General features: G+C 32.5%; 75 protein-coding genes and 20 pseudogenes. 72 read left to right on the forward strand and 23 right to left on the reverse strand.

The window, feature by feature from the left end:
* The first annotated feature begins 941 nt into the window (after nucleotides 1-941).
* From ACXKY9_RS29290 to ACXKY9_RS29370, 17 genes and pseudogenes are all read left to right on the forward strand, one after another.
* Complete coding sequence (locus ACXKY9_RS29290) at nucleotides 942-3311, forward strand: CRISPR-associated helicase/endonuclease Cas3 (RefSeq protein ID WP_014481878.1); 2370 nt, start codon at nucleotides 942-944, stop codon at nucleotides 3309-3311.
* A gap of 205 nt (nucleotides 3312-3516) precedes the next feature.
* The gene (cas5c, locus tag ACXKY9_RS29295; RefSeq protein ID WP_003319726.1) at nucleotides 3517-4236 is read left to right on the forward strand and encodes a type I-C CRISPR-associated protein Cas5c; all 720 of its coding nucleotides are present in this window, start codon (nucleotides 3517-3519) and stop codon (nucleotides 4234-4236) included.
* Entirely contained in the window at nucleotides 4237-6156 is a 1920-nt protein-coding gene (gene cas8c, locus ACXKY9_RS29300; protein WP_000118651.1) for a type I-C CRISPR-associated protein Cas8c/Csd1, read from the forward strand. It abuts the gene before it with no gap.
* 2 nt (nucleotides 6157-6158) lie between these two features.
* Entirely contained in the window at nucleotides 6159-7019 is an 861-nt protein-coding gene (gene cas7c, locus ACXKY9_RS29305; protein WP_000853368.1) for a type I-C CRISPR-associated protein Cas7/Csd2, read from the forward strand.
* A gap of 260 nt (nucleotides 7020-7279) precedes the next feature.
* A pseudogene (locus ACXKY9_RS29310) lies at nucleotides 7280-7759 on the forward strand (type I CRISPR-associated protein Cas7); the annotation flags it as partial.
* 526 nt (nucleotides 7760-8285) lie between these two features.
* Nucleotides 8286-8765 (forward strand): annotated as a pseudogene (cas7c, locus tag ACXKY9_RS29315) (type I-C CRISPR-associated protein Cas7/Csd2); the annotation flags it as partial.
* Nucleotides 8766-9093: 328 nt separating this feature from the next.
* A pseudogene (locus tag ACXKY9_RS29320) lies at nucleotides 9094-9576 on the forward strand (type I CRISPR-associated protein Cas7); the annotation flags it as partial.
* 642 nt (nucleotides 9577-10218) lie between these two features.
* Entirely contained in the window at nucleotides 10219-10644 is a 426-nt protein-coding gene (locus ACXKY9_RS29325) for a DUF6018 family natural product bioysynthesis protein (RefSeq protein WP_000710696.1), read from the forward strand.
* A 21-nt stretch (nucleotides 10645-10665) separates the two neighbouring features.
* Nucleotides 10666-10803, forward strand: a complete 138-nt coding sequence (locus tag ACXKY9_RS29330) for a hypothetical protein (protein WP_000710813.1) — start codon at nucleotides 10666-10668, stop codon at nucleotides 10801-10803.
* Nucleotides 10804-10907: 104 nt separating this feature from the next.
* Nucleotides 10908-11999, forward strand: a complete 1092-nt coding sequence (locus tag ACXKY9_RS29335) for a DUF6094 domain-containing protein (RefSeq protein WP_001219637.1) — start codon at nucleotides 10908-10910, stop codon at nucleotides 11997-11999.
* Nucleotides 12000-12014: 15 nt separating this feature from the next.
* Nucleotides 12015-12242, forward strand: coding sequence for a hypothetical protein (locus ACXKY9_RS29340; RefSeq protein WP_000114815.1), 228 nt, complete (start codon nucleotides 12015-12017; stop codon nucleotides 12240-12242).
* Nucleotides 12243-12313: 71 nt separating this feature from the next.
* Nucleotides 12314-13198: pseudogene (locus ACXKY9_RS29345) on the forward strand (hypothetical protein); the annotation flags it as partial.
* Between the two features lie 770 nt (nucleotides 13199-13968).
* Nucleotides 13969-15834 carry a group II intron reverse transcriptase/maturase gene (gene ltrA / locus ACXKY9_RS29350; RefSeq protein ID WP_000654328.1) on the forward strand — a complete coding sequence of 622 codons (1866 nt, stop codon included), beginning with the start codon at nucleotides 13969-13971 and terminating at the stop codon, nucleotides 15832-15834.
* A 268-nt stretch (nucleotides 15835-16102) separates the two neighbouring features.
* Nucleotides 16103-18514: pseudogene (locus tag ACXKY9_RS29355) on the forward strand (DEAD/DEAH box helicase); the annotation flags it as partial.
* A gap of 16 nt (nucleotides 18515-18530) precedes the next feature.
* Entirely contained in the window at nucleotides 18531-19244 is a 714-nt protein-coding gene (locus ACXKY9_RS29360; RefSeq protein ID WP_000494364.1) for a hypothetical protein, read from the forward strand.
* 336 nt (nucleotides 19245-19580) lie between these two features.
* Entirely contained in the window at nucleotides 19581-20210 is a 630-nt protein-coding gene (locus ACXKY9_RS29365) for a hypothetical protein (protein ID WP_001024816.1), read from the forward strand.
* The gene (locus tag ACXKY9_RS29370) at nucleotides 20210-20845 is read left to right on the forward strand and encodes a hypothetical protein (RefSeq protein ID WP_000817905.1); all 636 of its coding nucleotides are present in this window, start codon (nucleotides 20210-20212) and stop codon (nucleotides 20843-20845) included. The genes ACXKY9_RS29365 and ACXKY9_RS29370 overlap by 1 nt, the downstream gene beginning before the upstream one ends.
* A 50-nt stretch (nucleotides 20846-20895) precedes the next feature.
* Here the strand turns inward: ACXKY9_RS29370 and ACXKY9_RS29375 are convergent, their stop codons facing one another.
* Entirely contained in the window at nucleotides 20896-21474 is a 579-nt protein-coding gene (locus ACXKY9_RS29375; RefSeq protein WP_078405438.1) for a hypothetical protein, read from the reverse strand.
* A 19-nt stretch (nucleotides 21475-21493) separates the two neighbouring features.
* Nucleotides 21494-22078, reverse strand: a complete 585-nt coding sequence (locus ACXKY9_RS29380; RefSeq protein ID WP_000916413.1) for a hypothetical protein — start codon at nucleotides 22076-22078, stop codon at nucleotides 21494-21496.
* Nucleotides 22079-22203: 125 nt separating this feature from the next.
* Here ACXKY9_RS29380 and ACXKY9_RS29385 point away from each other — a divergent pair, with 125 nt between their 5' ends.
* Both ACXKY9_RS29385 and ACXKY9_RS29390 read left to right on the forward strand, forming a co-directional pair.
* Nucleotides 22204-22587 carry a hypothetical protein gene (locus tag ACXKY9_RS29385; RefSeq protein WP_015406623.1) on the forward strand — a complete coding sequence of 128 codons (384 nt, stop codon included), beginning with the start codon at nucleotides 22204-22206 and terminating at the stop codon, nucleotides 22585-22587.
* A 16-nt stretch (nucleotides 22588-22603) separates the two neighbouring features.
* Nucleotides 22604-23242 carry a nuclease-related domain-containing protein gene (locus tag ACXKY9_RS29390; protein WP_000866011.1) on the forward strand — a complete coding sequence of 213 codons (639 nt, stop codon included), beginning with the start codon at nucleotides 22604-22606 and terminating at the stop codon, nucleotides 23240-23242.
* A gap of 585 nt (nucleotides 23243-23827) precedes the next feature.
* Here ACXKY9_RS29390 and ACXKY9_RS29395 read toward each other — a convergent pair.
* Complete coding sequence (locus tag ACXKY9_RS29395; protein ID WP_000312314.1) at nucleotides 23828-24028, reverse strand: hypothetical protein; 201 nt, start codon at nucleotides 24026-24028, stop codon at nucleotides 23828-23830.
* A gap of 345 nt (nucleotides 24029-24373) precedes the next feature.
* The gene (locus ACXKY9_RS29400) at nucleotides 24374-24547 is read right to left on the reverse strand and encodes a hypothetical protein (RefSeq protein ID WP_003319769.1); all 174 of its coding nucleotides are present in this window, start codon (nucleotides 24545-24547) and stop codon (nucleotides 24374-24376) included.
* Between the two features lie 452 nt (nucleotides 24548-24999).
* On the opposite strand from ACXKY9_RS29400, the gene ACXKY9_RS29405 reads away from it, so the two are divergent.
* The 12 genes from ACXKY9_RS29405 (at nucleotide 25000) to ACXKY9_RS29460 (ending at nucleotide 33488) form a co-directional block, all read left to right on the forward strand.
* A complete protein-coding gene (locus ACXKY9_RS29405) occupies nucleotides 25000-27663 on the forward strand; it encodes a type IA DNA topoisomerase (RefSeq protein WP_000520732.1) in 2664 nt (887 codons plus the stop codon).
* A gap of 428 nt (nucleotides 27664-28091) precedes the next feature.
* Complete coding sequence (locus tag ACXKY9_RS29410; protein ID WP_000708139.1) at nucleotides 28092-28736, forward strand: thermonuclease family protein; 645 nt, start codon at nucleotides 28092-28094, stop codon at nucleotides 28734-28736.
* Between the two features lie 32 nt (nucleotides 28737-28768).
* Nucleotides 28769-28969 carry a hypothetical protein gene (locus tag ACXKY9_RS29415; RefSeq protein ID WP_001014119.1) on the forward strand — a complete coding sequence of 67 codons (201 nt, stop codon included), beginning with the start codon at nucleotides 28769-28771 and terminating at the stop codon, nucleotides 28967-28969.
* A 75-nt stretch (nucleotides 28970-29044) separates the two neighbouring features.
* On the forward strand, nucleotides 29045-29332 hold the full coding sequence (locus ACXKY9_RS29420; RefSeq protein ID WP_000081052.1) for a hypothetical protein: 288 nt from the start codon (nucleotides 29045-29047) through the stop codon (nucleotides 29330-29332).
* Nucleotides 29333-29355: 23 nt separating this feature from the next.
* On the forward strand, nucleotides 29356-29814 hold the full coding sequence (locus ACXKY9_RS29425) for a hypothetical protein (RefSeq protein WP_000887510.1): 459 nt from the start codon (nucleotides 29356-29358) through the stop codon (nucleotides 29812-29814).
* Nucleotides 29805-30242: a disulfide oxidoreductase gene (locus tag ACXKY9_RS29430; protein WP_000420420.1), complete on the forward strand. Its 438-nt coding sequence runs from the start codon at nucleotides 29805-29807 to the stop codon at nucleotides 30240-30242. Before ACXKY9_RS29425 ends, ACXKY9_RS29430 begins: the two co-directional genes overlap by 10 nt.
* 73 nt (nucleotides 30243-30315) lie before the next feature.
* On the forward strand, nucleotides 30316-30609 hold the full coding sequence (locus ACXKY9_RS29435) for an ArsR/SmtB family transcription factor (protein ID WP_000207869.1): 294 nt from the start codon (nucleotides 30316-30318) through the stop codon (nucleotides 30607-30609).
* Nucleotides 30610-30798: 189 nt separating this feature from the next.
* Nucleotides 30799-31890 (forward strand): Rap family tetratricopeptide repeat protein, encoded by a 1092-nt coding sequence (locus ACXKY9_RS29440; RefSeq protein WP_001017354.1) that lies wholly within the window; start codon nucleotides 30799-30801, stop codon nucleotides 31888-31890.
* Complete coding sequence (locus ACXKY9_RS29445) at nucleotides 31887-32021, forward strand: hypothetical protein (RefSeq protein ID WP_000724740.1); 135 nt, start codon at nucleotides 31887-31889, stop codon at nucleotides 32019-32021. The genes ACXKY9_RS29440 and ACXKY9_RS29445 overlap by 4 nt, the downstream gene beginning before the upstream one ends.
* Nucleotides 32022-32197: 176 nt before the next feature.
* A complete protein-coding gene (locus ACXKY9_RS29450; RefSeq protein WP_024927926.1) occupies nucleotides 32198-32515 on the forward strand; it encodes a hypothetical protein in 318 nt (105 codons plus the stop codon).
* Nucleotides 32512-32889, forward strand: a complete 378-nt coding sequence (locus ACXKY9_RS29455; protein ID WP_000682816.1) for a hypothetical protein — start codon at nucleotides 32512-32514, stop codon at nucleotides 32887-32889. Before ACXKY9_RS29450 ends, ACXKY9_RS29455 begins: the two co-directional genes overlap by 4 nt.
* An 83-nt stretch (nucleotides 32890-32972) precedes the next feature.
* Nucleotides 32973-33488 carry a hypothetical protein gene (locus ACXKY9_RS29460; protein WP_000763085.1) on the forward strand — a complete coding sequence of 172 codons (516 nt, stop codon included), beginning with the start codon at nucleotides 32973-32975 and terminating at the stop codon, nucleotides 33486-33488.
* Between the two features lie 104 nt (nucleotides 33489-33592).
* On the opposite strand, the pseudogene xerS (ACXKY9_RS29465) reads toward ACXKY9_RS29460, so the two are convergent.
* Nucleotides 33593-34678 (reverse strand): annotated as a pseudogene (xerS, locus tag ACXKY9_RS29465) (tyrosine recombinase XerS).
* A 327-nt stretch (nucleotides 34679-35005) separates the two neighbouring features.
* Nucleotides 35006-35335, reverse strand: a complete 330-nt coding sequence (locus tag ACXKY9_RS29470) for a hypothetical protein (protein ID WP_000778656.1) — start codon at nucleotides 35333-35335, stop codon at nucleotides 35006-35008.
* Between the two features lie 690 nt (nucleotides 35336-36025).
* On the opposite strand from ACXKY9_RS29470, the gene ACXKY9_RS29475 reads away from it, so the two are divergent.
* From ACXKY9_RS29475 to ACXKY9_RS29485, 3 genes and pseudogenes are all read left to right on the forward strand, one after another.
* Nucleotides 36026-36439: a hypothetical protein gene (locus ACXKY9_RS29475; RefSeq protein WP_001206763.1), complete on the forward strand. Its 414-nt coding sequence runs from the start codon at nucleotides 36026-36028 to the stop codon at nucleotides 36437-36439.
* 396 nt (nucleotides 36440-36835) lie between these two features.
* Nucleotides 36836-37651 carry an arylamine N-acetyltransferase family protein gene (locus ACXKY9_RS29480; RefSeq protein ID WP_000954720.1) on the forward strand — a complete coding sequence of 272 codons (816 nt, stop codon included), beginning with the start codon at nucleotides 36836-36838 and terminating at the stop codon, nucleotides 37649-37651.
* Between the two features lie 162 nt (nucleotides 37652-37813).
* Nucleotides 37814-37960: pseudogene (locus ACXKY9_RS29485) on the forward strand (RNA chaperone Hfq); the annotation flags it as partial.
* Nucleotides 37961-38243: 283 nt separating this feature from the next.
* Here the strand turns inward: ACXKY9_RS29485 and ACXKY9_RS29490 are convergent.
* Nucleotides 38244-39805 (reverse strand): IS3 family transposase gene (locus ACXKY9_RS29490; RefSeq protein WP_087942375.1). Its coding sequence is split into 2 segments (ribosomal slippage): nucleotides 38244-39172 and nucleotides 39172-39805, totalling 1563 coding nucleotides; the frame shifts between segments, so codons are not numbered across the junction.
* 412 nt (nucleotides 39806-40217) lie between these two features.
* Between ACXKY9_RS29490 and tnpA the strand changes: the two genes are divergently transcribed.
* The 3 genes and pseudogenes from tnpA (at nucleotide 40218) to ACXKY9_RS29505 (ending at nucleotide 42167) form a co-directional block, all read left to right on the forward strand.
* The gene (gene tnpA / locus ACXKY9_RS29495; RefSeq protein WP_000762722.1) at nucleotides 40218-40622 is read left to right on the forward strand and encodes an IS200/IS605 family transposase; all 405 of its coding nucleotides are present in this window, start codon (nucleotides 40218-40220) and stop codon (nucleotides 40620-40622) included.
* An 11-nt stretch (nucleotides 40623-40633) separates the two neighbouring features.
* Nucleotides 40634-41746, forward strand: a pseudogene (locus ACXKY9_RS29500) (RNA-guided endonuclease TnpB family protein).
* Nucleotides 41747-41870: 124 nt separating this feature from the next.
* Complete coding sequence (locus ACXKY9_RS29505; RefSeq protein ID WP_000929144.1) at nucleotides 41871-42167, forward strand: hypothetical protein; 297 nt, start codon at nucleotides 41871-41873, stop codon at nucleotides 42165-42167.
* 1116 nt (nucleotides 42168-43283) lie between these two features.
* On the opposite strand, the gene tnpB (ACXKY9_RS29510) is transcribed toward ACXKY9_RS29505, so the two are convergent.
* Nucleotides 43284-44402 (reverse strand): IS200/IS605 family element RNA-guided endonuclease TnpB, encoded by a 1119-nt coding sequence (gene tnpB, locus ACXKY9_RS29510; protein WP_015406625.1) that lies wholly within the window; start codon nucleotides 44400-44402, stop codon nucleotides 43284-43286.
* 1356 nt (nucleotides 44403-45758) lie between these two features.
* Between tnpB (ACXKY9_RS29510) and ACXKY9_RS29515 the strand changes: the two genes are divergently transcribed.
* The 7 genes and pseudogenes from ACXKY9_RS29515 to hblA all read left to right on the forward strand — a co-directional run bounded on the left by ACXKY9_RS29515 (nucleotide 45759) and on the right by hblA (nucleotide 54188).
* Nucleotides 45759-46832 carry a PrpF domain-containing protein gene (locus ACXKY9_RS29515; protein WP_000701098.1) on the forward strand — a complete coding sequence of 358 codons (1074 nt, stop codon included), beginning with the start codon at nucleotides 45759-45761 and terminating at the stop codon, nucleotides 46830-46832.
* A gap of 111 nt (nucleotides 46833-46943) precedes the next feature.
* Nucleotides 46944-47855 (forward strand): DMT family transporter, encoded by a 912-nt coding sequence (locus ACXKY9_RS29520; RefSeq protein ID WP_000369347.1) that lies wholly within the window; start codon nucleotides 46944-46946, stop codon nucleotides 47853-47855.
* Between the two features lie 5 nt (nucleotides 47856-47860).
* Nucleotides 47861-48017, forward strand: a pseudogene (locus tag ACXKY9_RS29525) (zinc ribbon domain-containing protein); the annotation flags it as partial.
* A gap of 518 nt (nucleotides 48018-48535) precedes the next feature.
* Nucleotides 48536-49654 (forward strand): IS200/IS605 family element RNA-guided endonuclease TnpB, encoded by a 1119-nt coding sequence (gene tnpB, locus ACXKY9_RS29530; RefSeq protein WP_000981146.1) that lies wholly within the window; start codon nucleotides 48536-48538, stop codon nucleotides 49652-49654.
* Between the two features lie 757 nt (nucleotides 49655-50411).
* Nucleotides 50412-51731 (forward strand): hemolysin BL lytic component L2, encoded by a 1320-nt coding sequence (gene hblC, locus ACXKY9_RS29535; protein ID WP_000790998.1) that lies wholly within the window; start codon nucleotides 50412-50414, stop codon nucleotides 51729-51731.
* Between the two features lie 62 nt (nucleotides 51732-51793).
* Complete coding sequence (gene hblD / locus ACXKY9_RS29540; protein ID WP_000975321.1) at nucleotides 51794-53023, forward strand: hemolysin BL lytic component L1; 1230 nt, start codon at nucleotides 51794-51796, stop codon at nucleotides 53021-53023.
* Nucleotides 53024-53054: 31 nt separating this feature from the next.
* The gene (gene hblA, locus ACXKY9_RS29545) at nucleotides 53055-54188 is read left to right on the forward strand and encodes a hemolysin BL binding component B (RefSeq protein ID WP_001063469.1); all 1134 of its coding nucleotides are present in this window, start codon (nucleotides 53055-53057) and stop codon (nucleotides 54186-54188) included.
* Between the two features lie 1001 nt (nucleotides 54189-55189).
* Here hblA and ACXKY9_RS29550 read toward each other — a convergent pair.
* Nucleotides 55190-55490, reverse strand: a pseudogene (locus tag ACXKY9_RS29550) (ATP-binding protein); the annotation flags it as partial.
* 113 nt (nucleotides 55491-55603) lie between these two features.
* Here ACXKY9_RS29550 and ACXKY9_RS29555 point away from each other — a divergent pair.
* The 9 genes and pseudogenes from ACXKY9_RS29555 to ACXKY9_RS29595 all read left to right on the forward strand — a co-directional run.
* Nucleotides 55604-56273 (forward strand): annotated as a pseudogene (locus ACXKY9_RS29555) (ISNCY family transposase); the annotation flags it as partial.
* A pseudogene (locus tag ACXKY9_RS29560) lies at nucleotides 56253-56800 on the forward strand (IS6 family transposase); the annotation flags it as partial. The pseudogenes ACXKY9_RS29555 and ACXKY9_RS29560, both read left to right, overlap by 21 nt.
* 922 nt (nucleotides 56801-57722) lie before the next feature.
* Nucleotides 57723-58718, forward strand: coding sequence for a DUF4046 domain-containing protein (locus ACXKY9_RS29565; protein WP_015406629.1), 996 nt, complete (start codon nucleotides 57723-57725; stop codon nucleotides 58716-58718).
* Between the two features lie 882 nt (nucleotides 58719-59600).
* Nucleotides 59601-59870: an autorepressor SdpR family transcription factor gene (locus ACXKY9_RS29570; protein WP_000998670.1), complete on the forward strand. Its 270-nt coding sequence runs from the start codon at nucleotides 59601-59603 to the stop codon at nucleotides 59868-59870.
* Between the two features lie 104 nt (nucleotides 59871-59974).
* Nucleotides 59975-60472 (forward strand): SdpI family protein, encoded by a 498-nt coding sequence (locus ACXKY9_RS29575; RefSeq protein ID WP_228220165.1) that lies wholly within the window; start codon nucleotides 59975-59977, stop codon nucleotides 60470-60472.
* A gap of 444 nt (nucleotides 60473-60916) precedes the next feature.
* Nucleotides 60917-61447 carry an SdpA family antimicrobial peptide system protein gene (locus ACXKY9_RS29580; protein ID WP_000827070.1) on the forward strand — a complete coding sequence of 177 codons (531 nt, stop codon included), beginning with the start codon at nucleotides 60917-60919 and terminating at the stop codon, nucleotides 61445-61447.
* Nucleotides 61432-62382: a sporulation-delaying protein SdpB family protein gene (locus ACXKY9_RS29585; RefSeq protein ID WP_000473523.1), complete on the forward strand. Its 951-nt coding sequence runs from the start codon at nucleotides 61432-61434 to the stop codon at nucleotides 62380-62382. The genes ACXKY9_RS29580 and ACXKY9_RS29585 overlap by 16 nt, the downstream gene beginning before the upstream one ends.
* Nucleotides 62383-62425: 43 nt before the next feature.
* Complete coding sequence (locus tag ACXKY9_RS29590) at nucleotides 62426-63046, forward strand: sporulation delaying protein family toxin (protein ID WP_000724589.1); 621 nt, start codon at nucleotides 62426-62428, stop codon at nucleotides 63044-63046.
* Nucleotides 63047-63235: 189 nt separating this feature from the next.
* Nucleotides 63236-63628: a thiol-disulfide oxidoreductase DCC family protein gene (locus ACXKY9_RS29595; protein ID WP_000526840.1), complete on the forward strand. Its 393-nt coding sequence runs from the start codon at nucleotides 63236-63238 to the stop codon at nucleotides 63626-63628.
* 319 nt (nucleotides 63629-63947) lie between these two features.
* Here the strand turns inward: ACXKY9_RS29595 and ACXKY9_RS29600 are convergent, their stop codons facing one another.
* Complete coding sequence (locus ACXKY9_RS29600) at nucleotides 63948-65264, reverse strand: metal-dependent hydrolase family protein (RefSeq protein WP_000730548.1); 1317 nt, start codon at nucleotides 65262-65264, stop codon at nucleotides 63948-63950.
* A gap of 635 nt (nucleotides 65265-65899) precedes the next feature.
* A pseudogene (locus tag ACXKY9_RS29605) lies at nucleotides 65900-66696 on the reverse strand (YitT family protein).
* A gap of 221 nt (nucleotides 66697-66917) precedes the next feature.
* Here ACXKY9_RS29605 and ACXKY9_RS29610 point away from each other — a divergent pair.
* The 17 genes and pseudogenes from ACXKY9_RS29610 to cry1Ia all read left to right on the forward strand — a co-directional run bounded on the left by ACXKY9_RS29610 (nucleotide 66918) and on the right by cry1Ia (nucleotide 100128).
* Nucleotides 66918-67808, forward strand: coding sequence for a LysR substrate-binding domain-containing protein (locus ACXKY9_RS29610; RefSeq protein ID WP_000423181.1), 891 nt, complete (start codon nucleotides 66918-66920; stop codon nucleotides 67806-67808).
* Nucleotides 67809-68053: 245 nt separating this feature from the next.
* Nucleotides 68054-69174 (forward strand): annotated as a pseudogene (gene tnpB, locus ACXKY9_RS29615) (IS200/IS605 family element RNA-guided endonuclease TnpB).
* A 648-nt stretch (nucleotides 69175-69822) separates the two neighbouring features.
* A complete protein-coding gene (locus ACXKY9_RS29620; protein WP_000864460.1) occupies nucleotides 69823-70275 on the forward strand; it encodes a hypothetical protein in 453 nt (150 codons plus the stop codon).
* A gap of 105 nt (nucleotides 70276-70380) precedes the next feature.
* A pseudogene (locus ACXKY9_RS29625) lies at nucleotides 70381-71838 on the forward strand (IS1182 family transposase).
* A 96-nt stretch (nucleotides 71839-71934) separates the two neighbouring features.
* Complete coding sequence (istA, locus tag ACXKY9_RS29630; RefSeq protein ID WP_000275580.1) at nucleotides 71935-73230, forward strand: IS21-like element IS232 family transposase; 1296 nt, start codon at nucleotides 71935-71937, stop codon at nucleotides 73228-73230.
* Nucleotides 73220-73972, forward strand: a complete 753-nt coding sequence (gene istB / locus ACXKY9_RS29635; protein ID WP_000798699.1) for an IS21-like element IS232 family helper ATPase IstB — start codon at nucleotides 73220-73222, stop codon at nucleotides 73970-73972. Before istA ends, istB begins: the two co-directional genes overlap by 11 nt.
* Before the next feature lie 1226 nt (nucleotides 73973-75198).
* On the forward strand, nucleotides 75199-76614 hold the full coding sequence (locus ACXKY9_RS29640) for an AcpB/EbpR/MafR family transcriptional regulator (RefSeq protein ID WP_000357137.1): 1416 nt from the start codon (nucleotides 75199-75201) through the stop codon (nucleotides 76612-76614).
* A 1059-nt stretch (nucleotides 76615-77673) separates the two neighbouring features.
* Nucleotides 77674-78358: pseudogene (locus ACXKY9_RS29645) on the forward strand (zinc ribbon domain-containing protein); the annotation flags it as partial.
* Nucleotides 78359-79078: 720 nt separating this feature from the next.
* Complete coding sequence (locus tag ACXKY9_RS29650) at nucleotides 79079-81448, forward strand: vegetative insecticidal protein Vip3A family protein (protein ID WP_001039073.1); 2370 nt, start codon at nucleotides 79079-79081, stop codon at nucleotides 81446-81448.
* 750 nt (nucleotides 81449-82198) lie between these two features.
* Nucleotides 82199-83262 (forward strand): annotated as a pseudogene (gene tnpB / locus ACXKY9_RS29655) (IS200/IS605 family element RNA-guided endonuclease TnpB).
* A 923-nt stretch (nucleotides 83263-84185) separates the two neighbouring features.
* Entirely contained in the window at nucleotides 84186-86087 is a 1902-nt protein-coding gene (gene cry2Ab, locus ACXKY9_RS29660; protein WP_001089638.1) for a pesticidal protein Cry2Ab, read from the forward strand.
* Between the two features lie 1922 nt (nucleotides 86088-88009).
* The gene (locus ACXKY9_RS29665) at nucleotides 88010-89740 is read left to right on the forward strand and encodes a methyl-accepting chemotaxis protein (RefSeq protein WP_016090221.1); all 1731 of its coding nucleotides are present in this window, start codon (nucleotides 88010-88012) and stop codon (nucleotides 89738-89740) included.
* 836 nt (nucleotides 89741-90576) lie between these two features.
* Nucleotides 90577-91071, forward strand: coding sequence for a cation:proton antiporter regulatory subunit (locus ACXKY9_RS29670; protein WP_001026061.1), 495 nt, complete (start codon nucleotides 90577-90579; stop codon nucleotides 91069-91071).
* Nucleotides 91072-91075: 4 nt separating this feature from the next.
* Nucleotides 91076-92275, forward strand: a complete 1200-nt coding sequence (locus tag ACXKY9_RS29675; protein WP_000380161.1) for a cation:proton antiporter — start codon at nucleotides 91076-91078, stop codon at nucleotides 92273-92275.
* 410 nt (nucleotides 92276-92685) lie between these two features.
* The gene (locus ACXKY9_RS29680) at nucleotides 92686-93642 is read left to right on the forward strand and encodes an N-acetylmuramoyl-L-alanine amidase (RefSeq protein ID WP_000215668.1); all 957 of its coding nucleotides are present in this window, start codon (nucleotides 92686-92688) and stop codon (nucleotides 93640-93642) included.
* Nucleotides 93643-93931: 289 nt separating this feature from the next.
* Complete coding sequence (locus ACXKY9_RS29685) at nucleotides 93932-97462, forward strand: insecticidal delta-endotoxin Cry8Ea1 family protein (RefSeq protein WP_000369823.1); 3531 nt, start codon at nucleotides 93932-93934, stop codon at nucleotides 97460-97462.
* A 506-nt stretch (nucleotides 97463-97968) separates the two neighbouring features.
* The gene (cry1Ia, locus tag ACXKY9_RS29690; protein ID WP_000769223.1) at nucleotides 97969-100128 is read left to right on the forward strand and encodes a pesticidal crystal protein Cry1Ia; all 2160 of its coding nucleotides are present in this window, start codon (nucleotides 97969-97971) and stop codon (nucleotides 100126-100128) included.
* A gap of 214 nt (nucleotides 100129-100342) precedes the next feature.
* Here the strand turns inward: cry1Ia and xerS (ACXKY9_RS29695) are convergent, their stop codons facing one another.
* The 4 genes and pseudogenes from xerS (ACXKY9_RS29695) to ACXKY9_RS29710 all read right to left on the reverse strand — a co-directional run.
* Entirely contained in the window at nucleotides 100343-101449 is a 1107-nt protein-coding gene (xerS, locus tag ACXKY9_RS29695) for a tyrosine recombinase XerS (RefSeq protein ID WP_014481901.1), read from the reverse strand.
* A gap of 165 nt (nucleotides 101450-101614) precedes the next feature.
* Nucleotides 101615-102640: a type II toxin-antitoxin system antitoxin DNA ADP-ribosyl glycohydrolase DarG gene (gene darG / locus ACXKY9_RS29700; protein ID WP_000591046.1), complete on the reverse strand. Its 1026-nt coding sequence runs from the start codon at nucleotides 102638-102640 to the stop codon at nucleotides 101615-101617.
* A gap of 14 nt (nucleotides 102641-102654) precedes the next feature.
* Entirely contained in the window at nucleotides 102655-103287 is a 633-nt protein-coding gene (gene darT / locus ACXKY9_RS29705; RefSeq protein ID WP_000555978.1) for a type II toxin-antitoxin system toxin DNA ADP-ribosyl transferase DarT, read from the reverse strand.
* Between the two features lie 286 nt (nucleotides 103288-103573).
* Nucleotides 103574-104473: pseudogene (locus ACXKY9_RS29710) on the reverse strand (IS3 family transposase); the annotation flags it as partial.
* A 101-nt stretch (nucleotides 104474-104574) separates the two neighbouring features.
* Between ACXKY9_RS29710 and ACXKY9_RS29715 the strand changes: the two are divergent.
* Nucleotides 104575-104703, forward strand: a complete 129-nt coding sequence (locus ACXKY9_RS29715; protein ID WP_004425465.1) for a hypothetical protein — start codon at nucleotides 104575-104577, stop codon at nucleotides 104701-104703.
* Between the two features lie 644 nt (nucleotides 104704-105347).
* Here the strand turns inward: ACXKY9_RS29715 and cry2Ab (ACXKY9_RS29720) are convergent.
* The 5 genes from cry2Ab (ACXKY9_RS29720) to ACXKY9_RS29740 form a co-directional block, all read right to left on the reverse strand.
* Nucleotides 105348-107249, reverse strand: coding sequence for a pesticidal protein Cry2Ab (gene cry2Ab, locus ACXKY9_RS29720; protein WP_001067062.1), 1902 nt, complete (start codon nucleotides 107247-107249; stop codon nucleotides 105348-105350).
* A gap of 89 nt (nucleotides 107250-107338) precedes the next feature.
* A complete protein-coding gene (locus tag ACXKY9_RS29725; RefSeq protein WP_000922362.1) occupies nucleotides 107339-108097 on the reverse strand; it encodes a hypothetical protein in 759 nt (252 codons plus the stop codon).
* Between the two features lie 166 nt (nucleotides 108098-108263).
* Nucleotides 108264-108767, reverse strand: coding sequence for a hypothetical protein (locus tag ACXKY9_RS29730; protein ID WP_000545193.1), 504 nt, complete (start codon nucleotides 108765-108767; stop codon nucleotides 108264-108266).
* A 2120-nt stretch (nucleotides 108768-110887) separates the two neighbouring features.
* Nucleotides 110888-111139 carry a hypothetical protein gene (locus ACXKY9_RS29735; RefSeq protein ID WP_033679389.1) on the reverse strand — a complete coding sequence of 84 codons (252 nt, stop codon included), beginning with the start codon at nucleotides 111137-111139 and terminating at the stop codon, nucleotides 110888-110890.
* Between the two features lie 360 nt (nucleotides 111140-111499).
* Complete coding sequence (locus ACXKY9_RS29740; RefSeq protein ID WP_000892197.1) at nucleotides 111500-111922, reverse strand: phage holin family protein; 423 nt, start codon at nucleotides 111920-111922, stop codon at nucleotides 111500-111502.
* 810 nt (nucleotides 111923-112732) lie between these two features.
* On the opposite strand from ACXKY9_RS29740, the pseudogene ACXKY9_RS29745 reads away from it, so the two are divergent.
* Nucleotides 112733-112979, forward strand: a pseudogene (locus tag ACXKY9_RS29745) (hypothetical protein).
* 275 nt (nucleotides 112980-113254) lie between these two features.
* On the opposite strand, the pseudogene ACXKY9_RS29750 reads toward ACXKY9_RS29745, so the two are convergent.
* The 3 genes and pseudogenes from ACXKY9_RS29750 to ACXKY9_RS29760 all read right to left on the reverse strand — a co-directional run bounded on the left by ACXKY9_RS29750 (nucleotide 113255) and on the right by ACXKY9_RS29760 (nucleotide 115283).
* Nucleotides 113255-114069 (reverse strand): annotated as a pseudogene (locus tag ACXKY9_RS29750) (arylamine N-acetyltransferase family protein).
* A 346-nt stretch (nucleotides 114070-114415) separates the two neighbouring features.
* Complete coding sequence (locus tag ACXKY9_RS29755; RefSeq protein ID WP_000495521.1) at nucleotides 114416-114820, reverse strand: DUF3221 domain-containing protein; 405 nt, start codon at nucleotides 114818-114820, stop codon at nucleotides 114416-114418.
* Nucleotides 114821-115157: 337 nt separating this feature from the next.
* Nucleotides 115158-115283 (reverse strand): hypothetical protein, encoded by a 126-nt coding sequence (locus ACXKY9_RS29760; protein WP_015406600.1) that lies wholly within the window; start codon nucleotides 115281-115283, stop codon nucleotides 115158-115160.
* Nucleotides 115284-115343 lie beyond the last annotated feature (60 nt).

The raw sequence follows: 115343 nt of genomic DNA on the forward strand, positions 1-115343 counted from the left end.
AGGTGCGAATGTATAGCAAACATGAAATTCCTAGTACATTCGCACCTAGAATTCTCATAATGTATGATGGGGATTTATGATTTTTATACAAAATACTTTAATAAATAAAAATATTTTTATATTTTTGAATAGAATTAACGTATTTGTGATTGATTTTGAGCACAAATCGGTGTCGCACCTCATATAGGTGCGTGGATTGAAATACAAGATACGAGAATTTAATGACGTCACCCACATGTCGCACCTCATATAGGTGCGTGGATTGAAATTATTGTTACACCTTTAGAGTATCCGAGTAAAAAAGTCGCACCTCATATAGGTGCGTGGATTGAAATACAATGGGAAAGTGTTAGGTTATGCACGTTTTAAAGTCGCACCTCATATAGGTGCGTGAATTGAAATGAAGATAGTAGAAGAAATCAAAAAAAGTGTATGTCGCACCTTAAATAGGTGTGTGAATTGAAATTTTGTTGCTCCAGTCGTTATGATCGTCTTTGCAGTCGCACTTTATATAGGTGCGTGGATTGAAATTAGGAGTTATTAATGGCTTTAGATGTTAGACCAGTCGCACCTTATATAGGTGTGAGGATTGAAATTACCTCGGGTTTATATTTATCTGGAATGCCCATAGTCGCACCCTATATAGGTGCGTGGATTGAAATTTTGCAACTAGCTCAATTGTTTTTCCGTTTTCAGTCGCACCTCATATAGGTGCATGGATTGAAATTACCTCGGGTTTATATTTATCTGGAACGCTCATAGTCGCACCTTAAATAGGTGTGTGGATTGAAATATAATATCACAATTTTGACAAAATTCAGTCATGATTGCACCTCATATAGGTGCTTGGATTGAAATAGTTTAGTAGATACTCAACTAGAAGTATCTATATCTGCAGTATCTAATACAAAAGTAAACAGTATAAAATGGAGGGAGATTGAATGACCTACATTGCTCATATACGCGAGAGTGACAGTCAAGTACAAACAGTCGAAGAGCATTTATTAAGAGTAAAAGAACTAGCTGAAACCTATGGAGAAAAAATTGGTATAAAACATTTAGCTGGTTTAGCCGGTATGCTCCATGATATGGGGAAATACACCAATGAGTTTAAAGAATATATATTGGAAGCAGTAAATAATCCTAATTCTCCACCTAAAAAGGGGAGTGTTGACCATTCAACTGCAGGGGGGAAATTGTTATATCAATTATTCCATACAGAAAATATGATTCCTTACAAAGGGATAATATCTGAGATAGTGGGAAATGCTATTATTTCTCACCACGGATACCTTCAAGATTTTTTAAATCCAGATTTAGAATCGCCCTATTTAAATAGAGTGCGAGATAAGCAATTAAGAGGATTTGATGTTACACAACAATTCTTTTTTAAACATGTCATGAAAGAGAAAGATTTTCATGAGTATGTGGACAAAGCTACTGTAGAACTAGAAAGTTTCCTACTTAAAGAATCCCCAGAAAATGCTGAAAAACAATTAATGTTTTTAACTAAATTCATCTTTAGTACATTAATTGATGCCGATAGAACAAACACCCGATTATTTGAAGAAGAAAAAAGTGTAGAATCCGTAATAAATGTTGATGAGTTATTTGAGAAATACTACGAGAGACTCATGACAAAAATCAATTCTTTCAAAAAACAGCAGAATGCAAATACCCCTATTAACATGTTGAGAGCAGACATGTCAGATCAGTGTGATCAGTTCGCTGAGAGGCCATCAGGAATATATACGTTATCTATTCCAACTGGTGGTGGTAAAACATTAGCAAGCTTAAGGTATGCACTAAAACATGCAAACACCCATAATAAAAAACGAATTATTTATGTTGTACCTTTTACAACAATTATCGAGCAAAATGCGGAAGAGGTTCGAAGAATATTAGAGGATGAAGAAAATATTTTAGAACATCATTCAAATATAGTTGAAGAAGTGAATGAGCATGATGAAAATGAAGACGGTGTGGTTAGCATACAACAAAAATTAAAATTAGCTAAAGATAATTGGGATTCTCCTATTATTTTTACAACCATGGTTCAGTTTCTAAATGTGTTTTACGCAAAGGGAAATAGAAATACTAGAAGACTCCATAATTTAAGTGAGGCAATTATTATTTTTGATGAAGTGCAAAAAGTTCCTGTTTCATGTGTTTCATTATTTAATCAAGCATTGAATTTTTTAAAAATATATACTCGTTCCAGTATAGTCCTCTGCACTGCTACTCAACCTGCTTTGGACTTTGTAGAACAAAAATTAGACATAAATACGGATGCTGAAATGATTAATAACCTTGATCATGTAATTGAAGCATTTAAAAGGGTGAAAATCATTGATCAAGCAACTAATGAAATCTTTAATAAAGATAAACTCAAAACATTTATACATACAAAAATAGAGGAAGTACAAAGTATCCTCATTGTTCTAAATACAAAATCAGTTGTGAGAGATTTATATACACAATTACAGAGTCAAGGATTAAATATCCCTATTTATCATTTAAGCACAACAATGTGTGCAGCACATCGACATAAAATTTTAGAAGAAGTTAGAGAATGTCTCAAAGAAGGAAGAAAAATCATTTGCATCAGCACACAGTTAATCGAAGCAGGTGTAGATGTGAGTTTTGAGTGTGTTGTTCGTTCTTTATCAGGGTTAGATTATATAGCACAAGCTGCAGGAAGATGTAATCGCCACGGGGAAAAGGGCATACAGAATGTCTATGTGATTGATTATGAAGAGGAAAACTTAAGTCATTTAAAGGAAATTAAAATTGGAAAGAAAATTACGAAGAAAATCCTTATGGATTTAAAACATAACGATAAAATACATGGAGGACATATTTTATCAAGAGAGGCAATGAAGAGGTATTTTAAAGAATATTATAGAGAATTTGAATCAGATTTAGATTACTTTATTCCAAAACTAAAAAAGAACATGACTGAGTTATTATCCGTACCAAGAATAGAAAATAGCTATCGTCGAGCATATATTCATAAACATGATAAAAAAGATATTCCATTATTTATTATAAATAGCTACCAGACAGCGGCCAAACATTTTAACGTCATTGATGATATAACCACTTCAGTTATTGTCCCATATGAAGAAGGAAAGGATATTATCGCAGAATTAAATAGCAATAATTCCATTGAGGATCTGACTCGATTATTACGAAAGGCACAGCAGTATACAGTTAACGTATTCAACTATGAAAAAGAAAAATTGATAATAAATGATGGACTCGTATACTATCTTGATGGGAAAATTCTAGCCTTGAAGGAAAGTGCTTAATGAGAGCGATTTTAAGACAGCTATATTTTAAACTCTATCTTTGTTTGAGATAGGGTTTTTAATCGATGTTTTTATACCACATCAAAAGAATTCTTAAATTTCATATAATATATAATCGCCAAATATTGATATAGTTACATAGGAGGAGTATCATTAATTTACTAGAAAAATATAGAAAATGAAAATGAAAAAGGAGGAAGAATCTTTGCGGAATTCTATTGAATTTGAGGTTTTTGGTGATTACGCACTTTTCACAGATCCTTTGATGAAAATGGGAGGAGAAAAGTTAACTTACCAAGTACCAACTTATCAAGCTATCAAAGGGATTGTTGAATCAATCTACTGGAAGCCAACTCTTCTTATGATTGTAGATAAAATAAGAATTATGAATGCAATCAAAATGGAATCAAAAGGTATTCGTCCAATTGAATATGGTGGTGGAAATACACTCGCAAATTACACATATTTAAAGAATGTAAGATACCAAGTTCAGGCTCATTTTATCTTTAATCATCATCGACCTGATTTAGCTTTTGATCGTAATGAATATAAGCATCATAACATCCTAAAACGTTCACTTAAAGTTGGAGGACGGCGAGACATTTTTTTAGGAACGAGAGAATGCCAAGGATATGTGGAGCCTTGTGTTTTTGGCGAAGGAGAAGGCTTTTACGATAATTATGGTGGAGATATTCATTTAGGCACAATGGTTCATGGGCTTAATTATCCTGATGAAACAGGTAGGAATGAATTAGAAGTTCGATTATGGAATCCGGTAATGAGAGATGGAATTATTCAATTCATCCGACCAGAAGAATGTACAAAAATCCGTAAAATATCCAAGATGGATCCAAAGATTTTTGACAGTTCAAACGTTGAATCAGTTGATGAGCTTATAAAACAATTAGAAGAAGGAGGTGAATAAATGAGTTGGCTATTGAATTTGTATGAGACCTATCAATCAAATTTAGATCGAGTCGGTAAAATTGAAAAAAAATATAATGGCCAAGAATATACATTGCTACCTATTTCCCACACTACTCAGTCAGCAAATATTGAAGTTTTAATTACAGAAGAAGGGGAGTTCCATTCAGCAACAGTCATAGATAAGAGCGACGCCAATACATTGATCCCTTGTACAGAAGACTCTGCAAGTAGGTCTGGTACCGGAGCGTATAAAGTTCCTCATCCATTACATGATAAATTAACTTACGTTGCAGGTGATTTTGGTGAATACGGCGGCAGTAAAAAAGAAGAGGAGTCATTTGGCTATTATATCGAACACCTAAGGAATTGGGTAGAATCCCCATATTCTACAGATAAATTAAAAAGCATTTACAAATACTTAAGAAAAAAACAATTAGTGAAAGACTTGGTAGAAACCAAAATATTATGGCTTGATGAAAACCAAAAGCTGATTGGAAAATGGGATAAAAAAGTTGAAGTTTTTCTGGGGAACAAGCCCGAAATCTTTACAGTGCTTCCAGCTGGCCAAGAAGCCGCGTTTGTTAGATTTACCGTGTATTCTCCAAATAAGATGCTATCAAAGGTATGGCAAGACAAAGAAATACATAACTCCTTTATTAATTTCTATGATGGCCTCCTAGATAATGAAGATTACTGCTATGTTACAGGGGAAATAAAACCGAGTACTGATAAACATGCGAAAAAGATTAGAAATGCCAGTGATCAAGCAAAGTTAATCTCTTCAAATGATTTAAGAGGTTTCACATTTAGAGGAAGATTTACTACGTCAAATGAAGTAGCGAATATTAGCTATGATGTGTCCCAAAAAGCACATAATGCATTGAAATGGCTTATTAACAAGCAAGGAAAAATTATCGATCAACGTGTATTTCTTGTATGGGGCAATGATGCAGAAGATGTTCCAGATATTGTAGAGGATAGTTACAGTATATTTTCTATGGATATAAGAGGAACTAAAAAGCGAGAAATAAAATCCTATACACATGAACAATTTGCCAATGAAGTTGCTAAGGCAATTGATGGTTATAAAAATAATTTATCTTCCAGTGAAAATGTAAATATTCTCTTGCTTGATTCAGCGACAACAGGTAGATTAGCGGTTCTTTACTATCGTAATATGGATAAAAACCTTTATTTAAATAGGTTGAAGAACTGGCATTCTACATGTGTCTGGGAGCATGGTTACCGTAAAAATGCAGATAATGAATTTGTTAAATTTTATGGGACACCGTCAACCAGAGATATTGCATTTGCTGCTTATGGGCCAAAAGCAAACGAAAAAGTAGTCAAGAGTTTGATGGAGCGTATGCTTCCTTGCATCATAGATGAGAGAAAAATCCCTTTCGACATTGTTAGAAGTGCCTTTCAGCGTGCATCAAACCCTCTATCAATGGAAAAATGGGAATGGGAAAAAACATTAAGTATTACATGTGCATTAATTAATAAAATGGAGGGATATCAATTGGTATTAGATAAGGAAAATAATAATAGAGATTATCTCTTCGGACGCCTTCTAGCGGTTGCGGATGTTTTGGAAAGAAAGGCATTAAATAATGGTGACCAACGTGCTACAAATGCTAGGAGATATATGAATTCCTTTTCACAACATCCGGAAAGAACATGGAGGACCATTCAAGGGGCCCTACAACCGTATCAAGCACGTTTAGGGGAGAAAGTTTGGTATTATAACAAATTAATTGATGAGATTGGCTCAATGATAAAAATTGAAGATTTTAATAATAAACCACTGTCTGGAAAATACTTGTTAGGCTTTTATAGTCAACGGCATGAATTGTATCAAAAAAAAGAAAAAAATGTTTCACTAAATGATGTAGTAAATATTGGAGAGGAGAATTAAAAATGAAAACTTTAGATCACAAAATCGATTTTGCAGTTGTTCTATCAGTTACAAAAGCTAATCCAAATGGAGATCCTTTGAATGGAAATCGCCCAAGACAAAATTATGATGGACATGGTGAAATCTCTGATGTAGCCATTAAACGAAAGATTAGAAATCGTCTGCAAGACATGGAAGAATCTATTTTTGTTCAATCAAATGACAGGAAGGTAGACCAATTTAATAGTTTAAGGGAACGAGCAGAAACCAATGTAGATTTAGTCAAAGCGTTAAAATCGAAGGATAATCCACATGAACAATTTGCTGCAATTGCATGTAAAGAGTGGATTGATGTAAGAAGCTTTGGACAAGTTTTTGCCTTTAAAGGGGGAGCTGGAAAAGGTGTCTCTGTTGGAGTAAGAGGACCTGTTTCAATTCATACGGCAACGAGTGTTGATCCGATTGATATTACTAGTATGCAGATTACGAAAAGTGTAAATTCTGAGCCCGGGAAAGATAAAGGTTCAGATACGATGGGGATGAAGCATCGTGTTGATTTTGGAGTCTATGTTTTTTATGGAAGTATTAATACGCAATTAGCAGAAAAGACAGGTTTTACTAACGAAGATGCGGAGAAGATTAAAAATGCACTGGTTACATTGTTTGAAAATGATGCATCAGCAGCACGCCCTGAAGGAAGTATAGAAGTACATAAAGTTTGTTGGTGGGATCATAATTCAAAACTTGGTCAATACTCATCTGCAAAAGTACATCGTTTATTAGAGGTTAAACGGAATATTGACGAGCCAAAAACAATCGATGATTATACTGTATTGGTACATGAATTAGATGATTTAAAAGTTGAGATTATTAATGGAATGTAATAAAAAGCGTCAGAATAGTTGAAAGAAAGTATTCTTATAAAGATATACTCTATCAATTTATTAAATGAAAGTCGCATCTCTTGCAGGTGCGTGGATTGAAATGACACTATGAGAAACATCGATTCAAACGGTATCGTCGCACCTCATGTAGGTGCGTGGATTGAAATAGGATATGGAAGAATCAATTTTTGTTCAATCGAAGTCGCACCTTATATAGGTGCGTAGATTAAGACTGGTAAGATAATTGATAGTAATTTAGTGTCTCTGTTGGAGTAAGAGGATCTACTTCAATTCATACGACAACTAGTGTTAATCCGATTGACATTACTAGTATGCAGATTACGAAAAGTGTAATGTCTGAGCCTGGGAAAGATAAAGGTTCAGATACGATGGGGATGAAGCATGGTGTTGATCTTGGAGCTTATATATTTTATGGAAGTATTCATATGCAATGAGCAAGGAAGACAGATTTTACCAAAGGTGATGCGGAAAAGATTAAAAATGAACTGGTTACATTGTTTGGAAATGATGGGTCAGCAGCACGCCCTGAAGGAAGTATAGAAGTACATAAAGTTTGTTGGTGGAAACATAATTCAAAACTTGGCCAGTACTCTTCCGCAAAAGTACACCGTTTACTGGATATTAAGCGGAACATTGACGAACCAAAAATAATTGATGACTATAACATTTTGGTAAAAGAATTAGATATTTTAAAAGTGGCTATTATTGATGGACTGTAATGAAGAAAACGTTAGAATAATTGAAGGAAAGCGTATTTATTAAAAAGTTAATCAACCATTTATTAAAGAAAAGTCGTACCTCTTGTAGGTACGTGGATTGAAATCATTGGCGGTAGTTCATAAGTAACAACAAATGGATGTCGCACCTCTAGTAGGTGCGTGGATTGAAATATGATATTCAAAGAGCCTGAACAAGTGGAATCGAGTCGCACCTTATATAGGTGCGTGGATTGAAATATAATTGAATATGAGCTGCCGCCGATGGAAGGGACGTCGCACCTTATATAGGTGTGTAGATTGAAATATGGAAATGGAACGTTCTTACGGATCAAAAGAAGTCGCACCTTATATGGGTGCGTGGATTGAAATATGTAGCTGGTATTAATGCTTTGTGAAAAACAAGTCGCACCTTATATAGGTGCATGGATTGAAATTAAATTACTTGCTGCCTTATCTAGATTACTTTCGTCGCATCTCTTGTAGGTGTATGGAGTAAGACTGATAAGATAATTGATAGTAATTTAGTGTTTTTGTTGGAGTAAGGGGACCTACTTCAATTCATACGGCAACTAGTGTTGATCCGATTGATATTACTAGTATGCAGATTACGAAAAGTGTAAATTCTGATCTTGGTAAGGATAAAGGTGCTGATACGATGAGTATGAAGTATCGTGCTGATTTTGGAGTATATGTCTTTTATGGAAGTATTAATACATAGTTAGCAAAAAAGACAGGTTTTACTAACGAAGATGCGGAGAAGATTAAAAATGCACTGGTTACATTGTTTGAAAATGATGCATCAGCAGCACGCCCTGAAGGAAGTATAGAAGTGCATAAAGTTTGTTGGTGGGATCATAATTCAAAACTTGGTCAATACTCCTCTGCAAAAGTACACCGTTTATTAGAGGTTAAACGGAATATTGACGAACCAAAAACAATTGATGATTATACTGTATTGGTACATGAATTAGATGGTTTAAAAGTTGAGATTATTGATGGAATGTAATAAAAAGCGTCAGAATAGTTGAACGAAAGTATCCTTATAAAGATATACTCTATCAATTTATTAAAGGAAAGTCGCATCTCTTGCAGGTGCGTGGATTGAAATAAAGACCATTTGACCGAGAATGATAGAAGCAGGGATGTCGCACCTTAAATAGGTGCGTGGATTGAAATTGGTTATTTTCCATTCGTGTTTTATGCTCCTCTGTCGCACCTTATATAGGTGCATGGATTGAAATTTTAAGTCGTATACAACAGTAACACACAAAGAATATCGCACCTCTTGTAGGTGTGTGGAGTAAGGCTGATAAGATAATTGATAGTAATTTAGTGTCTCTGTTGGAGTAAGAGAACCTGTTTCAATTCATACAGCAACAAGTGTTGATCCGATTGATATTACTTGTATGCAGATTAAGAAAAGTGTAAATTCTGAGCTTGGGAAGGATAAAGGTTCAGATACAACGGGGATAAAGCATCGTGTTGATTTTGGAGTCTATGTTTTTTTATGGAAGTATTAATACACAGTTAGCAGAAAAGACAGGTTTTACTAACGAAGATGCGGAGATGATGAAAAATGCACTGGTTCCATTGATTGAAAATGATGCATCAGCAGCACGCCCTGAAGGAATTATAGAAGTACATAGAGTTTGTTGGTGGGATCATATAGTTCAAAACTTGGTCAATACTCCTCTGCAAAAATACATCGTTTATTAGAGGTTAAACGGAATATTGACGAGCCAAAAACAATCGATGATTATACTGTACTGGTACATGAATTAGATGATTTAATAGTTGAGATTATTAATGGGATGTAATAAAAAGCGTCAGAATAGTTGATAGAGTATCTTCTTATAAGGAGATACTCTATCAATTTATTAAAGGAAAGTCACATCTCTTGCAGGTGCGCGGATTGAAATTTTTAAAGCCAGCCTTCCAACCCAAAAAGTTAGTGTCGCACCTCTTATAGTTACGTGAATTGAAATTGCTAGTGCTAAACGTCTAAAGGAATTGTATGGGCCGTCACACCTCTAGTAGGTGTTTGGATTGAAAGTGGTAAGACACTTGATAGTATTTTATTAAGTCTAACGCATTAAATACCTTTTGATTAACGTTCTTCACAATCTTGAGAAAGAAGGAGTCTTTTGGTAATGCGTTAACTTTAATTAAAATTTCTTGAAATATATAACGATATTATATAATATATAGGTATATTGTTAGTTTAATTGATTCCGTTTATTCCCACACCTTATTGTGTTGTGGTTGAGTTGTAGAAGCAAGTTGCGTCTTGTTTCAATTTTGAAAGGGCTTCTTTGAGCCGATTAGTGTATATATAGCTTATTTTGCTATACACATTATTAATCGACTTGAAGAAGCTCTTTTTGTGTTGTTTTCAAGTTCGCAGGCGGGGCCATGTATCAAAATATAGCAAATTAAACAGTTAGGGGAGATAAAACAAAATGAAAAAAGATTGTAGACACTTACGACTAGTACCAACAGTAGAGGAGCATAAAACACGAATAGAGGCAAATGAGACATATCAACAGAAGTCATATGCTACATCTACAATGTCATCTGAAACAAGAGGAAGATTAAATCAAATGCGAGGTTGTTTCGAGGCTGAAATTATATTACCAGTTGGTAAATTTCAATACTTTAAACCACATGCTATGAATGAAAAAGAAGCCATTCAAGAAATCGCATTATTTATTGAAGGGATACAGGAAATGAACATAGGCTATGTTATCTTATGGCGCTTTGTTGGGCAACAAAGTTTTTATAGTGGTACTAAGATCGTAGCCGAACCAAAGTTTCGTAAAATCATGCGTAAGTTGAAAGATTATCTTTTTGACTACGAAGAACTTATTTATGAAACAGAAAAGTAAGAAGGATAGAGGGATATAGATATGAAAAAAGATAAGATTTGGACAGTATTAGATGATCCAAAAGAGCAGGAAACAAAAGAGCAATCCCAAGAGCCGGATGATATTTTTGCTGGTATGGAAGAGCTATCGGAGATTACAGATGATGAACTACCATTTTAAGCAAGTCGAGGTAGTTTATAGAGGGTAAAAGGAAGAACTAAGTGATGTATATACTTGGATCTTCCTTTTTTTATTGCAAAAAGAACTTTGGAGGGAAATATATAATGCGCATAGGTAACGATTTAGCGGCGGGATATTATCCAACACCACTATTAGAAGGGAAACACTTAATACAGTTATTACAAATGGAACCAGAGCGAGTTTATGCTTGCTTTGATCCATGTTGTGGAGAAGGTACAATTTTACGAAGTTTTGCAGATGAGGTGAGACAGGTTAGCATACAAATTGATACATATGGTGTGGAAGTAGATGCAAATCGATATGGAAAAGCAAAAGAGCAATTAGATGAAGTGGTATGTTCGGACTTTGAAAGTATGATGATTAGTCATGACTACTTTCCGCTTATTTTTTTAAATCCTCCTTATAATACGGAGCTTCGTACAGAAAATACAAAATCAGAGAAAATGGAGTTCAACTTCCTAAAGCGTGCTCACCTTTATTTACAAGATGGTGGGATTATGGTGTATGTCATTCCATACGACAAATTTGCTAGGGACGATATTAGCTATTTTATAGCAAAACATTATGAGGAAATAGGATTAATGCGTTTTGGCGATGAAAATGAAGAATTTGAGCAATTTAAGCAATGTGTTTTTATTGGCCGTAAGCGTGCAGCTACGAAGAATGATACATATTTCAATGATCGATTTGCTAATTTTTGCGAAAATATGTCTGACCTTTCTTTCGTCAAAAAACATGTAAATACATTAGCAGAAATGGTAAATCGTAAGGACTGGGCTATACCAGAATTGCGTCATCAAAACAAACTTATTTTTACATCACGAGTGGATTATAAAAGTGCTTATGAAGGAGTTGGGAAATCGGAAGGTATCTCGTCGTTCAAAAAGCGTTTAAATAGAGGGAATGGTTACTCACTTCAAGGTGAGAAAACAGCTGCTGAAAGAGCGAAAATGCCGATTGCTTCCGGACAATTAGGACTATTGCTGATAACAGGTGTGGCAGACGGCTTACTGGGTGAAGGAGATACACTCCATGCGGTCCGTGGATCTGAGAATGTGTATTATGAAACTTCATTTGAGCCACTTCAAAAAACAACGAAAGAAGTTGTTTTACAAAAACGCCGCGCGAAATTTATCATCGCAACACCGACCGGTGAAGTCAAAGAACTTGTCTAGGAAAGGAAGAAGGCTATGTCTGTACTATTAGGAATAGGAGCATTATTTATCGTATGGGAATTTAGTAATCGTATGTTTCGTATTGCTATTGTACTTACAGTCATTTGTTTATGTGCTTCTCAATTAGGTGCAGGTACATATTTGGAAGTATTAGAGCAATTCTCAGCGTTCCAAGGTGCAGGTAATATGCTACATGCGGCTGAACAATCATTACCAGAGTGGAAACAGTTTATAGATTTTTAGCCAATAAATTGAATGAGTAGGACATGAGACGTATCGAATAAGATGCGTTTTTTATTTTAGGAGGGAAACTTATGATACAAGAAATAATTCAACAAGATACATTTGACCAGGAACAAACACCAGCAATGTTGCAATTGGAGACAGCCGTTGCCTCACATACAGCTTTTTGTTTTGCAATGGCAGTAAATCGTCATCAACAAATCCAATTTGCAGTACTAGGTGCGAATGACAGTACATTAAAGTCATTCCGTGCTGCCATATCAATGGGAACTAATCGTTTGTATTTTGGAGAGGGAAAAAAAGAAGAATTACATTACATTTTAGATAAAAAAGTGAATGTAAACTCAAAAGGTCAGTTTGAATTTATTAACACACAAACAGCAAATAAGAAGAAGGCAATTATTGCATTTTCTAGAGAATTAGAAGAAAAGTATATTGTTGCAATTGACGAAGCGCCAGAGAAACAAGTAAGGGATTTCCTAATGGCTCCTCCGTATGGTTTACCGATCTTAGAAGAATGGGCGAGGCCAATTTATGAGGAGATGCTAACAAGAGATCTATTACAACCGTTAGAGGTGTATTTTGATAAGAATGAGTTTTCTTCTCTAACGATTGCGCAAGTCTTACTAAAAGAAACGGATTGTAAAGAGTTTTTATCAGAAATGATACGCTCTGGGAAATGTCAATTTCCGCAAGAAGGTACAGGTGAAAAAATCAATGAAATTAATGATTTAAATGAATACCTATTGGAATATTCACCTGACATGCTTGATAAGGTTACAAAATTGGATGAGCCCTTACATCAACCGATGAAAGATCAGGCATTATCTCATTTTGATACATATCAAAGACCATTATTCCCTGTACAAGCACATGTAGCAACAGGTGTAGCAAAAGCTTTACAAGTACAAAAGGGAATCATCTTGCAGGGGGAAATGAGCACGGGCAGTGCGGCACGTTCCGCTATAAGTGTAGCTTAAACACGAAAAGCGGGGGCCAAATCTTATTAAGATTGGTTACAACTCTTTAAACGATTTACAGGGTGAAAATTCCCTGTCATGACTAATATTCCAATTCAAGTCATGTCTATGAGACTCCTACATGCGCCTATCATTCCAATGTGATAGGGGTCTGAAGCTAGGTGAAGCCGTCCTTGAAGCGAACTCGTTAAACGTGGATTTAGGGCGGTAGGCTTTAAAAACATTCTATGATGAGCGAAATCGAACCCTCGTATGTACGCTCCGTTACTCATTCCCCAATCTAATAACGAGATATATGATTGGGTCTTGCGTGAAGATATTTCTCTCTTGCCTGAGGAGAAATTGCTTATATAGGTCTTTCCAGAGTTTATATAAGATTCATGAGAGTTAGGAATAGTCTACTCATGAACAAGTAGCGTCGGAGTATAGAGGGCATCTAAGGAATGTAAAAGAAGGGCTGGTTTAAAGGGAACGTGCGAGAGCCAATAAGCGGAGGTATTGGAGCCTATGAAACTTATTGGAAGTCAGCGACACCATAGTACCTATGATGAATAGCCGTTTGTATCTTGCTATAAGTTGCTTCTGCAACGAAGTGTAGGAGAGGAGAGAAACTATTCTAGGGAAGGGTGTTAGTCGAGAAGTATTGCACTAATTGAGGAAATGTTCAAACGAACCATGTGAGAGTAAAAGAGTTAATTCATTTCGGATAGTCCATTTCTCTAATCAAGGGGGCGATCCATATAAAAATGAAGGATAATAAACAATTTCCACAAAACGAAAAAGAGCTAAAACTAGCACTCGATAGCATGTACCGAATAGCCAAAGAAAGTAGTAAACCTTTCTATAACCTAATTGAACTTATGAAGAACGAGCAGACTATACTGACCGCCATTCATAATATCAAGGGTAATAAAGGAAGCAAAACTGCTGGCACTGATGGTAAGACTATGGACTACTATCTTCAAATGGGCAGAGATAAGTTGATGTCTCTAATTCGTAGGAACATTAATAACTATCAACCTAGTCCAGTAAGAAGAAAGTACATTCCAAAATCAAATGGTAAGCAACGTCCTTTGGGTATTCCTAACATGATAGACCGCATCATACAAGAAATAGCCAAAATTGTCATTGAACCCATAGCCGAAGCTAAATTTTATCATTATAGCTTTGGTTTCAGACCAATGCGTTCAGCTGAGCAAGCTATTGCTGAAACACTTGAACGTATCAGGAGAAGCAAAACCTATTGGGTAATTGAAGGCGATATTAAAGGGTATTTCGATAACATCAATCACAATAAGTTGATTGAAATAATGTGGAAAATAGGAATCCGAGACAAAAGAGTGCTTATGATGATTAAGAAAATGCTAAAAGCAGGAATTATGGAAGAAGGAAAGGTCAGAGATAACGTTAGTGGTTCACCACAAGGCGGTATCATCTCACCTCTTTTGGCTAACATTTATCTTAATTATTTTGATTGGGAGATTGCTAGAATGTTCCAAGAGCATCCAGCTAGATACAAGGTCAAAGACGTTTCTAGAAATGGACTACAACGTGTCCGACAAAGACATGAAGATACATTTCTAATTCGATACGCAGATGACTGGGTTATCCTTTGTAAAAGCGAGGGAAATGCCAAGCGGATTCTCAAAAAAGTGGAGAAATATTTTAACCACCAATTGAAACTGGAGCTGTCCAAAGAGAAGACCTTAATCACTGATGTGAGAACGAATAGAGTCAATTTCTTAGGATTCTGGATTTTTGCAGAAGAACATCGGCTTAGAAAAGGCAACATACAAGGAAAAGCTATCCCTAACATGGATAAAGCCAAGTTGAAAATAAAGGAGATTAATAAAAATATTAAAACCCTTTATGACCATCGTGGTAATAAATCCAAACAGGTTGCCATAATCGAGAGTATCAACTCAAAGATTGTTGGCATAGCAAATTATTATAAAATCGCCAATGTATCTACTATATTTCAAGGGTTTGACAAACGTATTCATTACGCCCAATGGAGAACATGGTTGTTTATGAACAATCGACGTGGACGATATTATCAACTAACCACTCCAGCGGATACTCTCTTAAATAGAAGAGATAGACACAAAGAGCAAAAAAGTAAAGTATTCTTCATTGAAGAACATGGAGCTAAAGTAGGAATCACCAAATTTGCATTTACGCCAAAACGTAATGCGATGAAAGTGAATCTCTTAATGTCGCCCTATACAGATAATGGCCGAAGTATTTATAAACGGACAACCGGCAAACGTGAGGCACTAGAAAGACCGAATTTCTTCCAAGAAGAGATTCCTTTCTACCAACTCAACAACCGTTATCCGATATATAACTTTGAATTCTATCTGAATAGAGAATACGCATTTAACAGAGATAGGGGAAAATGTAACTGTTGTAAGGTTCAGCTAAATGAATGGAATCTTAACACACATCATAAAAACCCTAAACTACCGCTTAATAAAGTCAATAAGGTGATAAATCTGGTTTCCTTGTGCAAAACATGCCACAAGCTGGTTCACAACGAAAATCCCGTTACCAATACAAAAGGTGGAAAGAAAATAGAGCAACTTAGAAAGTTGCTTAAAGAGGTTAAGTAAGTACGGCTTTCGAGGATAAATTAACTCTTATTCGTATTTGAACAAATTAGTGTAATGGCGGTTATAGTCGTAATGCTATAACAGTCTTTATGGAGAACTGAGACAACAGTTTGAAATATGGTTTCCCGATGGAACGCCGTATGCGGTGAAAATCGCACGTACGGTGTGGGGCGGGGGAAAAGGTGGAGATTACTTCAAAGTCTTACCTATCGCACCCGAAATGGGTAGTGGCTACCTCAATCCTTACGGATTGAGATGCCACACATAAAGCGCAATGATGACAGCTGCAGTAGATGGCTATTTTCATTTAAAAGGGAAAAAAGGATATCGTACATGCGTATTTGTTCCACCAACTCTTACTGAGAAGTGGGCAAAAGAAGAAATACGACACTTATTACCAGACGCAGAGATACACCTTATTAAACGAACTGAGGATCTTATTCGTATTCATCAAGCTTGGATTCAGGCCGGGAGACCAAAACCACAAAAACCAACCTTCTTTGTTATTAGTTTTACAACAATGCGAGGAGATTCTATCAAAATGATGCCATTATCTTATAAGCAGACTCCTCTTTCTAAAAAATCTGAGGAAGAGGTGCAAAGATATTATAAGAATGGCTACTACTGTTCGGATTGTGGTGCTAAGTTACGTAAAAAAACATCTTCTATCATGGTTCAACAGGCCAATGGTGAACAAAAAGAAGTATGTCAATATAAAGATTTTACAGCTAGTGACTTAGATACTAAAACGAATAAAAATAGTGTATGTGCTGATTGTAATTCAAATATTTGGAGCCCAAAAGTAAAAACAAAATATGCAAGTTTTAAAGAGTGGACAAAATATGAGGAACAATTAGTGCAGGCAATTAAAGAGGGAAATAAACCTTTACAAAAACAACTAGAGTTAGAGAATCGTGTAAAACCATATGACGCAAAACATTCAGGAAGAGCGTATAGAAAAGTAGCTGCTGTTGAGTATATTCGTAGAAAAATGAAGCATTTCTTTGACGTTCTTATTGCTGATGAGATACATGAGCTGAAAAGTGAATCTGCACAAGGAACTGCTTTAGGAAGTTTAGCAAAGGTTTGTAAGAAAGTTGTAGCTGGAACAGGTACATTATTTGGTGGCCGCGCAAGCGATGTATTCTATACGTTATGGCGTTTATTCCCTCAAAAAATGGTTAAAAGTGGTTTTGAATACAGTTCTTTCATGGAATGGAATGAAACCTACGGAAACATCGAGAGAACATATTACCATGATGGTGAGGTCACATCTAATATAGCTTCACGCGGAGCACAAGGTACATTAGATAAAACTAAGGTTGTACCTGGTATTTCACCTTATGTGTTTACTCAATTCTTAATGGATACAACCATTAATGTACGTCTTAAAGATGTATGGCCAAATCCTGTGGAACTAGTCAACGTCCCTACAATTCTTGTTGATATGTCTGAAGAGCAGAAGCAAGCCTATGAGCATATGAAAGAGTCGTTTGAAAAAGCAATTGAAGCAGCGAAAGGTACACCAGACGCTGGGAAACTGTGGCTTTCTTATATTCGTACAGGTAATGCATATCCAGACAATATGATCCATTATCCGAACTATTACTTAGATGATGCAGGAAAAGAACTGGTTTGGTCTAATGATAAATTCAAATTTGATGAGGATTGTATACAGCCTAAAGAGAGAGAGTTGCAAAGTATATTGCGTACAGAAATTTCTGAGGGCCGTCCAACCATCGTATACGTATGTGATACAGGATCTACAGTAAAAGAACGAGACGTTCAACCACGTTTACAGAAGGTTGTAGAGCAAATATCTGGTGCGAAAGTAGCTATTCTCCGTACCAATACAGTTACTCCGCCAAAACGTAGTGAATGGCTAAAAGATCAAGTGAATAGCGGTGTGAATGTAATTATTTGCTCGCTAGAATTAGTGAAGGTGGGTCTTGATTTACTTGCAACACCTACATTGATATTTTATCAATTACCATTTAGCTTATTCGCGTTGAATCAGGCAGCAAGAAGACACTGTCGTATTGGCCAAACTAAGCAATGTAGGACCTTCTATCTTGGATACCGAGAAACGTTCCAACAGCAGATGGCGCAATTAATTGCTCAAAAGAATAAAGCTGCTGAAGCAATGAACGGTGAGGTTACAAGTGATGGTCTGAATGCAATGCTTGGTGATACTGGAGATCTACAGACTCTATTAATTCAAAACATAAAGAGTGGAAATCAATTAAAGGGTTCAACAGAGGAATGGACAAAAGCAGCATCTGATGAATCGAAGCGGGTTCTTGCAAATATCGGTAATGTGATTACACCTGTGTTTGAATCAATTGAAATTCAATTTACGAACTGGGTGGGAAAATTACCAGGAACTATGGATGTTGCATTTATGAAAGAAGTTCAATTTGTACAAAGGGCTGTTGAATGTATTAAAAAAGAACAAGTACCTGGAGTTCGAGTGAAGAAGAATGTACTTGAAATAGCTGGAGAAATAGAAGATGTCATTCGAGCTTTAACAACACTGAATACTGATAAGCGTATGCTTGTACAAAAACAAGATATCACATTCTGGGATTCAGTTATTGTTGAAGTGGATTCTTCTAAAAAGAAAGGAAAACGAAAAAACAAAGTAATTGATGGACAGTTTGAGTTCGATTTATTTGGATAATCGAGAGGGGAATATTATGTTTACAAAAATATTTATTGGTCTATTTTGTTATGTGTTTTTGGTAGTTCGTAATTCAAAGAAAAAATTTCTAATGGAAGAAGCCAAGAAAAAAGAAATGGAAAATAAACCGGTGGAACGCCCCGTTTATTGGTGCCCAAGAGAAAATAAACCTATTGGAAGGGAACAAGAGCGTGTTACTGTTCCAACAAAAGAGATCACCTTAGAAAAAGATGTAGCAAGTATATATGATTTAGTTGCTACATCTGTTCATAAGAATCTGGGTGAGGAAGAGAGTGATAGATTAAAACATGAGGATATAGAAGAAGTGGAGTATGCTGAAGATTTTCATCATACTCCCACTCCTGAGGCTGTATATGATATTCCTTTTCCAAGTGATGAGGATATACCAGTGGAATTATTAGAATATGAGGACATGTATCCACAACAAGAATATGTTTCAATTCCACCGGAAACAGAACACGTTTTTTCTGTTCAACAAGGAGTAGCTGATGTTGAAGATATGGATTTTGTGAGGTGGACTGCAAAAGTAATAGAACAAGAACAAGGACTGACACGTGTCATAAATATGTCTAATAAGAAGCGTTATTGGATTCATACAGAGGGAGAAATATTACCGAAAAATCAATTACTGTATATGAAATTAGAGGTCAATTCACCTTATTCTTATACACTAGTTGAATGGAGTAATAGACAACTAGGGAATATATAAATCTATTTCCTAGTTGTATTTTCTTAGTTAAATAGCATCAAATACAGCATTTTCTCACTCATTTGTACAAGAATAAAACATTTTTTTATTTTTGTACAAATGAGTGGGACAGAATGATTCACCATATAAGGATATTCGACTATAATGATACATTGTACGTCATTGTAATATTGAAATGTTTTGAGATTCAAGTGATTAACAGTCTTAAAACAGGAGAATTGAGAACTCTTCGTAATATTACAATGCTTAAAATAGATTAAATCCAAACATGAGGATTATATGAAGTAAAAAATATTTTTGAGTTAAAAAAATAACAATTTTGAAAGGTGAATGTAAATGAATATTAATTCCATAAGTAACAATGTAGTAGAAAAATTAGAACAAACGGTGCGCTATGAAAAGAAACAAGTCCAGGTATTACGTGTAAGTAAAAGTAGTTCTAATATACACGCTTACATGATTTTTCCGGAATTCTCAGAGGTTAAAATTTCAAATACCGAACTGGATGAATATATAGAAAATCTGTCAACAAGCGTGAAGTATGTCATTGATCGCAAGTTGAGTCAACAAGAAATTGAAAAACAAAATCATTCTTTCATTATGACGTGTGAAGTCGAGGAAGATGGTGTGATAGATGATGAAACGATTCATTTTAATACGACGTATGTAAAACCACCAACAATTGCAAATAAAGTATTTAAGTTGGTATGTGGATTAGGGAATCGCTTAGATAGCTTAAAAGAACTACATATTACAGTGTTAAATAATAATATTAACCGAATTGAAATTGAGTTTTACAATGAAAATGAAACATATGTGGCAGTAGAAAAAGAAGAAATTGCAAATGCAATTATGGGGGCATATACAAAAGCAAATATCTATTATGCAGCAGATCTTTATTATGCTGCAGAAGGAAATGAAATTAAATTAAAGAGCATCAAACCAAAATTAGCGGGTGATGTGTGATGAAACGAGAAAAAGGAATGATAGGAGTCTTATGCACGCTTGTTTTGATGATTTTATTACTTGTACCCTTAGAAGCAGCTCAAGCTTCTGTAAAAGTAGATTTTAATGAGTTAAAAGGAAATGATGTTTCGTCATCATTTAAAGATGGACTAAACAATCGAATGAAAACAACAGAGAAAGAAGATTCATTTGGATCATCAATCATTCAAAAGATTGAAGGATTGTATGCGCCGGCTTTTAAAGTAGGAGTCAATATCTTTTCTATTTCATTCGTATTAGGAGTTATTGTCATGGTTATGGCATTAATTACAAAGAATGGTCAATGGATGAAGTGGGCAACCGGAAGTATGATTTTCTCATTTATCAGCATGATGTCGATGAGACTAAGTGTATACTTCTTATTTAGTTCCGATGTATTTTCGTTTATGAACATCTTTACGGATTTTTTAGACCTGTTTAAAGCAACAGCACTTATTTTCACACCATTTATGTTAATCGCAGGTATTCGTTTAAGAAGAATTCATGAGAGTACAAAACAGCCGGAATATTACCGTTGGGCCAACCGTGTCATAACGGGATCTTGTTTGCTGTGTATGTTAGCCGTACTCGCTCCATGGCTATTTGCTAATATGTAAAGAACTATATATAAAAATAGAAAAGGTACTGAATCTACATTCAGTACCTTTTATCTACCCATTAGGTTCTTTCTTTCATATTCTTCAAATACTTCTTCTGATATTGGCGATAGTATGCCACTTAAATACACAGCGGTATATAAAAAGTATTGGCCATCATTTGTTTTTATTGTATGAGTACCGTGTTCCTCATTGTTTGGAATAATTCGTTCAATTTTGAGTTGCTTTTTATCACAAATGATCTCTTTTACTCTATATAAATTATGTGTTGGTAAACGATTAATATACAAACAAAGGTATTCTAGTAGAAATAGAATAACAGTCATTTGTAGAATGAAAGCAATCTTTAATAGAGTTGGTATGGATGCAAATAATACTAGAAATATAGAGATCAAGAAAATATTTAACTTTGAAAACCATTTTTCATGTTGATTTAAAGAAATAATACTTTTCTTATTCTGAAACACCTGGAACCTCGTTATAAGAAAAATAATTACAAAGATTCCTTCATAACTAAACCAGGTTTTCCACTCCGTATCAGTAAGTTCTAGCAATATATATATGATACCGGTAGATACGATCAGTGGTACCAGCTGTACCAAACTAAATAGTATGGTATGTTCTAACATTCTTTTCTTGTAGATACGATTAGTAATTGAATCCAAGTTTCTTAACTCCTTCTGCAATTTTCATGATGACACCACCAATAAGAAGATGGTATTCGCCAATCCCTTTTTCATTTACGTACCAACACATATAGTGTCGGATACCTTCTTTTGCACTATGGTCATGTAAAGGAAAAGGAGATGCGTATTTTTTAGATGACATATTATTATCACCGAAAGGTACCTGTTCTGCAAGTGCAAAACGTTTCTTCGAATCATTTATAATCCAACAACCATAGTTTACTGATCCATACCATATTGCGTCTTTGTGAATTGGATCAATAGAAGGTTGTGCTGGATAACTTTCAGCTAGTATTTGCGCTTTTTCTTCACGAAGTTGCTGATGTATGTGTGAATTTAATGGATCTTCCGTTCCGATTTCATAGGTTTCCTCAAAATTCCCACACTCATAAGGGATAAGGGGATTATTTGAATCAGCTGCTAATTGTAGACTGCAAGAATCTGATTTTGAAAGATAGTATACACAGTCTTTGCAAGTGAAAAAGTTTGAAAAAGCTGAATCTGTTTCTTGTTCTGTTACGGTATTATCTACTACAAGTTTTAACATGTCTATCACAATCCTTTTTAGGCTAGTTCGTAAATTAATATAGACGTATCATATCATGCTTATAAACAAATGTAAATATTTTCCAAATAAAAATAACCTTATTAATTTTGAAAGGACTGTTTGTATTGAATAGAAATCGAGAATATATTGCTTTGCGAAATTCTATATTAATAGGCTGGTTACTGACAGGCATCGTAATAGGCCTATCTATCCATTTTTCTTCTGTTGTTTATTTATTAATTGGATGTTTCATTCTATCGTTAAAATACGGATTAATGGGTACCGTGAAAAATGTGGAAAAACGTTTGCCTACCTGGGCCAACTTTGGCGTCATTGAAAAACCAGTTAATAGAAGAGTAACCAGACCTTTTCAGTTTCGAGGTGGGCTCCTTGTTTCATTAGCATTAGGATTCGTAGAGATGGTGATAAAAGGCTTATGTATCTCATATTTTATTTTAGGATTAGAAACGCATGTATATCGTTTAATGCGCAGAAACGCAAGGGTGTAAAAAGGAGGACTCTATTATGAAAGTATTGATATTTGAATTGATTCTTATTGCGGTTCTAATACCGTTGAATAGTGTTGTGAAAAAACATGTACCAAAATGGAAAGGAAAAGCTGGAGAGAAACTGGTAAAACGTATACTAAGTAAATTAGATCCAAAAAGTTACTTTGTGTTACATAATGTGACGGTTTATACGGAGTATGGTGATACAACGCAAATTGATCATATTGTTATCGCGGAAACCGGTGTATTTGTTGTAGAGACAAAGAACTATGAAGGATGGATCTATGGAAATGAGAAATCTGCAAGGTGGACACAAGGTATTTTTAGAAAGAAAGCCTCTTTTCAAAATCCATTTCGCCAAAACTATAAACATATAAAAGCCATTGAATGGGTGATGGAACAACAGCTGCCATGTATCTCTATTGCAGCGTTCCATCCAAAATGCAGTCTAAAAAGAGTACATGTTCATTCTAAAGATAAACATGTACTATATTATAACGATCTACAAAAATGTATTGAATCATATACTGAGGTGCAACTAACAAATGATGAGGTCCAACATATTTATCAAACTATGTTGCGAGCAAACATAACGGATAAGGGTATTGAAAAGAAACATGTGAAGTATTTAAAAAATAAATTTGCTAAACAATAAGAAATGGAGATAGAGACATGTTATATGTAGTAGGGTTTATCGTAATCTCTATAGTAGCTATTCGGCTTAACATGAAGTATTACAAGCTTAGGGGGAATTTTAAAGATTTTGTAATGAAGAAAAAAGAGTAGAAGATTTCTAATAAAAGGTTTTAAAGTCCATTTCAATTGAAATGGACTTTAGTATTCGCATAAGGTTAAAATAAATCTTTTTTATTATGAAAATCCCCAAGAATGTTGCCTTTACATTTGAGGGAAACAAGAAAGAACCCTATTTAGATAAAAAAGGGTTCTTTCTTGTTTTATGTAGCACTTATTAAAAAGAAAAGCCATGTTATAAAAAATGCTACAACTAAGGGAATTATTTTTAAAAAGATTAATAGGTTTTTATTTAAGTAGGTGTATTTTTCTTTGTTGAAAATATATTCTAGACTAACTGCTATACAAATCAGGATCAGTATAATTAAAATTGATTTCTTGATCAGTAAATTAGGTACCAAATTATATAAACTAAGACCTAAGAGTACGATTATAGATGCAAATAATCGAATGTTTTTTTTCATAAATCGTTCTCCTTTTCAATTTATTAGTTACGGTGTATGTGTGGGTGTCCTGTCCACGTAATTCCAACTGTAACGCCTTTTCCTTTGTTAACAACAGCTAATGTAGCAGCTCCAAGTCCAACTATAGCCGCAATTAATCCTAATGGGACTGAAGCTGGTATTGTTACATATCCAGCTGCTGCTAATTCGGCTGCAACCCAAATTGCTGCACTACCCCATGCCATTGCTTCAGCTAGTGATTGAGTTTCAGAATTACTTAGTTTTAATCCGAATCCCCATCCATAAAAACCAGCTGAAGAAGATTGTAATTCTTTGAATTGGCTTAGGTCATTATTAACATATGAATTTAGTGTTTGTGTTGTGGAAAGTTTTCCAGGGTTTCCTTGTTCATCTTTTTCTAGAGTGAAATATCCTTTTTTAATGTATTCATTTTCTAAGTTTAATCCATTTAAGAAGTTTTGATATTCCTCATTTGTTATACCAATTTCATCTGCTGTTGCATTAATATATAAAAGTCCTTCTGCATTTACTTTTACATATGGAGTAAATGTTTTTGTTGTGTTAAGTGTTTAATTAAATTGTTCGTTTGTTTGAATGGGAATAAATTTATTACTTTGATTTTCTTGTACTTGCTCTGTTTTTACTGCTGTTTGTTTTTCTGTTGCGGCTTGAGAAATGCTAGGCGATAGGCTACCAAGTAATAATGCACCACTTAAAACTGCTGAAATCTGTTTAACTTTCATTATAAAACCACCTTTTTATTGTAATTTGGAATATTTTAGATTCCTATTACATTGTAGTTTATATTTGAAAATATTGTAATATTTTGCTATCAATTGGAATGTTATGTTCGATTACCAAACCCTTACATATAAACCTAATTATACAAAAAATGACAGAAAGATTTTTTGTATTCCTAGAATCTCCCACTTTTTGAAATTATATATATATTCATATTATCATGTTATTACACTAGGTTAAATTTTGGGTAAGTTGATATATTAAATTCTGAATATTTTATTTGTATTATTGTGTATTATATACGGAGGTGCAACTAACAAATGATGAATTGCATAAAGGAAGTATTATGCTATAATTGAATTAATCCAATACTAAAAAATCATATTGCAAAAGGACACACCTACGCATAACCATAGCGTAGGTGTGTCCTTTTTTGTTTGAGGAGGAAAAATGTATGGGAAAAACGTTATTTATTGCGGAAAAGCCGAAAGTGGCCAATGAAATTATGAAATCGCCACGTTTCCGACACTCACAAAAGTACATTGGAAGCAAACCTTATTACGGTTATTACGAAAATGATCATTATATTGTCAGTTGGTGCCGTGGACATTTACTGGAACTGAAAAATCCGGAAGAGATGGATCCAAAGTATAAAGTGTTTCAGTTAGAACATTTACCCTTAATTTTTCAACCATCGTATAAGGTGATACAAGAAAATGCAGAGCAACTACAAATCCTTGTTAAACTGTTACAGCGACCTGATGTTGACCATGCCGTGAACATATGTGACGCGGACCGCGAGGGAGAGTTAATCTATAGGGAAGTGTACGAATACGCAGGTGTGAATAAAAAGCAATCTCGCGTATATAAATCCTCTTTTGAAGCTGTAGAACTCGAAGCAGCTCTCAATCGATTAGAAAGCGCGTCTAAGTATGATGGACTAGCTTATTCTGCTAAAGCAAGGCAGTATTTAGATTATCTATTAGGGATGAATATAACCAGGGGATGCACCACAAAATTAGCGCAAAATAAATTCCTATTGGCATCTGGCCGTGTACAAATGTGTTTGCTACATGAGATCCGTCAACGTGAGTTAGCAATTGAAAACTATAAGGAACAGTCTTATTATCATCTGCAGCTAGTAACAAATTTAGGACTCACTCCAGTTATGAAAACAGAAGATCAGGTGTTAAACCCATCGCCATTAAGGAGTTTAGGGGAGAAGCTAAAAGGTCAATATCTCACGGTTGAGGAATTTAAAGAGGGCACTAGGAAGCAAAATCCTAAATTGCTATACAACTTAACAGACTTGTACAAAGATGCCCATGCACAATTACAAATTAATGCTGAAACTGCAAAAAAATACATTCAGAACTTGTATGAAGAAGGTTTTATAACCTATCCACGCTCTTCGTCTAGGCATTTACCTACAGAACAAGTGGAACGAGTAAAAGGTGTTATGCAGGCGCTAGCTAAGAGTCGTTATTCTTTACTGGTACAATCCGTCGATATTGACGCCATTGATATAAAACACAAAACATTTGATGATGATCTTGTATCAAGCCATTTTGCCATTATACCGACGACTAAACAATATCAAGAGGAAGGTCGTCCAGAGATTGAACAACAACTATACAGTCTCGTGGTAAAACGTTTTGTGGGCAATTTCATGCGTCCTGCAGTGTACCTGGTAAGAGATGTATCCCTTATTGATGCAATGGGAAATACCTATCAAATAAAAGAAAGTGTGCTTCGAGAAAAAGGTTTCCTAGAAGTGTTCCAAGAGGAAGTAGAGGAAGAAAGTGTGGAAACATTTAAAGTTCCTATCCTGCAGAAAGGACAAGAACTTCAAATCTATGATTTTGAGTTGCTGGAATCCAAAACAAAGAAACCTGCTCTACACACAGAAAGCTCAATTCTTGCTTTTATGGAAACGGCTGGTCGTAAAATTGATGATGAACATTTAAAAGAGCTGATGAAAGGAAAACGAATTGGAACCGTAGCAACAGAAGCGGCTTTTATTCCGGCTTTACACGAGAAGAATTTTATAGACATTGAAAAGGGAAAAATTATTACAACTCCAATTGGCCGTGCCTTTATTGAACAATTTCCTGTTCAGCAAATTAAAGATCCACTGTACACAGCAGAAATGGAAGGAATGATACACCGTATTGAAAAGAATGAAATGAGTTATAAAGACTTCATTGTACAAACAAATGCGTTTGTACAAAAAATAACACAAGAGATTATAAGAATTCCTGATACAGTTTCGTATAATCTAATAGAAACCTGGAAGCAACAAATAGAAGTATGCCAATGCCCTTGTGGAAATGGAATAATTTTAGATAGAGGAAAGTTTTTCGGGTGCAGCAATCATCCGAACTGTAACATTGGCTTGCCTAAGAAAATTAAAGACAAAACAATTCCTACAGTGCAAGTAAAAAAACTGTTTGAAGAGAACAAAACGGACGTTATAAAAGGATTTAAATCTAATGGCAAAGAGTTTTCTGCTTATCTAGCATTTATAAATGGTGAAGTAAGCTTTAATTTGCCTACAGTTGAAGAATTATCGCTAGGTCAGTGTCCAAAGTGTCAAAAGGGACACATTTTAAACCGTGATAAGTTTTTTGGGTGTTCAGAATATCAAAACGGATGTAATTTTGCGATATCAGCTAAAATTAAAGAAAAGAAATTATCTGATAGCCAGATTAAGAAATTATTGAAGAATCGCGTTACTGACTTCATTCATGGTTTTAAAGGAGAGTACGGAGAATTCACTGCAGCTATCCGATTAAAAGAAGATCTTAGCATTTGTTTTGAACGTCCAACAACGGATGATCGTACTATAGGGAAATGTCCTTTGTGCCAAGGAAGGGTAATTGTAGGAAAAACTACTTATTTATGTGAACATTACAAAAATCCTTGCGAATTCATTGTGTCTGGAAGCATTTTGAAAAAGAAAATAACTAGCGCACAAGTAAAAAAGTTATTAGAGAAGAATATGACCGATACAATCTCAGGATTTGAAAGTAAGAAAACCGGAGAAAAATTCGATGCAAAATTAACCTATGATGTACAAAAACAACGTATTACATTTATAATGAATAAAAAGAAATAATATCATAAAATCTTAAATTTCATATATAAAATTAATAGGAACTATGATATGATGAAAGTAACAAAATACTTCTAAAACTATCTTGCAAAAGGACACACCTACGCATACATATGCCATAGGTGTGTCCTTTTTTATGTATTTTTAGAATTTCAAGACTCAAAAGGGGGATATATATTGTGTACCAGTAATATAGCATCTGCTAATGTATCTTTTGAAAAATTGAAAAGTCAGGAAGAGAATGAAGAAAGTATGGTGTCAATATGCCCGCAGTGTAAGGAACGGTCATATACAGCACTTTATAATGATCATCCAAAATGGATACAGTTTTGCCTATGTTGTAATTATCGAGAAGTAAATACTATGAATAGTCCGTTTGTTTATTAGATGCAGCTATTTACGTATTTTAAGTAGGAGGAAGAAATTTCGATATGAAAATATGGATTAAAGCTATTTGTATAACATCATTCGTAATTCAAATGTCAGCATGTAGCAGTTCCGTGCAAACAAAAAATGATTCGAGACCTGCCCAAGCAGTACAAAACGGAATACAACAGAACGTAGAAGGGAAAGGTATTGTTGATATTCCAGAAGCTTATAAAGGGAAATTAAAAGGCTTAGAGACCGTTAAAGGGAAGGTATTACATATTAAAGACGGAGATACGATAGACGTAAACGTAAAGGGGCAGAAACAGACGGTAAGGTTACTTTTATTAGATACCCCTGAGTCTGTATCTAATAAAATCCCACCACAAAAGATGGGAAAAGAAGCCTCTTCCTTTTTAAGGAAACAGCTAGAAGGGAAAAGTGTAACTTTGGTTTATGATCGAGGGCAAAAAGAAGACAAATACGGTAGGAAATTAGCTTATGTCTTTTGTGATGGAATACACATCAACGAAATAATGATCAAATCGGGTTATGGGATTATAGCCTATATTTCTAGACCTAATACTACATTGCTACCAGAAATGCTAGAAGCAGAAAAAGAAGCAAAAGAAACAAGGGCTGGTGTGTGGAACATTAAAGGATTTGTAGATGAAAAGAACCGCCACTATAACCGCAATGATGCAGCTTAATATCGATACTTATTCAAAAAGGAGGTCCATAAATGAATGGAAACAAAAGAAACATGTTCTTATCTTTTTTTATTTCAACTTTCTTTATTTTTTTGAGTCTCTTGCCGTTTAGTAGTAATGAATATGTATATGTTATTTCAAAAATCGGGGCTGCAGCTGGTGTAATAAATATTGTGATGATGAGCGTATTCTTATATTTTCAGAGCAAAAAAACGAGACATCTCTTGAGTTAATATGATACAAATACCAGTTTTCCTTACTCATACGTAAAAGATAAGAGTAAGGAAAACTGAAAGGGGAAGTTGAAGATGAGTCAAATGCCGGGGGTCTTGAAGTTTGTTTTAGCAAAGGAAAAACGATATGTATATTTGGTTGTAGCAGAAAAGAAAAACAAACGAGTGAAAACACATGTTGTATATGGATTCGGTCCACTAGAGAAAGCATTAGAAACTATGTATGGAATGCGTGATAATTTTGAGAATCGCTTTCCACCAGATTTAAAAGATAAGGGATATGACTGGGAAGATTTAAATGATTGGATACTATCCATAGAAACAGGCTATTCCAAATACGGAAATAAGTTAGTGACATTCTAAATAGAAAAGTGAGGTAGTATCACATGCTTGATACGAAATCTTTAGAACCGTATTTTTGTTTTTCTAATTCACCAGGTATTCAGTATATCGGAACGTATTGTCCAGATTATTCTAAAGATGAAAATAAACATGTAAAAGATTTTTTGCGAAAACTCATAGATTGCCTTTCGCATGTTGAACCGGCATACAGCCATGAAATTATATTAAGATTTTTACAGGATGAAACATATCAACAAGAGATACTATCACATGCGAATTTTCAGTCCGCATTCGATGAACAAGCAAAAGATTCTATTATTCATATGCTAGTAAATGAGTCTGAAATAATAGAAACAGTAAGTACTAGAATGAAGCAGTTAATAAACGGAGTAAGAAAGCCGATGGATCCTGATAAGTATGTTTTACTAGATTTTATTCAAAAGGCAAATACATATTTTGTACCGATAGACGATGGACGTAAGGAGTATACAAAATGGAACTGATCCGTAAGTATCATATTTTCTGCGCTTGGACAATCGCTATAAGTGCAATGTTGATTAGTTTGTTTTTTAGTGAATGGATGAAGTTACCTCCATGTGATTTGTGCTGGTATCAAAGGATGGCCATGTATCCATTAGTATTAATATTGGGGATAGGAATGTACAGAAAAGATCCGAACGTCAGCACGTATGCATTCCCATTTGCGTGTATCGGCTTAATGTTATCTGTATATCAAATTACAATTCAAACGTTTCCAGCTAGTGAGATGAAGATATGTTCAGTAGGAGTTTCTTGTACAGAAGATTATCTGAATTTATTTGGTTTCATCTCGATACCTATGCTATCATTTGTTGGAATTTTAGCCATCATAGTACTTTTATATATTAAACCTGATAAAGAGACAAAAGAACAAATAACACAGCGATTATAATCGATATACTCATATAAACACAAAATACTTATAACTTAAAAATAAAAAAGGAAACTAAAAAGGAGAAATTAAAATGACAACTATTCAAGCAAGTAATGAAATGCACAAAATCCCAGAGGCGGATGTAGAATTATTAAAGATTATGGCCCATCCAGTTAGATTACAAATCGTGAAGGAGCTAGAACACCGCAAGATTTGTAATGTAACACAATTAACGGAGCTATTAAATATTCCTCAATCTACGGTATCTCAGCATTTATCTAAAATGCGTGGGAAGATTCTTCGTTCGGAAAGAAGGGGATTAGAGATGTATTATCATATTGTAAATTCAAAGGCATGTCAGATTGTTAGTGTACTAGGTTTATAGAATAGTCTTGAACGGTAAAACAAGAACCTCATTTCATTTTTGGGTTCTTGTTTTACTATAGTTTTAGAATAATAGTTTTAATATTTTGAATTTTATTGATATATATTCAAAAATACACCTATTAAATTACAAATTCTGTTATTATATTATTAAAAGAAAATATGATAATTGGTATTGAGGGGGTAGATTATGAATATAGCAATCAAAGGAAACGAACAGATTCTGGGCTTATTAAATGATTGGTATGTGGAAATTCGTGCACGGCGCATAAGCAATGCGCATCGTTTAAAAGAAGAAATTGATGGTAAAATTCAAAATATAAAAGATCAGAACTTATTATTATACTATTCATTATTAGATTTTCGTCATCAATATGTAATTGATAACTTAGGTGTTTCTACAAGTAGTTTTGATAAAGTAGAATCTTTTGAGATTCCTTCTAACAACACTTTAACTTATTATTATCATTTCTTTAAAGCTATCCATGCTAGTGGAACTGGTAGTTATAAGGTTGCAAAAGAACACTTTGATCAAGCCGAAAAATTATTAGAGCTTATCAATGATGACGTTGAGAAAGCTGAATTTTATTATAAGTTAGGTGCATTCCATTTTGATATTTGTGATTCACTGGTCTCTTTTCAGTACACAACAAAGGCAAAAGAAATGTTTTTAGCCCATGCTGATTATGAACGTAATGTCGGCTTTTGTGAGAACTTGTTGGGGTTAGCTTGTATAAACTTAAAAGAATGGTCATTAGCAGAGGAACATTTTGCGGCCGCAATGGACAAGTTCCAAAAAGTCGGAGAAGATAAGTTTATTATTATGGTGCGCCATAACTTGGGTTGGATGTATTCTAAACAAAATCTATCATCTTTAGCGATTCGTTATTTATCTGAAGTCGTTGAAAATTCTCCAAACCATTACAAAGCCATGTATGCAAAGGCATTGGAACATTACAAACTGGACGAGCGAGATGTCGCAGCAGAACTCATTGAAAATGGATTAAATATTAGTAAGAAACTTAATCAAGAAGAGTTCATACATCGATATCTCATTTTACAAGAGCTAAACAATGCTTCACCTACTCAAAAGCTCGAAACCGTAGTGCTAGCAGGAATTGATTACTTCGAAAGAGAAGGATTGTATGAAGATGTTCAAGAGTCTTATGAGACGCTGGGAACAAAATTTTATGACGAAAAGAATCATCATGAGGCGAGTAAGTATTTCCATTTAGGGTTGAAAGCGAAACGAAAATTTTTTGAGGAAGGAGCTTTAAAATGAAAAAAATAGTATTCAGTTTAATGGGAATTGTCACGGCTATAACCTTGACTATAGGTGTGACGAATACAGCGAAAACTCCACAATCTTACGAAGTAATTCAAAGTCTTTCAGTTGGAGATCACGGTGGTTGATACACTAATTTAATGTATAATAAAAAGGGCTAGGATTTATCATCTAGTCCTTTTTTTATTGATTGGATGTTTTCATAAGGTTCAATTCGTAAAATTGTTAAAGCGTATGCCGTGATTCGAGGCCTACTACGTCTTTGGTTCAAATAAGAAAAAATACGATTGGGGAGTGAAGAGCAATAAAGAATCATATCAGGAGCCCTCAGGGACAACTATTGCAAATCAATAAGAAATGGTCTCACCTAAAGCAAAAACAGCGTGAAACCATATCAACTTGGCTGAGAGAGGCTTATATAGAGAAGATTAAAGTTCATAACCGTAGATTGAAAGCGAGAGAACATGAGGATGTTTTAGAAAGGGTAATGAGTAAAATCTATGATCGTAAAATTTGGATTCCTGATTATGAAGTCGAAAAGTATTACAAGGGAAAAATAAATAGATGGTATAACAAACACATTTCATTGGATGAAAAAAATGATAAGGAGGAGAATATATGAAACATAGTATCGGAAATGTGAGTACTTCATATATAATCCGTCTAATTTTAAATGATTTAGACGGATTTATTACAGCAGGAAAAAGGGAATTTAATTTTTGCTCAGAATCCGGAGTATCCTCTGTGGAGGAGCTAATTTCTGATTGGTTGGAGTGGTTTAATGATTACCCGCAAGGTATATCGCCAGATGAATTAAAAGAAATTGAAAGGGAGATAGGTGAATTGATGGGGAGTATGTTTATATGGTCTCATAATATTGAAGAAAGAGAAGGGTTTATAAAGCAATTTAGCGATTATTTCGGAGAATATATAGGTTTTTGTAAATTAGTTAGGGATGTATATCTTGAAGAGTTGAAAGATGAGTTGTCATATTAACATCATAAATTCCTAATATTATTATAAAAAGAAATTAAAACTAATGTTCTTTAAATAATGAAAAAGTTAAAGGAGAAAAGAAAGTGAAATTAGAGATTGAAAAGTTTATTAGTGAAATAGAATTTCCGGAAGCTGCTATGGGTCTTATTGAAGAGGGAATATTATGTTATAAAGCAGGAGCTTATAGGTCAGCGTATATCATGTCATATTTATTTTTCTTAAGTGTAGTGAAGCACAGAGCATTAGAAAGTTCATATGCTCCCATTGGGTATGGTAGGGAACGAAAGAAGAAAACAGACGAAATTCCAAACGATGAATTCTGGGAAAGAAAAGTATTCGACTTAATTACTACAGGAAAATCACATAGTTGTTATTTTGAAGTTAGCGAATTGATAATTACACAAATGGAATATTGGAGGACTTTGAGACACGAGTGTGTACTTTCTAAAGGTAATCAGTTTGTAGCAGCGCATGTTGAATCATTTTGGTTATTTTTACAAACAACTCTCCCTGAGTTATTAATTAACTGTAGGAAGAATGTCTTATCTAGAGAGGCTGAGGAGATTTTAGAAAATTTGTTTGAATGGGATAAAAAGTGAAGAGGTTTTATCGGATACTTTAATGAAGAGGAGGAAGCTATGACAATGTAGCTTCCCCTAAATAATTGCACAAAATGTTGATTTTGTGCAATTATTAGTATTTTTTATTCAAATTGTCTTCTTTCCAAGCGATCAACAGCCTCACGTTTCTTCTCATTATTAATATTTGTATAGATACTAGTAACTTCTACAGAAGTGTGGCCAAGTTGATCTCGGAGTAATACTAGGTCTTTGTTTTCCTTATAATGATTTGTAGCATATGTGTGCCGTAGTTTATGAGGGCTACGCTTCTCATCAAATGCACTTGAATATTTATCACATAACTTCTGTATAGCTCTAACAGTTAACTGTGTATATTTCCCCTTATAATTTGTTACAAAAAGTAAGTCTTCATCTTGAGGGCAGTTATATTTACTAGGACGAACCTTAATGTACTCCTGAATATCATCTAAGCAAGAGCGAGTAGCTAATACGGAAGATCTCTTATTACCTTTACGCGTTACTTTTACTTTCCCCTGGCGGAAGTTTATGCTAGATATAGTAAGACTAGCTACCTCAGAAACTCGAAGCCCAGTGCCTAAAATGAGGCTTATAATGGCTATGTCTCTTTCTTTATCACGCTGAAAAAAATTATATTTTTTTGGTGATATATCTTTCAATATTTCACCATAATCATTTGCTAGAAATTGAAGAAAAGCAACATCATCTTTTTCATTAAATATCATGTTTGCAACGTCATCTGCTCTTGCTGCTGCATCTACTTTCTCCTTATGCAGTTCAATTTTCTCCATTACATTACGAGAGATGTAATTTTCCCCTTGTTCATTCTCTGTATTTAGAGCTAAGTACTTGAATAGGGATTTTAAAGCGGAGAAAGTTCTGTTAATAGCTCTTGTCTCAATACCTTCTCCCTGTAGATATCTTTGAAAAGTTCTAGCTTCATTTAATGGTAGATTTTCTAGTGTTGAAATTGGTACATCACATATATTAGTGACCACCTTACCGTTTTCGACGGCTAATCGATTACTTATAAGCCATTTTAGAAACTTTTCAAATTCAGTAATGTAAGCATACAATGTAGCGGGGGAGAGGGCTGTTTTCATTTCTGCATACTCTATGATATACTAGGGCATTTTACTTTTATGCTTATCTATTAGTATTTTAAACTTTTCTTTTTCTTGGTTACTCATGTTGTACACATCAAATCAAATAATGTAAATTATTTTTTAAACTAATACTTAAACCGATATTTAAACTAACTATTCGGATTTTTGAGCTAGAATGCTATTTTAATAAATAACTTGATTACATATATGGATACCATAATAGTTTTTGAAAAAGAAGAGAGGTATCAATATATAATTGATACCTCTACTATACTCAATTCTATGAAATCCATCAAACTGTTCGTTAAATACACTTTTAACGGATACATTATATGAGATAATTATTGTAAATTGAAGAATTATTATTACATTCTGTATGCTATTGAATAGAGAACTGGTGTATGGTTAAATTCACTTTACTGTTAATTCTCCAAATTGGTCATATAGTAATTTTAAACGAATAGAATGATTTTCTTTTAAAAGCTCATAGGCTTCACGAAGTAATTTATGTCTTTTGTTATAGAGTGTAGAACATGTAAATGTGTTTGAATTACAACAAGGACAGACAATACCCATAATGGCCGTATTAAAAGCAATAAGAGTATTTTGATCTGGATCAATCTTACAAAATAAACGAACAGAGTTACCTGTGTCTGGCTTTACAATGATTGTGACCATGTTATCTTCTTTACGAATATTCCCATTAGAATCCATCTCTAAAGTGGCATGTGTTAGTTTCAATTACTTTCACTCCTTAATTTTTATGTATTAGTAGAATTTTTGGAGTATCTAAATAAACAAAGTTTATATTTAGATAAGTGCGATTTCTTAAGTTCATACAATTAGTATTATAACATCTATATCCCATCTGCTAGTGTACAAGGACATGAATCTCTAAACTATTTTGACAAAAAAATATAAACTTAATATAAAAAAATCAATTATCTATAGTAATCTAATCTTAATTAAGTAAAATCTTTAATTCATACAAAAATAATGCTCAGAGTCATTTAAGAACTTTGAGCTTTAAGGAGCTGACTGTGGTGAAAAAATAATATAAGAGTTAATAAAAAAGAGTGCAAAACATGTCTGCATTCTTTTTTATTGCGCCCTAGCTACAATAGGTAAAGTATTTGTAATAAAGATAGGTGTATACATCTATAACTTAGATTTGGGCTAATTTCTCCATTTTTCAAGCAAAGGAAATATAGAGTTTATTTATGTGTATAGTGAGAATTAAGGTTTAGAATATTCTGTGTCAACATTATCAATTTACTATAGTTTACAATTATGTAAAAATAGAGATGATTATAATTTTTCGAAATAGTATATTAAAAGCTATCTTAAGGGTAATGTGAGCATTTATAGCCTACTTATAAAGTGGGATCAAGTTCTTGTAGAATTCACTAAACAAAATGAGGTGACTGTAAATTGAGAGAAATTGCGAAAAAAGTACAAATGATACGTTTACAGGAGGAGCATTTCGGAAGTCATGCAGACGCAGAACAGTATTGTGCCAAGCGGTGTAAAATAGAACGAGAGAGAATTAAATTAGAAAAAAATATAGTTAAAAAACGAACTCAAAAATTTCAAACGACAGAAGAAAAATGGGACTCAAAATGTAAAAAAGCAGTACAATTATTTAATCAAGGAGAGGAATATCCAACTATTGCAAAAAAACTGAGGTGCAATGTGAGTAATTTGTATAGAGAGCTCAAGAAACGGGGCGTATTACAAATGCCAAAGCAAGTAGCATCATCTAAATCATTAAAGTCATCCATAATACCACCACAAACAAAAAAATCGAAGTTCGAACGATATAAAGAGTATTATATGTATAAATAGAAGAATTAAAGGCTACTCGAAAGTTGCAAATATTTACATAATTTACCTGTAACTAATGGACTTTAAATAAAAAATTTAATTAAAAATACAAATTAATAATAATTACATCTAAAAAATTTTATTCTTAGATGTATCACGAAATACACTTTTTGAAATCACATTTAGCTCTCTTCTGAATTAAACTTATTCTCCTTTTGGCAGAATAAATAAAAATACCCAAATAACAAAAATGTGGATTAAAAAAAATAAGAGATTTTTTAGTGTTTGCTTCTAAATGTCCGCTAATGTTTAATGTTACACGGTTCTCTGAAATTTGTTATTCACTCTGTATATTTTATAACCGTTATTCTTAATATAATATTAAATGAATTTTTTATAAATGGAAGGGGATATATAATGTTAACTGAATTACAACAAAAGTTTTTCTTAAAGTTAAAAATTCCACCAAAAGAAAATGTGAATTTTGAAGATTTGCATACAATTCTTTTACAGATGGGGCACTTATTACCGTATGAAAACATAGACATCATGGAAGGAAATATACAAGAATTTTCTAGAGAAACTATTGAAGAAAAACTACTTTTAAAGAATCGTGGAGGATTATGCTATGAGATTAATTCTTTATTATATTATTTTTTGTGTGATTGTGGATTTAATGTGTATCGAATAGCTGGAACCCTTTATGATTCGAAAATAGGAAAGTGGAACCCGGATGATGGACACGCACTTATCGTTTTACAGCACAAAAATGAAAACTATATAATAGATGCTGGTTTTGCATCCTATCTTCCTTTACATCCTGTTCCTTTTCATGGTGACAGTGTGACTTCTGTAACGGGAGAATATCGTGTTCGTAGGCAAAATACAGAGAAAGGGACCTATGTATTTGAAATGAAAAAAGGGAAAAATGGGGAAACTTCTCATTTTCTTGATTCGGATCTTACTGATACCTGGTCTATCGGCTACGCTTTTTATTTAAATGCAATTGATGAAAAGAAAATAAATGCTATACAAAATATGGTTATAGAGCATCTAGAATCGCCAGTAAATAAGGGGAGTATTATTTGCAAATTAATTGGAAACGGTCATATTGCACTTACTGAGAAAAGTTTTACCGAAACTCGGCACGGAAAGAAGTCTAAAAAAGAAATAACAGTGAAACAATATTATCAAATACTTAGAGATAAATTCAATATATTTTTAGACATATAGCCTGAAGTTAATTGTAAAGGTTCACCATATTATTTCGCGAAAATTGTATGTTTCTGCACACGTTAATACTGAACAAAAAATTATAGGATTTCGCTTTTTTCGTGTTCAAAGCTCTTTTAAACTTACCTATATTCAGATAATTAAATGGAATTAAGTTACTAAGAAAAAGGGAATTTTACTATATTTTTAAAGAGTGAGGTTCCTATACTTGGGCAGATTATTGCAACGGATAAATTTGCCATTCTTATGATGGTTCATGGCAAGCAACAACTAGTCTACAAAAAAGCAATTTCCACAATCATTAAGTAATTCTTTTTCCTTTTTTTAAAGGAGGGAAAAACAACAAAAAAAAGAAGGTTGAAATCAACCTTCTTTAAAATAAAGGAACAGATGACAGATTACTACTCCAACTCTTAATCAATTATAATAAAGTTAGTGCGAATATTCAATTCGTTATAAAATTTCTTAATATTTATGGCTTATTTTCAAATTATAATATGAGTAATTCTTTTTATTAATATATGTTCGATCTTTCCTGTTGCAGAATGAACAGCTCCCTGTCAAGTAGACAGTGGAAATAATAAAAAACACTTTAAGCGGCTTGAACCCTGTATTCTAATGGGCTTAAGCCGTTTAATTTTTCTTGGTAACGTTCATTATTGTAAAACTGGATATAATTATCTATCGCTTGTTGTAACGCTTCAAATGTCTCATACTTATGTAGGTAATACTTTTCACACTTCAACGTCCCCCAAAACGATTCCATTGGTCCATTATCTATACATTTTCCTACACGTGACATGCTATGAATCATTTTTGCCTTTTCTATCTTTCTCTTAAACCCATGTGACGTATATTGATACCCTCGATCACTATGAATCAATGGATGTTCATTCTCTTTTAATATAGTGATAGCTTGATCCAATGTTTGAAATACCAATTTATTATTGTTTGAATGTTCCAATACATAACTAATAATAGACCCATCATAAAGATCTAAAATGGCGCTTAAATACGTTTTCCTTCCGTTTCCTAATTTGAACTCCGTGACATCTGTTACCCATTTTTCATTGGGTTTGCTTGCAGTAAATTCACGATTTAGTCGGTTTTCAGCGACATATTGCGCAGTTGAGGGAACATAGCGCTTTCTTTTCCGACGAATCACGGACTGTAATCCAGCAATGTGCATTAAGCGATAAATGCGTTTGTGATTAAACTTTTTATGATACATTCTATTAATATTTAATTTCATTCTTCGGTACCCATAAATGCCTTCTACTCGTGCATAAATAGCTTGAATATCCAGAAGAATTGCTTCATTCTCTAATTCTCTAGCTGTTGGCGTACGCTGTAGCCATTTATAATAAGCAGCACGAGATACACCGGCAATTTCACATAAAAGGATTACTGCCAAATTTTCATGCGCATGTAAATCTTGAATCGCTCTATATTTATTTTGTAGACGAACGCTTGTTAACGACGCCTCCTTTCGAGTTCTTCTAACTTTTTTAAAAAAGCATTTTCTGCACGTAATCGTTCATTTTCTCGTTCTAAACGTTTCATTTCCAGTTTAAACTTTTCTTCAGCTGTTAATTCATATTCTTCTTTCTTTCGACCGCGTTTATCTTGTAGTGCTTCTTCACCATTTGCTTCAAACTTCTTGACCCATTGATATACTTGTTGATAAGAAACTTCATAACTTTCGGCAGTGAGCTGATAGTTTTTCTGATGTTGTATACAGTAATTCACAATTTGAATTCGTTCTTCTAACGTTGTTTTTCTTCTACTTGTCATAGAGTTTGTCATTCCTTTACCGGTATCATTTAGTTCTCTATGACTATTATACTTTTTAATCCATTTTCTCAAAACCGCAGTACTGGATATATTGTATTTTTGGATAATCTTGTTTAACGAATCGTGTCCTGATAGATAATCATTGACGGCTGCTAACTTTAGCTCTTTTGAGTAACGCTTCCAAGAAAGTGCTTCTTCTAGGCCGTCTTCACCATTCACTTCATACCTTCTTTTCCAATCTCTAATCGTCCCAGGATCAACAGAAAACTTTGCCGTAATGTCAGCTATTGAATGATGACCATCTTTATAAAGAGCTAAAATCGCCAATTTTTCAGCTTTAGAATATTTCATTCTAGCCATAAAAAATACTCCCCTTAGATAACAGATTTTTATTTTTTATCTGTCTACCTAATAGGGAGCATATCAGAATCCTTATTATAAGGATTCTTTTTTTGTCTTACAAATTCACAAATAGAAAAGATAAAATTGGAGAGCATGACCTTATCTTTTTCATAAGGAGAAAAAAGAAAAAATTGTTTGTAGAGAATAAAATAGAGATTATACAAGGATTTAAATCTAATGACAAAGAGTTTTCTACTTATCTAGAAATTTTAACGTATTTCCCGAAAGAAGTCTCCTTCCTCAAGCGTGTGAAGGGCGTAGCCCGACGATAGGTGGGAGATAAATTTCGGTTTGGCGGAGCCAAAAGGCTTTGCTTTTTATTTTCCCTCTGATAGAATCAGTCTTATAAAGAATGAAGATTGGTATATCAATGAAATTAGATAATAATAATAATAATCATTCGGTGTTCTTGCTATATTATCACCTTGTATTGGTTGTGAAATATAGAAGAAATGTGTTCAATGATGATATATCAGACTATGCAAAAGATATGTTTGTCAGGTTATCAGAGAATTATAACATAACATTGGTAGAGTGGAATCATGATGTAGACCATGTTCATATTTTGTTCAAGGCTCATCCGAATACAGAAATGACAAAATTTATTAATGCTTATAAAAGTGCAAGTTCTCGACTCATCAAGAGAGACTTTCCACGAGTGAAAACAAAACTTTGGAAAGAGATGTTTTGGTCAAGAAGTTTTTGCTTATTAACTACTAGCGGTTCTCCAATAAACGTAGTAAAGAAATATATTGAAAATCAAGGTGAAAAGTGAGGTGAAATGATATGACAAAGCACAATAAGGCATATAAATTCCGTTTGTATCCAACAGAAGAACAAGCATATCTTATGCGTAAAACCTTCGGTTTTGTACGTTTTGTGTATAATAGAATGTTAGCTGAACGAAAAGAAGCGTACGAAAAATACAAAGATGATAAGGAACAACTAAAGAAACAAAAGCCTCCAACTCCCGCGAAATATAAAGCAGAATTTGAGTGGTTAAAAGAAGTGGATTCATTAGCTTTGGCAAATGCTCAAATAAACTTGCAAACTGCCTATAAGAATTTCTTTAGTGGTCAAAATGACTTCCCAACATTCAAAAGTAAAAAAGACAGAAAGTCTTATACAACGAATGTAGTAAACGGAAATATTATGTTGCTAAATCGTCATATCAAATTGCCAAAATTGAAAATGGTACGTATCAAACAACATAGAGAGATACCACAAAATTATAGAATCAAGTCATGTACGATTTCTATGACTCCTACGGGTAAATACTATGTGTCCATCTTGACTGAATATGAAAAAGAAATTGTACAAAAAGAAGTAGAAACAGTTGTGGGGTTAGACTTTGCGATGGATGGATTATACGTTAGTTCTGAGGATGAGAAAGCCAATTATCCTAATTTCTATCGTAACATGTTAGACCGATTAGCAAAGGCACAACGAGTATTATCAAGGCGCAATAAAGGTTCTGAGCGTTGGCAGAAACAACGTATTCGTGTAGCTAAATTACATGAGAAAGTAGCTAACTAACGTAAGAATTTCCTTCATCATGAGTCTAAAAAGTTAGCTATTCATTTTGATGTCGTAGCTATTGAAGATCTAAACATGAAAGGAATGTCGCAAGCACTTCATTTTGGAAAAAGTGTCGCTGATAATGGGTGGGGTATGTTCACTTCTTTCTTAGCTTATAAACTAAACGAACAAGGAAAACAACTTTTGAAAATAGACAAATGGTTTCCTTCCACCAAAACATGTAGCAATTGTGGGAATATGAAAAATATGACTTTGTCTGAACGAATCTATTCTTGTATATGCGGTGTAAATCTCGATAGAGATTATAACGCAGCTATCAATATCAAAAATGAAGCAATACGACTATTAGCGTTAGGATAAATAGCAATAAAATAACCTTTGGAACAAGGGAGTTAGCTCGGCTGTCTAAGGACAAATTCGTTAGCTATTAAAAGTAATGATTAACCGAGAAGCCCCCACTTCAAACAGTCCGTTAGGACGTTAAGTGGCGGGTAGTTCACAAGAATTAGATCAAAAGTCATTTTCTCATAATAGAGTACATAACGGATGGGCATTACTTTTTGATACTTTGTATGAGCATTGGACGATGTGGAAAGGGCCTTTTTTTGATGGCGCTCATAGGGAGAAGTATGTAGAATTTTTAAGTGTATTAGATAAAATAACTGATAACTTGGGCACAGCTGCTGATGCATATGATTATAAAACATTTTATATGAGGAAATTAAGATGTGAGATGATCCAATTACTATTACATTTCAGCCGAAAATTAATAATAGTATAGTTCCCAGCATAGATGATCTAATCAAGGGAATTGATGAAACAATATTATTATGGAATGAATTGAAAAATATGGTTAATGAACGTTATGAGCATGAACGATCCAAACGTTCCAGTTTATAAAAGAAGAAAGTTTTTATGAATTGCTTTTTTTATGTGATTGCTATCATTTTATAGATTTTCTGATTCATATTACGTCAAAAAAGGTATTGAAAATATTTATTCTGGATATTTTCAATACCTTTTTTCTAATGTAGGAAAGAAGTTGGGATTTTTGATTTTACTTACTAAAAGTTTATTCTTATAAAAAAGATAAATATTGATAATATGGCAATATTATTATTAAGTGTAATGACCTTGAAAAATTTAAATATATCTTTTAAGAAATAAAAAAAGAACCTACCTAGGTTCTTTTTTTATAGTTGGTAAATACGTAATTAACTATAGATGGTAATAAAGATAATATTTTGGATATCTTTAATCACTTAGCTGGTTTCTATTGGTAGAATCCTTTTTGCTCACGTTTCATAGATACAGAATAAATTTTAGCTTACTAAATTGGATGAGTTAACTTCTGAGAATCTTTAAGCTGAATTGTAAAAACTAGTTAGGGACATAATGAAAAAGTTGGTTTAACTGAGCTCACAGTATTTTTAGCGATGAAATTTCGTTGAATATAGTATAAGATATCTCATATTCCATTGGACCTATAGCCTATTTTCATGATTTATCCGTACAATTTTACGAGGCATAGGCAAAGAAATCCTTTACGGCTTATTACCATCTATTGTTCGACTATGATAATATCATAACAATAAAGCGTTTACAACTGAAAAACAAAGATAATATATGAACATTCGACTTTTTTCGACATGGATTATTTTATGAAAATGCATCAAAAAATCAAGAAAATATGTAATTTCCATTACAAATCTATTATGTTTTGCTTCTAATTGTGTAATTTAACTGTATATTTATATGATTTAAGTTATATATCCTATTCTTTTGAGTGTTAAGTTGGAATTGAGTTCTTTGGCCATTTCTTGAACTACCCCCACTTTCACTTCGTTTAGAAGTGAGGGATTCCTAATCAATTAGAGTTCTATCGAACTCTAATTGATTAGGCTAACCCCGCAGTCCTTGCGGTTAGAAGCCTTATCGCTTCATTCTTTAGATTGATACTTGCGTTAATATCCCTATCATGATGTGTACGACAAGAAGGACAGTCCCATTCACGTAGGTTTAGATTTTTAACGTCTTTATTTTGATATCCACAACAAGAACATAATTGGCTGGAAGCAAATGTTTTCGATGCGACAATGACTTGTTTGCCATACCATTTTGCTTTGTATTCTAACATGGATCGAAATTGCGACCAAGATACCTCACTAATTGCTTTTGCTAACTTATGATTCTTTAACATATTCGATACTTGCAAATCCTCTATACCGATAACATCGTGGTTTTTGATGATTTCAGTTGAAATTTTGTCCAAGTAATCTTTTCTAGCATTTGATATGTATTCATGAATTCTAGCTACCTTTACTCGTTGTTTATTCCAGCGAGAAGATCCTTTCATTCTTCTAGAAAGAACACGCTGTGCTTTCGCCAACTTATCTTCTAATGATCGGAAAAACTTCGGATTTTCATAGTGTGTTCCATCTGACAAAATAGCGAAATCTTTTAGTCCTACATCTATTCCAATGTAAGAATGTGTTTTCGGAAGTTCTTGTACTTCTGTTTCAACTATTAGTGACACAAAATATCTACCAGAAGGGTTCCGTCTAACTGTAGCATTTACAATACGCCCCTCTACTTCGCGACTTTTGGCAAATCGAACAAGGCCTAGTTTCGGCAACTTTATTTTGTTCCCTACAACGGCAATGTTTTCATTTGTTTGTTTTGTGGTATAAGATTGTACGTTGTTCTTCTTAGATTTAAAGCGCGGTGCGCTGTTTTGTTTTTTGAAAAAGCGTGTATAAGCATCCGCAAGGTTGCGAACAGACGACTGAATCGCAATACTATCCACTTCTTTTAGCCAAACAAGCTCTTTCTTCATGGCAGGTAGTTTGGCAGAGCATGTACCATAGGTCAAGCCTTTTCCTGTCTCTTTGTATGCTTGATCCCATAAGGATAGGAAATGATTGAATACAAAGCGAGAACACCCAATCGTTTTGTTGATTAGAATTGCTTGTGCCTGATTTGGATAGATACGAAACTTATAGGCTTTATTCATCATTATTTGATTCACCTCCATTTCGGTATATGACTATTATACACCAAACGTACATTCGATAGGTAGTGGAGTAACACTTTCTGTATGTCGAACAATTAAGATGGCTTCCTGCCATCCCTTGTTCGAAGCCAATTCATCTCCCCCCTACTCACTGGGCTGTGCCCTCCACGCTCCTTGAGGAAGGAGTCTTCTTGGCTAAAATGATAAAACTACTTATCTTATTAAATTAAGTAGTTTTATGAAGTATCCCAGTTTATAGAGCAGGATAATTATAATTTCAAAATATAAAAACTTTTAGCCATTGTTATTTCATTACCTATGTTTAGTTCTGTAATCCCAGTTTTAGAATAAGTCTTTGTTGAAGAATGTATACAATAGAATATCAAGGTTCTATTAGATGAAATTCTGAAAAGTAAATTACGTACAGTGCTGGAGATAGAAGGTTTTTTAAAACGGCAAAAAATTAGATTAACATTAGACTGTGTGAACAAATTGAACTATAAATAAGCAGCTGCACTAGTAACAGTATTAAGGCTTATTTTGCTACTCTTCCATATAATGCTTCTAGAAGCTTTAATTTAAAAGGAATTCCATTTCTATTCGTACAAAATTGACACTCCTCCCCTAAAGTGGCCAACTAACGTCAGTAGGATTCTTGCTACCAAAGGCCAAATCCATTTCTTGTACCGCTGAAGTGTAAAGATTGCGGTGTGCCATCACCAATCCCACAACAGACCGTATAGTTTCGTAGGCTATGGTACTGTGATCATACCGTACAGATTGTTGGTTCTCAAATGTATTTACGTCTTTTGCATGACTATGAATAAAGTATACCTTGTTTTGCTATACAAAAACGATGAGTTCATCCCAAGTCTAAAGACGGACTAAAGTCCTGCGTAGGCTTTTCTATACCGTAAATTCTGTGAACGGTATTTTAAAATTGTGGTAACATGAGCCTAGATATAATATATTCAACAAATATCTTAGGATGCATGAGATATAGGACATTCCTTTGGCAAGGAAGTCTCTGCCCTTAATGACCGTGAAGCGTCTCATCCTAGTGAAAGGGATAGGTAATAATTATTGTTCTTAAAATTCTGAATTTTATATATTTTATTTATACAAAGTAATTTGTTACTTATTTTATATTTTATTGTTAGAATGGATACCAAGTTGTAGGAGGTGATTTACATAATTACCAATATTATCTTTTCAATTTTAGAAATATGGAGGAGGGACGAGATTGTTAAGTAATATTTTTTTCTTTGATTAGATTTAGTAATATCATTAAAATTTATTTTTTTGTATATGATAATTAAAAAATAAAAAAGGATACACATAAAAAGGAGATGCTAATAAATGAAAATACCTTGTTTTGTTATGCGTGGAGGAACGTCAAAAGGATTATTTTTTTTAGATAAACATTTACCTTCAAATAAATCAATTAGAGATGAGGTTATTTTAAAAGCGTTAGGGGCAGGAAATGCTCGTGGTGTTGATGGGATGGGTACGTTAGATCCTTTATCAAATAAAATTGCAATTATTCGAATTTCCACTACACCAGGAATAGATATTGATTATTTATTTTTACAGGCGGATTTAAAGAGAAGGATATTAGACGATAGTGTAAATTGTGGGAATATAATTGCAGCTGTTGCTCCTTATGCAGTAGAGAGCGGATTGATTAAAGTCGGGTCAGGAAAAGAAACTATAACAATTAGAAATTTAAATACAAATGTAATTGTTGAATCAACTATAGCCACTAAAAACGGAAATGTTGTATATAACGGAGATATTAAAATTGACGGTGTTCCGGGTACAGGAGCTCCGATAGATTTGAATTTTAAAAATTCAATCGGCTCAGTTACAGGGAAGTTATTTCCTACAGGTGCAAAAACGGATGTTATTAATGGAATTAATGTATCTTGTGTCGATGTATCAGTGCCATTAATTATAATTCGAGCCAGTGAATTAGGAATTATAGGAAATGAAAGTCCAGATGTGTTAAATGCAAATAAAACATTTTTACATGACATTGATCTTATTAGAAAAAAGGTGGCTTGTCTTGCAAATTTAGGTGATGTATCAAATAAGGTCATCCCTAAGATTGCGGTAATTTCAAAACCTAGGGAATCTGGCACTATTACATCAAGATATTTTATTCCTCACCAATGTCATAGCACTCATGCAGTAACAGGATCGCTCGCATTATCAGCAGCCATAAAAATTAATGGTACAACTGCATACCATGTTGCAAAAAATAATGATTTAAATAAAATGAAAAAATTGAATCAAATTATAATCGAACACCCAGCGGGGAAAATTCAAACAGAATCAGTTATTGAGGAGTCATCTAATGGATATGTAATTAAGAAATCTAGTATTACACGAACAGCAAGGTTACTTTTTAAAGGCGAATTAATAATACCTTGATCAATGCATTGTTTTTCTTGATATAGTTTTAATGGCACATTTTTTAAGCACCGAGAAATTTAAAGAATAACGTTTCTCGGTGCTTATATTTATTAAGGAGGCTTAAATTAAATGGATAATCTTAAAAAAGCGACATTTTTTATGGTTCTTTCAGGAATTAGCTTTTCACTTTCTGGATTTTTTGCAGAACATGCTATTATATCAGGAGATTTCTTTGTAACTTTAACAGCAAGGTTTTTTATTCCTTTTCTATTCTTAGTCCCTTTTATTATAAAAAGAATGGGGAAAATTTCATTTTGGAGTAATAGTTATAAACAATTACCTCGAGCTTTTTCTATTACATTTTCACAGGCATTATTTTTTTTATGTGCAGCTAAAACCTCACTTTTCATAGCAATGGTTTTATATAATACAGGTCCTATTTTTATCTGTCTTATTACCCTTTTTTCAAAGACGAGACGTGCGACAAGAGCAGAAATATTGGCAGCATTTGTAGGTTTTTTTGGAGTGTTTCTTGTTTTAAAAACCGGTGGTATTGATTATGAATCATTCCTTTATTTGGGGGTAGGTTTACTTTCAGGATTATCCTTAGCATTTTCACAATTTTTTTTACATAGAAGTGCACAGACGGATGATAATCTATCCATTATGGCCTATACATACCTATATGGAACAATAATATCGGGTGTACTCTCTGCATGTTTTTCAAAGGGGAATTATATTGGTGTATTTACGAATAGTACAATGGTACTAGTATTTTTATTTTTAATGGCAATGGGAAGTTTAGGGAATCAATGGTTTAGAGGAAGGGCGTATAAGTTAACTACGAGAATTTCAAATTTATCTGCGTTGTTATATTTAAACATTTTGTTTTCACTGTTACTAGATATATTGTTTAATAATAGTATTCCATCAGTTATTCAAATTACAGGTGCTATTTTTGTGATGGGTAGTGCTGCTATTCCAATTATAGTACGTGTAAATAAACAGCAAACAGAACAAAGAAGGGCAGCAAGTTCATAAAAAATAGAGTAGATAAAAGGTTTCCTTCCACAAAAACATGTAGCAGTTGTGAAAGATATGTCATTGTCTGAACAAGTATATTCTTGTATATACGGTGCAAATCTTCATAGAGATTATAGTGCAGTTATTAACAACAATGAAGCAATAAGCCTATTAGCATGAATATTAATAAAGTAGCCTTTGGAACAAGAGATTTAGTTCGACCGTCTTAGGATGAATTTCTTAGCTATTAAAAGCAAAGACTAATCGAGATGAACTCACTTCGAACAGTTTGTTAGAAAGCCAAGTGGCGAATAGTAGACCTGACCTAGATTCGAATATTCATTAAATTTAGGATGTTATAGAGAAAAACGTTATATTTATGTATATTTTTGGAAGTTCCTGTGTTGTAATTCACTTTGTGAAGCATTCTAAAGTTCATCTCTTTACAGTTTTTTACCTTATTATTCTCTATGTATAATACTATTGACGAAGAGAGTGTATATCCTCTCTTCTTTTTTTATCATTTTAGCCAAGAAGACTCCTTCTTCAAGGAGCGTGAAGGGTCCTAGCCCAGTGAGTAGGTGGGAGATGAATTGGCTTCGAACAAGGGATGGCACACAGAAAGTGTTACTCCACTACCTATCGAATGTACGTTAGGTGTATAATAGTCATATACCGAAATGGAGGTGAATCAAATAATGATGAATAAAGCCTATAAGTTTCGTATCTATCCAAATCAAGCACAAGCAATTCTAATCAACAAAACGATTGGTTGCTCTCGCTTTGTATTCAATTATTTCCTATCTCTATGGAATCACGCATACAAAGAGACAGGAAAAGGTTTGACATATGGTACATGCTCTGCCAAACTTCCTGTCATGAAGAAAGAGTTTGTTTGGCTAAAAGAAGTGGATAGTATTGCGATTCAGTCGTCTGTTCGTAACCTTGCGGATGCTTATACACGCTTTTTCAAAAAACAAAACAGTACCCCGTGTTTTAAATCTAAGAAGAACAACGTACAATCTTATACCACAAAACAAACAAATGAAAACATTGCTGTTGTAGGAAACAAAATAAAGTTGCCGAAACTAGGTCTCGTTCGATTTGCCAAAAGTCGCGAAGTAAAGGGGCGTATTTTAAATGCTACAGTTAGACGTAACCCTTCTGGCAAATACTTTGTGTCATTGTTAGTTGAAACAGAAGTGCAAGAACTTCCGAAAACACAATCTTACATTGGAATGGATGTGGGACTAAAAGATTTCGCCATTTTGTCAGATGGAACCATCTATAAAAATCCGAAGTTTTTTCGATCATTAGAAGAGAAGTTGGCGAAAGCACAGTGTGTTCTTTCTAGAAGAATAAAAGGATCTTCTCCCTGGAATAAACAACGAGTAAAGGTAGCTAGAATCCATGAATACATGGCAAATGCTAGAAAAGATTACCTGGACAAAATCTCAACCGAAATCATCAAAAACCACGATGTTATCGGTATAGAGGATTTGCAGGTATCGAATATGTTAAAACATCATAAGTTAGCAAAAGCCATTAGCGAGGTATCTTGGTCACAGTTTCGGACCATGTTGGAATATAAAGCAAAATGGTACGGCAAACAAGTTATTGTCGTATCGAAAACCTTTGCTTCTAGTCAATTATGTTCTTGTTGTGGATACCAAAACAAAGACGTTAAAAATCTAAACCTACGTAAATGGGACTGCCCTTCTTGCCGTACACATCATGATAGGGATATTAACGCAAGTATCAATTTAAAGAATGAAGCGATAAGGCTTCTAACCGCAAGGACTGCGGGGATAGCCTAATCAATTAGAGTTCGATAGAACTCTTTACTTAGGAATCCCTCACTTCTAAACGAAGTGAAAGTGGGGGTAGTTCAAAGATCTTGTATTTCTTTTTTAGTGAATAGCTTTTTAGTCATTTTAAAATTTCTCCGGTTCTAAATTTTCTTTCTATAATACAAGAAATACCCTATCGAATAGATTTTTTTACGGTCTATTTAATAGGGTACATTTTATACAGATATTTACTTTTATAATAAGTGTGCAAGTTTTGTAATAGTGCTCTATTTATTCTAATTGGAGTATTTAAGCTAGATACTCCTATATGGATATGTAATTTTACATATCCATATAAAAGACAGATATGTATTAATCACTATTAAATTATATTGATATCATTTTTAGGTGAGGGATTCATTTAGATATAAAGGAATTAATGGATTTTTATGTTTAATTATCATAGTATAATTATTTCACTTTATGAAATGAAATTTGGATTTAACTTTTTTTAAATATAATATTATATAATTTGAATGAAAAAATATCTGAAAAATCAAATTTAATCAAAGCGATTTTCTGGTTTACTTATGAAAAACATAGTGTTTAAAATGAGGGGGAAGTAAGCTCCTTATATTCTATCAAAAATAAATAAAAAAAAGAGATGTAATTACTTTTTTGAAAAAATCTCTATCTTCAAGTATGTGTGAAGAAATCCTAACGTTAGGTTGTACAACATTTACGATCAAAACTTGTAAAAAACAATAGTGAAGAGGTGTACGGAATGAAGAATAAAATTATGACAGGATTTTTAATAACATCAATCGTTACTGGAGCGACTATTCCTATCAATACTCTCGCAACGCCAATCGTTCAGGCAGAAACAAAACAAGAAAATATAGATATTTCCTCAGCATTACGAAAAATAGGTGCACACTCCAAATTAACACAAACCTTTATCGATGGAGCCTTATCAAGTCCGAATGTACAACTTGAAGAAGTTCCATCTTTAAATACAACTCAATTTCTAATTAAACAAGATATGAAAGAGTGGTCATCCGAACTTTATCCTAAATTAATTCTATTAAATTCAAAAAGTAAAGGATTTGTAACTAAATTTAATAGTTATTATCCAACATTAAAAGGATTTGTAGATAATAAGGAAGATAAAGAAGGGTTTACAGATAGACTGGAAGTCCTTCAAGACATGACCATCACAAACCAAGAAAGTGTGCAACGTCAAATTAATGAGTTAACAGATCTAAAACTACAGGTAGATAAGAAGTTGAAAAATCTTGATACTGATGTGGCAAAAACACAGAGTGTCCTTAATTCAGAGGGAACAGGAAAAATAGATAAGTTAAAAAATGAAATGCTAGATACAAAAAAATCAATTCAAAATGATTTACAGCAAATAGCGTTATTACCAGGAGCTTTAAATGAACAAGGACTAAAGGTATTCCAAGAAATTTATAGTCTATCAAAAGATATCATTGAACCGGCTGCTCAAACAGCAGTAGTAGCGTATAACAAAGGAAAAGAAATAAACAATGCTATTGTAGACGCAGAGAATAAAGCAGAGCAAGAAGCAAAAGAAAAAGGAAAATCAGCTATAGAAATTGAGGCTGCCAAAAAAGAAGCACGTGAAGCGATAGAGAAAAGTAAAAAAGGTGAAATCGCTGCAGCTGCAGTTACAAAAACGAAAGAGTATGATCTTATGAAAGTAATTGATCCTGAAAAAATTAAAAAAACATATAATACTTTTGCTGAAATTAATAAACTAACAGCAGAGCAACGTGCATATTTAAATGATTTAGAGAAACAAAATCAGAAATTATATGACTTAACGACTAAATTAACAGTAGCAGATTTACAAAAATCAATGATTCTTTTCATGCAAAATGATTTGCATACATTTGCTAACCAAGTAGATGGAGAAATTGAGCTAATGAAACGTTACAAAGAGGATTTGGATCTAATAAATAATAGTATTACAAAATTATCGACTGAAGTTGATACCAATAACACCCAGTCTCAAAAAGATACATTAAGACGATTAAAAAGTGTAACAACTCAACTCGAAGAACAAGTTTATAAATTTTAATATTAAGAAATTAGGTTTAATAAAAATATTATAACGCAACTGAAAATAAGGAGGAGAATCAAATGATGAAATTTCCATTTAAGGTTATAACTTTAGCCACTTTAGCAACGGTTATAACTGCTACGAATGGTAGTACTATTCATGCACTTGCACAAGAACAGACAGCTCAAGAACATAAAATAGAAAATTATGCGTTAGGACCTGAAGGGTTAAAGAAAGCGTTGGCTGCAACTGGCTCTCATATTCTTGTAATGGATTTGTACGCAAAAACTATGATTAAGCAACCGAATGTAAATTTATCCAACATTGATTTAGGTTCAGGAGGAGGAGAATTAATCAAAAATATCCACCTGAATCAGGAACTGTCACGAATCAATGCAAATTACTGGTTAGATACAGCGAAGCCAAACATTCAAAAAACAGCTCGTAATATTGTAAATTATGATGAGCAATTCCAAAATTATTACGACACATTAGTAGATACTGTAAAAAAGAAAGATAAGATGAGCCTTAAAGAAGGAATAGGGGATTTAATCGATACAATTCATACAAATTCAAATGAAGTTACTGACGTCATTAAGATGTTAGAGGCTTTCAAAACAAAGTTGTATACAAATACTGTAGATTTTAAAAATAATGTTGGTGGTCCAGATGGACAGGGAGGATTGACGGCTATATTAGCGGGAAAACAAGCACTAGTCCCACAACTTCAGGCCGAAATTGAGAATTTACGTTCTACACAGAAATCACATTTTGATAATGTATTAGCCTGGTCAATTGGCGGTGGACTAGGAGCAGCTATTTTAGTTATTGGAACGATTGCAGGAGCGGTAGTAATTGTTGTGACTGGTGGTACAGCTACACCAGCTGTTGTTGGCGGTCTTACAGCTCTAGGAGCAGCTGGTATCGGTTTAGGAACAGCAGCTGGTGTCGAGGCATCTAATCATATGAATTCTTATAATGAAATTTCGAATAAAATCGGAGAATTAAGTATGAAAGCTGATCTGGCTAATCAAGCGGTTATTTCACTTACTAATACGAAAGACACTCTAACATATTTGTATCAGACAGTGGATCAAGCAATAATGTCTCTAACAAGTATTCAGCAACAATGGAATAAAATGGGGGCTAATTATAAAGATTTATATGATAATATCGATCAAATGCAAGAACATAAACTTTCGTTAATACCTGACGATTTAAAAGCTGCTAAACAAAGTTGGAATGACATTCATAAGGACGCAGAATTCATTTCAAAAGACATTGCTTTTAAACAAGAAAAAACAAACTAAAAATTAATATATATTCATAGGAGGAATTAAAGTGAATAATAATTTTCCTTATAAACTACTTGCTGTATCGACGTTTTTAACCCTGACAACAACTACTGTAGTTTCACCAGTAGCTGCTTTTGCAAGTGAAAGTAAAATAGAACAAACCAGTACGGAAGATATATCTCTTTCTGTAAACAGTGAAAAGATGAAAAAAGCTTTGCAAGATGCTGGGGTATTTGCAAAATCCATGAATGATTACTCTTATTTGTTAATTAATAATCCAGATGTTAACTTTGAAGGAATTGATATTAAAGGATATACAAATCTACCTAGTCAAATTGCACAAGATCAAAAGAATGCAAGAGAGCATGCTACAAAATGGGATGCTCACATAAAAAAACAACTTTTAGATACCCTTACAGGAATTGTAGAGTATGATACCACATTTGACAATTATTACGATACATTAGTAGAAGCAATTAATGAAGGAGATGCAGATACATTAAAAGAAGGCATTACAGATTTACAAGGTGAGATTAAACAAAACCAAGCATATACACAGAATTTAATTCAAGAACTAGCTAAGTTAAGAGATAGTATTGGAGAAGATGTCCGAGCATTTGGAGGTCATAAAGATATCTTGCAATCGATTTTAAAAAATCAAGCATCTGGAATAGATGAAGATGAAAAACGCCTAAATGATGTTTTAGAGCAAATAAGACATTTTAAACAAGTAGAATCGGATGGAATAATAACTGTATCATATCCTTCAATCCCTACATGGATTGCTGGAGGTGTGATGATAGGGGTAGCAAGAAATAATTTAGGTACGTTAGAGCCGTTATTAGTGCAATTACGCCAAACCGTAGACTATAAAATAACATTAAATCGTGTAGTTGGAGTTGCGTATAATAATATTACTGAAATGCAAAATGCAATTGGATCAGCTATTAATGCTCTTACCTATATGTCAGCACAATGGCATGATTTAGATTCTCAATATTCAGGAGTGCTTAATCATATTGATAAAGCATCCCAAAAAGCAGATCAAAATAAATTTAAATTCTTAAAACCTAACCTGAATGCAGCGAAAGATAGTTGGAAAACATTAAGAGCAGATGCGTTTACATTAAAAGAAGGAATAAAAACATTAAAAATGGAAGCTTTTTCTTCAAAAAAATAGGTATATATAGATTTCTTTGCGAAGTCAGCTAAAATAATGGGGTATTATTGGAAAAATGAGAAATAATTACTTGTATTAATAAATTATAATGACAGAGGTATAATAAATATTAAATGCACCCCAATTGTTAAAAACAGTCTAACAATTGGGGTTATAGTTTCTTTATAATTAAATTTACTCTAGAAGAAAAACAAATGCTGTAATACATTATCAAAGATGGAAGTGAGAATATAAAAGATAGTATTAATAGTGATAGGTAAGGTTTTGACGTTATCCCCCCCTTATCCCCCACTTTACACCGTACGTGAGGGAGAGTAAGTAGCCAGCGAGTTACTAAAAAAGTTTAGCATTTTTCTAACTACCTCTCCTAGAACAGGGCATGACAGTTTCCGTGGCACCTAGATAATAGTTCTGCTGAATATCGAATCAGCGCCTAACATTTTCAGTTAGGAACGTGTCACACAATTATAGGATTGAAAATAAGCCGTTCCAAACGAAACGGCAGTTATTTTTAATATTTCTTCATCTGGGCTTATTAGAAAATACGCACTCAACAACAACCAAAAGGAGTAGAGGCCCTTAAGTCGAAGAAAAAGGGGGAATTATTCATAAAGACCAAGAGTCTTAATATACAAGTTGTATTTTCAAACTACATTCAAAAAGAATGGGCTTTTTCAAGTGTCTGTAGAAAAGAACCCTTTATGACGATGCATTTGTGGAATCCTTTTACAAAATCATAAAAAGAGAGCTTATTCAAGGTGCTAAAGTAAATAATACAATTGTACATAAGTAGTCTTAGGCAATTAGATTAATTTTCTTTTTGGACTCATATACCAATATTAAGTTTAATTAACATAGTCAAATGCTGAGTTATATACAAAAAAATTATTTGTCATAATTTTTTTATATAAATGTAAGGATTAAAATGTACATTTTCACTTGTTTAAGCGTGTACAAATTTAATCATTTTCTTTACTAAAATGATCTTTAATTCGATACGATTACCCTACCATGCTAACAACCGTGGCATGATGTAAGAAACGGTTGTTAGCATGGTAGGATCTTGAAAAATTTCGTCTCATGATTTGAAATTTACTTTCGTGGTTAAGATGGTACTACGCTTTTCATACCGCATATCAATGAATTGAAAAATAATTTTGCATCCTCCGGATCAATTGGTAAATATCTGATTTCAGCAATGATAAGTAATTTGTACTTTATATATTGTTTCAATTGGGATTCTAAACGACGCTCTAGTTTCGCACGCTTCAAATTTTTAAGCAAATCATGATATTTAATAAAATTTAGGTGTTGCAGAACTCATAAATATCCAAAAATGAATGCATAAAAAAATCCGTTTTCCTGGAAGAATGATAGTAACCCAAACTATCACTGGAAAGGATGTATTTACTAGTATGATAACCAATTTTGATCAAAAAAATCCATTTTACAAATTTTATTTGCGTATGTAGAAAGTTTAATCATTGGAGAAGTTCCGCCTATTACAGGTCGTCCACTCATTTATAGAAAAACTTTACGTAAATTAACCTGTCTTTTGCATCAATATCCTTTATTTCTTGTATTTTGTGACTTTCCTTTTGTTCCTCGTATCTCTACTTTTTCACGTGTAGGTAACTTGGTTTCAAAACGAAGGTATTCCATTGATTCATAAACAAACTCTTCAAGAGGTGAATTTAGGTTTGATTCCCTGTGTTTTAATCGATAGTATGGCCTTACGGAGGAGTTTATACGATTCTCAAACAAAGAATAGTCTACTCGTTATGGTTGGTATAAGAAATATAAAGCTCATGTCTGTTCTACACCAGATGTCGTATGCATTTACAACAGCGAACGTAAAATGGTTCCTGCATTGCTTTAAGGTATGCAAAACCAAAATGCGTTGTTTCCGTTGCAGATGCTGCTTATGATAGTCAGCACGTTTATGAAATTGCACGAACATATAATATCTTTGTCATGAATCCAATTAAGTCACGGATTGGTGAATAAATTAAGAGTACACATCATTGTGTAATGTCGCATTCTATACAAACCATTTTTGGTAAGCAGCTGATGAAAGAGCGTGGCATATCGATGGCTCATATAACCATTATGCGTAGGTTCATCAATATGGGTCGGAATGATGAAAGAGTATGGAGTCACTTTAAGACAACAAATGACTCCCGGAGAGTCGATGAAACATATATCAAAATGGATGTATCTATTCGTGCAGTGGATTCTGAATACAACACAATTGATTTGTATTTCAGTGAAACAAGAGATACAAAGAATGCAAAGCGTTTCTTCAAGAAAGCTTTTTGGCCTTTTCATGTTTCTAAGCCTCGCATCATTACGGTGGATAAGAATCCGGCTTATCCTATAGCAATTGAACAGTAGAAAAAGAGAAAAACATGCCTGTCGGTATGTAATTTAGACAACAGAAGTACTGGAATAATGTAGTGGAGCAAGATCATCGTTTTATCAAGAAGCGAGTTCGTTCTATGTTAGGATTGAAGTTACTTCGTACAGCTACTTTAATTTTAAGTGGCATCGAAGCTATGCACATGATCAAAAAACAAATTGATTTACGAGATCATTATGTCCAAAACTTTTGAAAAGAAGTTACTAATAGTATGTAGTTTCTTGTTGCCCCTTATATATATCATTTAATTGTTTCAAAAGGTTTTTCAAATATATATTAGACTCGATTGTACAAATTTTGTTTTAAATATAACTGTTTCAAATTTATATATATTGTTGGTAATTTAAAGATTGATAAATAATATTTATCTTTATTTTAGATAGACTTAAATTCGAGTAAACGAAAATATATTAAATGAAGAATATATAACTCATCTTTTTTTTTGTTTATTTTAAGAGTTAGATATAAATAATTCTTTGAATTTCACGCCGGAAAAATTTTCAATTAATTAGTCATACTCTAATGGGATTTTTATTACAGCTTTAGGACTGACTACATCTCCTATCATGAGGATTAGTAGATGTGTATGCATCTGGAACTTGAAAATTATAAAAATATAGGTATGGATATGCTGGTATTAGAGGTGTATGGGAAAGAGATTCACTTAGTTTTATATTACTTTGGCTAACCTTTGTATAAAGAGTATATAGATGTGGTATTAAATCGTTGGTACTTCTAAACAGCTACATACTTAGATTGAAGAGGTTTTAGTCTACACATATAAAACGACTAAACCCCGGCTAGGTATTTAAGGTTTTGTTACATAAAATTCATATCTCCTGGAAGAGCTTGTAAAAAATTTAGAGTTAATAAGTTTTGAATTTCTTGAGAGAATAGTTCTAATTATTATATACAAAAAATGGTGATATAAAGACATCATTTCCTATAATTTTGGAGAAAGAACTTATGATTTTTTTAACTGGATATTGATGTGATCATCCTCATTAGGAATTATAGTTTTAATATAAGTAATTATTGTAATTAGTTTTTATATTTGTATAATCTTAATATAAAGAAATAAAAATTTTTATATAGTGTGAGGGGAAGAGTATGAAATGCAGATAAAAGCAGTTACTATAGAAGAAATCTATCAGGAGATATTGGATGGAAAAAGAAGTAGATTCCCATCCAATACTTGGAGGTGGGATGAGAATAATGAAATGGCTAAAAGAGTAACAAGATATTTATTAACCGAAATTTTAAATTGGAACGAAGAAGAGATAAAGCAAAATTGGAATGTCTCTTTAATTGCAAAATATCGATTACGTGGAGTATTGCAGCATAGATATGAAAATAGTCCGTATGCAATGATTAATGATTTATACCCTAATCAATTTAAGGAATGGGAATTCAAAATGACTCCATTAAATTTTTGGACGAAAAATAAGGCTTTACAATTATTAAAATGGACAATTGAAGAAAAAGAAAAATTATTACCAAAAAAAATTTTACGAATTTATGGGCAAAAGTGGTTGAAGGAACAAAAACTAAGTACGCCATTAAGGGTATTTTGGGATGGGAGTCCATATGCGATGATTAATGATTTATATCCGAATGTATTTAAGGAATGGCAATTTACTAAATCCCCTAATAAATTTTGGACGAAAGAAAAAGCATTACAAGCATTAAAATGGACAATTGAAGAAAAAGAAAAATTAGATCTGGAAGAATTGAGAAATATTTACGGGGGAAAATGGCTAATTCAATCTGGATTGAAAGGCGCTTGTCAATTATGTTGGGAGGATAGCCCGTATGCAATGATTAATGATTTATATCCCAATCAATTTAAGGAATGGGAATTTAAGATGACTCCTAATGGTTTTTGGACAAAGGAAAAAGCACTAGATGCATTACGGTGGACAATTGAAGAAAGAGAAAAGTTAACAGATGAACAATTACTACAAAAATATACAATTAGATGGATAAAAAGTCATAGGTTATGGACACCATTAATGAAATATTGGAATGGAAGTCCATACGCAATGATTAATGATTTATATCCAAATAAATATTTGAAGAATTCATTCAGAGGCTATGTAAATAAGTCTTAAGTAATTCGTTTATACATTTAAAAATCAAAAAAGGTTTCAGATTGTTTGGAAATACGTTATCAACTATAGACAGTATAAAGATAAAATTTTAGATATCTTTAATTACTTAGCTCGGTTTTGTTGGTAGAATTCTTTTGCTCACGTCTCGTAGCTGGATACAGAATAAAATTTAGCTTATTAAATTGGATGAGTTAAATTTCGAGAATTTTCCCGCTGAATTGTAAAACTTTGTTAAGGACATAACAAAAAGCTGTTATATCTGAGTTCACAGTATTTTTAGCGATGAAATTTCCATTGATTAATTTATAAGATAGCCCATATTTTATTGGACCTATGGCCTATTTTTATGATTTAGCCGTACGTTTACACGCGTCTTAAGTAAAGAACTACTTCAAGACTTATTACCATCTATCTTATAAATACGATGGTATCATAAATGTAAAGCGCTTACAACAAGGGAATAAAAAGAATTTATGAAAATTCTTTTTTTGATTTATGTCATTTTATAAAAATGTATCAAAATATCAAGAAAATAATTCATTTCCATTACTTTATTTATTGTATTTACTTTTGATTGTATATTTTTAATGTCTTTTATACGATTCAAGTTATACATACTAATTCAATAGACACAAATATTCTATTGAATTAGTAATTGTATTCATATTTGTCAAAAACAATTGTGAAATATGTAACTAATATTTTACAATTGTGGTACCAGGAGTCTAGATATAGCAATGTTAAAGAATAGTTTAAGATTTATGCACCATGAATGTAAAAATACTACATTGTTATATTAAATTTAATAATTACTTGATTTTTATTATTCTTACACATAACATTTAAGTAAATACTTAAATGTTATTGGGGGGAGGATTTTTATTGAATGATCTTTTTAAAGCTTTAGCAGATCCAACAAGAAGGAAAATATTAGATTTGTTAAAGGAGAGAGATCTTACTGCCGGAGAAATAGCTTCTCATTTCAATATGTCAAAGCCCAGTATTTCTCAACATCTTAACATTCTGAAACAATCAAATTTAGTTAAAAATCGAAAAGAAGGGAAGTATGTCTATTACACATTAAATACAACCGTTGTTCAGGATATTTTGAATTGGCTTATAAGTATTAAAATCGGGGAGGAAAATAAATAATGAGGAAAAAAACATGTTCATATCTTATTATTATGATTAGTTTAGTGGTAAGTTTCATATCTTATTTTAAATTAGGGGATGAGAAGATATGGATTCTAAGCATTATGCCCACGATAATGCTTATTTCAAATGTAATATTTAATATATTAGTGAAAAATACATTATTAACTGAGGGAAACCTAGAAAATCAACTTGATTTAAGAATCATTTCTAATGCAATGTTAATGTTGTTATGTATTATTCATTTAGTAATTGTAAGTACTGAGTTTGGATATACTATTACTTTTGAATTAGTAGTGGGTATAGCAACTGGTATATTCATTATGGTTTTATCTAACTTTATGCAGCGAGTAGAACAAAATTATATATACGGAATAAGAACCCCTTGGACATTAAAGAATAAGGAAGTATGGAGATTAACTAATCGATTCTCTGCAAAAATCTTTTTTATTACAGGTTTAATGATAATACTATTATCAATTTTAACCCCGAAATTTGTAATTTTAAGTATGATTAGTCTTGTGGCAATTGCTGCTTTAATATCTGTGTTTTCTTCATATATATTTTTTAGGAAAATTGAGAATAAAAATATACAAAGTTGATTACAAGTAAAATAATATAAAGAACTCAAAAGATGATCTATAATAATAGGTCATCTTTTTTTGTGAAATGAAAGGGCTATTAATTTTACAATTAATAGCGTAGAAAACTATAATTTGGATTTTATGAAAAAATGTATTAATTTTTAAAAAAATGTGAATTAAATCACCATACTTCCAAGGAAATTATATCCAATAGTGTAATTTATTTTAGATGCAGTTTGTTTAGTGTGGGGAAATTAGGCTTAGTAATTGTAAAACATAATATTTTATAAAATTAATATACTATTTGTGATAAATTTGTGAAATTTTGTGTCTAAAGATATCATTCAGTGTGTAGCAAATAATCTGTATATAAAAATTAAAAGAGTTACAATGTTGTATCAATTAATTAATTAGCTACTTAATTAATTGTTCTTATTATAGTTATTAAATTTGGAGGGGTATATGAAACGGTTATACGGTTCTACGCTTGTTTTAACAGGAATTTTTATTTTTATTTTATTTCTGATGGGATCTCAAAATAGCTTACCTAAAAATCCTATAAGTAATTTAAAGAGTTTTACTGTAATGAAAATTTTCCCACAAGGATGGGGGTTTTTTAGTAAGCCACCTCGTGATGATTATACATTTATTTTAGATGAGAATGGAGAATCTGCTGTGGGTTGGCCAAATAACACTATCAAAAATGCATTTGGTATAAATCGTGGTGGTAGATCACAGGGGATTGAAATGGGATTACTAGTGGCACAAGTACAAAAAGAAAAATTCAATAAATGTGACGAAGATATTGATATATGTGTTAAAAAAACACATGAAAGAGTGAAGGTCAAAAATCCAACACCTAAACCAATTTTATGTGGGGATTATACACTAGTAACAAGAAAAGTAGTACCTTGGGCCTGGGCAGGAATTACATCGCCTTCAGAAATGTCTTCGGAATTTGTAAAGGTGGAATCAATATGTTCAAAAAAATAAATAGTTTTGCTTATAATTGGGCGATTTCTAATAATCCTTGGACTAGTGTTTATGGAGTAGCCAGGTCGTTAATAGCCTTATCTACCTTAGTTACTTTAATTTTTAATGATGTTTCTACATTATTCAGGCCTGTTGCGGGGGTAGAAGAATTTCCAGCATGCTCAATTTATTCAATTAGTATATTTTGCCTAGCTTCTGGTTCATATTTAGGGCTATTTAAGTGGTTAGCAGTTTTGATTTTACTATTAGTTGCTTCTGGATGGAGACCAAGGTACACAGGTGTTTTACATTGGTGGGTTGCGTCTTCAATTCAAAATACAGCTATAACTCTTGATGGCGGTGAACAAGTCGCAACTGTGCTGACTTTGTTACTAATCCCAGTCACATTATTAGATAAGAGAAAATGGCATTGGGAGACTGGTTTAAAAGAAACAACATCCAATTCTCAATTGCATTTTAGAATAATATCTTTAGTCTTTTTAGTTGCTGTAAAGATACAAATGTCTTTCATCTACTTCCAAGCAGCAATTATTAGATTGAAGAATCCTGAATGGCTAGATGGAACAGCAGTATATTACTATTTTAGTGATCCTATGCTGGGGTTGAATAGCACCTTAGCGAATCTTATAAATCCATTACTGGCATCACCTTTTGTTTTTTTCATAACTTGGGGTACTACAATTATAGAACTGTTTTTAGCAGCTTCTCTAATTGGTTCAAATAAATATTGGAAAATATATCTTTACTCAGGTGTGTTATTACATGCTGGTATTGCTATAGTTTTAGGATTACATAGCTTTTCGATAATTATGTGTGCAGGTTTAATTTTGTCCTATTATCCATTAAATAGAGAATTTAAATTTATATCAAAGTTAAATTCTCTTAAGACTAAAAGTGAAAAGGACATTTTAGATAAGAAAAAATTTGTATCTTAATAGTGGTTATCACCGACTTATTCTATAAAAAGGGAGAAATAAAATGAAGAAAATTGTAGCATCATTGATGAGTTTTGCTCTTTTAATGGGCGTAATGTTTCAAGGAAGTATGCAGGCTAAAGCCGCTGTAACAGAGGCAAGTGTAAAAGTTTTTTCTGGTGAAGAATTATTTAAAGGATTATTCTTTGGACAAGGAAAAGTGGCAGAAAAATTACCTAATTTCTATTCTAAGGAGTTAAGAAAAGCTACAAATACTCCTGAGATGGAAAAACAAGCTAATGATTTAGTGGGAAAAGTTAAAGAAAAAGATGCTTCTTATCTAGCAGAGTTAGAAGCTGCGGTTTATTCTAATAATCCTCAAAAAATTGAAAAAGCCTTAAATAAAGGTGGAGAAATTTTAACAGATATTACTAAAGATATGGGCGTTTCATCGGCTAGCCTAGAAGTGGCTGAAGATGGGACTGGAACTGGGCGTTGTGCAGTTCTTGGATTAGTTGCAATTTATTACGCTGCAGTAGTGGCTCAAGTAGCTGCAGGTGCAGTATATGTTGCTGGCGCTGCAGTGTATTTAGCTACAGCAGCTGTTAATACATGGGGTAAATCTATGAATGGTGATAACCTATCTAATGATTTATTGGTACACGATATCGTTGTAAATCTTTAATTTCTAATTTTTGGCAAACAATACAAATGAGTTTAAGTCGGTTGAGATAATAAATGAAACAGTTGTTAACATATGTTTAGTTGACAACTGTTTTTATAGTTTTGAATAGGTGAAGTATCGGATAATAAATCTGTATTGATGTCAATTTTATAATTTTACTGTCGTATTGGATACAGAAAGGAGACCTATATGGGAAATATTATATTATTTGATGGAGAGTGTAATTTTTGTAACCAAAGCGTACAATTTATTATTAAAAGAGACACTATTGGTAACTTTCAATACGCCTCACTTAGAGGGGATGTCGGAAGAGAATTACTAGAACGATATAATATAGATGTAAACATAGAAAGTATAGTCTTAATTAAACATAGTAAATATTATATTAAATCAGATGCTGTAATAAATATTTGTAAAGAGTTGGATTATCCTTGGAAGCTAGCAGTTTTTCTATTATTAATTCCAAAGTTTATTCGTAATTTTTTATATGATAAATTCTCCAAAAATCGATATAAGTTATTTGGAAAACGAAATACTTGTCAACTACCTCCGCCAGAAATAAGGAGAAGATTTTTAGATTAATATATATAAGAATAATTAAATGAAAAATGGGAGAACATATTTTATTTAATGTGGCTGACATTGCACATTTTACACTTCCCCCTAAAGGGGCAAGCTGACTAACATCATTGGGATTCTTGCTAACAAAGGCGAATTCCATTTCTGGTATCGCTGACGTGCAAGTTGGTGGTGTGACATCGCCACTCTCATGACAAACCGATCGATTTGTGTTTAGATGTTTAAGCGTCAGCTCCTTGATGAAACATATTATTTTACAATATCATAAATTTGGAAAACGAAATCCATATGATATCTTGTTTTTAAGGAAAAGAAAATCCTTTTAAATTAAATCCAATATATTATCCAATTTTTCGTTCTTTTTTATGTTTAAATCCTCAAATAAAACACCATTTTTTATTACTAAATTTATTTTTGATAAATTTTTGATGTTCTTTATAGGATCATCAGGTAATACTAATAAATTGGCTTTTTTTCCTACATCTATCGTACCTACTTTTTCACTAATACCTAAAATTTCTGAATTACTCTTTGTAACCAAATGAAGTGCTTTCTTTTCATTGATGCCACCAAAACGAATCATATGATCCAATTCTCGCCATAGATCATAGTGTGATACATAAGCCATTGCCGCATCATTTCCTACACCTACACTAATGTCATTATCAATTGCTTGTTGAAAACTAATCATCATATTTGTATACACGATTTTTGCGTTTTCAAAAAGTACATCATTGATATTTGTTATGTTCCTGTCTAGTAATGTATAGGGGTATGCAGCTTGAAATGTTGGAATCAGTGACGTATATCCTCGTAAGGCATTTGGATTTTGCTTATAAAGAGAAATGATTTCTTCATCCATCGTAGCGCCGTGTTCAATTGTATCTACACCACCTTTTAAAGCAATCCTAACTCCTTCGGTACTTTCTACGTGTGCGGCTACCATCATGCCAATTTTATGAGCTTCTTTACAAATAGCGTATACTTCTTCTTCGGTTAACTGAATTCTTCCTGCTTCACCAATTGTCTTTGCATCTGTGACGCCACCTGTTACACAAATTTTGATCAAATCTACACCTTGGCGTACATTTTTTCGTACATTTTTCACACCCTCCCAAGGACCGTCTGTTTCTAGGGCCAAATATGGTGCCCCATGCCCACCTGTGGCACTAATAAAGAAACCGGAAACTATTAGGTCTGGACCAATCAATTTTTCATTTTGTATATCATCACGCAATTTCACATCTTGATAGAAAAATTCGCCAACAGAGCGAAGTGTAGTTATACCAGATTGAAATGAGACTAGAGCATTTTTTTTCATTCTATTGTAAATAAATTTCTTTCCTAATTTTGTATCTAATAACTTAATTCCAAAATTTAATACTTCTTCACTAAAAGATAGTCCTGTAGGGCTTCCATCAGAAAATAAATGTGCATGTGCATTTATGAGTCCGGGCATAACAAACTGATTTTTTATATCAATTTGTTCATATTCCTTAGGAATAATTATATTTTGACGGTTTTCAATTTTTTCTATAATACCAAGATTATTAACTAGAATAACCATATCTTTTTCAATTTCTCGATTCATGTCGCCGTTTATAATAGTGCAATTAAGTAATGCCGTTTTCTTTTTCATATAATTATCATCCTCAATTTAAAAGTAAATTAATAATTTATTTAAATAAAAAACTATATTATTTTTCGCTTACTACATCTTCTCCTAATCATCCCTGAACTATACTCAATGTTTTATCGTTTTCCGACAGAAGACTCCTTCCTCAAAAGTGTTAAGGTGTGAAACACCAATTTTAGGTGGGAGATGAATGTCGGTTGGTATAAGCCAACATGTTTGCTACCATAGACTTGTACAGATTGCTCTTTGAAAACTGAAGATATGAGGTTGGTTGTAGAAAAACGTTGCAACCGTAAAATCTTCAACGTTCTTTCGCCCCACGTTTACTGAAGTTGCGAAAACCAAGCTAAAGTAGGAAGCGTGGTGAGTCAACGTATAAGATACTTATGTTTTCACCGTAGGGACTACGGGCATAGCCTGCTAAGATAACCGGTGGATACATCGGTGTTCGCAGGAATCTCCCACTTCAAAAAGTCTGTAAGAATATTAAGTGGTGAGTAGTTCAAAGTGGTTTTTATATAAACACAAACAATGGTTAGTATATTAAAGAGAAGAATGTAGGTCGGTACTAATAAATGTTGAAAGTGATTGTACAGAATTTTTGAAAGTGATTATACGCATTTCTTTTATTTTCTAATTTATCCTTTTCTAAATAGCCCTAATACCTCTGTTGATTCTGTAATATTTACAAAAGCATGTGGATCGACTTCAGAAATTATAGTTTTTATTCTAGCTAGCTCTACTCGTGAGATTACAGTCATTAATATATATTTTTTTTCATTTGAGTATGCCCCTTTCTCACTTAATAAAGTTACCCCATGTGCAAAGTTAGAAAGAAAGTTTTCTTTCATTTTTTCTACATGAGTTGTTACAATCATTAGAGTAATTTTTTGGTGTTTTGTGTGAATCATATCTATGACTTTCCCTGTAATAAAAATAGATACTAAACTGTATAAGGCAATATCCCAATTGAAGAAAAATCCAGAGATAATAACGACAATAGTATTAAGTACGATTAGGAATTTTCCAAGCTGAATATCTTTTTTTCGTGAAAGCAATATACCGATAATATCAAATCCACCTGTTGACCCATTGCAATTGAATACAAGTCCAATACCTATACCAGCAATAACGCCACCAAACAATGAAGAAAGGAGTACGTCGTTTGTCACTACATGTATTGGAATAGCATATAATGCTGTCGAAAATGTGATAACTGATAAAATTGTATACCCTATGAATTTTTTTCAAGTCTAATATAACCTAATATTATGATAAGTAAATTTAAAAGGAAATTAACTGATCCAGTATTAAAGGGTGTTAAAATTCCAATAATGATTGCAATTCCACTAATACCACTGCTTAAAACTTTGTGGGGGATTAGGAAGAGATTAAAGGAAAGTGCTGCAATGAAAGAACCAAAATTTTCACTTATCTCAAAACTTTAGAGGTAATTAAAATAAAAAGCATTTGATTAGGTTCAAAAACTAATAATAGGTTATCTGCTTATTGGAAGTAATTTATGCTATCACCCATTCTAATAGTAATGTTTTTACCTTGACTTAATATTAAACAAAATTAATAATTAATAGAAATACCTAAAAAGTGTCTTATTAATACCTTTTAGGTATAAGTACTAGGGAGGAGGAATGATAAATGGAATTAAGACACATTCGATATTTTCTGGTTCTTGCAGAGGAACTGAACTTTAGTCGAGCTGCGGAAAAATTACATATTGCCCAACCACCTCTTAGTAAGCAAATTAAAGAATTAGAAGAGGAAATTGGTGCTAAATTATTTAATAGGACAAAACGGCATGTGGAGTTAACTAATGCTGGGCAGGTATTTCTGGATAAAGCTTATCAAATCCTTGATCAAGTTGAACAAGCATGCATCAGCACAAGATTAACTTCTACCGGGACTGAAGGTGAACTTGTAATAGGATTCAGTGGATCAGTACAAGATCTTATCCAAACTATTCAAAGATACCGGGAAAGATATCCTAAAGTTGGAATCGTATTACAACAACTTAGTACACCTATTCAAGTTAAAAATTTAATTGAAAAAAAAATTGATATAGGAATTTTAGCTGCACCAATAAGTAGTAGTAAAATACATGTAAGGCCAGTCAAAAAGGTGTCATTTAAGGCTATTATTCCTGAAAAACATCCTCTTGCGCTCAAACAATCAATTTATATTCATGATTTGCAAAATGAACCTTTTATTATGGCAACTAGATCAGCGGCGCCATTTTATTATGATACGTTTATGAACCTGTTTCAAAATGTTGGTTTCGCACCGAAAATAACCGTCCAGGCAAATGATCTACAAACGGTTTCAGCATTAGTCGCAAATGGGATGGGGGTAGCATTATTACCTTCATCAATTAATCCATTAAATGGATTAATACAACGGAAAGTTGAGGATATAAATACTGAAATTGAGGCGTCACTTGCTTGGCGAAAAGACAATAAATCGGAAATATTAGAAAAATTTTTGGGGTTATATTTTGAATTTAATAATAATGGTGATGAGTTTATAAAATAGGTGATTTTTAGATATAATTAAGTTTGTTTTTGGTCTAAGTTTAAGCTTTACAGACTTTATCATTTTAGCCAAGAAGACTCCTTCCTCAAGGAACGCGAAGTGAGTAGGTGGGAGATGAATTGGCTTTGAACAAGGGATGGCAAGGAGCCATCTTAATTGTTCGACATACATAAATTGTTACTTCACTATCCATCGAATGTACGTTTGGTGTATAATAGTCATATACCGAAATGGAGGTGAATTAAATGATAATTAATAAAGCCTATAAGTTTCGTATCTATCCAAATCAAGCACAAGCAATTCTAATTAACAAAACGATAGGTTGTTCTCGTTTTGTATTCAATCATTTCCTATCCCTATGGGATCACGCATTTAAAGAGACAGGAAAAGGTTTGACATATGGTACATGCTCTGCCAAGCTTCCTGCCATGAAGAAAGAGTTTGTTTGGCTAAAAGAAGTGGACAGTATTGCGATTCAGTCGTCTGTTCGCAACCTTGCGGATGCGTATACACGCTTTTTCAAAAAACAAACAGCGCCCCGCGCTTTAGATATAAGAAGAATAACGTACAATCGTATACCACAAAACAAACAAATGAAAACATTGCCGTTGTAGGAAACAAAATAAAATTGCCAAAACTAGGTCTTGTTCGATTTGCCAAAAGTCGTGAAATAACGGGACGTATTGTAAATGCTACAGTTAGACGGAATCCTTCTGGCAGATACTTTGTATCATTGTTAGTCGAAACAGAAGTACAAGAACTTCCGAAAACAAGTTCTTACATTGGAATGGATGTAGGACTAAAAAATTTCGCCATTATGTCAGATGGAACAACTTATAAAAACCCAGAATTTTTTCGAGTATTAGAAGAGAAATTGGCGAAAGCACAGCGTGTCCTTTCTAGAAGAATGAAAGGATCTTCTCGTTGGAATAAACAACGAGTAAAGGTAGCTAGAATTCATGAATACATATCAAACTCTAGAAAAGATTACTTGGACAAAATTTCAACTGAAATCATCAAAAACCACGATGTTATCGGTATAGAGGATTTGCAAGTATCGAATATGTTAAAGAATCATAAGTTAGCAAAAGCAATTAGTGAAGTATCCTGGTCACAGTTTCGAACCATGTTAGAATACAAAGCAAAATGGTACGGAAAACAAGTCATTGTCGTATCGAAAACATTTGCTTCCAGCCAACTATGTTCTTGTTGTGGATATCAAAATAAAGACGTTAAGAATCTAAACCTACGTACATGGGTTTGCCCTTCATGTCAAACACATCATGATAGGGATATTAACGCAAGTATCAATCTAAAGCATGAAGCGATAAGGCTTCTAACCGCAAGGACTGCGGAGATAGCCTAATCAATTAGAGTTCGATAGAACCCTTTACTTAGGAATCCCCCACTTCTAAACGAAGTGAAAGTGGGGATAGTTCAACTTAAAGAGGTAGTTTGAAATCAAGCTACGGTTTTCAAGGATGTGGAGAAGGTATTTTCCACATCCTTATTTTTTTGGAATAATTTGTTTTTGTGTGTTAAAGAGAGGAACAGGAGAGATTTCTTATGGAAATTTATATGAAAAATATAGGGGAATTGTGTATTAGTTTTGTACAATAAAAACCGCACCAAATTTGATTGAAGAGGGGGATGTCCGTATTATTGTGGAAATAATGGGCGTCAGTCTACTCATCTTATTATTTTGTTTAACAGTTGCATTCAAAAGCTATGCAATTAATTATATTCTCGCTCTGTTTAAAAAAGTAAAGGTGTAATCAGTCCAATCTTTTGAATGAATTTGTGCAAAGAGAAATGGTCGTAGTAAAAGGGATATAACGAAAAGTATCAACTTGCTAAAAATGGACATGTAATTGAAAAAGTTAATTGCATTATTTTATGAATATATAATTATTATAATAATTCGTTTTATTGTAACATTTAACAGTTAATCAGGTGAAAAAACATGGTAAAATTTAACTGTAAGAAAATCTAAATTATAAATGGGGGAAGCGTTATGAAAGTTATTAAATCGAAATCATTAGTAAAACAATGTACAAGTATTGCTTTGGCAGGTGTAATTGGGGTTAGTGGTTTAGGTGCTTTCGGATCAAGTGTAAGTGCGGCTGAGAATATAAGTCATGTGAAGGAAAAACAAGTAACTCAAAATTATGACATATCAATATTGCAGTTACAAGACGCTATACAGCAAAAAAATGACCCTTTTATTAATCAAGTCAAAATTTTTATTAATAAGCATTTTCAGGAATCAGAATTTTTGTGGGGGAAAGTTAGTAATCCATTAAAAAAAGATATAGTAGATATACTTACAGGAGATAAAAAAGATTACTCTACAAAAATTAACAAAGCCCTAATAAATCACTTTAGAGAAGTACCATCATTACTAAAACAAGCAACTCCAAAATTTAAAAGAGAAATATTACAGTTACTTAATTATTTACCGAGATAAACGAAAAAAAGTTCTACTCAATAGGAGTAGAACTTTTTTTCGTTTATCTTCAGGCTGTGGAGAAAGTCTTCTCCACAGCCTGTTTTTGTGTCTGAACCTCTTTTTATGATGGGTGCTTTAAAAAATCATCGTGATGAACGTGTATCTGTTTCTGTAGAAGAGTTGGTTCCACAAGATCATTTCCTTCGTGCGATTGAAGCGACAATTAGTTTTGATTTTATTGAAGGGAAGTTACGCCCTTATTACTGTGAAAACAATGGACGTCCGTCAATCCATCCTATCGTTTTATTTAAAATGATGTTTATTGGATATTCTTACGGTATTCGTTCGGAGCGTCAATTGGAAAAAGAGATTAAAACGAATATCGCCTACCGTTGGTTTTTAGGGTTTTCTCTATCAGATACTATTCCAGATCATTCTACAATCAGTTGGAATCGTCGTACTCGCTTTATTCATACAAATATTTTCTAAGAAATTTTTGATGAGATTGTGAGGCAAGCGACAGAGTACCGGATGGTGGGAGGACGTGCGCTGATGACAGATTCTACGCACATTAAGGCCAATGCTAATAAAAATAAGTTTGTATATAAATATAAAAAAGAAAAGGAAAATTTTTACATAGACGAACTAGAAGCTGCGGTAATTGAAGATCGTGAGGTACACGAAAAAAAGAATTAAAACCCAGAAAGGAAAGTGATACTCCCACTAAAAAAACTCGTATAAGTACTACGGATCCAGATAGTGGATTTTTAATGAGAGATGGAAAACCGAACGGTTTTCATTTCTTTAGACCATCGTACGACTGATGCGAAGTACAATATTATTACAGATACTTATTTAACGGCTGGAAATATGGCAGATTCCGAGCCATATTTAGCGCGTCTACAAGCTCAAATTGATAAATTCGGATTTAAAGTGGAAGCAGTAGCTCTTGATGCAGGCTATTTTACAGGGTATATCTGTAAGAAATTATCGGAGAGAAATATATTTATGGTGATGGGGTATCACCGATTTGGAAAACGAAATAAGGAAGTACCAAAAAGCCAATTTAAATATGTAGAAGAAATGTGCATTTGCTTGTCCGATGGGGTGTATTTTAGAGTATGCGACAACGGATCGTGAAGGATATCGTCACTATAAATCCAACCCAGAAGACTGCGCTGTTTGTCCGCTACGTGAGGTATGTTTTTCAAAGAAACAAAAACAAAAAGTTATCACTCATCATATATGGTAGAAATATAAGGATATCGTTAAAAAAAACAAACTAACAGTTACAGGGAAAAAGTTGTACAAAGTACGCTGTTCAACTATAGAGCGAAGCTTTGCGGACGCCAAAGAACTACATGGCTATCGATATGCTCGATTTAGGGGCTGAAGTCTGTCCAAATGCAGGCTTATCTCACCGCAACTTGTCAAAACATGAAAAAAATAGCCCTCCATCTGACCAAAAATGGTCTGGTGGAGGGCTATTTTTTTGAAACTCTATTATTTTATGTTGTTTTTTCGTTTATCTTAATACACAGAAGAATCTATATTAACCAACATAGAACTAATAACAGATAAGAGATTATAAATGCTAACTTAAATATGTACATTAACGCTTGAATAAATATGTACATTTTCAATTGGATTCTCCATACTGACTCTGAGGTGGTTAGTATGTATATTAAGCTAGATATTCAAACAGAATTTGAGGTTAAAAGTCTTTCAGACTTACCAAATTTTAAAAAACTAATGGGGAACTTAAAAATGAAGATAAATAAAAGTCAATTAGCCAGAGAATTGAATGTGGATCGGCGTACCATAGATAAGTATTTGAATGGTTTTACACCAAAAGGGACAAAAAATAAAACATCGAAAATCGATACATATTATGAAGTGATTGCAGCTCTTTTATCTAGTGATTCTAAACAAATCTTCTACTACAAACGAGTGTTATGGCAGTATCTAACAGACAATCACGGTTTAAAATGTTCACAGTCTGCATTTCGTGCTTATATTAATAGAAAGCCTGAATTTAGAACATATTTTGATGAGGGGAAGCGTATTTTATCAGGTCATTCAGTGGGTGTCCGTTATGAGACACCTCCAGGAGAACAAGCTCAATTAGATTGGAAAGAAAGCATACGATTTGAAACCAAAAGTGGCGAAATCGTATATGTGAATGTAGCTGTACTTTTATTGTCCTACTCGAGATTTAAAGTTTTTCATTTGAATATTTCAAAATCACAAAGTGTTTTAATGTCATTTATGACAGAGGCATTTGAAATGTTTGGTGGTGTACCGAAGGTAATTGTCACGGATAATATGAAGACGGTAATGGATGAAGCTCGAACAGAACACTTTACAGGAACGATTAACAATAAGTTTGCCCAATTCGCTCAAGATTTTGGATTTAAGGTACAACCTTGTATCGCAGGGCGACCAAATACCAAAGGGAAAGTAGAAGCGCCAATGAAACTTCTAGACGAAATTCATGCTTATCAAGGAAGATTCACTTTTGAAGAATTACATGAATTTGTGCAAAAATTATGTGCAAGAATTAATCAAACATTTCATCAAGGGACTGGTAAGATTCCAGTGTTTGCCCTAAAACAGGAAAAGAATCTCCTACAACCACTCCCGAAGAGCGCGATAAGAGATTCCTATATGATTAAGCATAAACTTGTAAAAGTTAATACATCAGGCATGATATCTTACAAATCGAATCAATACTCAGTTCCAGCTGAATATCAAGGTAAAACCGTCGGTTTACAAGTATATGATAATCAAATATATGTTTATCATAACATGAAGTTAATTGTACAACATAAAATCAGCCAATCTAAGCTCAATTATAAAGAAGAACATTATAAAAAAGCATTGGCTAAGTCACTACCTAAATATCCGAACATTGACAATTTGGCGAAACAAAATTTATCAGTAATTGGTGAGGTATATAGAAATGAAGAATAGCTATCAACAATTAACAACAAACCTAGAGTATTTAAAATTAAAACAAATGGCACAACATTTAGGTGACGTAGTCGATTTTAGCATTAATAATGAATTATCCTTCGTAGAGACACTTGTTAAACTGACAAACTATGAGATTGATGTACGAGAACAAAATATGATTCATTCTATGGTGAAAATGGGCGCATTTCCTCATAGAAAGGAGGTTGATGAGTTTGATTTCGAATTCCAGCCGAGTATTAATAAACAACAAATCTTAGATTTTATTTCTCTACGTTTCTTAGAGCAACAAGAAAACATAGTATTTTTAGGACCTAGTGGTGTTGGTAAGACCCATTTGGCCACGTCTATTGGTATAGCAGCAGCTAAAAAGCGAACAAGTACTTATTTTATTAAATGTCATGATTTACTTCAAAATTTAAAACGTGCCAAGATTGAGAATCGCCTAGAATCTCGTTTAAAGCACTATACAAAATACAAATTACTTATTATTGATGAAATTGGGTACTTGCCTATTGATCCGGAGGATGCAAAATTATTCTTTCAATTAATCGATATGCGTTATGAAAAGCGTAGTACCATCCTAACGACCAATATCAACTTCAAGTCTTGGGACGAAGTATTCCAGGACCCTAAACTCGCCAATGCCATACTAGATCGTGTCTTACATCATGCCACGGTGGTCAGTATTGTAGGACAATCCTATCGAATTAAAGATCATTTTAGCAAAGAAAATGATTGATTTTGTACATGCTTAAACAAGCGAAAATGTACATGTTTATCTTGACATTTACAAAGAGATGAATATATTTGAATTTTATTAATTAAATCCAGAAAAAAATATCAGAATAGAAAATGCTTTAAGGCCTATTTGCAGTTGAATATTTATGGTATGAATATTGCCGTATTTCTTAGTATGCTAAAAATACAAGCCTGTAAATCACTTTGTTATGACTGTAAAGTAAAAGAAGGATATTGAACTATTTTATTATTTATAAGGTATTATATATACTTTGAGATTCAGAAGGTTTGAATAAGTTACGCTTTATATGCCGATATTTTGGTTCAACTAGAGTATCAAATGTGGAATATTTCTTTGCTATATAAAACCTTTACTTCTTAATCTTATATAAGCACAAAGTAAAACATAAGGGGATTTTTGAAAAAAGAGTATTATGGTCTAGTATAAAACTTGTATTTTAGAACTTTAAATATATTAAGATAATTCAAAGGGGAAAATAAAATCCAATAATCATTAAGATGGTAGTTTCTTTGGATTCGTTTCTTAAAATATCTATTTTTGATTTTCCTTATCTATTTTGTAATAAAACTTTTCATTAATAGATGAAAATATGTATGCTTTATTAGGAAATAATTAAGGTATCTTTTAATTATCTATAATTATTTGTTATAGAGGAATTAGATAATTGAAGTTCTTTTCATTTGGGAATACGGTGATAAAAAAGGAGGGACGGAGTTATAAGGATCAATAAGAATACATAATTAAATTGTTTTACAATAAAACATTCCATTCTCATTAATATTCTTATAATCACAAAAACCAAATGCTATAAAATGGATTGTTTGAAAAAGTTGTGAATATGCATATTTTTGGATGCGTGTACAATTATAATCATCATGATATCACTTCTCTTTTAAGAATGCGAAGTTTTGTCGTTATGTAAACATGGGTGCTCAAAACTTTACATTTTTTGTACAATATAAAATATTAAAATACAGTTGTACAGATAATTGATATTTCTTTATATGAAAAAATGCTTATAAATACTATGCAAAGCTAACGTATAATTTTTTAGACCTTATAGAATCAAATAAGAATAAAGATAGAAAATAAAATTGAAATACTAAGGCTAGCAAAGTAACGTGAGGTAATAGCATCTATTCTGAGTTTTGTAGTTAAATGTTACCTAGTGATAAGTAATTCAGTATTAAGGGAGGAGAAATGTAATGGATAAATTTATTACAGACTTAATACAAGATAAATCAATAGTACGACAACTTCAAATTTTAGAAACCTTGATTGATAGCAATGAAATAAAGTCTTCCAAGGATTTATCACAAAGTTTAAAGTGTACAAGTAGAACAATAATAAATGACATTTCTCAGTTAAAACTAGCGCTTCCCGAAAATTGGGATTTAATAAGTGTTCAATCCAAAGGGTACCTATTAAAACGTGATTTTTCAAACGATTTCTCCGAATTAATTATTCCCTATTTAATGAATAGTGAACTTTATACAATATTAATCGGTATATTTAATCAAAAATATTATTCTTTAGAAAAATGGTCCCAGTTGTTATATCTAGATAAAATTACACTAAAAAAAATGCTGAAAAACTTTCGGAAGATACTTGTGAACTTTGGATTGGATTTTAATTTTAGAACGATTAAATTGATTGGCCAAGAAATAAACTTAAGATATTTTTATATAATGTTCTTTTATAATATCCAAAAGTATAAAGAAGTAATCAATTTAGATTCTAGATTACAAGAAAAAATTAAAAGCATTACTAGAATTCACAATGTAGAAATAGATTATAATATGCTAGCAGTTATTATTAGTGTATCTATAAAGAGAATTGCAAATAAACATTATATGTCAGAAGTTTTAGAGTTTCTTCCTATACTTGATACAAATAATTTAAATTGCATAAGTTCAATTATATGCGAATTGGAAATTTTCTTCAATATAAAATTCACAGAATATGAATTAAGTTATTTTAAGAATGCTTTTTCAATAATATTAGAATGGAACATTGAAGAAAAAAATAGGATCACAGATTATTATTATAAAATAAACAAAAAGACTTATGATAAAAACAAACATTTATTCCAAACAATATCTTCTGAAATAAATGTTTGTTTAGAAATAAAAGAAAAGATAAAACATGACTTGTATTTCATTTTACATAAAATTTACAAGTTTCAAAAGTATGGTTTATCAATAGGCGCTTTTGGTAATGAATTTGACACTGTACATCATGAATTTTCAGAAGGACATAATAGAATTTATCCTCTTATTTCTTCTTGGAATAAAAAAATAAATAAAAGTAGATTAACTAACGATGAGATCAATTACATAATATACCATATTTTATTTATTGTCCATTCAAATCATAATAAAAAAGGATTGTTATTATTATCTGGTTCATCAGCTTTAAAGAAGTTTATTTATTATAAACTCAATCACGAGCTAGGTGATTTTGTAACACTACAACAAAAACCAGATTGTATGCATAAATTTGATGTTATTCTGACAAATTATCAAATCCCGAATACCCCAATACCTATAATTCGGATCTCAAACAAAACAATTCAAAAAGATTCAAGTTATGTTAGAAAAGTTTTATCCCCTTTTAACTAAACTTAAGGTTTTAGTTCTAAATAATGTATACTTTCCTTGTATGGAATAACTTATATGAAATCGATACTAGAAATTGATAACATGTATTTATTTTCAATTGAAGAACAGAATACTTATAAGACATAATTGATTTTTACGTATTGTTTGAAAGAATTCTCTTACCCCAAGTGCGTAACGATAGGTAGGAGATTCTTTTGGTTTGGCTTAGCCAAACAGCGCGTAATTGCATTTTTTATTTTCTTTATTATGTAATCAGTCATGCATAATGAAAATTTTGACATGTCAACAAAATTGGATTTTAAGAACGATTAAGTGTTCTTGTTATACTACCAATAGTGTATTGACGTGAAATACATAAATGATAATAATTTATCAAACTATGCAGACTTATTTTTCAGGTTATCCGTGAATTATAACATAACACTGCTAGTTTAGAATTATGCTGTTGTTTTATATTATTAATTTTACATATAACGATTAATGCTTTTGAATGCAATTTCTCGACTTAATAAATTAGATTTTCTCAAAGTGCAAAAACATCCATTGGTAAACACCTTCTGCCCATCTTAACTAAATATGAAAAAAATTGTGCAAAAAGAAATTGAAACAGTTATAGGATTATACTTTAGTTTTGAATATAAGAAAATTAATTAGGTTAACTACGAATTTAAATGTTACAGCTATTGAAGGACTAAAAATGAAAGATATGTTGCAATCAATTTATCTTAGAAAAAATGACACTGATAACGGTAGGGGAATGTTTACCTTATTTTAGTTTTTAAACTACACGAACAATGAAAATAATGTGTAAAAATTCACAAATAGATTCCCTCTACAAAAACATGTGGCAGCTGCGAGAGGAATATGTAATTTTCAGAAGGATTATATTTTTGTAAGTACGGTGTAACTTTCAATAGAGTCTGTAATGTAAATATCAACATCAAAGATGAACCAATATTTTTATCATTTTAGCCAAGAATTCTCTTTCCTCAAGGAGCGTGAAAGGATACAGTCCAGTGAGTATAGGTGGGAGATGAATTTTCTTCGAACAAGGGGTGGCTTCCTGCCTTGAAAAAAGAGCTTGTTTGGCTAAAAGAAGTGGATAGTATTGCGATTCAGTTTTCTGTTCGCAACTCTGTGGATGCTTTTACACGCTTTAAATCTAAGAAGAACAACGTACAATCTTATACGACAAAACAAACCAATGAAAACATTGGCGTTGTAGGAAACAAGATAAAGTTGCCGAAGCTAAGCCTTGTTTGATTTGCCAAAAGTCGCTAAGTAAAGGGACGTATTGTAAATGCTACAGTTAGACGGAATCCATTTGGTAGATACTTTGTGTCATTGTTAGTTGAAACAGAAGTTGGTGAAAGCAAAGCGTGTTCTTTCTAGAGGAATGAAAGGATCTTCCCACTAGAATAAACAGCGAGTAAAGGTAGATAGAATTCATGAATATATGGAAAATTATAAAAAACATTACCTGGACAAAAGCTCAACTGAAATCACCAAAAACCACTATGTTGTTGGTATAAAGGTTTTGCAAGTATCGAATATTTTAAAGAATCATAAGTTAGCAAAAGCCATTAATGAAGTATCATAGTCGCAATTTCGATCCTTGTTAGAATACAAAGCAAAATGGTATGGAAAATAAGTCATTGTTGTATCGAAAACATTTGATTCTAGCCAATTATGTTCTCATTGTGAATATCAAAACAAAGACGTTAGAAATCTAGACCTAGGTAAATGAGACTGTCCTTCTTATCTTACACGCTATAATGCGGATATTAACTCAATAAGCCATAAGGCTTCTAATCGCAAGGACTGCTGGGGTAGTTCAATAGCTCTGGTATAAATAGCAGTAAAATAACCTTTGGTACAATTCGATAGTTACTAGACGTAACGATTAGCCGAGAAATCCCCACTTTAGAGAGCACGTTAGGAGGTTAAGTGAAGGGTATTTCACAAATGATCGATTATATTTATAGGAAAAGGATAGATCACTTCATCTATAGATGAAATTATCTATCCTTTTATTTGTTAGATAGGAGATATAATTTACTCATAGCCCCAGAGAAAGTGTTAACAGGTGATAGCATCCAATTTTATAGTAAGGGAGGTTTTACTAAGTTCTAATAATTTTCTGGGTAATTAGTCCTTACAACGACTTACATTTAGGAAATTGCCTGTTAATAAAATTTATATAGTAAAGGAGTGCTTTAATGTAAAAAAATAGGGATAAATGAATTTTTGTGAATAGGAAGACCATTTGATAGGTAAATATTATAATTCAAAAAGTAGAATAAGCAAAATTGAGTAACACATTAATGATATAAACTAATTTTATACAATTGAAATTGATAAAAAGTTATGAGTGTTTAATAATCAGTAATTACCAATAAAGAATTAAGAATACAAGTTTACAAGAAATAAGTGTTACAAAAAATAGCTGAAAAGGAAGATGAACATGAACAAGAATAATACTAAATTAAGCACAAGAGCCTTACCAAGTTTTATTGATTATTTTAATGGCATTTATGGATTTGCCACTGGTATCAAAGACATTATGAACATGATTTTTAAAACGGATACAGGTGGTGATCTAACCCTAGACGAAATTTTAAAGAATCAGCAGTTACTAAATGATATTTCTGGTAAATTGGATGGGGTGAATGGAAGCTTAAATGATCTTATCGCACAGGGAAACTTAAATACAGAATTATCTAAGGAAATATTAAAAATTGCAAATGAACAAAATCAAGTTTTAAATGATGTTAATAACAAACTCGATGCGATAAATACGATGCTTCGGGTATATCTACCTAAAATTACCTCTATGTTGAGTGATGTAATGAAACAAAATTATGCGCTAAGTCTGCAAATAGAATACTTAAGTAAACAATTGCAAGAGATTTCTGATAAGTTGGATATTATTAATGTAAATGTACTTATTAACTCTACACTTACTGAAATTACACCTGCGTATCAAAGGATTAAATATGTGAACGAAAAATTTGAGGAATTAACTTTTGCTACAGAAACTAGTTCAAAAGTAAAAAAGGATGGCTCTCCTGCAGATATTCTTGATGAGTTAACTGAGTTAACTGAACTAGCGAAAAGTGTAACAAAAAATGATGTGGATGGTTTTGAATTTTACCTTAATACATTCCACGATGTAATGGTAGGAAATAATTTATTCGGGCGTTCAGCTTTAAAAACTGCATCGGAATTAATTACTAAAGAAAATGTGAAAACAAGTGGCAGTGAGGTCGGAAATGTTTATAACTTCTTAATTGTATTAACAGCTCTGCAAGCAAAAGCTTTTCTTACTTTAACAACATGCCGAAAATTATTAGGCTTAGCAGATATTGATTATACTTCTATTATGAATGAACATTTAAATAAGGAAAAAGAGGAATTTAGAGTAAACATCCTCCCTACACTTTCTAATACTTTTTCTAATCCTAATTATGCAAAAGTTAAAGGAAGTGATGAAGATGCAAAGATGATTGTGGAAGCTAAACCAGGACATGCATTGATTGGGTTTGAAATTAGTAATGATTCAATTACAGTATTAAAAGTATATGAGGCTAAGCTAAAACAAAATTATCAAGTCGATAAGGATTCCTTATCGGAAGTTATTTATGGTGATATGGATAAATTATTGTGCCCAGATCAATCTGAACAAATCTATTATACAAATAACATAGTATTTCCAAATGAATATGTAATTACTAAAATTGATTTCACTAAAAAAATGAAAACTTTAAGATATGAGGTAACAGCGAATTTTTATGATTCTTCTACAGGAGAAATTGACTTAAATAAGAAAAAAGTAGAATCAAGTGAAGCGGAGTATAGAACGTTAAGTGCTAATGATGATGGGGTGTATATGCCGTTAGGTGTCATCAGTGAAACATTTTTGACTCCGATTAATGGGTTTGGCCTCCAAGCTGATGAAAATTCAAGATTAATTACTTTAACATGTAAATCATATTTAAGAGAACTACTGCTAGCAACAGACTTAAGCAATAAAGAAACTAAATTGATCGTCCCGCCAAGTGGTTTTATTAGCAATATTGTAGAGAACGGGTCCATAGAAGAGGACAATTTAGAGCCGTGGAAAGCAAATAATAAGAATGCGTATGTAGATCATACAGGCGGAGTGAATGGAACTAAAGCTTTATATGTTCATAAGGACGGAGGAATTTCACAATTTATTGGAGATAAGTTAAAACCGAAAACTGAGTATGTAATCCAATATACTGTTAAAGGAAAACCTTCTATTCATTTAAAAGATGAAAATACTGGATATATTCATTATGAAGATACAAATAATAATTTAGAAGATTATCAAACTATTAATAAACGTTTTACTACAGGAACTGATTTAAAGGGAGTGTATTTAATTTTAAAAAGTCAAAATGGAGATGAAGCTTGGGGAGATAACTTTATTATTTTGGAAATTAGTCCTTCTGAAAAGTTATTAAGTCCAGAATTAATTAATACAAATAATTGGACGAGTACGGGATCAACTAATATTAGCGGTAATACACTCACTCTTTATCAGGGAGGACGAGGGATTCTAAAACAAAACCTTCAATTAGATAGTTTTTCAACTTATAGAGTGTATTTTTCTGTGTCCGGAGATGCTAATGTAAGGATTAGAAATTCTAGGGAAGTGTTATTTGAAAAAAGATATATGAGCGGTGCTAAAGATGTTTCTGAAATGTTCACTACAAAATTTGAGAAAGATAACTTTTATATAGAGCTTTCTCAAGGGAATAATTTATATGGTGGTCCTATTGTACATTTTTACGATGTCTCTATTAAGTAAGATCGGGATCTAATATTAACAGTTTTTAAAAGCTAATTCTTGTATAATGTCCTTGATTATGGAAAAACACAATTTTGTTTGCTAAGATGTATATATAGCTCAATTATTAAAAGGCTCTTAGAAAAAACGTATTTAAATTTAAAGTTAATGAATTGTAAGGAAAGGCACTTCATTCTCACCTCGTTATGTCATAGAAGAATTAGAATGTTTCCCAGAAATAGATAAATTATAGTTAGCGATTTGACAAACGAAAGAGAAATTCATTGTAGACAGTTTAGAATTACGCATTATAGATGAATAGTTTTATGCATAGTTGCTTTAAATGACACAGTATAAAAGATAAACATCACTCTTATAAGAGTGATGTTTATTTTTTTATACTGTGTTCTAACATAAGTGTATAGAAAAACATAATAAAAGTAGGGGGGGAAGTGTAGAGGTAAATGAATATTCTTCAGTAGAAGTATAATATGATTTTTAGTCCTTACTAATATCAGACGAAATTAACTATCTCATAAGGCTTATATTGATGGAGGATTAAAGTGTTTTTATAACAATTGGTGAATAGGTAGCTCCTTCATTTATCATTTTAGCCAAGAAGATTCCTTCCTCAAGGAGCGTGAAGGGTCACAGCACAATGAGTAGGTTGGAGATGAATTGGCTTGTTCAACATACATAAATCGCGACTGCCTCTCTTTAGAATACACGTTCGGTGTATGGTAGCCATATACAGAAATGGAGGTGAATCAAATGATGATTAATAAAGCTTATAAGTTTTATATCTTTCCAAATCAAGCACAAGCAATTCTAATCAATAAAACGATTGGTTGTTCTCGCTTTGTATTCAATCATTTTCTTTCCTTATGGGATGACTTATATAAAGAGGCAGGAAGAGGTTTGACCTATGGTACATGTTCTGCCAAAGTTCCTGCCATGAAGAAAGAGTTTGTTTGGCTAAAAGAAGTGGATATTATTGTGATTCATTTGTCTGTTTATAATCTTGCAGATGCGTATACACGCTTTTTCAAAAAATAAAACAGCGCCTCGCGCTTTAAATCTAAGAAGAACAACGTACAATCATATACCACAAAATTAAACAAACGAAAACATTGCCAGTGTAGGTAAAAAATAAAGTTGCCGAAAGTCGCGAAGTAAAGGGACGTATTGTAAATGCTACAGTTAGACGGAACCCTTCTGGCATATACTTTGTTTCATTGTTAGTTGAAACAGAAGTACAAGAACTTCCGAAAACACATTCTTACATCAGAATGGATATGGGACTAAAAGATTTTGCCATTTTGTCAGATGGAACAACCTATAAAAATCCGTAATTTTTTCGCTCATTAGAAGCGAAGGTGGCGAAAGTACAGCATGTTCTTTCTAGAAGGACGAAAGGATCTTCTCGCTGGAATAAGCAGCGAGTAAAGGTAGCTAGGATTTATTAATAAATGGAAAAATATAGAAAATATTACTTAGACAAAATCTCGACTGAAATCATCAAAAACCATGATGTTATCGGTATAGAGGATTTGCAAGTATCGAATATGTTACAGAATCACAAGTTAGCAAAAGCAATTAGTGAAGTATCATGGTCACAATTTCAAGCCATGTTGGAATACAAAGCAAAATGGTACGGAAAACAAGTTATTGTCTTATCGAAAACAATTGCTTCCAGCCAATAATGTTCTTGTTGTGGATATCAAAACAAAGACGTTAAAAATCTAAACCTACGTAAGTGAGACTGTCCTTCTTGTCGTACACATCATGATAGGGATATTAACGCAAGTATCAATCTAAAGAATGAAGCAATATGACTTCTAACCGAAAGGACTGCGGAGATAGCCTAATCAATTAGAGTTCGATAGAATTCTTTACTTAGGAATCCCTCACTTCTAAATGAAGTGAAAGTGGGGGTAGTTCAAAAAAAGCATAGATATCTTCTTCTATAGGTGAAGATATCTATGCTTTTTCTTTTTAAATTAAAGATATACTTTACTCATACGGCAGGGAAAATTATTAACAGGAGATAATATCCAATTCTAATAATTGTATAAATAGTTTGAACATGTTTGAAAATTAACCAAACAATTTTTGTTTTGAAAAATGGATTCTCTAATACACCTGTTAATGTAACGTATGGAAAGGAGAATAGAAGCAGTTAAGAAAGCGGTAAATGGATGATTAACTAGATTTAAGAAAGATGAAGGGTAATTTTTGAGAAATAAAATAATCAACTGGAATGATTAGGAATTTCGGTATTGTGACAGTTTTCAAATTTTATACTAGTAATAAATAAATTACTTTTTGAAAGTAATATCATTACAAAAGGTACTTGGAATCTTCTTGCTTATTCCATGATTCCAAGAAAAATCGCCATTTACACACTAGTGGACCAAAATACAGAAACAAGCGAACATGCTAGATTTGCAAATAATGGTGGTGTCTCATCTGGTATATGCTGGGTATTACTGTAGATGATTTAGGGAGGAGCATGATGGATGGCTAAATGTAGGCTTTCATGTTTAAAGTATGATCCTTCCTATACCATATACAAATTATGCGTATAACAAAAGTGAGAATGATTCCTATGTTTAAGACTTAATTAATAATTATAATCAAAGTTAGAGTTGTAATTGTGGTTGTAAATAAGCACTTTCTTAAAAATATTCGTTATTATCAGGCTAATTTAGTATCTTTAATTTTAATATATTACTTAATATTTAAGGAGGAATTTTATATGAATAGTGTATTGAATAGCGGAAGAACTACTATTTGTGATGCGTATAATGTAGCGGCTCATGATCCATTTAGTTTTCAACACAAATCATTAGATACCGTACAAAAGGAATGGACGGAGTGGAAAAAAAATAATCATAGTTTATACCTAGATCCTATTGTTGGAACTGTGGCTAGTTTTCTGTTAAAGAAAGTGGGGAGTCTTGTTGGAAAAAGGATACTAAGTGAGTTACGGAATTTAATATTTCCTAGTGGTAGTACAAATCTAATGCAAGATATTTTAAGAGAGACAGAAAAATTCCTGAATCAAAGACTTAATACAGACACTCTTGCCCGTGTAAATGCGGAATTGACAGGGCTGCAAGCAAATGTAGAAGAGTTTAATCGACAAGTAGATAATTTTTTGAACCCTAACCGAAACGCTGTTCCTTTATCAATAACTTCTTCAGTTAATACAATGCAACAATTATTTCTAAATAGATTACCCCAGTTCCAGATGCAAGGATACCAACTGTTATTATTACCTTTATTTGCACAGGCAGCCAATTTACATCTTTCTTTTATTAGAGATGTTATTCTAAATGCAGATGAATGGGGAATTTCAGCAGCAACATTACGTACGTATCGAGATTACTTGAAAAATTATACAAGAGATTACTCTAACTATTGTATAAATACGTATCAAAGTGCGTTTAAAGGTTTAAACACTCGTTTACACGATATGTTAGAATTTAGAACATATATGTTTTTAAATGTATTTGAGTATGTATCTATCTGGTCGTTGTTTAAATATCAAAGTCTTCTAGTATCTTCCGGTGCTAATTTATATGCAAGTGGTAGTGGACCACAGCAGACCCAATCATTTACTTCACAAGACTGGCCATTTTTATATTCTCTTTTCCAAGTTAATTCAAATTATGTGTTAAATGGATTTAGTGGTGCTAGGCTTTCTAATACCTTCCCTAATATAGTTGGTTTACCTGGTTCTACTACAACTCACGCATTGCTTGCTGCAAGGGTTAATTACAGTGGAGGAATTTCGTCTGGTGATATAGGTGCATCTCCGTTTAATCAAAATTTTAATTGTAGCACATTTCTCCCCCCATTGTTAACGCCATTTGTTAGGAGTTGGCTAGATTCAGGTTCAGATCGGGAGGGCGTTGCCACCGTTACAAATTGGCAAACAGAATCCTTTGAGACAACTTTAGGGTTAAGGAGTGGTGCTTTTACAGCTCGCGGTAATTCAAACTATTTCCCAGATTATTTTATTCGTAATATTTCTGGAGTTCCTTTAGTTGTTAGAAATGAAGATTTAAGAAGACCGTTACACTATAATGAAATAAGAAATATAGCAAGTCCTTCAGGAACACCTGGTGGAGCACGAGCTTATATGGTATCTGTGCATAACAGAAAAAATAATATCCATGCTGTTCATGAAAATGGTTCTATGATTCATTTAGCGCCAAATGACTATACAGGATTTACTATTTCGCCGATACATGCAACTCAAGTGAATAATCAAACACGAACATTTATTTCTGAAAAATTTGGAAATCAAGGTGATTCTTTAAGGTTTGAACAAAACAACACGACAGCTCGTTATACGCTTAGAGGGAATGGAAATAGTTACAATCTTTATTTAAGAGTTTCTTCAATAGGAAATTCCACTATTCGAGTTACTATAAACGGTAGGGTATATACTGCTACAAATGTTAATACTACTACAAATAACGATGGAGTTAATGATAATGGAGCTCGTTTTTCAGATATTAATATCGGTAATGTAGTAGCAAGTAGTAATTCTGATGTACCATTAGATATAAATGTAACATTAAACTCCGGTACTCAATTTGATCTTATGAATATTATGCTTGTACCAACTAATATTTCACCACTTTATTAAAGTTTGAGGTTCTTATGTAAATATAAGTTTATAGTTTTTGATCTATCTACTAAAATTAAGTATATATAATGTATGGATGTTAGAGGTTGTCTTAAAGTAGTTGAATGATTACTCTGAGGCAACCTCTTTATTTTTATTCTTAGGAATTCACAAATAGTAAAATGATATTTCAGCTATACAAAAAAATAACCATAGATAACATAAAAGTTTTCAAAAATACAATTAAAAGGAATGAGATAATAAAAATACTTAAATTTAAAGAAATAACATTGCATACTATTATTAATTTTTTGTGACATTATTAAACCTCGGTACTGTTTCCAAATGAAAATATGAGTATTTATGTCAAAATTGCAATATATTTATAATCATAATATATGTTTGTGAATTAATAAACTAATTATTTTATGTGTTTTATGTTTAATTTAGTGAAAATTAGCTTTTAAATACTTATATATATATGATTATCATTAAGGAAAAACAAAATGATTTCTTAGTAGGACACTATTATGAGCTAAATTAATAAAAGTTATTTAGTAAAATAATTATGTGTAAGATAGGGGGAAGAATATAAGGTGAATTTTAACAAAAATATTATTAAATATGGATATGGATTTTAGCGATAACTGTAGAAATAGAAAATTTTACAGTGAAATAACTACTTACATTTATGAAACAAAGGGAGGACTGAGTTCTTAATATAGGGAAATAATCTCAGTATTTAGTTCAATTCTATGTTAATAATCTAGGGGAAATAGCTTACTTCGTATTGAAATTAATGTGAACGTGTAAGATTTTAAATCCAAAAATTTATATGGTCCATTGCCAGTGGGCCCCAAAATAATTATTAATATCACACTTTGTGTTAGACAAGGTGATTTAGAGGATGTAACCAATTTTGAAAAACTGTTAATTTTATGGGAATTCGTAAAATATATTCTAATACAATAACATATGTTACAAAAATGAAATTGCGATAGCGAGCGAAGTACATGGTAAAATTGGTACACCATTCCTAGAGAATGGGAGCGTAACTTTAAATGCAAAATGTAATTCTACAAACACTTTGACGTACAAAAACCATGGAATTTTAGATTATGTGGAAACGGTTTAATCTATTATTATGCTCCCGCATACTATTGCCTATATAACGGTATTATTAGATGTGAAAATCAAAGAGGGAGTCTTCACTCATAACTTGGAGAATGATTACCCTTAGTTCAATATAAGGTAATGAATAAAAGCAGGCAAAGTTAGACATATTGGAGATATTCATAAATTCAAAGCTCTTCTATAATTACTGATGATCCAGACTACTATTCAGCTAACCGAGGATGGAATTTTTTAATGAGAATACTGTAACATTTTAAATGTGTTATTTGAATATACGGACATAAAATTAGAAGGGTTTTTTTGAAAAAGTTTAACTATAAAACCCAATATATTATCACTTGAGCAGAAATCTACAAAAAAATGGATTAATTTAATAATGTGCATACCTCAAGTTTAATTTATAAAATACACTTGAGGTATGTATCCATATAGTTCTTTAAACTATTAATATGCTTATTTATTATATAGAATGTCTTCCGAATGAAACAGCAAACACGAAAATAATATTATAGCATCAATATTAAAAGTAACTTTTTTGGATATATATGAGCAGTTGATTTCAACAAAGACTTTTTCCGTTACTATATAGAAACCCATATTTATGTTGATAGCATAAAGACTATTGAAGGGAGCTTGCTTTAGATCAATTTTATAACGGATCGAGTAAGAAACCTTGATAGACACATCAAGAAAAATAAAATTTTTCTTATGAATTAAAATAAAAACAGTTCGAAATATATACCCGAATTACAATTATATTTATTGAATCTAATTCTTAATAACTTATTATAACAATGGAGTGAATTTGATTGTCATTTATAAAAAATAGTAAGATAGGCACTAAATTAAACGGATTGATAACGATATCTATCGTCGCTTGTATAACCCTTTCCACAATAGGTTTTTTTTGTTTAGCAGAAAGTAAGAATGCTTCAACTAACATGTACGAAAATAATTTATTGTCAATCCAACATATTGGATCTGTAGAAGCGAATATTTTCCATGTTAATATGAATTTAATGGAGATGATGATATCAAAAGATGAAAAAAGAAGTAAAGAATTACTGGCGGAGATCAACGATGCTCGAAAAGAAAATGATAAGTTATTAAAACAATTTGAGTCTAAAATTAGTTCTAACAAAGAATTAAAATTGTATAAAGATTTTTACGGATTATTTGATGAATTAAGAATACAAATAAAAAAAATACAAGATATAAACTTATCCAATAATGAAGACTTATTTACATATTATTTAAAAGAGATTGAACCAAATATTAAAAAGGCAATAGAATCTATCCAGGAACTTATTAGATATAACAAAAATAATGCACAACAGTTACAGAAATCTAATATCAGCAGTATAAAAAATACAATGACATTGTTTATTAGCATATCAGTTTTAGCAATAATAATTGTTACTTTAATCGGTTATTTTATTAAACGTGCAATCAAGCAACCAATCATATTATTACAACAAGACATGGAAAAAGTATCTGCAGGTAATTTAACAATACGCACTTCTTATGAATCTAATAATGAATTAGGACATATAGTACACTCTTTTAACAATATGTTAGATAATCTACAACAACTAATAGGAAATGTAAAGAGTACAGCCAACGAGGTTATTTCTTCTACAGAAGGTATGTTAAAAAACACAAAAAAAGCATCTTATCTATCAAATGAAGTTGTTCAAAATATTTCTGAAGTAAATACCAAAATAGAAGGACAATTTATAAGTATCCAAGAGAATTCATCATCATTAAAAGAAATTGCTACCGGAGTTCAAACTATCGCTGAATCATCAAAAATGGTTACTGAAATGTCCGTTGAAACAACTGAACATGTAAATTCAGGCAGTGAAGAAATAAAACAATCCATCCTTCAAATGAATAGTGTACATGCAGTAGTTGAAGAAACCTCTATAGTAATAGATACACTTGTTACACGCACGCAGCAAATTGATAAAGCCCTAGATGCAATTACTAATATTGCAGACCAAACTAATCTTTTAGCATTAAACGCTGCAATTGAAGCTGCACGTGCTGGTGAAAATGGGAAAGGATTTGCAGTGGTTGCAGAAGAAGTAAGGGATTTGGCAGAAAAATCTAAAGAGTTCGCTAATGAAATAAATCATTTAATCAAAAATATTCTACAAGATACAAAAGCTACAGTTGATGTAATGCAAAGGGGGAAACAAAAAGCAATAGAAGGAAAAGAAGCCGCTCAGAAGGCAAACCAAGTATTCTTTTCTGTTGTAAAGGATATTGATAAGATTTCTAGTCAAATGCAAGAGGTATGTGCAGCAACAGAAGAAATGTCTGCTGGAACAGATGAAGTGAATATATCATTGTCAACAGTTTCTAAAACAGCAGCACAAGTAGCTAATGGGACAAGTCATGCTGCACAGTCAATCCAAGAACAGGCAATCTCAATTGAGGATATTGCCAATCAATCTAACAAAGTAAAGGGAAAAGTAGAAGAATTGGTACAGTTAGTTTCACAATTCACTATAGAGGGACATGGAAAGAAGGATTAAATTATATAACGTAACTTTCACTTGACTTAGTAAAACATGTATTGGTGCAAAAAATGGTTCTATTGTGAATTTTTAAGAGATAAAATTTAGGTATGATTGCTAGTGATTTTTGCAATTTATCATACGTAGAAAAAACGAAGTTTGGTCTTTATAAACTTCGTTTTTTTTTATATAGAATGAACGGTTTAAATGCCCTTTAAGGAAAGTGAAGCATGACGAATACTTTAAAATCCTAAGAATTTTGCAACACGTCTTTTTATATTTCTATGCCAATGGTCTTGCTCGATGTTCGCGTTCCTTTCGAAATTGGAAGCCTAGTGTATGACCATTATTACCAATTGGACAATCTAAAAGCTACATTCTCTGTTTTCCTTTATATAGGACCTTTTAATTTCTAAAATGATAATTGTATAAAAAGAATTAATGTTATTTAAGATGTTGAAATATTGTTAAATCTACAATTTTAGCGTTACTTAAAAATAAATTATATTAAGCAACATTATTTGGTGTCTTTAAAGTTTTTTGATTATTGAATGATATTAAGTATAAAAACAGAAAGAAGGGATGAATTTGGATAATAACTCCTTGTTAATAGTATGCTTTAAAAATCATGAAAACTAAAATTGTAGTATTTTTCTCCATAACATCCATAATTTTTTTCATAGTATTCACTTATGTATATAATCAGAAATTACCTAATCATAAGTATCCACAATGGGGTGAATTTCTAAAATATATTTCTTAAACAAGATAGAGGAGTAAGTTTAAGACGGATATTAAATTAATTGAAATTGGACATATTTAGAGTATAGAAAAACTGCTGAGGAGGAAATTATATGAATATTCGAGAAAGTGAATTGCCGGGCATCGGTTATAAATTTCATATTGTCACAAAAGATAATAATAAAATGGTAATCGTGATTCATGATGATGGACGTAGAGAAATGTATCATTTTGATACAGACCACGAAGAAAGTATCTCAAGTGTCTCTTTGTGTGATTCAGAGGCAAGAAAGCTCGCAGCAATATTAGGAGGAATGGTATATAAACCTCAAGCTTTAGAAACAATTGAAATGGCATTTGAAGGAATAACAATTGAATGGTTTAAAGTTGAAAATAAAGCTCTTGCCATTGAAAAAACAATAGGTCAGCTTGAAATAAGAAAAATATACAATGTAACTGTTATAGCCATTATAAGAGAAAACATGAAAAAATTATTTAACCCAGGACCAGAATCTGTTATCGAGAAGGGGGATATGTTAGTAGTCTCTGGAGAAAGAAACGAAGTTAAAAAACTTATTAATGAATTACTTTCAAATAGAGGAGACTGACTAGATGGATACTTTAATTTTTGAAGTTGGTACAGCTCTAATTTTAGTAGCAATTGCAGCAGTAGTCGCTGGAAGGCTTAAATTTTCAATTATTCCTTTTTTAATTGTTCTGGGGATGTTAGTTGGCCCACACGCTCCGGTAATAGGTGTAATCGATTTTAGATTTATAGAAAGTGAAAGTGTAATCTCTTTCTTGGGAAGGATAGGAGTACTTTTTCTTCTATTTTACCTAGGATTAGAATTTTCAATGAAAAAGCTAATTAAATCTGGTCGTTCTATCGCGATTGGTGGAACAATCTATATTTTGATTAATTTTTCGTTGGGGTTACTATATGGATTTTTGATGAGATTCCCTTTATTAGAAACTTTGATTATAGCGGGGGTTATTACAATTTCTTCTAGTGCTATTGTTGCAAAAGTACTAGTTGATTTAAAAAGAACAGGGAATAAAGAAACGGAGCTAATTTTAGGAATTATCATGTTTGAAGATATATTCCTTGCTGTATATTTATCAGTGGTTTCTGGCTTAGTCCTTGGTGATCATGCTTCATTCTTAGGTGCTCTTACCTCAATTGGTATAGCTTTGGGATATATGCTCTTATTCTTTATTGTAGCTAGATGGGCTACTCCGTTATTAAATAAATTGTTGAATATTAGTTCAGATGAAATTTTTATTATAGTAGTATTTTCTTCTTTATTCTTTATCGCTGGTTTTTCTGAAACAATTCATGTTGCGGAAGCAATCGGAGCACTTCTGTTAGGTTTAGTTTTTTCTGAAACAGAGCATAGTGATCGAATTGAACATCTTGTTGTTCCATTTAGAGACTTTTTTGGAGCTATCTTCTTCTTTAGCTTCGGTTTAGGTATAGATCCGTTTTCGTTAGGTGGAGCGATATGGCTAACGTTAGGTGCTGTACTACTGACAATCATTGGGAACTTTGTAGCAGGGATGATTGCAGGAAGGCAAGCTGGATTATCTCATAAAGCATCGACAAATATTGGGTTAACAATCGTGTCAAGGGGGGAGTTTTCAATTATTATGGCTAATATTGGTATGGCGGGTGGTTTAATGTCAGTATTGAAACCGTTCTCAGCACTATATGTACTTATCCTATCTATTTTAGGGCCACTCTTTACTAAAGAATCGAGAAAAATATATAAATTTTTAAATAAAATATTTAAGTGGGATAAAAAATCTGCTTAAATTTAGGGAAATAAAATCTTTTTAATTACTTGCATTTTTATTGTAGAGTTTCTGTAGTTTGCATGAATTGAGGGATTGAATTCCTTGTGTTAATTAACATATATATCGATTTGAAATAAAAAAGGAGCTAAAAGGATTTAATCAACTGTTAGCTCCTTTTAGCTCCTTTTTAGGTATATCGAAAAAAAATCAAATCATACATCACGAAAAGAAGTTTTTAAGAACCATTCCTAAAATTTCAAGGCATTTTAGATGTTTTATGTGGAAAAGCATGGTTAACTTCATCAATAGGTGAAAATATCTATGCTTTTTTATTTCAGGACAGAGATATACTGTACTCATAAATATAGAAATATGTATTTAAGAAAGATTGAAAGCGTATTAAATAATCTGATAGGAGATGTAGCTATATGACAGTATTCAATGTTAAAGAAATTAATAAAATACCTTTTGAAAGTAATATCATTCCAAAAGGAAACCGTAACCGTCCTGCATATACCATGAATCCAAGATATATCACAATTCACACCACTGCAAACCAAAATGCAGGTGCAGATGCAAGAGCGCATGCTAGATATGTTAACAATGGTGGTGGATCATCTGGTGTATCCTGGCATTTTACGGTAGACGATCATCGGATTGTACAGCACTTACCACTAAATGAGAATGGTTGGCATGCCGGAGACGGGAATGGAGCGGGTAATCGCTCGTCTATCGGCATTGAAATTTGTGAAAATCGTGATGGTAATTTTGAAAAAGCCTTAACCCATGCTGCGGGTCTCGTTAAGTTTCTCATGGCTCACCTTGGATTAAAGATTGGGAACGTAGTTTCCCATCAACATTGGAGTGGAAAGAACTGTCCACGTCCGATATTTAATCGACCAGGTGGATTTGAGGGTTTCAAGAGGATGATTGAAGATAGTCTAAACGATATGGTTGTAGAGAATCATAACAAGGATGCGGGTACACAAGGATTAGGAATTGCTTACATGGAAGGTGTAAATATTAACCTTCGCAGAGGACCTAGCACGAGTAGTGATGTAATTCGTAAATTGAACAAACCTGAATCTTATATTGTTTGGGAAGAACGTGAGGGCTGGCTGAACCTAGGTAATTCATGGGTGAAATATGACTCTTCCTATATTTACTTTGCCCGTAGACAAACGAGTAATATTGGTAAATTAGTGGTTGTAGATACAAACGAATTATGGGTCTATGGTTCTGCTAATTGGAATGATAAGATTAAGACTGTAAAAAAAGGGGAAGCATTTACAATTCAAGATGAATTGCAGGTAAATGGTTCTAACATGTATAAGTGTAAGTATTTCTACATTACCGCAAATTCTCAATTTGTATATGTAAAATAGGAAAAGTGGATTTTATATATAAGTATAAAAAGTAATAAGACTTTAAAATAAGTTAACGGAATACAAACCCTTAATGCATTGGTTAAACATTGTAAAGTCTAAAGCATGGATAATGGGCGAGAAGTAAGTAGATTGTTAACACCCTGGGTCAAAAATTGATATTTAGTAAAATTAGTTGCACTTTGTGCATTTTTTCATAAGATGAGTCATATGTTTTAAATTGTAGTAATGAAAAACAGTATTATATCATAATGAATTGGTATCTTAATAAAAGAGATGGAGGTAACTTATGGATAACAATCCGAACATCAATGAATGCATTCCTTATAATTGTTTAAGTAACCCTGAAGTAGAAGTATTAGGTGGAGAAAGAATAGAAACTGGTTACACCCCAATCGATATTTCCTTGTCGCTAACGCAATTTCTTTTGAGTGAATTTGTTCCCGGTGCTGGATTTGTGTTAGGACTAGTTGATATAATATGGGGAATTTTTGGTCCCTCTCAATGGGACGCATTTCTTGTACAAATTGAACAGTTAATTAACCAAAGAATAGAAGAATTCGCTAGGAACCAAGCCATTTCTAGATTAGAAGGACTAAGCAATCTTTATCAAATTTACGCAGAATCTTTTAGAGAGTGGGAAGCAGATCCTACTAATCCAGCATTAAGAGAAGAGATGCGTATTCAATTCAATGACATGAACAGTGCCCTTACAACCGCTATTCCTCTTTTTGCAGTTCAAAATTATCAAGTTCCTCTTTTATCAGTATATGTTCAAGCTGCAAATTTACATTTATCAGTTTTGAGAGATGTTTCAGTGTTTGGACAAAGGTGGGGATTTGATGCCGCGACTATCAATAGTCGTTATAATGATTTAACTAGGCTTATTGGCAACTATACAGATTATGCTGTGCGCTGGTACAATACGGGATTAGAGCGTGTATGGGGACCGGATTCTAGAGATTGGGTAAGGTATAATCAATTTAGAAGAGAGCTAACACTTACTGTATTAGATATCGTTGCTCTATTCTCAAATTATGATAGTCGAAGGTATCCAATTCGAACAGTTTCCCAATTAACAAGAGAAATTTATACGAACCCAGTATTAGAAAATTTTGATGGTAGTTTTCGTGGAATGGCTCAGAGAATAGAACAGAATATTAGGCAACCACATCTTATGGATATCCTTAATAGTATAACCATTTATACTGATGTGCATAGAGGCTTTAATTATTGGTCAGGGCATCAAATAACAGCTTCTCCTGTAGGGTTTTCAGGACCAGAATTCGCATTCCCTTTATTTGGGAATGCGGGGAATGCAGCTCCACCCGTACTTGTCTCATTAACTGGTTTGGGGATTTTTAGAACATTATCTTCACCTTTATATAGAAGAATTATACTTGGTTCAGGCCCAAATAATCAGGAACTGTTTGTCCTTGATGGAACGGAGTTTTCTTTTGCCTCCCTAACGACCAACTTGCCTTCCACTATATATAGACAAAGGGGTACAGTCGATTCACTAGATGTAATACCGCCACAGGATAATAGTGTACCACCTCGTGCGGGATTTAGCCATCGATTGAGTCATGTTACAATGCTGAGCCAAGCAGCTGGAGCAGTTTACACCTTGAGAGCTCCAACGTTTTCTTGGCAGCATCGCAGTGCTGAATTTAATAATATAATTCCTTCATCACAAATTACACAAATACCTTTAACAAAATCTACTAATCTTGGCTCTGGAACTTCTGTCGTTAAAGGACCAGGATTTACAGGAGGAGATATTCTTCGAAGAACTTCACCTGGCCAGATTTCAACCTTAAGAGTAAATATTACTGCACCATTATCACAAAGATATCGGGTAAGAATTCGCTACGCTTCTACTACAAATTTACAATTCCATACATCAATTGACGGAAGACCTATTAATCAGGGTAATTTTTCAGCAACTATGAGTAGTGGGAGTAATTTACAGTCCGGAAGCTTTAGGACTGTAGGTTTTACTACTCCGTTTAACTTTTCAAATGGATCAAGTGTATTTACGTTAAGTGCTCATGTCTTCAATTCAGGCAATGAAGTTTATATAGATCGAATTGAATTTGTTCCGGCAGAAGTAACCTTTGAGGCAGAATATGATTTAGAAAGAGCACAAAAGGCGGTGAATGAGCTGTTTACTTCTTCCAATCAAATCGGGTTAAAAACAGATGTGACGGATTATCATATTGATCAAGTATCCAATTTAGTTGAGTGTTTATCAGATGAATTTTGTCTGGATGAAAAACAAGAATTGTCCGAGAAAGTCAAACATGCGAAGCGACTTAGTGATGAGCGGAATTTACTTCAAGATCCAAACTTCAGAGGGATCAATAGACAACTAGACCGTGGCTGGAGAGGAAGTACGGATATTACCATCCAAGGAGGCGATGACGTATTCAAAGAGAATTACGTTACGCTATTGGGTACCTTTGATGAGTGCTATCCAACGTATTTATATCAAAAAATAGATGAGTCGAAATTAAAAGCCTATACCCGTTATCAATTAAGAGGGTATATCGAAGATAGTCAAGACTTAGAAATCTATTTAATTCGCTACAATGCAAAACATGAAACAGTAAATGTGCCAGGTACGGGTTCCTTATGGCCGCTTTCAGCCCAAAGTCCAATCGGAAAGTGTGGAGAGCCGAATCGATGCGCGCCACACCTTGAATGGAATCCTGACTTAGATTGTTCGTGTAGGGATGGAGAAAAGTGTGCCCATCATTCGCATCATTTCTCCTTAGACATTGATGTAGGATGTACAGACTTAAATGAGGACCTAGGTGTATGGGTGATCTTTAAGATTAAGACGCAAGATGGGCACGCAAGACTAGGGAATCTAGAGTTTCTCGAAGAGAAACCATTAGTAGGAGAAGCGCTAGCTCGTGTGAAAAGAGCGGAGAAAAAATGGAGAGACAAACGTGAAAAATTGGAATGGGAAACAAATATCGTTTATAAAGAGGCAAAAGAATCTGTAGATGCTTTATTTGTAAACTCTCAATATGATCAATTACAAGCGGATACGAATATTGCCATGATTCATGCGGCAGATAAACGTGTTCATAGCATTCGAGAAGCTTATCTGCCTGAGCTGTCTGTGATTCCGGGTGTCAATGCGGCTATTTTTGAAGAATTAGAAGGGCGTATTTTCACTGCATTCTCCCTATATGATGCGAGAAATGTCATTAAAAATGGTGATTTTAATAATGGCTTATCCTGCTGGAACGTGAAAGGGCATGTAGATGTAGAAGAACAAAACAACCAACGTTCGGTCCTTGTTGTTCCGGAATGGGAAGCAGAAGTGTCACAAGAAGTTCGTGTCTGTCCGGGTCGTGGCTATATCCTTCGTGTCACAGCGTACAAGGAGGGATATGGAGAAGGTTGCGTAACCATTCATGAGATCGAGAACAATACAGACGAACTGAAGTTTAGCAACTGCGTAGAAGAGGAAATCTATCCAAATAACACGGTAACGTGTAATGATTATACTGTAAATCAAGAAGAATACGGAGGTGCGTACACTTCTCGTAATCGAGGATATAACGAAGCTCCTTCCGTACCAGCTGATTATGCGTCAGTCTATGAAGAAAAATCGTATACAGATGGACGAAGAGAGAATCCTTGTGAATTTAACAGAGGGTATAGGGATTACACGCCACTACCAGTTGGTTATGTGACAAAAGAATTAGAATACTTCCCAGAAACCGATAAGGTATGGATTGAGATTGGAGAAACGGAAGGAACATTTATCGTGGACAGCGTGGAATTACTCCTTATGGAGGAATAGTCTCATGCAAACTCAGGTTTAAATATCGTTTTCAAATCAATTGTCCAAGAGCAGCATTACAAATAGATAAGTAATTTGTTGTAATGAAAAACGGACATCACCTCCATTGAAACGGAGTGATGTCCGTTTTACTATGTTATTTTCTAGTAATACATATGTATAGAGCAACTTAATCAAGCAGAGATATTTTCACCTATCGATGAAAATATCTCTGCTTTTTCTTTTTTTATTTGGTATATGCTTTACTTGTAATCGAAAATAAAGCACTAATAAGAGTATTTATAGGTGTTTGAAGTTATTTCAGTTCATTTTTAAAGAAGGTTTAAAGACGTTAGAAAGTTATTAAGGAATAATATTTATTAGTAAATTCCACATATATTATATAATTAATTATGAAATATATGTATAAATTGAAAATGCTTTATTTGACATTACAGCTAAGTATAATTTTGTATGAATAAAATTATATCTGAAAATTAAATAATAGTATAAGTGGAGGGATTAATATGAAACTAAAGAATCAAGATAAGCATCAAAGTTTTTCTAGCAATGCGAAAGTAGATAAAATCTCTACGGATTCACTAAAAAATGAAACAGATATAGAATTACAAAACATTAATCATGAAGATTGTTTGAAAATGTCTGAGTATGAAAATGTAGAGCCGTTTGTTAGTGCATCAACAATTCAAACAGGTATTGGTATTGCGGGTAAAATACTTGGTACCCTAGGCGTTCCTTTTGCAGGACAAGTAGCTAGTCTTTATAGTTTTATCTTAGGTGAGCTATGGCCTAAGGGGAAAAATCAATGGGAAATCTTTATGGAACATGTAGAAGAGATTATTAATCAAAAAATATCAACTTATGCAAGAAATAAAGCACTTACAGACTTGAAAGGATTAGGAGATGCCTTAGCTGTCTACCATGATTCGCTTGAAAGTTGGGTTGGAAATCGTAATAACACAAGGGCTAGGAGTGTTGTCAAGAGCCAATATATCGCATTAGAATTGATGTTCGTTCAGAAACTACCTTCTTTTGCAGTGTCTGGAGAGGAGGTACCATTATTACCGATATATGCCCAAGCTGCAAATTTACATTTGTTGCTATTAAGAGATGCATCTATTTTTGGAAAAGAGTGGGGATTATCATCTTCAGAAATTTCAACATTTTATAACCGTCAAGTCGAACGAGCAGGAGATTATTCCGACCATTGTGTGAAATGGTATAGCACAGGTCTAAATAACTTGAGGGGTACAAATGCCGAAAGTTGGGTACGATATAATCAATTCCGTAGAGACATGACTTTAATGGTACTAGATTTAGTGGCACTATTTCCAAGCTATGATACACAAATGTATCCAATTAAAACTACAGCCCAACTTACAAGAGAAGTATATACAGACGCAATTGGGACAGTACATCCGCATCCAAGTTTTACAAGTACGACTTGGTATAATAATAATGCACCTTCGTTCTCTGCCATAGAGGCTGCTGTTGTTCGAAACCCGCATCTACTCGATTTTCTAGAACAAGTTACAATTTACAGCTTATTAAGTCGATGGAGTAACACTCAGTATATGAATATGTGGGGAGGACATAAACTAGAATTCCGAACAATAGGAGGAACGTTAAATATCTCAACACAAGGATCTACTAATACTTCTATTAATCCTGTAACATTACCGTTCACTTCTCGAGACGTCTATAGGACTGAATCATTGGCAGGGCTGAATCTATTTTTAACTCAACCTGTTAATGGAGTACCTAGGGTTGATTTTCATTGGAAATTCGTCACACATCCGATCGCATCTGATAATTTCTATTATCCAGGGTATGCTGGAATTGGGACGCAATTACAGGATTCAGAAAATGAATTACCACCTGAAGCAACAGGACAGCCAAATTATGAATCTTATAGTCATAGATTATCTCATATAGGACTCATTTCAGCATCACATGTGAAAGCATTGGTATATTCTTGGACGCATCGTAGTGCAGATCGTACAAATACAATTGAGCCAAATAGCATTACACAAATACCATTAGTAAAAGCTTTCAATCTGTCTTCAGGTGCCGCTGTAGTGAGAGGACCAGGATTTACAGGTGGGGATATCCTTCGAAGAACGAATACTGGTACATTTGGGGATATACGAGTAAATATTAATCCACCATTTGCACAAAGATATCGCGTGAGGATTCGCTATGCTTCTACCACAGATTTACAATTCCATACGTCAATTAACGGTAAAGCTATTAATCAAGGTAATTTTTCAGCAACTATGAATAGAGGAGAGGACTTAGACTATAAAACCTTTAGAACTGTAGGCTTTACCACTCCATTTAGCTTTTTAGATGTACAAAGTACATTCACAATAGGTGCTTGGAACTTCTCTTCAGGTAACGAAGTTTATATAGATAGAATTGAATTTGTTCCGGTAGAAGTAACATATGAGGCAGAATATGATTTTGAAAAAGCGCAAGAGAAGGTTACTGCACTGTTTACATCTACGAATCCAAGAGGATTAAAAACAGATGTAAAGGATTATCATATTGACCAGGTATCAAATTTAGTAGAGTCTCTATCAGATGAATTCTATCTTGATGAAAAGAGAGAATTATTCGAGATAGTTAAATACGCGAAGCAACTCCATATTGAGCGTAACATGTAGAATTAAAATCTACCTAAATCCAGAAAAATAAAAGGGTTAAATATACAATTCTTGTACCAATATTTTGAGTGATTAGATGTAGGATGAAATTTAATTGTATGCTATTTAACAGTAGAGATATTAAAAATTAATTTATCTATACATTAATAGTATAGACATACAAACATAAGAGAGCATTGTCTTTTCGTAGGCTACAATGCTCTCTATTTACTATTTATTTTTCTTTTGTATCTTCAAATTGACGTTGTTCTAAGCGTTCTATTGCAGCTCGTCGTTTAGTATCATCAATGTTTGTATAAAGAGATGTTGTTTCCATAGAATTATGTCCCATTTGATTTGCTAATAATACTAAATCTTTATTTTCATTATAGTGATTAGTAGCATAAGTATGACGTAATTTATGAGGGCTTTTCTTTTCATCAAAAGCCCTTGTGTATTTCTCTGTAAGCTTTTGTATAGCATTAACAGAAATTTGCGCATAGGATCCTTTATAATTTGTTACAAATAGAATATCTTCAGCATCAGGACACTTGTAACGAGCAGCACGTACTTTTAGATACTCTTGAACATCATCTAGGGCTGTTTGTGTAGCCAAAATAGATGATTTTTTATCTCCTTTTCGTACAACTTTAATGTAACGAGTACGAAAATTGATACTAGAAATAGTTAAACTAGCTGTTTCAGATACCCGAAGTCCTGTACCTAAAATTAAACTTAGAATAGCAATATCACGCTCTCTATCGCGTTTGAAGAATCTTAACTTACCGGGAGCGTTTTCTTTTAGCATTTGCTCATATTCATTAGATAAAAAGCGCATAAATTTAATATCATCATTATTGTGAAAAATAACTTCAGAAATTTCTTTCGCTCTTGCTGAAGCGTCAATTTTTTCCTTATGAATTTCCATTTTGGCCATAACATTTCTATAAAAGTAACATTCTCCATTATCATCTTCAGTGTTTTTGGTTAGGTAGTTAAATAATGATTTTAGAGCTGAAAATGTTCGTATAATTGCCTTTGTTTTATTACCTTGTCTCTCTAAATAGCTTTTAAACCTTTTTACTTGTTTAAGAGGAAGGTGTTCCAATGTTTCAATTGGCACCTCATGTAATTTCGTAACCGTTACAACTTCTCCATTTACGAAAACAAGACGAGAGGAGATCAACCAATGTAAAAACATTTCATATTCAATTAAATATCCATACAAAGTAGCAGGGGAGAGGTTCGTTTTCTCTTCAATATATTCAATGATATACCAAGGCATTTTTTCTTTATGACGTTCTACACGTGCTTTATACACTTGTTTTTCTCGATTGCTCAATTTTTTCACCTCAAACTTCAAAACAGTACATTGATTTTCTATAATCAATGTACTGTTTTGTCTTAATTTGTCTAATTTTACATTAAATACAATTTTAATTGATATTCTTACGAAAACAACTTTATATAGAATTTCCATTTAAATTAACTTTTAAAAGTCTTTAATTTATTGCATAAATATCTCTAGATGCTGCATTGTCTTTTTTATATGATTATTTTTAAATACGTGTTTTTTACGTTCATTCCAACTATGGATATAATTGATAATCTCATCGAAATCCATTATTGAATTATTTCCATACTTTATAGACCAATGTACAGTAGCTAAAAGCTCCATACCATAAGGGGTTTCATATCCTTCAATTAAATTTTTTACCTCTTCAAGTCTTTTTAAAGATTCTTCATCATGAGAGATAAACTCTTTAGCTTCTAATATTGCATCTTCAAACAGATTAATATCAGATTTAGAATTTCGATCACCATAACCACGAATATAATGTCCTTCTAAACGAATTAAAACATGATTTAAATTTTCCGCATATGGACCATATATATATTTCACAAAATTTAAACGAAGAGGCTCTCCACACTCTTGTAAAAAATAAGCTAATTTCTGTATTTCGAGAAGCGAAAGGTGATATCCTGGAGCTCTGTATTGCTCCATTAATAATAGTAAAAGAGCTCTTGCTTTTGTCATTTTTGGCTTAGTTGTACCTATTTTCATGCTATTTGGATCAGGATGACCAGAAGGTTCATATAGATAAACTGTAGTATTTAAGTCCTCTAATGACTTTATAATTAAAGGCTGTACTTCACTCCAATCTAAGCCCCCATTACCACATCCAAGAGGAGGTAATGCGATCGATTTTATATTATAATTAATAATTTCATTTCTTAAAGAACTAAGCCCACTCTTAATATCTTCAATTCTTGATTTATTCTTCCAATGCCTTTTAGTTGGAAAGTTTATAATGTATTCTGGTGATCCTAAGAGGTGTGTTTTATATATAAACATTTTCCCAGGCTGAACTTGATTAATTTTACATGCCTTCTGATAAGCTTTAAAATTATCAGGGAATGCTTGTTTAAATTGAAGGGCGATACCTTTTCCCATTACACCGACTGTATTAACGGTATTCACCAAAGCTTGTGCATCAGCTTCTAACAAATTGCCTTTTGTTATTTTAATCAATTTCTACCACCACCTTAATAATACCAATTAGGTTTTAATTTAACTGTTAAAGAAACATTATGTTCAGTTAATATTTTTTCGGTTTCTTCTTTATATTTTTGACTATAGACTGCAATCCCGATAATACAGTCAAGTGGGACATATTGGTAAACCAGAAACTCTGCCATTCTTCTACGCTTTCTATCATTGTCTTCAATCGTGTCATGCCAATATTTACTCTTCATTATATCCCAATCAATGTTGTGCAATTCTTTAAGATCATTGTAATACTCAGTGAAGTGCATTATTCCATGGCCATCAGTAAAACAAAAAGGAACCCCGTTTTGCTTTATTTTTTGCGCTGACGATACAAAATAAATGAGAGGCCCTTGCCCCTCATTATATTGTGTGACATTACCTTTATAGATACTGTATAACATAGGTGATTTTGGAGCGAAATAGAATGGAACATATTTATGTAATGTTCCAAATGGTTCTACTGGAACTGAGTAATAAGCTCGTCTGTTTTGTATATCATTATTAGCAATATTACAATATGTTTGCCCATTATTCATGATGCTAGAGACACACACGAGTCCATTTGAAGATAATATTTTTGATAAATTTCTATAATGAGTCATATGATATATAAATGTGTTTGAATGCATTATGTACCTCACGATATTAACGTTTAATTTTATTTATATTATAACACACTATAATTATCAATTAAACTCGAATTTAATGTAAAATTATTTCTTAATCATTAACAATTCATACAGCCTGTATATAGCCTCCCCCTTTATTCTTTCATGTAAGTTTCTTCTCACATATAACACGTTCATGCTATGAATGTGTTTCATAAATTCCATTATTACATATATGAAATTTGATTTATGCTCAAAAGAGGACAACTAAATTGAAGTGCCCCCGAAAGTTAGACAGGTCGTTTCATTAGGCAGCCTCTAGGGTATGAGCCCGGTATTGTACCGGACTCATACCCTTTAATTTTGCCTTAATTCTTTTATGATTATAGTATTCTATATACTTTGCTAATTCTTGTTTGAAATGTGTTATACTTTCAAATTCTTTTCGATACAGAAATTCTGATTTCATGATACCGAAAAAATTTTCAATAACGGCATTGTCATAACAGTTTCCTTTGCGAGACATACTTTGTGTTATGCCACATTGCTTAAGAGAATGACGGTATTGTTTCATTTGATAGTGCCAACCTTGATCAGAATGAATGAGGAGTTTGTCTTGATCTGTTACACGTTCAAAGGCTTGGTCTAACATTGTTGAAACAAGGGAATAGGTCGTTCTTGAACCAATTGTATACGTGATAATTTCACCATTAAATAAATCTAACATTGGTGATAGGTATAACTTCTCCCTAAATAACTTACACTCCGTTATATCTGTAATTCATTTTTCATTTGGTTTGTCGGCTTGGAAGTTGCGATTTAAAATATTCGGCGCAATTTTCCCAACTGTCCCTTTGTAAGAGCGATATTTTTTCATACGAACAAGGCATTTTAACCCTAATTCTTTCATAAGGTGATACACCATTTTATGATTTATTTTGTGTCCACGATTCATCCGTTCATCATAAATAGCTTATTACTTGAGCTTTGTCTTGTTTGGTGATTGTTTCTTGTTTTGAACTACAGCATTAAACCTTTTTAAATATACATTTTCCGCTTGTAGTGTTTCTATTGAGCCTTCTACTACTGGTTTTATTTTTTTATCTTTCATGGATGGACGCCCCTTTTTCTTTGAATGTAGGGCATACAATCCTCCTGTTTCATAAGCTATTTTTCATTTCCGAAGTGTTTCATAAGACGGAATATTGGTAATGTCTCTATAAAGGGATAAAACATTCTTCTTATGTGCCCAATCAATAAAATAATGTCATACATACATTAGAAAAAACACACTTGGAGGCGATTCTCATGTCAAGAAGAAGATTTTTTGATTTACGCGAAGGAGATCGAATTAAAGTATTCTCAGCTGGTATATTTGAGGGCGAAGGAATCTTTATTCGCTTCGCTGAAGAAAAGGATGAAGACTTTATTTTTTGAATTAAAAACAATAGAAATGATTGTGACAGAGAACGGAAATGTGATCGTGAGGATTACTAATATTGTTCTATAATTTCTCATAAGAAAGCTTAGGAACAGCTGTTAACAAATCATTTACGAATACAATTCCTTATCCCTGTATTTAATGATGAAATGAAATAACCATTTTGTCTTACTATTTTATTGGAACTTTAAGTCCATAGATTTATCCTATAGAAATTATTGTCTACATGTAGCACACTTCTTTTGTAACCCATCCCCTGAAACGGTAAGTTTAAGAATTTTCTAACACCTGAAATTTTTATCTAGAAACTCTTGATTATCACCTGTTATTATCCGGATATCTTGTATGGTAAAACCTTTTTCAAATGAGAATGAATTTTATTCCAATTCCTCTTCTTCTTAGTACTGTTACAAAGTTTTTAAATATGAAAAGCTTTAGGTTAACTTGAAATGATTTCTCCCATATTTCATCCGATTTGGATATAAAAAAATAAAGAGGGTGTCTCAGAGTAAGAATTTTACTACTTTAAGACACCCTCTAATATCCATAATTATATATCATTTAGTTCCGTCAATATGTTTAAGAATTTTCTATTAAATTTATGATAGAATAAAATACTAATTGTACATTCACTCAAACCTTAATAAAGTGGTGGAAGATTAGTTGGCACAAACATAATATTCATGAGATCAAATGGAGTACCGGAGTTTAATGTCACATTTATATCTAGCGTTACATTAGTATTATCACTTGCTACTATATTACCGATATTAATATCTGAAAAACGAGCTCCATTATCATTAACTCCATCGTTATTTGTAGTGGTATTAACATTTGAAACAGTATAAACTCTACCGTTTATAGTAACTCGAATAGTTGAATTTCCTATTGAAGATACTCTTAAATAAAGATTGTAACTATTTCCATTCCCTCTAAGCGTATAACGAGCTGTCGTGTTGCTTTGTTCAAATCTTAAGGAATCACCTTGATTTCCAAATTTTTCAGAAATAAATGTTCGAGTTTGATTATTCACTTGAGTGGCATGTATTGGCGATATAGTAAATCCTGTATAATCTTCTGGCGCCAAATGGATCATAGTACCATTTTCATTAGCGGCATAGATATTATTTTTTCTGTTATGCACAGATACCAAATAGGCCCGTGCTCCACCAGGTGTTCCCGAAGGACTTTCTATATTTCTTATTTGGTTATAGTGTAACGGTCTTGTTAGATCTTCGTTTCTAATAACTAAAGGAACCCCAGAAATATTACGGATAAAATAATCTGGGAAATAGTTTGAATTTCCACGGGCTGAAAAAGCACCACACCTTAAACTTAAAGTTGTTTGAAAGGATTCTGTCTGCCAATTCGTAGAGGTAGCAACGCCCTCTCGATCTGTACCTGAATCCAGCCAACTTCTAACAAATGGTGTTGATAAAGGAGGGAGGACCGTGCTGCAATTAAAGTTGTGATTGAGATTAGTCGCCCCTATGAGACCAGATGAAACTCCTCCGCTATAATTAACCCTGGCACTATTCAATGAATGAGTTGTAGTACTACCCGGTAAACCACCAATATTAGGGAAGGTAATAGAAAGCCTAGTACCACTAATACCAGATAATATATAATTCGAATTAACTTGGAAAAGAGAATATAAAAATGGCCAGTTTTGTGCTGTAAATGATTGTGTCTGCTGTGGTCCACTACCGCTAGCATATAAATTAGCGCCAGAAGATACCATAAGACTCTGATATTTAAACAATGACCAAATGGATACATATTCAAATACATTTAAAAACATATATGTTCTAAATTCTAACATATCGTGTAAACGGGTGTTTAACCCTCTAAACGCAGTTTGATACGTATTTATACAATAATTAGAATAATCTCTTGTATAATTTCTCAGGTAATCTCGATACGTACGTAATGTTGCTGCTGAAATACCCCATTCATCTGCATTAAGAATAACATCTCTAATAAAAGAAAGATGCATATTGGCTGCCTGTGCAAATAAAGGTAATAATAACAACTGGTATCCTTGTATCTGGAACTGGGGTAATCTATTTAGAAATAATTGCTGCATTGTATTAACCGAAGAAGTTATTGATAAAGGAACAGGGTTTTGAGTAGGGTTTAAAAAATTATCTACTTGTTGATTAAACTCCCTTATATTCGCTTGGAGCCCTATCAATTCTGCATTTACACGAGCAAGGGTATCTGTATTAAGTCTTTGATTTAGGAATTGTTCTGTCTCCCTTAAAATATCTTGCATTAGATTTGTACTACCACTAGGAAATATTATCCCCCATAATTCACTCAATATCCTTTTTCCAATAAGACTCCCCACTTTCTTTAGCAAAAAACTAGACACAGTTCCGACTACAGGAGCTACATATAAACTATGATCTGTTCTTTTCCACTCCATCCATTCTTTTTGGATGGTATCTAATGATTTATGTTCAAAACTAAATGGATCATGGGCTACTACATTATACGCATCACAAATAGTTGTTCTTCCACTATTCAATACATTATTCATATAAAATTCCTCCTTAAATATCTAGTTTTATATTAAAACTAAACTCTTTTGATAATAACGAGTATGTTTAAGAAACTACTTACTACTTACTACTTACAACCACAATCACAATTCTGACTTTGATTATACGTATCAATTAAATCTTGTGTGTATACATTCAAATCTTGTGGGCATACATTCTGACTTTGGTTATACGTATCAACTAAATCTTGTGGGCATACATTCTGACTTTGGTTATACGTATCAACTAAATCTTGTGGGCATACATTCTGACTTTGGTTATACGTATCAACTAAATCTTGTGGGCATACATTCTGACTTTGGTTATACGTATCAATTAAATCTTGTGTGTATACATTCTGACTTTGGTTATACGTATCAACTAAATCTTGTGGGCATACATTCTGACTTTGGTTATACGTATCAACTAAATCTTGTGGGCATACATTCTGACTTTGATTATACGTATCAACTAAATCTTGTGGGCATACATTCTGACTTTGGTTATACGTATCAACTAAATCTTGTGGGCATACATTCTGACTTTGATTATACGTATCAACTAAATCTTGTGGGCATACATTCTGACTTTGATTATACGTATCAACTAAATCTTGTGGGCATACATTCTGACTTTGATTATACGTATTATTCGTGTTTATTATTTCTACACTGATAGATTCTAAATTTGTATATATTTTATTTCCTTTATCGTTTCTCCAAAATAAGAATGATTGGTTTTCAATTTTAAAGAGGCATATATATTTTCCTTGTCCTTTAAAATCCCCATAAGAATATATATTAATTAATTCATCTTCACATACATTAGGAAAATGATATTTTAGCATAAAATCTTTTCCTCCTATTAACTATTTTTATCGTGCATAGTTAAATCCTTTGGATACTATTGAATTATTAAGATAACTAGCTAACATCTATACCTATAGTTTTTCACTTTCAATCCTGATAAAGACACTATAGTGTATATTTAAATTTTTTATAAACCTTCGGTTCTTACTCATACACAAAACAAAAAAGACCAGATATTTGAGCAGATTGGGGATTTTCTTTCATCAATTTGATTTGTAACTCACGTACTTGAATATGATCACCATCAATGACATAATGTGGTAATTGCTGCACACTATATTTTAAAATATGGTCCACATATACCGTATCTTGAAAACTTAAGGAAATAGATGGATTTCTGTCCACCGTTGTATACATGTTTTCACACACAATGGGTTCAATAGAAAAATTCCCGATAAAAGAAAGGACTCCCTTAATCTTTAATACTTGTAAGTCAATTTCTACTTGTCCACATTCATCAATCTCAATACGTTTTTTACACGTATCTTTCGTCATAGACAAATGACTTACATCGTAAACAAGTTTCAAATCATTCGGCTTTTCAATTTGAAAACCTGATGGAAGGGAAACGATACACTGAAAAGGTATATGGTGTTTATGTTTAGTTATCCCATTCGGAACATCTCTACCTTCTTGCGATTCATGCATGGTATTCACCCCCTTCTACTTTCATTTATGGGTTTCAAGTACCTCTAAAACCGCTCTGCACATTCTATGTGGGGAGTAAACGGTATATGCCAATTATTCATCACAATATTTTCACGCCTCCCATGTTACATTTTGATGACTGTACGTTGAAATATACATATCATATACGAAGCGTACTTTTTACGAGTCACGTTATCCGTATGCATATCGTCCATTCTTCATCTGCCTACTTTTCTAGGAGAATCATGACACCTTAAACAGGGTAATAACTCTTTCATTGCTCTAAGAATCAACATCATATTTCTTGAATTTTTTTAAGGGATCCATTCACCGCTTTCTTAACTACTTCTGTCCTCCTCCTCATAGATTAACAGGTGTAATTAGAGAATCCATTTATTAAAGGCAACAATTGTTTAATTCATTTTCACACAGGTTGCCCCCTATTCCATTGATGAAATTGAATTCAATCACCTGTTAACTCTTTTCCTGCGGCTTTGAGTAAAGTATATCTCTAATCCAAAAAGAAAAAGCATAGATATCTTCCTCTATAGAGGAAGATATCTATGCTTTTTTATAAATGAAAAGTGCTACAAATATCATAAATATTCAAGATAATCGCATAGAAATGCGTTATTTTAAATTTTTTGTTCTATATGTATACTATGGTTGTATCTTTTTATGAGGAATAAGGGATATTATTGAGAGATACCATTGGTATTGCAGGAATTATTTTGGTTACTAATATGATTACAAGTATAAAAACGATTAGAGATGTGTAGAAAACAGGTAGATACAATACAAAAAAGAATTTCCCTGCACGTTTTATGAGTAAAAGAATTTACTCTTTATGGTTAATTTTGAATTAACGTTCGAAATGAACGTATTTTTGTTGACTGCTATATTTTTTATTCACCTCATTTAGGAACAGTAAATTTAATATATTTTAAACTAATTAGAGTTATATCAAAAAAAACTTAAACATTTATTTCGTTTGATTTCAGACCTATAATGACTTTTGTTTATAATTCACTAAAATAATTAAATCTTATGCACTATCTTCACCAATATTATGTACAATTGAAAAATATAGATGTGCTTGATTATTTTTAATCTCAATTGTACGCATATTTTATATTTGTTGAAAATGAGTAGAAAACTTGATTTGTTATAATAGCAATCACTATAAAGGAGTATTTTTGCTATTCGCTCCTGAACTAATTAATGAACGATTATTCTTAAAAGCTATGGATTTCACATAAATATTATATTTTTTACTTGAATTTGATTTAGCAATTACATAAGGGTTGTGAAAAATTGGTTTATATGTAGTTGAGACATATTGTTAGTCGCTCTAAAATCTTATAGCATACTGTTTTCTGTATTCAAAGCATTTTGCATTGAATGCATACCTCAGATTACTGGTTTATTTCTCATGTTTATATAATCTACATTTGCCTAGGGATTTGCACCATATTTTAAAATAGAAAAGCTTTAGCCCAATGTACTCAACGTTTTTTAGTTTGATAAAAAAATACTAATAATCTATATAAGGTAAACTTATCATTAATATATATATATATTAATGATAGTTCAACAAGAGGAGTCAAATAATTTTGTGAATTTAAAAGTTATAAGAGAGAAAACTTCAACTATTTGAAATAGAATGATCGGAAGTATGAGTGACATATTTTAAAGGCAAATAGTAAGAAAATAGAATGAAAGTGTTCGTTGATTACTAGCTTAACGGATTACAATTAAATGGAACAAATCTTTGTTAAATCAGCAAGTTGTTAATTGTTTATCATCTGCACGAACTTTAAAAAGAAAAAGAACTATACAAGTTTAAAATATAAATAAAGCCACAATCTGTATTTGGATTATTTAAAATATATGATCTGTACGATGGGTTCCAAACTAATACAATGCGAGCTGTAAAAAATCTGTTACAACCCGCATTTTGTTTGTAAAAAGACAATCATCTCGAAAACAAACGACTTATTATTTTTGATGTCTTTTTTTATATTTATGTCTTAGTTATATAAAATATAATTAATTTCGTTCTTTGAAGAAATCCCTAAAGAGTATCTCAAAAAGGCTCTAATAAACTTGTTGGAATCTTTTTATTTTTTGTTTGCAAAATGCTCTTTTAAATTCTTAATCCATATAGATTGATGTAAATTAGTATTAGGAATCCAATTCCCTGATTCATGAGAACCTACAAATTCTCTATAGATGGGATGCCAAATAACAAGATAGACTTCATTTCCATATTGTACTTCATCAAATTGACGTAAAGGTTTTCCAAATTGGTCGGATTGGCCAATAGAAATCGCTCCTTGGTCTAGCATCTCTTTAAATTGCTTCAAACACATCATCCTTTATAATATTATTTTTATGTATATTTTTTAAGTATGTTGATATTCTTCTATAGAAATTTTAAAACAAAAAGAGAAAATCATCTAAAAGAGCATATTAAATAATTAATTCTATTAACAATTTTTTAAAGAATTATCCTATATAATTTTTGTGAAAGAAATAAGCATACGATATCCAATTCTTACAAGGGTAAATTAAATTGATATTTAAGCATAGAAGGAAACTTACTAGTTATTTTCAATCATTTAAGCAACTTCATTTTTGGGCACAATGTTAATGTATTGTACACATTATAAATGATAATAAGGTCTGGATTCATTGTATACCATGTTTTTTAAGTCTACTAAATTCCCCCATTATTTATCTTCTTTTTTATTGTGTTTTCTTTTTCCACCTAAAGTTTCAACTGCATTGATTAAAGGTTGTGGAAGCGGAATACCTATACGCCCAGCATTTTCTGAGATAGACAATAACTCATTTCCCACGAAGAAAAAGATTGTGGCTTCTCGAATGGCGCTATTACTTCCAAATATCATATCTAATTGAGTTGCAACGCCTACTAGAAGAAATAACACGACCTTTTTAGCAATACCTTTAAAGCCAATTTTGCTTTTTAATTTTCCATTATAACCTGCAGCAATCATTCCCGTAATGTAGTCAACTGAGACCATAGTTACTAAGATTTTTAATAATACATCCCATGCACCGAAAAAGTAACCGCAAAAACCACCAAAGGTGGCTAGAAATGTTTTCACTAATACAGCTTCATTCTCTAACATTCTCTACACTCCCTTCTACTATATTATTAATACTCAATGTATACTCTCATGCATGTATAAAGGACATAATCTGTATCCACTATTCTATAAATTTTTAAGATGCCAGAAATCCACTTTTTTTATGCCTATCTTTTCTCTTCCTACTCAGGCTCATGCACAACTATAGTTTAGACTACATCTATAAATAAAAGGATATATCTCTTTTCATATATGCATGAAAAATTATGTTTACAAATAATGGACCTATTTTTAATGTTTTTTAATGATATATCTCACCTTCATTAATTCCGCTATAAGCCCACTATTCTTGTACTCCATAGACTTAGTTAGAATTAGTGAGTAAAGTAAGATTCCAACTAAATTATTGTGAATTTATATTTTTATATACCCAAAATCCAATGCTTTTTTACGTATTTTTAGGAGTTTATTAAAATTTATCATATTGTGTACATGTTTATGTGTAGAAAAATATACTTATTGAAAAATGAAATTCTATTACTAACAAGTTAAGATAGATAAATTTAAAAGAATTAAAGATTGTGGTATTTTAAATGAAATAAATTATTAAAAAGCATTATATTGTATTGAAAATATAAACAAAAAAATCACTATTTTGGATGCTTCTCTTAAGCACCCCTTTCATCATATAAATAACTAATATGCCATCCTAAAAAATCACTCTTATTTTGTATAGAGGTTATTTTTTTCGTTTGTTTTTAAAATCCTCATTCTAATTCAGCTATAAAAGAGGAAAAAGTATATCTTTTGAAAAATATATACTTAAACTTATCCGAAGGAGTGTGATGGTTTTTGAAGCAGTTTAATGAGATTTTAGAAAAAGGAGCAATACCCACCGGACAATCCAATATAGTAGGAAAAGCGTTATGTCAATTTGATGAAATATAATATAAAAATGAGACTTACTTAATTGTTTGGTATCCCCCCCTATAATGAATTTATCGGTTCTCATAAAACAGGGAATTGGATTTCTCATACTGATCTACATCAATCAGTTTGGATAAAAAATTTAAAATCCTCTTTTGTTGCGAAAAGATAAAGAGGCTCTAACAATTTTGTTAGAACCTCTTCTTAATACTGTGTAGGGATTTCGCAAAAAATGAAGGTAAAAATAGTCTCCTTATAAATAACTAAAACATACATCCTAAAAGGTATTAAATGCTTTTTGAATTTACATTACATATGCTGCATAGACCCGTTTATTAGGCTTTCACTAAAATGCAACTTCATTTCGGAAGCACTATAACACAACACTCTAATACATTAAAAATATTCGTTGAATATCTGTATAATATTCCGAAAACATAATATTATTTATTTAAAAATATTAAAGTCTGTTTGAAGAATTCGATGGTATTGTTCCGTATTAATTTCTTTTTTTATTTTCTCCCCATATTGAGTGTGTGTAAAACTTTGTTTTGTAAGTGAAATATGACCGTTTTTAATTAATTTACAAATTATATGTCCCTTATTTAAAGGAGAGTCTGGATTCGTTATAATAATGTTTTGTATATCATTTACTTTATCTTCATTGATTTTTTCCAAAGAAAAAGCATATCCAATAGGCCAATTATGACTAGGTTCAGAACCAAGGAAATGTGAAGTTTCTCCATTTTTTCCTTTTCTCATTTCTAATACATAGGTACCTTTAGCTGTACTTTGTTTACGAACACGATACTCTCCAGTTGGAGACTTAATAGTATCACCGTTAAAGGGAACCGGATGTAAGGGAAGGTGTGAAGCGAAACCAGCATCTAGTATGTAGTTAGTATTTTTGTGTTCTAAAATGATTATTACGTGTCCGTCATCAGGTTTCCATTTTTTTTATTTTGGGATCATAAAGAGTACCCGCTATTCGATAAACATTAAATTGACAATCACTTAAAAAATAATATAATAACGAATTTAGCTCATAGCATACATAGTCCGCCATGATTATTTAGAAGTAATTTTTCTTCAAGATTTACTCGAGAAATTTTTTGAGGATGTCCTTCCATAATGTCTATGTTCTCGCAGGGTATTAAATGTGCCATCTGTAAAAGAATTTGATGCAAGGTATCAAATTGGATACTTTCTTTTGATGAAATCTTTAATTTTGAGAGGAAATTCTTTTGTAATTCAGTTAACATGTAAATACTCCTTTCGTTTGTTGAAAAAATATACATCAATTACGCTCCAGTTGTTGGTTTTTATATTATTGAAGTATTCTAATTTTTTTCTTTTAGAAATGCAAAATATGTATAGGATAGGTGAACGTCCTATTAATATGCAGATAAAATAATATTAATGATTCATTCATTTTAAAGGTGGCAATCGGCTTTCAAATTACATTACATGATTGTAACTGATATCAATCTGCTAAATAGCAAGATTATACGCATAGAAGCTTCTTATGACAGGATTACTCTTGAATTGATGGATATCATTCATAAAAAAGAAGAGTTTGTACCAACTCTTCTTTTTTAGTATTCTAGGCTATTCTATTACTTTTTCAACGATAGGTGACATCGCAATAGGTGGAAGCGACATTGTCATTGCTTTAAAATAAACATCTAATTTATCTCCGATAGTATAAGAATTATTATCTAAAGTTGGAACGAGCAATATTTTATTTTTGTTAACTAAATCCCACCAATTTTCTTGATACAATAGAGCTTTTTCTATCGTTGGTGTATCCACAATCGTCATATAATTACTATCAACAGAAACAACATAACCTGTGAAATGTGTTTGCAGTTGTTTCTCAAAAGACGAGATGGAAATATGATTTGTAGAAGTTTCGTTCGATGCGGCAGAAGCAGGTGTTATTCCAAAAGTAAATCCAGAGCCTAATGCTAAAGTAGTTGCTACGGTAACTAGCTTTTGTTTTACTGTAAACATAATCAATTATCCCCTTTTCTAATTTTTTATCCCTACATGTCAATATTACCAGTTAAATGGCAAGAAAACTTCCTAAATCCTATTTTTAACAAATTTGTCATTTTTATAATAGTAATTTGCATTTTCAGTAGTTTTTGATAGAGGTTTATGCTATGGCGATTTGTTACAAAATTTAAAGAAATGAGTCACACTTTCTCAAAATAGAGAAAATTATCACGGATATTACCTTTATGTAATTTTAGAATCTATCTACTTCCTAAATACCCCTAATCATTCCTTAAGTTTTCTGATTTTACTTTAGCAGCAAAATGAGTGTTCGATTAGGGTGAGGACTACTTCAAGCTGTACCGTCAGAATGTATCCTTGTAAAATTGATATGTATGTGTTTGCTATTTTTGTCAAATTTTAGCATGGTATCAATCGTTGCTTTTTTATCATCATATTTTACTTTACTATCTGTCATAGGAGTAAATATTTACATTCTCTCCCCGTTCAAACTTCTAATTCCACCAGCATAGTACCA

This window comes from Bacillus sp. 2175, from assembly GCF_057812155.1.

Coding starts and splice junctions, on each gene's coding strand:
- ACXKY9_RS29290 (WP_014481878.1), top strand. CDS start 942: ATGACCTACATTGCTCATATACGCGAGAGTGACAGTCAAGTACAAACA.
- cas8c (WP_000118651.1), top strand. CDS start 4,237: ATGAGTTGGCTATTGAATTTGTATGAGACCTATCAATCAAATTTAGAT.
- cas7c (WP_000853368.1), top strand. CDS start 6,159: ATGAAAACTTTAGATCACAAAATCGATTTTGCAGTTGTTCTATCAGTT.
- ACXKY9_RS29325 (WP_000710696.1), top strand. CDS start 10,219: ATGAAAAAAGATTGTAGACACTTACGACTAGTACCAACAGTAGAGGAG.
- ACXKY9_RS29330 (WP_000710813.1), top strand. CDS start 10,666: ATGAAAAAAGATAAGATTTGGACAGTATTAGATGATCCAAAAGAGCAG.
- ACXKY9_RS29335 (WP_001219637.1), top strand. CDS start 10,908: ATGCGCATAGGTAACGATTTAGCGGCGGGATATTATCCAACACCACTA.
- ACXKY9_RS29340 (WP_000114815.1), top strand. CDS start 12,015: ATGTCTGTACTATTAGGAATAGGAGCATTATTTATCGTATGGGAATTT.
- ltrA (WP_000654328.1), top strand. CDS start 13,969: ATGAAGGATAATAAACAATTTCCACAAAACGAAAAAGAGCTAAAACTA.
- ACXKY9_RS29360 (WP_000494364.1), top strand. CDS start 18,531: ATGTTTACAAAAATATTTATTGGTCTATTTTGTTATGTGTTTTTGGTA.
- ACXKY9_RS29365 (WP_001024816.1), top strand. CDS start 19,581: ATGAATATTAATTCCATAAGTAACAATGTAGTAGAAAAATTAGAACAA.
- ACXKY9_RS29370 (WP_000817905.1), top strand. CDS start 20,210: ATGAAACGAGAAAAAGGAATGATAGGAGTCTTATGCACGCTTGTTTTG.
- ACXKY9_RS29375 (WP_078405438.1), bottom strand. CDS start 21,474: ATGTTAGAACATACCATACTATTTAGTTTGGTACAGCTGGTACCACTG.
- ACXKY9_RS29380 (WP_000916413.1), bottom strand. CDS start 22,078: ATGTTAAAACTTGTAGTAGATAATACCGTAACAGAACAAGAAACAGAT.
- ACXKY9_RS29390 (WP_000866011.1), top strand. CDS start 22,604: ATGAAAGTATTGATATTTGAATTGATTCTTATTGCGGTTCTAATACCG.
- ACXKY9_RS29395 (WP_000312314.1), bottom strand. CDS start 24,028: ATGGCATGGGGTAGTGCAGCAATTTGGGTTGCAGCCGAATTAGCAGCA.
- ACXKY9_RS29400 (WP_003319769.1), bottom strand. CDS start 24,547: ATGAAAGTTAAACAGATTTCAGCAGTTTTAAGTGGTGCATTATTACTT.
- ACXKY9_RS29405 (WP_000520732.1), top strand. CDS start 25,000: ATGGGAAAAACGTTATTTATTGCGGAAAAGCCGAAAGTGGCCAATGAA.
- ACXKY9_RS29410 (WP_000708139.1), top strand. CDS start 28,092: ATGAAAATATGGATTAAAGCTATTTGTATAACATCATTCGTAATTCAA.
- ACXKY9_RS29415 (WP_001014119.1), top strand. CDS start 28,769: ATGAATGGAAACAAAAGAAACATGTTCTTATCTTTTTTTATTTCAACT.
- ACXKY9_RS29420 (WP_000081052.1), top strand. CDS start 29,045: ATGAGTCAAATGCCGGGGGTCTTGAAGTTTGTTTTAGCAAAGGAAAAA.
- ACXKY9_RS29425 (WP_000887510.1), top strand. CDS start 29,356: ATGCTTGATACGAAATCTTTAGAACCGTATTTTTGTTTTTCTAATTCA.
- ACXKY9_RS29430 (WP_000420420.1), top strand. CDS start 29,805: ATGGAACTGATCCGTAAGTATCATATTTTCTGCGCTTGGACAATCGCT.
- ACXKY9_RS29435 (WP_000207869.1), top strand. CDS start 30,316: ATGACAACTATTCAAGCAAGTAATGAAATGCACAAAATCCCAGAGGCG.
- ACXKY9_RS29440 (WP_001017354.1), top strand. CDS start 30,799: ATGAATATAGCAATCAAAGGAAACGAACAGATTCTGGGCTTATTAAAT.
- ACXKY9_RS29445 (WP_000724740.1), top strand. CDS start 31,887: ATGAAAAAAATAGTATTCAGTTTAATGGGAATTGTCACGGCTATAACC.
- ACXKY9_RS29455 (WP_000682816.1), top strand. CDS start 32,512: ATGAAACATAGTATCGGAAATGTGAGTACTTCATATATAATCCGTCTA.
- ACXKY9_RS29480 (WP_000954720.1), top strand. CDS start 36,836: ATGTTAACTGAATTACAACAAAAGTTTTTCTTAAAGTTAAAAATTCCA.
- tnpA (WP_000762722.1), top strand. CDS start 40,218: ATGAAATTAGATAATAATAATAATAATCATTCGGTGTTCTTGCTATAT.
- tnpB (WP_015406625.1), bottom strand. CDS start 44,402: ATGATGAATAAAGCCTATAAGTTTCGTATCTATCCAAATCAGGCACAA.
- ACXKY9_RS29515 (WP_000701098.1), top strand. CDS start 45,759: ATGAAAATACCTTGTTTTGTTATGCGTGGAGGAACGTCAAAAGGATTA.
- ACXKY9_RS29520 (WP_000369347.1), top strand. CDS start 46,944: ATGGATAATCTTAAAAAAGCGACATTTTTTATGGTTCTTTCAGGAATT.
- tnpB (WP_000981146.1), top strand. CDS start 48,536: ATGATGAATAAAGCCTATAAGTTTCGTATCTATCCAAATCAAGCACAA.
- hblC (WP_000790998.1), top strand. CDS start 50,412: ATGAAGAATAAAATTATGACAGGATTTTTAATAACATCAATCGTTACT.
- hblD (WP_000975321.1), top strand. CDS start 51,794: ATGATGAAATTTCCATTTAAGGTTATAACTTTAGCCACTTTAGCAACG.
- ACXKY9_RS29565 (WP_015406629.1), top strand. CDS start 57,723: ATGCAGATAAAAGCAGTTACTATAGAAGAAATCTATCAGGAGATATTG.
- ACXKY9_RS29575 (WP_228220165.1), top strand. CDS start 59,975: ATGCCCACGATAATGCTTATTTCAAATGTAATATTTAATATATTAGTG.
- ACXKY9_RS29580 (WP_000827070.1), top strand. CDS start 60,917: ATGAAACGGTTATACGGTTCTACGCTTGTTTTAACAGGAATTTTTATT.
- ACXKY9_RS29585 (WP_000473523.1), top strand. CDS start 61,432: ATGTTCAAAAAAATAAATAGTTTTGCTTATAATTGGGCGATTTCTAAT.
- ACXKY9_RS29590 (WP_000724589.1), top strand. CDS start 62,426: ATGAAGAAAATTGTAGCATCATTGATGAGTTTTGCTCTTTTAATGGGC.
- ACXKY9_RS29595 (WP_000526840.1), top strand. CDS start 63,236: ATGGGAAATATTATATTATTTGATGGAGAGTGTAATTTTTGTAACCAA.
- ACXKY9_RS29600 (WP_000730548.1), bottom strand. CDS start 65,264: ATGAAAAAGAAAACGGCATTACTTAATTGCACTATTATAAACGGCGAC.
- ACXKY9_RS29610 (WP_000423181.1), top strand. CDS start 66,918: ATGGAATTAAGACACATTCGATATTTTCTGGTTCTTGCAGAGGAACTG.
- ACXKY9_RS29620 (WP_000864460.1), top strand. CDS start 69,823: ATGAAAGTTATTAAATCGAAATCATTAGTAAAACAATGTACAAGTATT.
- istA (WP_000275580.1), top strand. CDS start 71,935: ATGTATATTAAGCTAGATATTCAAACAGAATTTGAGGTTAAAAGTCTT.
- istB (WP_000798699.1), top strand. CDS start 73,220: ATGAAGAATAGCTATCAACAATTAACAACAAACCTAGAGTATTTAAAA.
- ACXKY9_RS29640 (WP_000357137.1), top strand. CDS start 75,199: ATGGATAAATTTATTACAGACTTAATACAAGATAAATCAATAGTACGA.
- ACXKY9_RS29650 (WP_001039073.1), top strand. CDS start 79,079: ATGAACAAGAATAATACTAAATTAAGCACAAGAGCCTTACCAAGTTTT.
- cry2Ab (WP_001089638.1), top strand. CDS start 84,186: ATGAATAGTGTATTGAATAGCGGAAGAACTACTATTTGTGATGCGTAT.
- ACXKY9_RS29670 (WP_001026061.1), top strand. CDS start 90,577: ATGAATATTCGAGAAAGTGAATTGCCGGGCATCGGTTATAAATTTCAT.
- ACXKY9_RS29675 (WP_000380161.1), top strand. CDS start 91,076: ATGGATACTTTAATTTTTGAAGTTGGTACAGCTCTAATTTTAGTAGCA.
- ACXKY9_RS29680 (WP_000215668.1), top strand. CDS start 92,686: ATGACAGTATTCAATGTTAAAGAAATTAATAAAATACCTTTTGAAAGT.
- ACXKY9_RS29685 (WP_000369823.1), top strand. CDS start 93,932: ATGGATAACAATCCGAACATCAATGAATGCATTCCTTATAATTGTTTA.
- cry1Ia (WP_000769223.1), top strand. CDS start 97,969: ATGAAACTAAAGAATCAAGATAAGCATCAAAGTTTTTCTAGCAATGCG.
- darT (WP_000555978.1), bottom strand. CDS start 103,287: ATGCATTCAAACACATTTATATATCATATGACTCATTATAGAAATTTA.
- ACXKY9_RS29715 (WP_004425465.1), top strand. CDS start 104,575: ATGTCAAGAAGAAGATTTTTTGATTTACGCGAAGGAGATCGAATTAAA.
- cry2Ab (WP_001067062.1), bottom strand. CDS start 107,249: ATGAATAATGTATTGAATAGTGGAAGAACAACTATTTGTGATGCGTAT.
- ACXKY9_RS29725 (WP_000922362.1), bottom strand. CDS start 108,097: ATGCTAAAATATCATTTTCCTAATGTATGTGAAGATGAATTAATTAAT.
- ACXKY9_RS29730 (WP_000545193.1), bottom strand. CDS start 108,767: ATGCATGAATCGCAAGAAGGTAGAGATGTTCCGAATGGGATAACTAAA.
- ACXKY9_RS29735 (WP_033679389.1), bottom strand. CDS start 111,139: ATGTGTTTGAAGCAATTTAAAGAGATGCTAGACCAAGGAGCGATTTCT.
- ACXKY9_RS29740 (WP_000892197.1), bottom strand. CDS start 111,922: ATGTTAGAGAATGAAGCTGTATTAGTGAAAACATTTCTAGCCACCTTT.
- ACXKY9_RS29755 (WP_000495521.1), bottom strand. CDS start 114,820: ATGTTTACAGTAAAACAAAAGCTAGTTACCGTAGCAACTACTTTAGCA.
- ACXKY9_RS29760 (WP_015406600.1), bottom strand. CDS start 115,283: ATGACAGATAGTAAAGTAAAATATGATGATAAAAAAGCAACGATTGAT.